The sequence below is a fragment of the Staphylococcus gallinarum genome (genome assembly GCF_029774255.1).
GTDB classification, from domain to species: Bacteria; Bacillota; Bacilli; order Staphylococcales; family Staphylococcaceae; genus Staphylococcus; species Staphylococcus gallinarum.
Window position 1 is genome coordinate 1,441,785 of sequence record NZ_CP069082.1, and the last position, 115,343, is coordinate 1,557,127.

114 protein-coding genes, 1 other RNA gene and 2 riboswitches (2 of these 117 cut by a window edge) are annotated in these 115,343 nt (G+C 32.4%); of the genes, 88 read left to right on the forward strand and 27 right to left on the reverse strand.

The annotated features are described in order from the left end of the window. A protein-coding gene (locus JN168_RS06785) for an SDR family NAD(P)-dependent oxidoreductase (protein WP_279526258.1) crosses the window boundary here: on the forward strand, positions 1 to 178 show its end. It extends 581 nt beyond the left edge of the window; only the last 178 of its 759 coding nucleotides appear in the window; the start codon falls outside the window, past its left edge; the stop codon is at positions 176 to 178. A gap of 101 nt (positions 179 to 279) precedes the next feature. Here the strand turns inward: JN168_RS06785 and JN168_RS06790 are convergent, their stop codons facing one another. Beyond that, positions 280 to 1,194: an aldo/keto reductase gene (locus JN168_RS06790; RefSeq protein ID WP_042738625.1), complete on the reverse strand. Its 915-nt coding sequence runs from the start codon at positions 1,192 to 1,194 to the stop codon at positions 280 to 282. Between the two features lie 207 nt (positions 1,195 to 1,401). Between JN168_RS06790 and JN168_RS06795 the strand changes: the two genes are divergently transcribed. The 3 genes from JN168_RS06795 to xerD all read left to right on the forward strand — a co-directional run bounded on the left by JN168_RS06795 (position 1,402) and on the right by xerD (position 3,424). Beyond that, positions 1,402 to 1,944, forward strand: coding sequence for an NUDIX hydrolase (locus JN168_RS06795; protein ID WP_042738626.1), 543 nt, complete (start codon positions 1,402 to 1,404; stop codon positions 1,942 to 1,944). A 103-nt stretch (positions 1,945 to 2,047) separates the two neighbouring features. Further along, complete coding sequence (fur, locus tag JN168_RS06800) at positions 2,048 to 2,494, forward strand: ferric iron uptake transcriptional regulator (protein ID WP_042738627.1); 447 nt, start codon at positions 2,048 to 2,050, stop codon at positions 2,492 to 2,494. 42 nt (positions 2,495 to 2,536) lie between these two features. Further along, positions 2,537 to 3,424 (forward strand): site-specific tyrosine recombinase XerD, encoded by an 888-nt coding sequence (xerD, locus tag JN168_RS06805; protein WP_042738628.1) that lies wholly within the window; start codon positions 2,537 to 2,539, stop codon positions 3,422 to 3,424. An 86-nt stretch (positions 3,425 to 3,510) separates the two neighbouring features. Here xerD and JN168_RS06810 read toward each other — a convergent pair whose 3' ends face one another. Beyond that, the gene (locus tag JN168_RS06810) at positions 3,511 to 4,020 is read right to left on the reverse strand and encodes a DUF309 domain-containing protein (RefSeq protein WP_042738629.1); all 510 of its coding nucleotides are present in this window, start codon (positions 4,018 to 4,020) and stop codon (positions 3,511 to 3,513) included. Positions 4,021 to 4,112: 92 nt separating this feature from the next. Here JN168_RS06810 and JN168_RS06815 point away from each other — a divergent pair, with 92 nt between their 5' ends. The 6 genes from JN168_RS06815 (at position 4,113) to JN168_RS06840 (ending at position 9,745) form a co-directional block, all read left to right on the forward strand. Continuing rightward, positions 4,113 to 4,844: a segregation and condensation protein A gene (locus tag JN168_RS06815; RefSeq protein WP_042738630.1), complete on the forward strand. Its 732-nt coding sequence runs from the start codon at positions 4,113 to 4,115 to the stop codon at positions 4,842 to 4,844. Continuing rightward, positions 4,837 to 5,379, forward strand: coding sequence for an SMC-Scp complex subunit ScpB (scpB, locus tag JN168_RS06820; RefSeq protein ID WP_042739027.1), 543 nt, complete (start codon positions 4,837 to 4,839; stop codon positions 5,377 to 5,379). The genes JN168_RS06815 and scpB overlap by 8 nt, the downstream gene beginning before the upstream one ends. Then, positions 5,372 to 6,109 (forward strand): pseudouridine synthase, encoded by a 738-nt coding sequence (locus tag JN168_RS06825; protein ID WP_042738631.1) that lies wholly within the window; start codon positions 5,372 to 5,374, stop codon positions 6,107 to 6,109. The genes scpB and JN168_RS06825 overlap by 8 nt, the downstream gene beginning before the upstream one ends. A 137-nt stretch (positions 6,110 to 6,246) precedes the next feature. Next, entirely contained in the window at positions 6,247 to 6,972 is a 726-nt protein-coding gene (locus JN168_RS06830) for a response regulator transcription factor (protein WP_042738632.1), read from the forward strand. Next, positions 6,956 to 8,716 carry an ATP-binding protein gene (locus tag JN168_RS06835; RefSeq protein ID WP_042739028.1) on the forward strand — a complete coding sequence of 587 codons (1,761 nt, stop codon included), beginning with the start codon at positions 6,956 to 6,958 and terminating at the stop codon, positions 8,714 to 8,716. Before JN168_RS06830 ends, JN168_RS06835 begins: the two co-directional genes overlap by 17 nt. A gap of 285 nt (positions 8,717 to 9,001) precedes the next feature. Beyond that, positions 9,002 to 9,133, forward strand: a riboswitch (FMN riboswitch). Between the two features lie 66 nt (positions 9,134 to 9,199). Continuing rightward, positions 9,200 to 9,745 (forward strand): ECF transporter S component, encoded by a 546-nt coding sequence (locus tag JN168_RS06840; protein ID WP_042738633.1) that lies wholly within the window; start codon positions 9,200 to 9,202, stop codon positions 9,743 to 9,745. Between the two features lie 143 nt (positions 9,746 to 9,888). Here JN168_RS06840 and JN168_RS06845 read toward each other — a convergent pair whose 3' ends face one another. Then, on the reverse strand, positions 9,889 to 10,137 hold the full coding sequence (locus tag JN168_RS06845; protein ID WP_042738634.1) for a ferredoxin: 249 nt from the start codon (positions 10,135 to 10,137) through the stop codon (positions 9,889 to 9,891). 109 nt (positions 10,138 to 10,246) lie between these two features. On the opposite strand from JN168_RS06845, the gene JN168_RS06850 reads away from it, so the two are divergent. The 4 genes from JN168_RS06850 to ypdA all read left to right on the forward strand — a co-directional run bounded on the left by JN168_RS06850 (position 10,247) and on the right by ypdA (position 15,813). Continuing rightward, entirely contained in the window at positions 10,247 to 11,209 is a 963-nt protein-coding gene (locus tag JN168_RS06850) for a helix-turn-helix domain-containing protein (protein ID WP_042738635.1), read from the forward strand. Beyond that, positions 11,199 to 12,578 carry a RecQ family ATP-dependent DNA helicase gene (locus JN168_RS06855; RefSeq protein WP_042738636.1) on the forward strand — a complete coding sequence of 460 codons (1,380 nt, stop codon included), beginning with the start codon at positions 11,199 to 11,201 and terminating at the stop codon, positions 12,576 to 12,578. Before JN168_RS06850 ends, JN168_RS06855 begins: the two co-directional genes overlap by 11 nt. 150 nt (positions 12,579 to 12,728) lie before the next feature. Next, positions 12,729 to 14,540, forward strand: a complete 1,812-nt coding sequence (locus JN168_RS06860; protein WP_279525713.1) for a LysM peptidoglycan-binding domain-containing protein — start codon at positions 12,729 to 12,731, stop codon at positions 14,538 to 14,540. A 286-nt stretch (positions 14,541 to 14,826) separates the two neighbouring features. Beyond that, positions 14,827 to 15,813 (forward strand): bacillithiol disulfide reductase YpdA, encoded by a 987-nt coding sequence (gene ypdA / locus JN168_RS06865; RefSeq protein WP_042738638.1) that lies wholly within the window; start codon positions 14,827 to 14,829, stop codon positions 15,811 to 15,813. 832 nt (positions 15,814 to 16,645) lie between these two features. On the opposite strand, the gene JN168_RS06870 is transcribed toward ypdA, so the two are convergent. Further along, the gene (locus JN168_RS06870) at positions 16,646 to 17,620 is read right to left on the reverse strand and encodes an asparaginase (RefSeq protein ID WP_229367223.1); all 975 of its coding nucleotides are present in this window, start codon (positions 17,618 to 17,620) and stop codon (positions 16,646 to 16,648) included. A gap of 78 nt (positions 17,621 to 17,698) precedes the next feature. On the opposite strand from JN168_RS06870, the gene cmk reads away from it, so the two are divergent. From cmk to JN168_RS06995, 25 genes are all read left to right on the forward strand, one after another. After that, positions 17,699 to 18,358: a (d)CMP kinase gene (gene cmk / locus JN168_RS06875; protein WP_042738640.1), complete on the forward strand. Its 660-nt coding sequence runs from the start codon at positions 17,699 to 17,701 to the stop codon at positions 18,356 to 18,358. 295 nt (positions 18,359 to 18,653) lie between these two features. Continuing rightward, a complete protein-coding gene (rpsA, locus tag JN168_RS06880; RefSeq protein ID WP_042738641.1) occupies positions 18,654 to 19,847 on the forward strand; it encodes a 30S ribosomal protein S1 in 1,194 nt (397 codons plus the stop codon). Positions 19,848 to 20,045: 198 nt separating this feature from the next. Then, positions 20,046 to 21,356 carry a ribosome biogenesis GTPase Der gene (gene der, locus JN168_RS06885; RefSeq protein WP_042738642.1) on the forward strand — a complete coding sequence of 437 codons (1,311 nt, stop codon included), beginning with the start codon at positions 20,046 to 20,048 and terminating at the stop codon, positions 21,354 to 21,356. A 19-nt stretch (positions 21,357 to 21,375) separates the two neighbouring features. Then, complete coding sequence (locus JN168_RS06890) at positions 21,376 to 22,374, forward strand: NAD(P)H-dependent glycerol-3-phosphate dehydrogenase (RefSeq protein ID WP_042738643.1); 999 nt, start codon at positions 21,376 to 21,378, stop codon at positions 22,372 to 22,374. Positions 22,375 to 22,543: 169 nt separating this feature from the next. Beyond that, the gene (locus JN168_RS06895; RefSeq protein WP_015900354.1) at positions 22,544 to 22,816 is read left to right on the forward strand and encodes an HU family DNA-binding protein; all 273 of its coding nucleotides are present in this window, start codon (positions 22,544 to 22,546) and stop codon (positions 22,814 to 22,816) included. Between the two features lie 261 nt (positions 22,817 to 23,077). Next, positions 23,078 to 23,623 carry a heptaprenyl diphosphate synthase component 1 gene (locus JN168_RS06900; RefSeq protein WP_107642084.1) on the forward strand — a complete coding sequence of 182 codons (546 nt, stop codon included), beginning with the start codon at positions 23,078 to 23,080 and terminating at the stop codon, positions 23,621 to 23,623. 35 nt (positions 23,624 to 23,658) lie between these two features. Then, on the forward strand, positions 23,659 to 24,360 hold the full coding sequence (locus tag JN168_RS06905; RefSeq protein WP_042738645.1) for a demethylmenaquinone methyltransferase: 702 nt from the start codon (positions 23,659 to 23,661) through the stop codon (positions 24,358 to 24,360). A gap of 26 nt (positions 24,361 to 24,386) precedes the next feature. Continuing rightward, the gene (locus JN168_RS06910; protein WP_042738646.1) at positions 24,387 to 25,340 is read left to right on the forward strand and encodes a polyprenyl synthetase family protein; all 954 of its coding nucleotides are present in this window, start codon (positions 24,387 to 24,389) and stop codon (positions 25,338 to 25,340) included. A 138-nt stretch (positions 25,341 to 25,478) separates the two neighbouring features. Continuing rightward, positions 25,479 to 25,928 (forward strand): nucleoside-diphosphate kinase, encoded by a 450-nt coding sequence (gene ndk / locus JN168_RS06915; protein ID WP_042738647.1) that lies wholly within the window; start codon positions 25,479 to 25,481, stop codon positions 25,926 to 25,928. A gap of 333 nt (positions 25,929 to 26,261) precedes the next feature. After that, a complete protein-coding gene (gene aroC / locus JN168_RS06920) occupies positions 26,262 to 27,428 on the forward strand; it encodes a chorismate synthase (RefSeq protein ID WP_042738648.1) in 1,167 nt (388 codons plus the stop codon). 36 nt (positions 27,429 to 27,464) lie between these two features. Continuing rightward, positions 27,465 to 28,532 carry a 3-dehydroquinate synthase gene (gene aroB, locus JN168_RS06925; RefSeq protein WP_229367222.1) on the forward strand — a complete coding sequence of 356 codons (1,068 nt, stop codon included), beginning with the start codon at positions 27,465 to 27,467 and terminating at the stop codon, positions 28,530 to 28,532. 11 nt (positions 28,533 to 28,543) lie between these two features. After that, positions 28,544 to 29,842 carry a 3-phosphoshikimate 1-carboxyvinyltransferase gene (gene aroA / locus JN168_RS06930; protein WP_229367221.1) on the forward strand — a complete coding sequence of 433 codons (1,299 nt, stop codon included), beginning with the start codon at positions 28,544 to 28,546 and terminating at the stop codon, positions 29,840 to 29,842. A gap of 5 nt (positions 29,843 to 29,847) precedes the next feature. After that, entirely contained in the window at positions 29,848 to 31,095 is a 1,248-nt protein-coding gene (locus JN168_RS06935; RefSeq protein ID WP_042738651.1) for a tetratricopeptide repeat protein, read from the forward strand. 18 nt (positions 31,096 to 31,113) lie between these two features. Beyond that, entirely contained in the window at positions 31,114 to 31,674 is a 561-nt protein-coding gene (locus JN168_RS06940; protein ID WP_042738652.1) for a YpiB family protein, read from the forward strand. Between the two features lie 4 nt (positions 31,675 to 31,678). After that, positions 31,679 to 32,281, forward strand: a complete 603-nt coding sequence (locus JN168_RS06945) for a DUF1405 domain-containing protein (RefSeq protein ID WP_042738653.1) — start codon at positions 31,679 to 31,681, stop codon at positions 32,279 to 32,281. A 37-nt stretch (positions 32,282 to 32,318) separates the two neighbouring features. After that, positions 32,319 to 33,014 carry a zinc metallopeptidase gene (locus tag JN168_RS06950; RefSeq protein WP_042738654.1) on the forward strand — a complete coding sequence of 232 codons (696 nt, stop codon included), beginning with the start codon at positions 32,319 to 32,321 and terminating at the stop codon, positions 33,012 to 33,014. Positions 33,015 to 33,466: 452 nt separating this feature from the next. After that, the gene (locus JN168_RS06955) at positions 33,467 to 33,784 is read left to right on the forward strand and encodes a nucleotide pyrophosphohydrolase (RefSeq protein ID WP_042738655.1); all 318 of its coding nucleotides are present in this window, start codon (positions 33,467 to 33,469) and stop codon (positions 33,782 to 33,784) included. 27 nt (positions 33,785 to 33,811) lie between these two features. Further along, positions 33,812 to 34,960 carry an N-acetyl-alpha-D-glucosaminyl L-malate synthase BshA gene (gene bshA, locus JN168_RS06960; RefSeq protein WP_229367219.1) on the forward strand — a complete coding sequence of 383 codons (1,149 nt, stop codon included), beginning with the start codon at positions 33,812 to 33,814 and terminating at the stop codon, positions 34,958 to 34,960. Next, positions 34,953 to 36,158: a CCA tRNA nucleotidyltransferase gene (locus JN168_RS06965; RefSeq protein ID WP_229367218.1), complete on the forward strand. Its 1,206-nt coding sequence runs from the start codon at positions 34,953 to 34,955 to the stop codon at positions 36,156 to 36,158. The genes bshA and JN168_RS06965 overlap by 8 nt, the downstream gene beginning before the upstream one ends. After that, positions 36,145 to 37,116 carry a biotin--[acetyl-CoA-carboxylase] ligase gene (locus JN168_RS06970; protein ID WP_042738658.1) on the forward strand — a complete coding sequence of 324 codons (972 nt, stop codon included), beginning with the start codon at positions 36,145 to 36,147 and terminating at the stop codon, positions 37,114 to 37,116. The genes JN168_RS06965 and JN168_RS06970 overlap by 14 nt, the downstream gene beginning before the upstream one ends. Before the next feature lie 30 nt (positions 37,117 to 37,146). Continuing rightward, positions 37,147 to 39,849 carry a helicase C-terminal domain-containing protein gene (locus JN168_RS06975; protein ID WP_279525714.1) on the forward strand — a complete coding sequence of 901 codons (2,703 nt, stop codon included), beginning with the start codon at positions 37,147 to 37,149 and terminating at the stop codon, positions 39,847 to 39,849. Between the two features lie 91 nt (positions 39,850 to 39,940). After that, positions 39,941 to 41,233: an asparagine--tRNA ligase gene (gene asnS, locus JN168_RS06980; RefSeq protein WP_042738660.1), complete on the forward strand. Its 1,293-nt coding sequence runs from the start codon at positions 39,941 to 39,943 to the stop codon at positions 41,231 to 41,233. Positions 41,234 to 41,323: 90 nt separating this feature from the next. Next, positions 41,324 to 42,013, forward strand: a complete 690-nt coding sequence (locus JN168_RS06985; protein WP_042738661.1) for a DnaD domain-containing protein — start codon at positions 41,324 to 41,326, stop codon at positions 42,011 to 42,013. Then, on the forward strand, positions 42,000 to 42,659 hold the full coding sequence (gene nth, locus JN168_RS06990) for an endonuclease III (RefSeq protein ID WP_042738662.1): 660 nt from the start codon (positions 42,000 to 42,002) through the stop codon (positions 42,657 to 42,659). The genes JN168_RS06985 and nth overlap by 14 nt, the downstream gene beginning before the upstream one ends. Before the next feature lie 5 nt (positions 42,660 to 42,664). Beyond that, a complete protein-coding gene (locus tag JN168_RS06995) occupies positions 42,665 to 42,997 on the forward strand; it encodes a YpoC family protein (protein ID WP_107513031.1) in 333 nt (110 codons plus the stop codon). 158 nt (positions 42,998 to 43,155) lie between these two features. On the opposite strand, the gene JN168_RS07000 is transcribed toward JN168_RS06995, so the two are convergent. Both JN168_RS07000 and recU read right to left on the reverse strand, forming a co-directional pair. Continuing rightward, complete coding sequence (locus JN168_RS07000) at positions 43,156 to 45,417, reverse strand: transglycosylase domain-containing protein (RefSeq protein WP_107513030.1); 2,262 nt, start codon at positions 45,415 to 45,417, stop codon at positions 43,156 to 43,158. Continuing rightward, positions 45,414 to 46,040 carry a Holliday junction resolvase RecU gene (recU, locus tag JN168_RS07005; RefSeq protein WP_042738665.1) on the reverse strand — a complete coding sequence of 209 codons (627 nt, stop codon included), beginning with the start codon at positions 46,038 to 46,040 and terminating at the stop codon, positions 45,414 to 45,416. Before recU ends, JN168_RS07000 begins: the two co-directional genes overlap by 4 nt. Before the next feature lie 254 nt (positions 46,041 to 46,294). Between recU and JN168_RS07010 the strand changes: the two genes are divergently transcribed. From JN168_RS07010 to JN168_RS07050, 9 genes are all read left to right on the forward strand, one after another. Beyond that, positions 46,295 to 46,636 carry a DUF1798 family protein gene (locus JN168_RS07010; protein WP_042738666.1) on the forward strand — a complete coding sequence of 114 codons (342 nt, stop codon included), beginning with the start codon at positions 46,295 to 46,297 and terminating at the stop codon, positions 46,634 to 46,636. Continuing rightward, on the forward strand, positions 46,629 to 47,195 hold the full coding sequence (locus tag JN168_RS07015) for an SLOG family protein (RefSeq protein WP_042738667.1): 567 nt from the start codon (positions 46,629 to 46,631) through the stop codon (positions 47,193 to 47,195). Before JN168_RS07010 ends, JN168_RS07015 begins: the two co-directional genes overlap by 8 nt. Positions 47,196 to 47,207: 12 nt before the next feature. After that, positions 47,208 to 47,564, forward strand: a complete 357-nt coding sequence (gene gpsB, locus JN168_RS07020) for a cell division regulator GpsB (RefSeq protein WP_042738668.1) — start codon at positions 47,208 to 47,210, stop codon at positions 47,562 to 47,564. A gap of 140 nt (positions 47,565 to 47,704) precedes the next feature. Then, positions 47,705 to 48,087, forward strand: an RNA gene (gene rnpB, locus JN168_RS07025) — RNase P RNA component class B. Between the two features lie 173 nt (positions 48,088 to 48,260). Continuing rightward, entirely contained in the window at positions 48,261 to 49,382 is a 1,122-nt protein-coding gene (locus JN168_RS07030) for a THUMP domain-containing class I SAM-dependent RNA methyltransferase (RefSeq protein WP_229367214.1), read from the forward strand. Between the two features lie 73 nt (positions 49,383 to 49,455). Continuing rightward, complete coding sequence (gene rarD, locus JN168_RS07035; RefSeq protein WP_107589678.1) at positions 49,456 to 50,361, forward strand: EamA family transporter RarD; 906 nt, start codon at positions 49,456 to 49,458, stop codon at positions 50,359 to 50,361. Between the two features lie 319 nt (positions 50,362 to 50,680). Beyond that, positions 50,681 to 51,313 (forward strand): SDR family oxidoreductase, encoded by a 633-nt coding sequence (locus JN168_RS07040; protein WP_279525715.1) that lies wholly within the window; start codon positions 50,681 to 50,683, stop codon positions 51,311 to 51,313. A 257-nt stretch (positions 51,314 to 51,570) separates the two neighbouring features. Further along, entirely contained in the window at positions 51,571 to 55,017 is a 3,447-nt protein-coding gene (locus JN168_RS07045) for a dynamin family protein (RefSeq protein WP_279525716.1), read from the forward strand. A gap of 14 nt (positions 55,018 to 55,031) precedes the next feature. After that, positions 55,032 to 55,913: a 5'-3' exonuclease gene (locus JN168_RS07050; RefSeq protein ID WP_042738673.1), complete on the forward strand. Its 882-nt coding sequence runs from the start codon at positions 55,032 to 55,034 to the stop codon at positions 55,911 to 55,913. Positions 55,914 to 55,998: 85 nt separating this feature from the next. Here the strand turns inward: JN168_RS07050 and JN168_RS07055 are convergent, their stop codons facing one another. Continuing rightward, positions 55,999 to 56,403 (reverse strand): ribonuclease HI family protein, encoded by a 405-nt coding sequence (locus JN168_RS07055; protein ID WP_107512874.1) that lies wholly within the window; start codon positions 56,401 to 56,403, stop codon positions 55,999 to 56,001. 159 nt (positions 56,404 to 56,562) lie between these two features. Between JN168_RS07055 and JN168_RS07060 the strand changes: the two genes are divergently transcribed. Beyond that, a complete protein-coding gene (locus JN168_RS07060) occupies positions 56,563 to 57,117 on the forward strand; it encodes an RBBP9/YdeN family alpha/beta hydrolase (protein WP_107580375.1) in 555 nt (184 codons plus the stop codon). Positions 57,118 to 57,444: 327 nt separating this feature from the next. Here the strand turns inward: JN168_RS07060 and JN168_RS07065 are convergent, their stop codons facing one another. Beyond that, positions 57,445 to 58,149: a queuosine precursor transporter gene (locus tag JN168_RS07065; protein WP_107527930.1), complete on the reverse strand. Its 705-nt coding sequence runs from the start codon at positions 58,147 to 58,149 to the stop codon at positions 57,445 to 57,447. Positions 58,150 to 58,404: 255 nt separating this feature from the next. Between JN168_RS07065 and JN168_RS07070 the strand changes: the two genes are divergently transcribed. From JN168_RS07070 to sucB, 19 genes are all read left to right on the forward strand, one after another. Beyond that, a complete protein-coding gene (locus JN168_RS07070) occupies positions 58,405 to 58,599 on the forward strand; it encodes a zinc-finger domain-containing protein (RefSeq protein ID WP_042738677.1) in 195 nt (64 codons plus the stop codon). Between the two features lie 13 nt (positions 58,600 to 58,612). Next, complete coding sequence (locus JN168_RS07075) at positions 58,613 to 58,870, forward strand: NifU N-terminal domain-containing protein (protein WP_279525717.1); 258 nt, start codon at positions 58,613 to 58,615, stop codon at positions 58,868 to 58,870. Between the two features lie 15 nt (positions 58,871 to 58,885). Further along, on the forward strand, positions 58,886 to 60,007 hold the full coding sequence (locus JN168_RS07080; RefSeq protein ID WP_279525718.1) for a conserved virulence factor C family protein: 1,122 nt from the start codon (positions 58,886 to 58,888) through the stop codon (positions 60,005 to 60,007). 18 nt (positions 60,008 to 60,025) lie between these two features. Next, positions 60,026 to 60,460: a bacilliredoxin BrxA gene (gene brxA, locus JN168_RS07085; protein ID WP_042738680.1), complete on the forward strand. Its 435-nt coding sequence runs from the start codon at positions 60,026 to 60,028 to the stop codon at positions 60,458 to 60,460. A gap of 247 nt (positions 60,461 to 60,707) precedes the next feature. Continuing rightward, on the forward strand, positions 60,708 to 61,664 hold the full coding sequence (locus tag JN168_RS07090) for a thymidylate synthase (RefSeq protein ID WP_042738681.1): 957 nt from the start codon (positions 60,708 to 60,710) through the stop codon (positions 61,662 to 61,664). Positions 61,665 to 61,759: 95 nt separating this feature from the next. Beyond that, entirely contained in the window at positions 61,760 to 62,242 is a 483-nt protein-coding gene (locus JN168_RS07095) for a dihydrofolate reductase (RefSeq protein ID WP_042738682.1), read from the forward strand. Between the two features lie 13 nt (positions 62,243 to 62,255). Beyond that, entirely contained in the window at positions 62,256 to 63,095 is an 840-nt protein-coding gene (locus JN168_RS07100) for a DegV family protein (RefSeq protein WP_042738683.1), read from the forward strand. Between the two features lie 120 nt (positions 63,096 to 63,215). After that, positions 63,216 to 63,743: a peptide-methionine (S)-S-oxide reductase MsrA gene (gene msrA / locus JN168_RS07105; protein ID WP_279525719.1), complete on the forward strand. Its 528-nt coding sequence runs from the start codon at positions 63,216 to 63,218 to the stop codon at positions 63,741 to 63,743. Further along, complete coding sequence (gene msrB, locus JN168_RS07110) at positions 63,736 to 64,164, forward strand: peptide-methionine (R)-S-oxide reductase MsrB (protein ID WP_042738685.1); 429 nt, start codon at positions 63,736 to 63,738, stop codon at positions 64,162 to 64,164. The genes msrA and msrB overlap by 8 nt, the downstream gene beginning before the upstream one ends. 14 nt (positions 64,165 to 64,178) lie before the next feature. Further along, on the forward strand, positions 64,179 to 64,679 hold the full coding sequence (locus JN168_RS07115; RefSeq protein WP_042738686.1) for a PTS sugar transporter subunit IIA: 501 nt from the start codon (positions 64,179 to 64,181) through the stop codon (positions 64,677 to 64,679). Then, the gene (locus JN168_RS07120) at positions 64,679 to 64,900 is read left to right on the forward strand and encodes a YozE family protein (protein WP_042738687.1); all 222 of its coding nucleotides are present in this window, start codon (positions 64,679 to 64,681) and stop codon (positions 64,898 to 64,900) included. Before JN168_RS07115 ends, JN168_RS07120 begins: the two co-directional genes overlap by 1 nt. 157 nt (positions 64,901 to 65,057) lie before the next feature. After that, positions 65,058 to 66,515: a S41 family peptidase gene (locus JN168_RS07125; protein WP_279525720.1), complete on the forward strand. Its 1,458-nt coding sequence runs from the start codon at positions 65,058 to 65,060 to the stop codon at positions 66,513 to 66,515. Positions 66,516 to 66,533: 18 nt separating this feature from the next. Next, complete coding sequence (locus JN168_RS07130) at positions 66,534 to 67,043, forward strand: GNAT family N-acetyltransferase (RefSeq protein WP_042738689.1); 510 nt, start codon at positions 66,534 to 66,536, stop codon at positions 67,041 to 67,043. A gap of 10 nt (positions 67,044 to 67,053) precedes the next feature. Then, on the forward strand, positions 67,054 to 68,124 hold the full coding sequence (locus tag JN168_RS07135; RefSeq protein WP_229367203.1) for an undecaprenyldiphospho-muramoylpentapeptide beta-N-acetylglucosaminyltransferase: 1,071 nt from the start codon (positions 67,054 to 67,056) through the stop codon (positions 68,122 to 68,124). A gap of 18 nt (positions 68,125 to 68,142) precedes the next feature. Next, a complete protein-coding gene (locus tag JN168_RS07140) occupies positions 68,143 to 68,757 on the forward strand; it encodes a phosphatase PAP2 family protein (protein WP_042738691.1) in 615 nt (204 codons plus the stop codon). Positions 68,758 to 69,223: 466 nt separating this feature from the next. After that, positions 69,224 to 69,886 carry a response regulator transcription factor gene (locus tag JN168_RS07145; RefSeq protein WP_107512864.1) on the forward strand — a complete coding sequence of 221 codons (663 nt, stop codon included), beginning with the start codon at positions 69,224 to 69,226 and terminating at the stop codon, positions 69,884 to 69,886. Further along, a complete protein-coding gene (locus tag JN168_RS07150; protein ID WP_042738693.1) occupies positions 69,883 to 71,238 on the forward strand; it encodes a HAMP domain-containing sensor histidine kinase in 1,356 nt (451 codons plus the stop codon). Before JN168_RS07145 ends, JN168_RS07150 begins: the two co-directional genes overlap by 4 nt. Before the next feature lie 195 nt (positions 71,239 to 71,433). After that, entirely contained in the window at positions 71,434 to 74,235 is a 2,802-nt protein-coding gene (locus tag JN168_RS07155; protein WP_232164050.1) for a 2-oxoglutarate dehydrogenase E1 component, read from the forward strand. 13 nt (positions 74,236 to 74,248) lie between these two features. Beyond that, positions 74,249 to 75,520: a dihydrolipoyllysine-residue succinyltransferase gene (sucB, locus tag JN168_RS07160; RefSeq protein ID WP_042738695.1), complete on the forward strand. Its 1,272-nt coding sequence runs from the start codon at positions 74,249 to 74,251 to the stop codon at positions 75,518 to 75,520. Positions 75,521 to 75,805: 285 nt separating this feature from the next. Here the strand turns inward: sucB and JN168_RS07165 are convergent, their stop codons facing one another. Together JN168_RS07165 and JN168_RS07170 are read right to left on the reverse strand one after the other, a co-directional pair. Then, positions 75,806 to 76,357, reverse strand: coding sequence for an XRE family transcriptional regulator (locus JN168_RS07165; protein WP_042738696.1), 552 nt, complete (start codon positions 76,355 to 76,357; stop codon positions 75,806 to 75,808). Between the two features lie 226 nt (positions 76,358 to 76,583). Further along, positions 76,584 to 77,459, reverse strand: coding sequence for a helix-turn-helix transcriptional regulator (locus JN168_RS07170; protein ID WP_232138654.1), 876 nt, complete (start codon positions 77,457 to 77,459; stop codon positions 76,584 to 76,586). Between the two features lie 108 nt (positions 77,460 to 77,567). Here JN168_RS07170 and JN168_RS07175 point away from each other — a divergent pair, with 108 nt between their 5' ends. The 5 genes from JN168_RS07175 to JN168_RS07195 all read left to right on the forward strand — a co-directional run bounded on the left by JN168_RS07175 (position 77,568) and on the right by JN168_RS07195 (position 82,683). After that, a complete protein-coding gene (locus JN168_RS07175) occupies positions 77,568 to 78,434 on the forward strand; it encodes a sugar phosphate isomerase/epimerase family protein (RefSeq protein ID WP_232138655.1) in 867 nt (288 codons plus the stop codon). A gap of 52 nt (positions 78,435 to 78,486) precedes the next feature. Beyond that, entirely contained in the window at positions 78,487 to 79,371 is an 885-nt protein-coding gene (locus tag JN168_RS07180) for a sugar phosphate isomerase/epimerase family protein (protein WP_042738699.1), read from the forward strand. After that, the gene (locus JN168_RS07185; protein WP_229367197.1) at positions 79,371 to 80,519 is read left to right on the forward strand and encodes a Gfo/Idh/MocA family protein; all 1,149 of its coding nucleotides are present in this window, start codon (positions 79,371 to 79,373) and stop codon (positions 80,517 to 80,519) included. Before JN168_RS07180 ends, JN168_RS07185 begins: the two co-directional genes overlap by 1 nt. Before the next feature lie 38 nt (positions 80,520 to 80,557). Further along, complete coding sequence (locus JN168_RS07190; protein WP_042738701.1) at positions 80,558 to 81,562, forward strand: Gfo/Idh/MocA family protein; 1,005 nt, start codon at positions 80,558 to 80,560, stop codon at positions 81,560 to 81,562. Between the two features lie 302 nt (positions 81,563 to 81,864). After that, positions 81,865 to 82,683 carry an ABC transporter ATP-binding protein gene (locus JN168_RS07195; RefSeq protein ID WP_279525721.1) on the forward strand — a complete coding sequence of 273 codons (819 nt, stop codon included), beginning with the start codon at positions 81,865 to 81,867 and terminating at the stop codon, positions 82,681 to 82,683. 852 nt (positions 82,684 to 83,535) lie between these two features. Here JN168_RS07195 and JN168_RS07200 read toward each other — a convergent pair. After that, on the reverse strand, positions 83,536 to 83,727 hold the full coding sequence (locus JN168_RS07200; protein WP_042738704.1) for a hypothetical protein: 192 nt from the start codon (positions 83,725 to 83,727) through the stop codon (positions 83,536 to 83,538). A gap of 216 nt (positions 83,728 to 83,943) precedes the next feature. On the opposite strand from JN168_RS07200, the gene JN168_RS07205 reads away from it, so the two are divergent. The 5 genes from JN168_RS07205 (at position 83,944) to brnQ3 (ending at position 89,400) form a co-directional block, all read left to right on the forward strand. After that, on the forward strand, positions 83,944 to 84,753 hold the full coding sequence (locus tag JN168_RS07205; protein ID WP_042738705.1) for a VOC family protein: 810 nt from the start codon (positions 83,944 to 83,946) through the stop codon (positions 84,751 to 84,753). A 14-nt stretch (positions 84,754 to 84,767) separates the two neighbouring features. Next, positions 84,768 to 84,971: a DUF6501 family protein gene (locus JN168_RS07210; protein WP_042738706.1), complete on the forward strand. Its 204-nt coding sequence runs from the start codon at positions 84,768 to 84,770 to the stop codon at positions 84,969 to 84,971. A 273-nt stretch (positions 84,972 to 85,244) separates the two neighbouring features. Continuing rightward, positions 85,245 to 86,036 carry an ATP-binding protein gene (locus JN168_RS07215; protein ID WP_042738707.1) on the forward strand — a complete coding sequence of 264 codons (792 nt, stop codon included), beginning with the start codon at positions 85,245 to 85,247 and terminating at the stop codon, positions 86,034 to 86,036. A 12-nt stretch (positions 86,037 to 86,048) separates the two neighbouring features. Beyond that, positions 86,049 to 87,941 (forward strand): vWA domain-containing protein, encoded by a 1,893-nt coding sequence (locus JN168_RS07220; protein WP_279525722.1) that lies wholly within the window; start codon positions 86,049 to 86,051, stop codon positions 87,939 to 87,941. Between the two features lie 115 nt (positions 87,942 to 88,056). Continuing rightward, positions 88,057 to 89,400: a branched-chain amino acid-like transporter carrier protein BrnQ3 gene (brnQ3, locus tag JN168_RS07225; RefSeq protein WP_042738709.1), complete on the forward strand. Its 1,344-nt coding sequence runs from the start codon at positions 88,057 to 88,059 to the stop codon at positions 89,398 to 89,400. Between the two features lie 629 nt (positions 89,401 to 90,029). Here the strand turns inward: brnQ3 and JN168_RS07230 are convergent. The 3 genes from JN168_RS07230 to JN168_RS07240 are packed head-to-tail and all read right to left on the reverse strand — an operon-like array spanning position 90,030 to position 92,097. After that, positions 90,030 to 91,169, reverse strand: coding sequence for a toxic anion resistance protein (locus JN168_RS07230; protein ID WP_042738710.1), 1,140 nt, complete (start codon positions 91,167 to 91,169; stop codon positions 90,030 to 90,032). Between the two features lie 15 nt (positions 91,170 to 91,184). Beyond that, on the reverse strand, positions 91,185 to 91,814 hold the full coding sequence (locus JN168_RS07235) for a 5-bromo-4-chloroindolyl phosphate hydrolysis family protein (protein ID WP_042738711.1): 630 nt from the start codon (positions 91,812 to 91,814) through the stop codon (positions 91,185 to 91,187). A gap of 13 nt (positions 91,815 to 91,827) precedes the next feature. Beyond that, a complete protein-coding gene (locus JN168_RS07240) occupies positions 91,828 to 92,097 on the reverse strand; it encodes an acylphosphatase (RefSeq protein WP_042738712.1) in 270 nt (89 codons plus the stop codon). Positions 92,098 to 92,435: 338 nt separating this feature from the next. Between JN168_RS07240 and msaA the strand changes: the two genes are divergently transcribed. Both msaA and cspA read left to right on the forward strand, forming a co-directional pair. Next, a complete protein-coding gene (gene msaA, locus JN168_RS07245; protein WP_042738713.1) occupies positions 92,436 to 92,741 on the forward strand; it encodes a regulatory protein MsaA in 306 nt (101 codons plus the stop codon). 185 nt (positions 92,742 to 92,926) lie between these two features. Beyond that, the gene (gene cspA, locus JN168_RS07250) at positions 92,927 to 93,127 is read left to right on the forward strand and encodes a cold shock protein CspA (protein ID WP_002507639.1); all 201 of its coding nucleotides are present in this window, start codon (positions 92,927 to 92,929) and stop codon (positions 93,125 to 93,127) included. Between the two features lie 335 nt (positions 93,128 to 93,462). Here the strand turns inward: cspA and JN168_RS07255 are convergent, their stop codons facing one another. Then, positions 93,463 to 93,831, reverse strand: a complete 369-nt coding sequence (locus tag JN168_RS07255; RefSeq protein ID WP_042738714.1) for a winged helix-turn-helix transcriptional regulator — start codon at positions 93,829 to 93,831, stop codon at positions 93,463 to 93,465. A 125-nt stretch (positions 93,832 to 93,956) separates the two neighbouring features. On the opposite strand from JN168_RS07255, the gene JN168_RS07260 reads away from it, so the two are divergent. After that, positions 93,957 to 94,919: an NAD(P)H-dependent flavin oxidoreductase gene (locus JN168_RS07260; RefSeq protein WP_279525723.1), complete on the forward strand. Its 963-nt coding sequence runs from the start codon at positions 93,957 to 93,959 to the stop codon at positions 94,917 to 94,919. Positions 94,920 to 95,063: 144 nt separating this feature from the next. Here the strand turns inward: JN168_RS07260 and lysA are convergent, their stop codons facing one another. From lysA to JN168_RS07310, 10 genes are all read right to left on the reverse strand, one after another. Beyond that, positions 95,064 to 96,329: a diaminopimelate decarboxylase gene (lysA, locus tag JN168_RS07265; protein ID WP_279525724.1), complete on the reverse strand. Its 1,266-nt coding sequence runs from the start codon at positions 96,327 to 96,329 to the stop codon at positions 95,064 to 95,066. A gap of 2 nt (positions 96,330 to 96,331) precedes the next feature. Then, positions 96,332 to 97,405, reverse strand: a complete 1,074-nt coding sequence (locus tag JN168_RS07270) for an alanine racemase (RefSeq protein WP_042738717.1) — start codon at positions 97,403 to 97,405, stop codon at positions 96,332 to 96,334. Positions 97,406 to 97,410: 5 nt separating this feature from the next. Beyond that, positions 97,411 to 98,559, reverse strand: coding sequence for an amidohydrolase (locus JN168_RS07275; protein ID WP_042738718.1), 1,149 nt, complete (start codon positions 98,557 to 98,559; stop codon positions 97,411 to 97,413). A gap of 251 nt (positions 98,560 to 98,810) precedes the next feature. Then, positions 98,811 to 99,530 carry a 2,3,4,5-tetrahydropyridine-2,6-dicarboxylate N-acetyltransferase gene (gene dapD / locus JN168_RS07280; protein ID WP_042738719.1) on the reverse strand — a complete coding sequence of 240 codons (720 nt, stop codon included), beginning with the start codon at positions 99,528 to 99,530 and terminating at the stop codon, positions 98,811 to 98,813. Between the two features lie 22 nt (positions 99,531 to 99,552). After that, positions 99,553 to 100,275 (reverse strand): 4-hydroxy-tetrahydrodipicolinate reductase, encoded by a 723-nt coding sequence (gene dapB, locus JN168_RS07285; RefSeq protein WP_042738720.1) that lies wholly within the window; start codon positions 100,273 to 100,275, stop codon positions 99,553 to 99,555. Further along, positions 100,272 to 101,159, reverse strand: coding sequence for a 4-hydroxy-tetrahydrodipicolinate synthase (gene dapA, locus JN168_RS07290; RefSeq protein ID WP_279525725.1), 888 nt, complete (start codon positions 101,157 to 101,159; stop codon positions 100,272 to 100,274). Before dapA ends, dapB begins: the two co-directional genes overlap by 4 nt. Position 101,160: 1 nt before the next feature. Continuing rightward, positions 101,161 to 102,150, reverse strand: a complete 990-nt coding sequence (locus JN168_RS07295; protein ID WP_107527353.1) for an aspartate-semialdehyde dehydrogenase — start codon at positions 102,148 to 102,150, stop codon at positions 101,161 to 101,163. 49 nt (positions 102,151 to 102,199) lie between these two features. Continuing rightward, on the reverse strand, positions 102,200 to 103,402 hold the full coding sequence (locus JN168_RS07300) for an aspartate kinase (protein ID WP_279525726.1): 1,203 nt from the start codon (positions 103,400 to 103,402) through the stop codon (positions 102,200 to 102,202). Between the two features lie 87 nt (positions 103,403 to 103,489). Further along, a riboswitch (Lysine riboswitch) is annotated at positions 103,490 to 103,668 on the reverse strand. A gap of 141 nt (positions 103,669 to 103,809) precedes the next feature. Next, entirely contained in the window at positions 103,810 to 104,640 is an 831-nt protein-coding gene (locus tag JN168_RS07305) for an aldo/keto reductase (protein ID WP_042738724.1), read from the reverse strand. Between the two features lie 167 nt (positions 104,641 to 104,807). After that, entirely contained in the window at positions 104,808 to 106,412 is a 1,605-nt protein-coding gene (locus JN168_RS07310) for an ABC-F family ATP-binding cassette domain-containing protein (protein WP_042738725.1), read from the reverse strand. Between the two features lie 145 nt (positions 106,413 to 106,557). On the opposite strand from JN168_RS07310, the gene cvfB reads away from it, so the two are divergent. The 6 genes from cvfB (at position 106,558) to phoU (ending at position 112,443) form a co-directional block, all read left to right on the forward strand. Next, a complete protein-coding gene (cvfB, locus tag JN168_RS07315; RefSeq protein WP_042738726.1) occupies positions 106,558 to 107,457 on the forward strand; it encodes an RNA-binding virulence regulatory protein CvfB in 900 nt (299 codons plus the stop codon). A 355-nt stretch (positions 107,458 to 107,812) separates the two neighbouring features. Continuing rightward, on the forward strand, positions 107,813 to 108,778 hold the full coding sequence (locus JN168_RS07320) for a PstS family phosphate ABC transporter substrate-binding protein (RefSeq protein ID WP_107513037.1): 966 nt from the start codon (positions 107,813 to 107,815) through the stop codon (positions 108,776 to 108,778). A 204-nt stretch (positions 108,779 to 108,982) separates the two neighbouring features. Further along, positions 108,983 to 109,912 (forward strand): phosphate ABC transporter permease subunit PstC, encoded by a 930-nt coding sequence (gene pstC / locus JN168_RS07325; RefSeq protein WP_042738728.1) that lies wholly within the window; start codon positions 108,983 to 108,985, stop codon positions 109,910 to 109,912. A gap of 1 nt (position 109,913) precedes the next feature. Further along, complete coding sequence (gene pstA / locus JN168_RS07330) at positions 109,914 to 110,831, forward strand: phosphate ABC transporter permease PstA (RefSeq protein ID WP_229367186.1); 918 nt, start codon at positions 109,914 to 109,916, stop codon at positions 110,829 to 110,831. Between the two features lie 78 nt (positions 110,832 to 110,909). Beyond that, positions 110,910 to 111,785 (forward strand): phosphate ABC transporter ATP-binding protein PstB, encoded by an 876-nt coding sequence (gene pstB / locus JN168_RS07335; protein WP_042738730.1) that lies wholly within the window; start codon positions 110,910 to 110,912, stop codon positions 111,783 to 111,785. Between the two features lie 7 nt (positions 111,786 to 111,792). Continuing rightward, positions 111,793 to 112,443 carry a phosphate signaling complex protein PhoU gene (phoU, locus tag JN168_RS07340; RefSeq protein WP_279526271.1) on the forward strand — a complete coding sequence of 217 codons (651 nt, stop codon included), beginning with the start codon at positions 111,793 to 111,795 and terminating at the stop codon, positions 112,441 to 112,443. Positions 112,444 to 112,717: 274 nt separating this feature from the next. Here phoU and pepF read toward each other — a convergent pair whose 3' ends face one another. Beyond that, the gene (gene pepF, locus JN168_RS07345) at positions 112,718 to 114,532 is read right to left on the reverse strand and encodes an oligoendopeptidase F (RefSeq protein ID WP_279525727.1); all 1,815 of its coding nucleotides are present in this window, start codon (positions 114,530 to 114,532) and stop codon (positions 112,718 to 112,720) included. A gap of 306 nt (positions 114,533 to 114,838) precedes the next feature. Between pepF and JN168_RS07350 the strand changes: the two genes are divergently transcribed. Beyond that, positions 114,839 to 115,195 carry a membrane protein gene (locus JN168_RS07350; protein ID WP_042738732.1) on the forward strand — a complete coding sequence of 119 codons (357 nt, stop codon included), beginning with the start codon at positions 114,839 to 114,841 and terminating at the stop codon, positions 115,193 to 115,195. Between the two features lie 60 nt (positions 115,196 to 115,255). Here the strand turns inward: JN168_RS07350 and JN168_RS07355 are convergent, their stop codons facing one another. After that, on the reverse strand, positions 115,256 to 115,343 hold the final stretch of the coding sequence (locus tag JN168_RS07355) for a siderophore ABC transporter substrate-binding protein (protein WP_279525728.1). The gene runs 923 nt beyond the window's last position; the window shows 88 of its 1,011 coding nt (coding positions 924–1,011); its start codon lies off the right edge, out of view; it ends in the stop codon at positions 115,256 to 115,258.

Here is a 115,343-nt window from a genome sequence, read left to right on the forward strand (position 1 = left end):
TTACAACAAAATCATGATAAATCCCGATAAACTAGCTGATCGCATATTTAAAGCTATGAAGTCAAAACGACAAGAAATCAATCAACCGCTGTGGATGTCATTTATGCTTAAACTGTACCAGCTTACACCAAGATTCATAGAAAAGCATTTCTCAAGTTTTTTTAAAAATAAAATATAACAATAATGTTTATTAAACATAACAAAAAAAGAGTTTATGCGTAGAAACTTATGCTGGATCGAACACAGTTATAAGTACATGACATAAACTCTTTTTTCTGTTTAATTAAGGTGTTGCGTGTATTCTAAATTTTTCACTCTACCTCGTGCAGCTTTTAAAGTTTCAAAGCCAATATCTTTCGCTAAATTATAATTTTTAATATTTTCGTCTAATTGTTCTATACTACTTGCACCAACAATAATTGAACCAAGTGACTGTTGTGAGGTCAAGTAATTAAAGGTTAAGGCAGTTAAATTACTTTCAATTTCTTTAATTGATGCAATTGTTTCGCCTAACTCTTGATAATTGTAATCAAAAATACCTTCAGCAAATTTCTTGTCTAATGCATTGTTACTATTAGCAGTCAATAGACCTTTGAAAACAGGGCCTCTAGCAAGTATCTTTACATTTTTGGCATGTATTGCATCAAGCAAAGATTCAACTCTATTATCAATTAAATTAAATTGATTCATAATCGTTTCTATATTACTGTGTTCCAAATAATAATTAATTACATTAGGTCTAATAGAAGAAATACCATAAGCACGAACTAGACCTTCTGATTTTAATTCTTCGAATGCACTAATCGTTTCATCTAGTGGATCATCAATAGTACCTCCATGCAATTGATAAAGATCTAGGTGGTCTAAACCTAATGATTTTAAAGATGATTTAATAGCATACTTAATGTGTTTTTTAGATGGATCCCAAAATGTTGAACCATCCTCTTTTAAATGATTACCTACTTTTGTTCCGATAACAATATCATCACGTTGTTGGTATTTTTTTAATGCTTTGCCAACGATTTGTTCATTTATACCTTTGTCATACATATCCGCAGTATCAAAATATGTAATACCATGTTCAATAGCTCTATCGATTATAGGTTCTGCCGTTTTATAATCTGTACCTAAACTCATACATCCTAGTCCTACTTCTGAAATTTCTAAACCACTTTTCAAGACATTTTTTTGCATGTTATTGCTCCTTTCGATACACTAAATCATAGAATATGGCGTGTTTATCAATTATATGCAAGTAGATTGATATCACTATTTATTGCTTTAGCTTGTTTGTTAATGCAATTGTATAGTGGTTATTCACAATTCAAATACAATTAACCGTACGAGCTACCGACTATATCTTAACAGGTAGATACTTAAAATAAAAGGAACGTGATTATAATGGAATTTTACGAGAGAACTATAGCGAAGGAACATATATATAACGGAAAAATTATTGATTTGGAAGTACATGATGTAGAACTCCCAGATGGTCAAACATCAAAAAGAGAATTAGTTTTTCATAATGGTGCAGTTGCTGTTTGTGCATTAACACCGGACAATGAAATTATATTAGTAAGGCAATTTCGTAAACCTGCTGAAAAAACAATGTTAGAAATCCCCGCCGGAAAACTTGAAAGTGGAGAAGATCGCATTGAAGCAGCTAAAAGAGAATTAGAAGAAGAAACAGGCTATATCGCTGATCATTTGCAACTCATATATGAAATGTATGGTTCACCTGGTTTTTCTAATGAGAAGTTATCTATTTACTTTGCTAAAGATTTGAAAAAAGGGCACATGAACCTTGATGATGATGAATTTATTGAATTAGATCGTGTTCACATTAATGAAATTTCTGACTTACTAAAAAGTGGATCTTTAGAGGATGCAAAAACAATTATTGCTTTACAACATATCTTGCTTAATTATAATGATTATAAATAAGGAATGAACAAACTTGCTAATTTTATCAATTACTGGTATTTTATATATGTATCATATTGTAAATTAAAATGATTATAATTATTAGTAGGGGAGTGAGGCTTCCGTGGAAGAACGATTAAATCGCGTGAAGCAACAATTACAACAATCATCATATAAATTAACTCCACAGCGAGAAGCAACATTAAGAGTGTTAATTGAAAACGAGAAAGATCATTTAAGCGCTGAAGATGTATACTTAAAAGTGAAAGACAAAGCACCTGAAATAGGTTTAGCTACTGTGTACAGAACATTAGAATTATTAGCAGAGCTAAAGGTTGTAGACAAAATTAATTTCGGGGATGGCGTTGCACGCTTTGATTTACGTAAAGAAGGTGCGAAACATTTTCATCATCATCTTGTATGTATGGAATGTGGGAAAGTTGAAGAAATAGAGGAAGATTTATTACCTGCAGTAGAAGAAAAAGTTGAAAGTGATTTTAACTTTAGAATTTTAGATCATCGTTTAACATTTCATGGCGTTTGTTCAGAATGCCAAGCTAAAGGTAAATAATGAATTTTCATCCTGTTTAATTTTAATGATAGGGGTGAGTCAATGAATACCATAATCGAAGAATATTTAAGGTTCATCCAATTAGAAAAAGGGCTTAGTACAAATACAATAGGCGCTTATAAACGTGACTTAACAAAATATGCAAATTATTTAGATGAAAACAAAATTACTCACATTGACTTTGTTGATAGACAGACCATCCAGCAATGTTTAGGTTCATTGCATGATGAAGGTGCATCTTCAAAGTCTTTAGCACGTTTTGTTTCAACTGTTCGCAGTTTTCACCAATTTGCACTGAGAGAAAAATATGCTGCTAAAGACCCTACAGTTTTAATTGAAACACCGAAATATGATAAAAAGTTACCTGACGTGTTGGAAATCAATGAAGTGATAGCTTTATTAGAGACACCTGATTTATCAAAAAATAATGGTTACCGTGATAGAACAATGTTGGAATTGTTATATGCAACGGGGATGAGGGTATCAGAATTAATTCATATAGAGTTAGATGATGTTAACTTAATTATGGGGTTTGTTAAGGTGTTCGGCAAAGGAAATAAAGAGCGTATTGTGCCGTTGGGTGAAGCGGTTATTGAATACTTAACTCATTATATTGAAAACATACGTCCACAACTATTAAAAAGAACAGTCACACCAGTATTGTTTTTAAATATGCATGGAAAACCATTATCAAGGCAAGCCATTTGGAAGATGATAAAGCAAAATGGTATTAAAGCCAATATTAATAAGACATTAACACCGCACACGCTGAGACATTCGTTTGCTACACACTTGCTTGAAAACGGTGCAGATTTACGAGCTGTACAAGAAATGTTAGGACACTCTGATATTTCTACAACGCAACTTTATACACATGTATCTAAATCACAAATCCGTAAAATGTATAACGAATTTCATCCACGTGCATAAACACAGATTAGTTTATCATTTAATGAACTAATCTGTGTTTTATTGTTTATAAGGTTATGTCATGTTGTGTATTTGATTAAAATATATTATGATTCTCGGTTAAAACGTCGTTCAATAAGTGCTTTATTTCGTGCATCAGTCACTTCTGTCCGATCTCTTTCTAAATGGTGATTTACGATATAACTATCATCAATGAGCGTTTCTCGAAAGTAAAAGTCTGTAAAAGTGGTTTGTATTGAATGGAGCATTTCATCTTGTAATGGTAAGTGTACCGGAAGAAATGGTTGATGTGTTTTTGCTGCTTGCTTTAAATGTTTTAATAATATGATGTATTGCTCAATATTCAAACCTAGCATTTGCCAGTCATGACTAGATTGTATAACATTCAATGCTCTGTCAAACGATGTTTTAGCTCCTTGAAAGTTGTTACGACGAAAATGATAACAACCTGTAGTTAATAAAATTAAACTGACGACCGCATCTTTTTTTGAAAAATGTGGGTTTTCTTTCCAAGCATCCTCTAGAATATCATGACATAGAAAATAATGTTGCTTGGTATGAAATTGATAATAAAATTGTTGTAGTGCTTTTTCCATATAAGAACCGCTCCAAATTTAAATGTTTGTTATAAACATGCTATAATATTTTAGTGAAATACGCACTTAACTTGCTATATGAGGTAGATAAAATGTATGAAGTAAAATTAGATGCTTTCAATGGACCATTGGATTTATTATTGCATCTTATTCAAAAATTCGAAATAGATATTTATGATATTCCAATGAAAGCATTAACAGAACAATACATGCAATATATTCACGCCATGAATTCATTAGAAATTAATGTTGCTAGTGAATATTTAGTGATGGCCTCTGAATTATTAATGATAAAAAGTAAAATGCTTTTACCACAGCCTGAAGCAGATGAATCATTAGAAGACGATCCGCGTGATGATTTAGTAGGTCGTTTAATTGAGTACCAAAATTATAAAGAATACACTGAATTGCTCAATGATAAAAAGGTAAATCGGGCTGCATTCTACTCTAAACACCCTACAGACTTATCACATTTAGAAACAAATGAATTAATGAGTTCGGATAACACCATTGATTTAACCGAACTGATAATTGCTTATCAAAAGGTCAAAAACCGTGTCGAATTTAACACACCAAAAACAGTCGAAATAAAGAAAGAAACCTTTACGATTCAACAAGCAACCACACAGGTTCATGAAAGACTGCAACAACAACAATCATTCAACTTCTTCAGTCTATTTAATTTCTCAGAACCAATTGAAATGGTAGTAACCCATTTCTTAGCAATATTGGAAATGTCTAAATCTGGTATAGTCAATATTGAACAACAAAAAAGTTTTGAAGATATCAACATATTAAGAGGAGTCAACTATGGCATTGGATAATCAAGGTATATTAGAAGCATTACTCTACACTGCTGGAGATGAAGGTTTAGAAGAGAAGCAACTGCTTGAAATATTAGACATTTCACTAAGTGAGTTACAAACTTTAATTAATAACTACCACTCAGAAGGTCTTGTCATTCAACATTTCGGACAAACTTATGTATTAACAACGAAAAAAGAAGCAGCTGAATATATTGAAGCACTTGTAGAACATAAGTCTAATATGAAACTATCTCAAGCCGCAATGGAAGCACTATCCATAATCGCCTATAACCAACCACTCTCAAGAAGTGATATTGAAATGATTAGAGGTATTAATTCCGATGGTGCAGTTAAAACATTGATCGCAAGAGGTTTAATCGAAGCAAAAGACGAAAAAGATTCAAGAAGTCAGCAACTATATACAACCGAACTATTTTTAAATGTATTTGGAATTGAACATTTAGATGATTTACCGACTACTGATGAAGAGGACGAAGAAATCGAAGCATTTTTCAGTAATTTGGTAAATCAAAAAGGAGAAAATAATGAGTAAAGAATTAGAGAGATTACAAAAACGTATAGCTAACAGTGGTTATACATCAAGAAGAAAAGCTGAAACACTTATCAGTGAAGGTAAGGTTAAAGTAAATGGTGAAGTCGTAACGGAATTAGGTACGAAAGTGAAAAATTCAGATACAATTGAAGTAGAAGGTATTAAATTAGAGCAAGAAGACAAACTGTATATTTTATTCTACAAACCATCGCAAGTGATTACGAGTGTATCTGATGATAGAGGAAGAAAGGTAGTAACCGATTACTTCAAACAAATTGAAACAAGAATATATCCTGTTGGCAGATTAGATTATGATACATCAGGTTTACTGCTATTAACGAATGATGGTGAGTTTACAAATTTAATGACACACCCTAGATACAAGATCAAGAAAAAGTATGTTGCAAAATTAAAAGGTTACTTAATGCGAGAAGAGGTAAAAGCATTAGAGCAAGGTATTGAATTAGAGGATGGTAAAACACAACCTGCAATTGTAAAAGTAAAAAACCAAGATAAAGAAAAGAACTCAACTTTAGTTGAAATAACGATTACTGAAGGTAGAAATAGACAAGTTCGTCGTATGTTCGAACATTTTGGACATCAAGTTAGTAAATTACAACGAATTGAATTTGGTCCATTAAATTTGAAAGGGCTTAATGCAGGTGAAGGTCGTGTTTTAACTCCGCACGAAGTAAAAGTCATTCGTCAAATTGCTGAACACGGTAAATAAACTTTGAAATATTTTTGACAAAATAATTCGAATGAGAAAAAATTCACAAACTTTTCGTTCATTTGTACTTTTCAAAGTTAACCTATGCTATAATTGTGAATGTATTGGAAAGTAAGCAGTGTGGGAGGTACATACGTATGTCAAATGAAATTTTAATCGTAGATGATGAGGATCGAATTAGAAGATTACTTAAATTATATTTAGAAAGAGAATCTTTTGAAATACATGAAGCTAAAGACGGTAGTGAAGCGTATCATATGGCAATGGAACATGATTATGCATGTATATTACTAGATTTAATGTTGCCTGAAATGGATGGTATTGTTGTTGCTTCTAAACTAAGAGAGCATAAAGATACACCAATTATTATGTTAACAGCCAAAGGCGAAGAAACAAATCGTGTTGAAGGTTTTGAATCAGGTGCAGACGATTACATTGTTAAACCTTTTTCACCAAGAGAAGTTGTGTTACGTGTAAAAGCATTACTAAGAAGAACACAGGTCGCACATACAGAACAGAGCGAACCACATGCGCGTGATTTGATAGAATTTGATCATTTAGTTATCGACAATGATGCTCATAGAGTGCTTGCAGATGAGAGCCAAGTAAACTTAACACCTAAAGAGTATGAATTATTAATATTTTTAGCGAAAACACCTAATAAAGTATTTGATAGAGAACAACTGTTAAAAGAAGTGTGGCATTATGAGTTTTATGGAGACTTACGTACCGTAGATACTCATGTTAAACGCTTAAGAGAAAAGTTAAATCGCGTTTCTGAAGAGGCTGCTCAGATGATTCAAACTGTTTGGGGAGTAGGTTATAAGTTTGAAGTTAAATCAAATGATGAACCGACTCAATAATGTAGTCATAAAACTGTGGTTAACTATAATATTTATAGTAACGACAGTTTTAATTTTACTTAGCGCAGCCTTAATCACATTTATCCAATCATACTTCACACAGGAAACAGAAGATTCTTTACTCAAAGATGCTAAACGTATTAGTGAATTAGTAGCAAGCTCTGATAATAAAGCAACCGCGATTGAACACAGTCGTAAGTTGATTGAAGGCCCTGTTGGTCTCATTATAATGAATGATAAAAACAGTCAAAATAGTAAGTATGGCAATACTAAACAAAAGATGTTAAATGAAATCAAACAAAATAAAGACTATGATGACGTATTTAATAAAGGAAAGAAAATTTCGGAACACGTTAATGTAAAAATTAATGATCAACAACATACTTATGTATTAATTGGATATCCTTCAAAGAATTTAAGCGATGTTAAACAAGATGAATACGGTGGTGTCTTTATTTATCAAGATTTAAAAACCATCGAAGATACTAATAATTTAATCACGGTTATTATTTTAATTATTGCCATTATTTTCTTAGCAATTACAACGATATTTGCTTTTTTCCTTTCTTCTCGTATTACGAAACCTCTAAGAAATCTACGGTCTCAAGCATTGAGAGTTTCAAAAGGACAATATGCGCAAGTTGAACCCGTAAATTCAAAGGATGAAATTGGAGAATTATCTCGTGCCTTTAATACGATGAGTTCTGAAATCCAACAACATATCGATGCACTGTCATCTTCTAAGAACATTAGGGATAGTTTAATCAACTCCATGGTTGAAGGTGTATTAGGATACAACGATAAGAAGGAAGTTATTTTATCTAACCAAATGGCTCAAAATACATTACAACTTTTAGATGAGTATTCATTAGAAAAGCTTGATGAACAAACAGAATTAACTTTTAAGAACAAACATACACAGTTTGAAGAATATGAAATTAATACTAGATATTTTGTAATCATTACTAGTTATATAGAGCAAATTCAACCAGATGGACGAAGTGGTATCGTGGCCATCATAAGAGATATGACCAATGAACATAATATTGATCAAATGAAGAAAGATTTTATAGCAAATGTTTCACATGAATTACGTACACCCATTTCTTTATTGCAAGGATATACAGAATCAATCGTTGATGGTATTGTTACTGAACCCGAAGAGATCCATGAATCCTTGAGCATCGTCTTAGATGAGACGAAACGTTTAAACAGACTGGTTAATGAACTCTTAAATGTTGCTAGAATGGATGCAGAAGGGTTAAGTGTTGAACGAGAAATCCAACCTATTGATCCGTTGTTAAATAAGATGCAATTGAAATATCAACAACAAGCTGCAGACTTAGAACTAACCATGAAATTAAATCCAATTTCTAATGGAGCGCTCTGGTATTATGATTCTGATAGAATTGAACAAGTGCTTACGAATCTGATTGATAATGCATGTCGATATACAGAACCAGGAGATACAATAACCGTCGATATTGCTGAAAATGATCATGACAACTTGTTATATATTACCGATACAGGAACGGGTATTGCTCCCGAACATTTAGAGCAAGTCTTTGATCGTTTTTACAAAGTAGATGCAGCACGTAAAAGAGGTAAGCAAGGTACCGGACTTGGACTATTTATATGTCGAATGATTATCGATGAACATGAAGGTAAGATACTTGTAAAAAGTGAACTCGGTCAAGGTACAACATTTATTATTCGCTTACCGAAACCACCAACTAGAGATTAAAGGAATAAGTCATTGATGATTTTATGTGTAACGTCAAAAATGATTATAATAATCATCTAACTAAATAAGGTGAAGCGCCTCCGATTTATACAATTTAATGTGTAAGGCGGAGGTGTTTTTTGTGATTATAGCTTTAAAATATAAATTGAAATCATTTTACATCGCTATTTAGTACTGTGTGTAAAATTTAATTTTATATTGCTGGTAAATTAGCACTAAATACTGTAAACAATATCATTGTCTTTATCTGAGTTATACGCTATGATATATTTATAAAATTTAAATGTTCATCTTCGGGGTAGGGTGTAATTCCCAACCGGCAGTAATATAAGCCTGCGACCTATTTATTGTTCAATAAATAGCTGATCTAGTGTGAATCTAGAGCCGACAGTATAGTCTGGATGGGAGAAGATGGAGGGTTAATTTGTTGTGCAATTAAATCCTCCTATTCTGAGTAAGATGAATGGAAGGAGATAATTGAATATGCAACAACAAACCAAACGTCTAATAACGATTAGCATGTTAAGTGCGGTAGCTTTTATATTAATGTTTATCAAGTTCCCGTTACCATTTTTACCACCATATCTAACATTAGACTTTAGTGATGTACCGGCACTTCTTGCAACATTTACATTAGGACCCATTGCTGGCATCATCGTTGAATTTATTAAAAATTTATTGAATTTTTTATTCAATGTAGGGGATCCAATAGGACCGTTGGCCAATTTTTTAGCAGCCACAAGTTTTATACTTACTGCGTTTTATGTTGCTAAAAATAAAAATAACGCTAAATCATTAGTTACTGGTTTAGCTGTAGCAACCTTAATAATGACACTAGTATTAAGCATTTTGAATTATTTTGTGTTGTTACCACTCTATGGCATGATTATGAATTTATCAGATGTTTTTGGTAATTTGAAAATAATTATAGTATCAGGTGTTATACCTTTCAATATTATTAAAGGTATTGTTATTTCAATTATATTTATCTTATTATACAAACGCTTGAATAGTGTTTTACCGAGATAACAAATTGCGCTAACATACACTAACGTATCAATAAATAGTGACAAATAAAATTTTGTTTTCATATAACAAAAGCGCATGTTTAAGTTAATTTAAACATGCGCTTTTCCTATAATAAGGTTAAAATATAATTCGTCACTTAAAATCTATTCAAATTTCAGTGCGTCCCCATCAAAAGATTCTTCTTCAATTTTAATTGAATCAGTAGGACATCCCTCTAATGCATCTTCCATATCTTCATATAATTCTTCAGGCACTTCAGCAGTACCTTGGTTGTCATCAAGTATTACAAAAGCAATACCTTCATCATCATAGTCATATATATCAGGGGCAGCAGCACCACAAGCACCACATGCAATGCAAGTATCCATATCGACAATAGTATATTTAGCCATTTTCTTCGCCTCCTTTGACAAAAATGCTACAATAAAATCACAATTAATATTGTAAGCACTGTACTTATTTTTTTCAATGTTTTCGTTTTAATTAATTAGGGGAGTAAACATGCAAAATTTATTTCATTTCATCCAACAAAATACACACCATTATAAAACCGAAAAAAGCATATATAATATTATCATAGGCAAAAAATCACATCAAACCTTTTTTGATGCATGTAGCCAACAATTACTATCATTATATCATAGCTTACCTAATATCCAGTATCCGTCATTCGAGCGATATTATAATCTGAGCCAATCAGAAATAGAAACAACATTAAACGTACGCGTACATCCAAGATATACATTTGATAGTCTCGTTAATACGTTTCAAGCAATACAATTATTAACACAAACGATTTCACAATTACAGCATAAGGATAGTCAATTTATCCCTCTCACTCAACAGCAAACTATACATAAACGTGTTAAATATGTATATAAATATCTTAAAGAGGCAAACCTCGAACAAGATTTTATTGCAGAACTTCATATGTTATTCGAAGCTATTCATAAAGAAAACCAAGGGACTTACATTCATTACTACTTACAAGGGTTTGAAGATAGCATGTACACTAGACAGCAAGTTAGTTTAATAGAAGGTTTGCCACAAGAATTATTATTTGAATTAGAATTAAACGATTTAGTTGTAATGATGTTTCAAATTGAAGATAATCAACGTTACCCTATTTTGCATCAGTTAATTGTGTTACCTACGCTATTACATAAAACAGATTTATCTTTTGAAGGCTTAAAAAAAGGACTAACTATGGATGATTTGGCACAACATCAACAAGTTAAAATTAATACAATTGAAGACCATGTCTTAGAATTGTTTATAAAGGGATATTTATCAAATTATAAAGCGTTTCTAAAGGATGATTTAAATTCTGATTTTCTAAATTATTATATACAGCATAAGGATGAAAGATTGCGGAACTATAAAGAACGATTCCCGTCATTAAGTTACTTTACAATCAAGCTTATCATTGTAGGCATAGAAAGAGGTGAGCTACATGCTGATTGACGAACTGAAACATTGGTTTGGATTTGAAACATTTAAGCCTGGACAAGAAGCAATTATTAAAAGCGTACTAAACCAACAAGATACATTAGGTATATTACCAACTGGTAGTGGTAAAAGTCTGTGTTATCAATTACCTACATATATTAAACAACAACCTACATTAATTATTTCACCACTTATTTCGTTAATGGATGACCAAGTTATGCAACTTAAAGCACATGGTGAACATAAAGTGAGTTGTATTCATTCTGGTATGGATGAAGATGAACGTTCAGCAAATATCAAAAATCTAAAGCAAAGTCGTTTTATCTTCTTAAGCCCTGAATTTATACTCCAACCCCATAATTTCAAACTCATTAAACATATTAACTTTGGTCTTATTGTTTTAGATGAAGCCCACTGTTTGTCAGAATGGGGCTATGATTTCAGACCACATTATGCACTTATAGGAAAAATCATTCAACAATTTACTAACGTTTCTATATTAGGATTAACAGCGACAGCACCACCACATCTATTATCTGATTTGAACCAAATGTTACGTACTCAATTCAATGTAGTTAAAACAAGTATGAATAGAGACAATATTTCACTACACCATCAAAATTTTGCAGATGATGAAGAAAAACTCAAATGGTTGCTGCCAACATTAGAACAATCTGGACCGACAATTATCTATGTTTCATCAAAAAAAGTCTGTTTATCATTAGCTCAAGAAATTTATCAACAAGGCTTTTTAACAGGTATTTATCACGGTGATCTATCCTATCAGGAACGGCAAACGGTTCAACATCAATTTCTTAATAACGATATTCCTATCATTGTTGCTACAAGTGCATTTGGAATGGGAATAAACAAAAAAGATATTCGTACAATCATTCACTTTCATCTTTCAACTAGTCCGTCGAATTATTTACAAGAGATTGGTCGTGCTGGGAGAGATGGCAAACAAAGTCAAGCCATCAGTTTATATCAACCAGATGATAGTTTCTTACTTGAAACACTGTTATTTACTGATATTATAACTAATGAAGATGTTAATGCATTTGAATTAGGTATGGATTTAATACCTTATAAAAAAGAAATTATTGAAATTTTAAGTAGTTATTATACATTTAATGAATTACGACATATATTTGAAAATACTTACCAACGTAAAAGAAATGGTTATATCAGAATGTTGGGTTATAAGAATTTAGATCAGTGTAGACGCGCATATCTTATGGAATTTTTTGGTGAATTTGTGAATAAACGACCTGAAAAATGTTGTGATAATGATGCTGATATTGAATTAATAAAAATATTTAATCGCAAAAAAGTAAAACGTAAAATTGATTATAATGAAAAATTAAAAAATTTGTTCAAATAGATAGACAATTACTTTACTTAACATTTTCAAACAAGCTATAATACAACTTATAATGACATAAATATTGTAGTTTTCTTAAAATAGGTATACATATTTACGTTTGATTAGGGTAAAACAGTATATACTTAATATATAAATAAAGGAAGGATGATGAATTTGTCTAACAACAACTTTAAAGATGATTTTGAGAAAAATCGTCAATCAATTGATCCAAATGAACACCTAGACAAAACAAATGAATCTGTTGACGCTTCTGTTGACAATGCAAAAGAAGAAGTATCCGACAAAAACAATGAGCAATTCCCTCCAAGAAATGCTCAAAGAAGACAACGTAGACGAGATACAGCAACAAATCAAAATAAAGGGGAACAATCTGATCAACAACAAGAGCAACAACTTGATCAAGAACAACACCTTAATGACCAAAACAAATCATCATCAGACTTTAACCAGTCACAAGATCATGATGATCATTCACGAGACAATAATATCTATCAAGAAACTTCTGATGAACAACATCGTAACAATCAATATGACAAATCAAATAACGACTTAAAGCAACAAGAAAATCATGACAGAAGTGACGTAAACACTCGTAAAGATGATACTGATTTATCACATCAAGATAAAGATGCAGCTGACAAGCGAACTGCAGATGATAAACATAATGGTAAAGGGTTTGCCATTGCTGGTGGCGCAGCAGCTGGTGCAGGTGCAGGTGCTTATGCTGCAAATAAACACAACAACGACAAGCATTCTTCGAAAGAACAGCATGTTGATGATCAAAATGATACTACAAATCGTGAGCAAGACGCTACACAGACAGGTGGTACTACTGCTGGTGCTGGCACAGGCTCATATGCTGCAAATAAGGATGATGCTGATAATAGAGTCAATGATCCAGAGCATAATAAAAATAACAAGGAACAACATGAGCAAAATGAATCAGCCGATTCAAAAGATGGTTCCAAGAAAAAAGGCGCTGCTATTGCTGGTGGTGCTGCTGCAGCGGGCGCAGGTGCAGGTGCTTATGCTGCTAGCAAATCAAACAAAGATAAAAACGCAGAAAGTAACACTGCAGACAATAAATCAAACGAATCACAATCAAAAGAACAACATAATGAAGAAAAGAACAACGGTAAATCCAAGAAAAAAGGTGCCGCAGTTGCTGGTGGTGCTGCTGCAGCGGGTGCTGGTGGCGCCGCAGCAGCTTCAAAAGCAAGTGGTTCCGGTTCTAATGGAAATGGCGGAAACAATCATCAAAATAATAGTAATAATAACGATGATTACAAACGTAAAAAGAAAAAAGGCGGCTTATTAGGTAAATTATTACCAATTTTAGCAGCAATCTTAATTTTGGCGGCAATTGGTATTTTCGGTGGCATGGCCTTAACTGGAAATAATGATGATAAGAGTGCTAACGATGATAAAAAAGTAGCTGATAATAAAGACAAAGACGGAGATAAAGATAAAAAAGCTGATTCTGATAAAGATAAAGATAAGTCTAGCGATGACAAGTCTAAAAGTTCAGATGACAGTGAAAAATCATCTGGTGCGTCTGACGGCAGCGACTCTGACTCTGATCAAGCTACAAGTGATGCAGATTCATCTGACAACAGTAGTCAAAGCAGTAGTTCTGATCAAGCTACAAATGGTTCTGATTCTAGTGATCAAAGTGCTAGTGATAGTAACTCAAGTGGTGCAGCTACTGACCAAGGTCAATCTAGCTCTTCTAACAGCGATAATCAGTCAACAAGTGGCCAAAATAGTTCCCAAGATTCACAACAATCAACAAACACTTCAGGACAACGTACTCATGTTGTAAATGGTCAAAACTTATATAGAATTGCTATTCAATATTATGGTGAAGGAACACCTGAAAATGTCGAAAAAATAAGACAAGCTAACAACCTTTCAGGCAATGATATACACAATGGTCAACGTTTAGTAATTCCACAATAATAAAATTTTAAAGTGATACTAGCATTAATACACACGCTTTAAATAGGCGAGCTAATCTTATTCTTTGGATTAGCTCGCCTTAATTTATACATTGAAAATTTCCTGCTGCAATTAGTGACATTGGTATATGATTAACTACTTTAAGTTATTGTTTAAAAATATGTTTATCTTACAATTATATATTCTAAATTTAAATAGTTGATATATAGAAGTTTCAGTTTCTTTCATTTGGTTTTTTTATAACTACTGGTATAATATATGAGTGGTTAAAGGAGGACAATTACGTATGCAAACAGTCGAAAGTATCATCATAGGCGGAGGTCCTTGTGGACTAAGTGCCGCTATCGAACAAAAAAGAAAAGGTATCGAAACATTAGTTATTGAAAAAGGTAACGTCGTAAATGCAATTTACAATTATCCAACGCATCAAACATTCTTTTCATCAAGTGATAAATTAAGTATCGGAGACATTCCTTTTATTGTAGAAGACAGTAAACCTCATCGAAACCAAGCATTAGTATACTATAGAGAAGTTGTTAAACATCATCAATTGCGTATTAATGCTTTTGAAGAAGTCCTTACCGTTAAAAAGATTAATAATCGATTTACAATTACAACGACTAAAGATGTGTATCAATGTAGATTCTTAACAGTTGCTACAGGTTATTATGGACATCATAATACACTTGAAGTTGAAGGTGCAGAACTTTCAAAAGTTAAACATTATTTTAAAGAAGCGCACCCTTATTTTGATCAAAATGTGGTTATAATAGGAGGCAAAAACTCTGCAGTTGATGCGGCATTAGAACTTGAAAAAGCTGGTGCTAATGTTACAGTACTATATCGTGGTGAAGCTTATCCACAAGCAATAAAACCATGGATATTACCAAATTTTGAATCTTTAGTAAGAAATGAAAAAATCAATATGCACTTTAACGCTGAAGTTATAAAAATTAATGAAAACTCAATAGAATATAAGCAAGATGATCAAATATTCGAAATCCCTAATGATTATGTATTTGCGATGATTGGTTATCATCCAGATTATGACTTCTTAGAATCAATAGGGATTGAAATAAACACAAATGAATTTGGTACAGCACCCGTACACAATAAAGAAACCTACGAAACTAATGTAGAAAACTGCTATATTGCAGGTGTAATCGCTGCTGGTAATGATGCAAATACCATCTTTATTGAAAATGGAAAATACCACGGTGGCATAATTACACAAAGTATTTTAACTAAAAAGCAAACACCGCTTGAATCATAATAGATAGGACAATAAATATAAATAGATTCTGAGATGTAAAATCTTCGAACAAGTTTAAGAAGACAATTTCTATTGAAATAATATAGAAATTGTCTTTTTTATAATTATTAGAAGTAGTAGCACGATGATGTTGGTATTCATCAATATTCAGTTCCAAGGTTTGATAAAACAATTTCAATAATATATCATCAACTAACAATTAAGGGGATTCGTATTGTAGTTACCTTTGACAGTAAAGTTGAGTTGCAGTCTTTATACTTAAAATAGCTCATTTGTTTAGTTTATTTATAGTTAGTAAATGAACTAAAGGATCATTTTTGCCCATAGTATTTTAATATGAATTTATACACAGATACAAAGTATGTTAGCGAGACTCCTGTGAGAAGATGACGAACTAAAGACTACAGGATGTAACTGTCCCCTAGTAAAGCGATGTAACAATATGTAATATGAATGAAAATCTAGTAAATAAAATATTTTACATTTAATGATTGATATACCAACACAAACAAGACAAATTAAATACAAGAATTTAAATGTATATTACTGTAATAATCACTTATGAATTCAACGTATTTTTGCGAGACTCCCGAGGGAACAGGACAAGCTGAAGACTACAGGCTGAAGCTGTCCCCTAGGAAAGCGAGCCAATAATATATATAAACAAAAAAGCACTCAGATAAATTGAATTCAATCATCTGAGTGTTATTTTACCGAAATTCATATACAAGACTTTATTATTTATAAAACCTATTGATGAAATGCAATTTAAAGTCATACTTTTAATAGACTTATAAATTTGGACTATCAATCTATCAATCAAATCCACAAATTATAATTGAGATTCAAAATAATGATTTAATTCGTCACTATTTAAATTGTTGCTAAGTCCAACTAATAATTTCAATCTGGCTTTTGGCCCATTTAATCCATTAGAAAATATAACACCTTGACGTTCTAACGTTGCGCCACCACCTTCATATGCATAAATCGGGCCAACAATCCCATTAAATGAACGTGAAACAAGTACAATAGGAATACGTTGATTTAAACAAGCAGCTAAACCTTTTAAACAAGTAGGTGGTAAATTACCTTGACCTAAGGCTTCTATAATAATTCCATCAACCTTTTGTTTACTATAAAATTCTAAAACGTCATTATTCATACCCATGTATGCTTTTACCAAAGGAATATTTAAATTTTGATCGATTTTATCTAATATCTGATGTTCGAAAGGTTTGTGATGAAATTGGACACTATTTTTAGTCACTACACCTAACGGTCCATGGTTTGGACTTTGGAAGGTATTCGTATTTGATGTATGTGTTTTAGTAACATTTCTAGCTGTGTGTATTTCATCATTAAATACAACCATAACTCCCATATTTGTGGATTCATCACTCGTCGCAACACGAATTGCCGATATAAAATTATACAAACCATCTGCACCAATTTCATTTGAGGAACGCATTGCACCTGTAATTGCAATCGGTTGGGAAATTTCTACTGTTAAATCTAATAAATAAGCAGTTTCTTCCAGTGTATCGGTACCATGAGTAATTACAAAACCATCATATTGATTTTCTTTAGCTGCTGATTCAATAATGTTCTTTAATTGCTCAACGTAATGAATATCCATATGTGGTGATGGTACGTTAAATGGTGTAATTTCTGTTACATCAGCATATGCTTTAATAATTTCTTGATGTGTTGAAATTGGATTCTTCTCATTAGTAACAACTTGATTTGATTCATCTTGCGACATGCTGATTGTGCCACCTGTATGTATGACAAGAAGTTTTTTCATGCGTGCATTCCTCCTATTAATATAATACATATTTATGATAAAATATTATTCATAAAACAACAAGGAAGGTTTTCTGAAATGAAACGAATAAATATCGCATTAGATGGTCCTGCAGCCGCAGGTAAAAGTACAATTGCAAAAATAGTTGCTGCAAAATTATCAATGATATATGTCGATACGGGAGCAATGTATCGTGCAATTACATATAAATATTTACAACAAAATAAAACAGAAGATTTTGAGACATTAATTGCAGGTTCTGAATTAGCTTTAACATACGACGAAGTGAAAGGACAACGTGTCATCTTAGATAATCAAGATGTTACAGACTACTTAAGAGAAAATGACGTTACGAATCATGTTTCATATGTAGCTTCAAAGGAACCGGTAAGAACGTTTGCAGTAAATAAACAACAAGAATTGGCAGCTAAAAAAGGTATCGTCATGGATGGAAGAGATATTGGTACTGTTGTATTACCTGATGCTGATTTAAAGGTATACATGATCGCTTCAGTTGAAGAACGTGCTATTCGTAGACAAAAAGATAATGAGGAAAGAGGCATTGAATCAACTGTCGAGCAACTTAGACAAGAAATTGCAGACCGAGATCATTATGATATGAATCGTGAAATCTCTCCACTTAAAAAAGCAGATGATGCGGTAACTTTAGATACTACTGGAAAGGATATTGAAACTGTAACTAATGAGATACTCGATATGGTTTCATCGTTGGCATAAAACTATTTCAGCTCATCTTATTAAAAGCAACGTAAAAATTGACTAAAAAAGTTATATATTATTTCGAATAGGGTATAACAAGGATGTACAATTTTTTATGATTTTATTACTACATATATTGGCATAAATGTAAAATAAAAGTAAAATTCATTAAATTTCAGTGAGTTTAAATCAAAATATTTTTACATTTATATAACAAAATGTATGGCATTCCTCTAAAAGAGTAGAATTTCTTGACAATTTTGACAGTTTATAAGATGTTATAAATATGTAGTGTAATAAGGAGGCAGACAAGATGACTGAAGAATTCAACGAATCAATGATCCACGATATTAAAGAAGGGGACAAGGTTACTGGCGAAGTTCTAGAAATAGAAGAAAAGCAAGTAATTGTTCATGTAAACGGTAGTAAGTTTAATGGCATTATCCCTATTAGTCAACTTTCTACTCATCACATTGATACACCTAGTGATGCTGTGAAAGTCGGTGACGAAATTGGTGCATACGTTACAAAAGTTGAGTATGACGAAGAGAATGAAACAGGTGCATATATACTATCAAAACGTCAACTTGAAACAGAGAAATCATATGAATTCCTGCAAGAACAGCTTGATAACAATGAGACAATTGAAGCCAAAGTAACAGAAGTAGTTAAAGGCGGATTAGTTGTGGATGTAGGACAACGAGGTTTCGTACCTGCTTCATTAATTTCAACTGATTTCATTGAAGATTTCTCTGATTTTGAAGGTCAAGTCTTAAAATTAAAGGTCGAGGAATTAGATCCTGCTAATAATCGCGTCATCCTTAGTAGAAAAGCTGTAGAAGAATTAGAAAATGCAGAGAAAAAGGACGCTTTATTATCTTCATTAAATGAAGGCGATGTTATCGATGGTAAAGTTGCTCGTTTAACTAACTTTGGTGCGTTTATCGACATTGGTGGCGTAGATGGTTTAGTACATGTTTCTGAGTTATCTCACGAACATGTTAAATCTCCTGAAGATGTCGTTTCAATTGGTGATGATGTTAAAGTAAAAGTAAAATCAATCGATAAAGATTCTGAAAGAATCTCATTATCAATTAAGGATACTTTACCTAGTCCGTTTGAATCTATCCAAGGAGAGTTTAGCGAAGGCGATGTTATCGATGGCAAAGTTATCAGATTAGCTGAATTTGGTGCTTTTGTTGAAATTAAACCAGGTGTACAAGGATTAGTACACATTTCTGAAATTAGCCACAAACACATCGGTACTCCGAGCGAAGTACTAGAACCTGGTCAAGAAGTTAAAGTGAAAGTACTTGGTGTGGATATAGATAACGAACGTATTTCATTATCTATCAAAGCAACATTGCCAAATGAAGAGTCTGATGATCACTCTCAAGAAAGCAGTAATGAAGAGACACAATCATACTTAGATAGTTCATCAGATGAGGATGATAATCCTACACTCGGTGATGTCTTTGGAGATAAATTGAAAGACTTTAAATTTTAATTTGACCCATATATACCAATTTAAATCTTGTCCTTATGATTTCATAGGACAAGATTATTTTTTATGTGCTTATATATACTGAAATGAAGCAACATATTCCGATTATCATTCAAGAGAGGCGATTGATTTAATATTTCTTTTGAATTAATTAAACCATGTGATAAAATTATAGAGATTATAAAAGAGAGGAAGTAAGTTATGACTAAACCTATAGTAGCGATTGTAGGAAGGCCCAATGTTGGTAAATCTACAATCTTTAATAGAGTTGTCGGTGAACGTGTATCTATTGTTGAGGATACACCCGGAGTAACTCGTGATAGAATTTATTCATCAGGCGAATGGTTAACACATGATTTCAATATTATTGATACTGGAGGTATTGAAATTGGTGATGCACCATTCCAAACACAAATAAAAGCACAAGCAGAAATAGCTATAGATGAAGCAGATGTCATCATCTTTATGGTAAATGTACGTGAAGGGTTAACTCAAAGTGATGAAATGGTTGCCCAAATGCTATATAAATCGAAAAAACCAGTCGTACTTGCGGTTAATAAAGTAGACAATCCTGAAATGCGTAATGAAATTTATGATTTTTATTCATTAGGATTCGGAGAACCATACCCTATTTCAGGTTCGCATGGCCTTGGCCTTGGGGATTTGTTAGATGAAGTTGTTAAGCATTTTAAAGACGAAGAACCTGAACCTTACGATGATGATACTATCCGTTTATCTATTATTGGTAGACCAAACGTTGGTAAATCTAGTTTAGTTAATGCCATTTTGGGTGAAGAACGCGTTATTGTATCTAACGTAGCTGGTACTACAAGAGATGCGGTTGATACAGAGTATAGTTATGATGGGCAAGATTATGTATTAATTGATACTGCTGGAATGCGTAAAAAGGGTAAAGTCTATGAAAATACTGAAAAATATTCTGTATTACGCGCATTAAAAGCGATCGAACGTTCAAATGTCATTTTAATCGTTATAGATGCTGAACAAGGTATTATCGAACAGGATAAACGTGTTGCGGGCTATGCTCATGAAGAAGGTAAAGCAATTGTTATCGTAGTCAATAAATGGGATACAGTTGATAAAGAAACGAATACAATGAAAGAATTTAAAGATGAAGTTCGTAAAGAATTCCAATTTTTAGATTATGCAGAAGTTGCATTTATTTCTGCAAAGGAAAAACTTAGATTAAAAACACTTTTCCCATACATTAGAGAAGCTAGTGAAAATCATAAAAAGCGTGTTCAAAGTTCAACTCTAAACGAAGTAATTACAGATGCCATTTCTATGAACCCAACACCTACAGATAAAGGGCGTCGATTAAATGTGTTCTATGCGACTCAAGTGGCAATTGAACCACCTACATTTGTAGTATTCGTTAATGATGTAGAATTAATGCACTTTTCTTATAAACGTTATTTAGAGAATCAAATCAGATCAGCATTTGGTTTTGAAGGAACACCTGTGCATATTATACCAAGAAAACGAAATTAATTAGACCGGAGGGGATACCATGTCAAACGTTACCGTATTTGGCACTGGAAGTTTTGGAACCGCACTTGCGAATGTCTTAGCAGAAAATGGACATCAAGTATTAATGTGGGGAAAAAATGAACAAACAATTAACGATATCAATGAACAACATAAAAATACAAAGTATTTAAATGATGCAATTTTAGATTCATCGATTAAAGCAACATTAGATATTGAAGAAGCAACACAATTTGCGGATATTTATTTAATGGCACTGCCTACAAAAGCAATGCGTGAAATTGCTAAAAAAATCGATAGCTTGCTAACAACTAAAAAAACATTTATACATGTGGCGAAAGGTATTGAAAATGACACCTTCAAACGTGTTTCAGAGATGTTAGAGGATTCAATTTCTCCTGAACACAATGCTGGCATCGGTGTACTATCTGGACCAAGTCACGCTGAAGAAGTTGTTATAAAACAACCAACAACTGTTGCCGCATCATCAAAGTCAAAAGAAGTTAGTTTGTTGACACAAGATTTATTCATGAATGAATATTTGCGTGTATATACAAACGACGATTTAGTTGGTGTTGAATTAGGTGGCGCATTAAAGAATATTATCGCTGTTGCTAGTGGTGTGATTACAGGCATGGGCTTTGGCGACAATGCTAAAGCAGCACTAATGACAAGAGGGCTGGCAGAAATAAGTCGTCTTGGTGAAAAGCTAGGTGCAGATCCACTTACTTTCTTAGGTCTTGGTGGCATTGGAGATTTAATCGTTACATGTACATCGACACATTCTCGTAACTTTACTTTAGGATACAAATTAGGTGAAGGTAAATCACTAGAAACAGCTTTAGATGAAATGAACATGGTTGTCGAAGGCGTTTATACGACGAAATCAGTTCATCATTTAGCTAAAAAGCATAATGTTGAAATGCCAATCACTGAAGCTTTATATCGTGTTTTATTTGAAAATACACCTGTATCAGAAAGTGTCAAAGACCTCATGGGACGCGGCAAAAAGTCCGAATAATAAAGTATTTTTACACTTTTAATTAAATTTATAACAATTTGTCATCAAAATCCCATTATTTCAACGTTTTTTGCGCATAAATCGTTGCAGTAGTGATTATCGTTGTGTTAAAGTCAAAGCATAATGATACAAAGTTATCATTATAGACCCTAGGGGAGGTGAATTCATAATGAACAAAACAGATTTAATCAATGCTGTAGCTGAACAAGCTGAATTAACTAAAAAAGAAGCAGGTTTAGCTGTTGATGCAGTATTCGAATCAATTCAATCATCACTTTCTAAAGGTGAAAAAGTACAATTAATTGGATTCGGTAACTTTGAGGTACGTGAACGTGCTGCACGTAAAGGCCGTAACCCTCAAACTGGTAAAGAAATTGATATCCCTGCAAGCAAAGTTCCAGCATTCAAAGCTGGTAAAGCTTTAAAAGACGCAGTTAAATAATTCTTTACTTTTACTTAAAGCCCTTTTAAAGGGGCTTTTTCTTTTTGTAATTTTTTCGATGACGCAATACATAAAAATTAAACAATAACTCTCATTTAAGTGATTTACATAAAATTAGGGATTTAAAAATTCCATAATCTTCAACAAACTGTCATTAACTGGTATATTTAACATTAAATATTAATAACTTTAATTATCGTTGATTTTATTTTTCATTATATAATGTTAATATGTATATTGATAATAACGTGAGGTGTGAACATGGAAACGACATTAAGCATATTAGAAAAACAAATTAGCAGCAGACTTAAAGGTGTAGACCATTATGAATCTATATATTTCAACCAAATATTAGGTCAAATACTTGATACATACGATATTCCTGAAGAAGCGAAATTAGCTTGCCTCACTATAGATACTGCAATGCGCCACTTAGATGAAGCCTATATAAAAGATACTTCAAAGAAATCTATTTTAATCGGTGATTTATTAAGTGCCCATTTTTATACATTATTAGCAACTTTAAATAATCCAAGTTATCAAAAGGATATCAGTCGATCAATTGTGGAGGTAAATGAAATTAAATCATCTGTACACCAAGATGATTTAGATAAATCAGAAATGGGTTCTCACATACTAAAAGTAGAGAACATTTTTTTAATGATTACGTTGAAGCATTATGCCAATGAAGCAATTGATATACAAAGCATTAATGACAAACTATTAAGTCAACTCATTGAACAGAAACCTGCTTATTTAAAAAAATATACAGATAACGAAATTAAATTATTCATTCAAAATATTTAACTAAACTGAAATCAAATTTAAAAGAGGTAATAACTATGGCAGATAATAAAGTAAACAAGGAAAAAGTGCATAACGTTTTTCAAAATATATCAGGAAAATATGATCGATTAAATAACATCATCAGCTTTGAACAACATAAGACTTGGAGAAAGCATGTTATGAAAGAGATGAAAGTTAAACCGGGTTCAAAGGCCTTAGATGTTTGTTGTGGAACAGCTGATTGGACAATTTCACTTAGTAAGGCAGTAGGCCCAACAGGTGAAGTAACAGGTGTTGATTTCAGTGAAAATATGCTTGAAGTAGGGAAGACAAAAACGCAAGATATGGACAATATTAATTTAGTCCATGGTGACGCAATGAACTTGCCTTTCGAAGATAATGAATTCGACTATGTTACAATTGGGTTTGGTCTTAGAAATGTTCCCGATTATTTGGCAACGCTAAAGGAATTAAACCGCGTATTAAAACCAGGGGGAATGGTAGTGTGTCTCGAGACAAGCCAACCTACAACACCTGGATTCACACAGTTATATAAATTTTACTTTAAATTTATCATGCCTATTTTTGGTAAAATTTTTGCTAAATCCAAAGAGGAATATGAATGGCTTCAACAATCAACATTTGATTTCCCAGATAAAGAGAAATTAAAAAGACTATTTTCACAAGCTGGATTCAGTAACATAAAAGTACGTAGCTTTACAGGTGGCGTTGCAGCAATGCACCTTGGCTATAAATAAAATCGAATTAACCAAAGGTGATTAGCGTGTCAAAGTTAAACATGAACAACGAAATTAAAAAAGTAGAAAAAAGAATCGAACAAGCAATTATCAGCAAAGATCCGACACTAGAAGCTGCTGCCAAGCATTTATTCACATCAGGTGGAAAACGTGTTAGACCCGCATTCGCTATTTTAAGCGGACAATTTGGTGAAACAGAAAGCGAAGATGTGTATAGAGTAGCTGTCGCATTAGAATTAATTCACATGGCCACACTGGTTCATGACGATGTGATAGACAAGAGCGATCGTCGCCGTGGCCGTTTAACTATTTCTAAAAAATGGGATCAGAGCACTGCTATATTAACTGGCAATTTCTTACTTGCATTAGGCTTAGAATATATTTCGTATATAGAAGATAATCGGGTTCACAAAGTTATTTCACACTCTATTGTCGATGTTTGCAAAGGAGAATTATTCCAATTTCAAGACCAGTTTAACAGCAATCAAACTATTACTAATTATTTAAGACGTATCAATAGAAAAACTGCATTGCTTATCCAATTATCTACAGAAGTTGGCGCTATTGCTGCAGGTGCAGATATTAAAACAATCCACAATTTAAAAATGATTGGTCATTATATAGGTATGAGCTTTCAAATTGTAGATGATATTCTTGACTTTACTAGTACGGAGAAGCAATTAGGCAAACCTGTAGGAAGTGATTTAATGAATGGTCATCTTACATTGCCAGTACTGCTTGAAATGAAAGTTAACACTGAATTTAAAACACAAATTGCAGCGCTTAGCCCTGAGAGTAATAAAGCAGAATTTGAGGCATGTATCAATACAATACGTCAATCAAATGTGATACAAACTGCCCAAGAAATTAGTGATAAGTATCTCGATAAAGCTTTGAGTCTGATTGATGAACTTGAAAATGACAGTGCAAAACCATTATTTAAAAAGATTATTAAAAAAGTTGGAAAAAGAAATGTGTAAGTTATGTGAAAAACGTTGAAAGCGCTTTAATTACCTGTTAATATAGGAATGTATCGGATAAGTATATTTATTTGGATATATCTTATTGTGTATAACGAATTTTACACTTAAACAACAATACAGGGGGATTTACACAAGATGGAAAGAACTTTTTTAATGATTAAACCGGACGCGGTACAACGTAATTTAATTGGAGAAATTATTTCTCGTATAGAACAAAAGGGGTTAAAGATTGTGGGGGGTAAATTAATGACAGTGCCACAATCACTTGCTGAAGAACATTACTCTGAACATAAGAGCAAGCCTTTCTATAACAATTTAATTGAATTCATTACTTCTGCACCAGTATTTGCAATGGTTGTTGAAGCTGAAGATGCTGTACATATCTCGCGTCATATTATTGGCAAGACAAATCCATCTGAGGCAACTCCTGGTACGATTAGAGGAGATTTAGGTTTAACAGTTGGAAGAAACATTATTCATGGATCTGATTCTGTAGAATCTGCAAAGAAAGAGATTGCTTTGTGGTTCAAACCTGAAGAACTTAGCGATTATACTGAGACTCGCGAAACTTGGTTATATGAATAATACCATTTTACATATATTATAAAATTGAGACCCTTGAGATGAATTTCTTAAGGGTTTTATTTTTTATGCGCTTTTAACATTACGTTATATCACCTTTTTACACACACTATTACATTCTACGTATTTTCCGTTTAAATAATGACATAAATGCATGCTAAACACTTTATGCTATTTATAACTCTCTTTACAAGTGGTACACTAATGCAAATAGAAATGATAGAATTTTCTTAAGATTTAAGATTTGTAAATTTTTCTATTAATTTGCTTAAATGAATATGATAAGATATAGAACATATAACAATTTAAAGTACTAAAGAACGGAGTGGGTAAATAATGAGATATTTAACTTCTGGGGAATCACATGGTCCACAGTTAACTGTAATAATTGAAGGTGTACCAGCGAATTTAGAAATTAATGTAGAAGATATAAATGAAGAGATGTTCAAGCGTCAAGGTGGCTATGGTAGAGGTCGACGTATGCAAATTGAAAAGGACACAATTGAAATCGTTTCAGGTGTCAGAAACGGCTATACATTAGGCAGCCCAATTACGCTTGTTGTTACTAACGATGATTTTACTCACTGGAAAAACATTATGGGTGCAGCACCAATAAGTGAAGAAGAACAAGATAACATGAAACGTGTTATTACAAAACCACGTCCAGGACATGCTGACCTTATTGGTGGTATGAAATATAATCATAGAGATCTAAGAAATGTATTAGAACGTTCATCTGCACGTGAAACAGCTGCACGTGTTGCTGTAGGTGCAGTAGCTAAAATTCTACTTAAACAATTAGACATAAACTTTTATAGTCGTGTAGTTGAAATTGGCGGCGTTAAAGATGATGCTGAATATGACATACAAACAATTAAAGACAATATAGATAAAAATGATGTACGTGTTATCGATGATAGCGTAGCACAACAAATGAGAGATAAAATCGATGCAGCTAAAAAAGCCGGCGATACAATAGGTGGTATTGTTCAAACAGTAGTAGAAGGTGTACCAGTAGGCATTGGAAGTTATGTACATTATGATAGAAAGCTTGACGGAAGAATTGCCCAAGGTGTAGTTAGTATTAATGCCTTTAAAGGTGTAAGCTTTGGTGAAGGTTTTAAATGTGCTGAGTTACCTGGTAGTGAAGTACAAGACGAAATTTTATATGACGCAGAACAAGGTTATTACAGAGGTTCTAACCATTTAGGTGGTTTCGAGGGCGGTATGTCCAATGGTATGCCAATTGTAGTGAGTGGCGTGATGAAGCCAATCCCTACTTTATATAAACCATTGAATTCTGTTGATATCAATACCAAAGAGCCATTTAAAGCGTCAATCGAACGTTCTGATAGTTGTGCAGTGCCTGCAGCAAGTGTCGTAATGGAAAATGTCGTAGCATTTGAACTGGCAAAGGCTGTATTAGAAGAGTTCCATTCAAATCATATCGACCAATTAAAAGAACAAATTGAAGCACAACGTCAAATTAATATTGAATATTAAGCAATATTAAAATATTAAATGTAATTAGGTGAAATCATGATATTAGAAACGACTTATAATTCTAACAACTATCCAATCATTGTAGAACATAACGCATTAGAACAATTACATCAATTTATACAAGGCTATAAAGATATCGTCTTAGTTGTTGATGCCACAGTAAATAATACATGGTCTTCTGCATTAGCCTTTTTAACTTCTGAATATGATGCACATAAAGTGATAATACCTTCAGGAGAGTCAACTAAGTCATTAACCTTCTATGCAGAGACAATTGAGGCATTACTGAGCAGACAATTAACTCGTGATACATGTTTAATCGCTATAGGTGGTGGTGCTACTGGCGATTTTACTGGCTTTTTAGCAGCAACACTTTTACGTGGTGTAGATTTCATTCAAGTTCCAACGACTATTCTAGCTCATGATTCTAGTGTTGGTGGAAAGGTTGGTATTAATTCACAACATGGCAAAAATCTTATTGGTGCATTTTATAGACCGAAAGCTGTTATCTATGATCTGAATTTCTTAACAACATTACCATTTTCAGAAGTGCTAAGCGGCTATGCGGAAGTTTATAAACATGCCTTATTAAACAATGAGGCTGCAGTGCGCGAAATCGAACAGCAATATAGTGATGCCACTGAACTTAAGGCATTAGATGAAATTGAATACTACCTTTATAAAGGAATTGAAACTAAACTGAATATTATTTTACAGGATGAAAAGGAATCAAATGTACGAAAATATTTAAATTTAGGTCATACATTTGGTCATGCTGTTGAATATACCTTTAAAATACCTCATGGACATGCAGTGATGATAGGAATCATTTATCAATTTATTGTTAGTAATCAAGTTCTAAATCAAGATTTTGATATCGAACATTATATTCAATATTTACAAGACTTAAACTATCCTTTAGACATTATAAGTCAATTTGAATTTGATGCACTATACGCATTGATGTTAAAAGATAAAAAAAATAATCAACAAGGTGTACAAATGGTTCTGTTGGACGGTATTGGCAATCCAATCGTAAAGCATGTAGATAAATCAATACTGCTTCAGTCTTTCGAATTATTAGTTGCGCACTTTAAAAAGTAGGAGGGCCACAGATGACAAACAATGAGACAATAGCAATTAATGGACCTTTAACTGGTGAAATAGAGGTCCCAGGCGATAAATCAATGACACATAGAGCGATAATGTTAGCTTCATTAGCTACTGGCAAATCAACAATTAACAAACCTTTGCTCGGAGAAGATTGTTTACGTACAGTTGAAATTTTCAAAAAACTAGGCGTTGATATCTTTGTATCCGATAATAAAATCGAAATCGATTCACCAGGCTATAAACATTTTAAAACACCGCACCAAGTGTTATATACAGGAAATTCAGGAACGACAACAAGATTAGTTGCTGGACTATTATGTGGTTTAGGAATTGAAAGTGTGCTATCCGGTGATGAATCTATAGGCAAAAGACCTATGGATAGAATTCTCAAGCCATTAACTGCTATGGATGCCAACATAACTGCTATTGATAATAACTACACTCCATTAATCATCAAACCTGCACAAATTAAAGGAATCAATTACGAAATGGAAGTTGCCAGTGCCCAAGTCAAAAGTGCAATTTTGTTTGCAAGTTTATTCGCAGATGAACAGACAACTATTAAAGAATTAGGTACTACAAGAAATCATAGTGAAACAATGTTCGAGCACTTTAATATTCCTGTTCAAACAAAAGACGGCTATATCGAAATACCACCTAAAGGTATAGAGCATATTCAAGCAGCAGACTTTAATGTACCAGGTGATATATCATCTGCAGCTTACTTTATTGTTGCTGGGTTAATCACTCCTGATAGCGATATTACAATTCATAATGTTGGCATAAACTCGACCCGTTCAGGTATTATAGATATCGTGACTCAAATGGAAGGGAACATTACATTATTTAATCAAACAAATGGTGCTGAACCTACTGCTTCTATACGCGTGCAATATTCTCCCAATATGAAACCAATACATATAGAAGGGGACTTGGTACCTAGAGCAATTGATGAAATACCAATCATTGCACTTTTATGTACACAAGCGAATGGAACGAGTATCATTAAAGATGCAGAAGAATTAAAAGTGAAAGAAACTAACCGTATTGACACTACAGCAAACATGCTCAATTTATTAGGTTTTACATTGCAACCAACAAACGATGGAATGATTATTCATCCATCAGCATTAGAGCAAACTGCCACGGTAGATAGTTATACAGACCATAGAATCGGTATGATGTTAGCTATCGCTTCCCTTTTAACTTCAGAGTCATTAACGATTAACCAATTTGATGCAGTCAATGTATCTTTCCCAGGGTTTATGGACAAGTTAAAACAATTAGAAAATGAGGGATAAAAAGTATGGAAGACATCTATAAACTAATAGATGATATCAACTTACAAAAATTAGATAACTTAGACACTCGTGTAAATGAGGCATTGAGTTCACCGAATGATGACGCCTTATTTGTACTGGGAGAAACGTTATATAATTATGGACTAATGCCTCAAGGATTAGAAGTTTTTAGAACTTTATATCACAAGTATCCAGATGAAAGTGAACTTTTAATTTATTTTATTGAAGGATTAATGTCAGAAAATCAAACTGACGAAGCTTTAGAATATCTTAACGAAGTAGAATTATCTACTGAAAGGCTAATGCTAGAAGCAGATCTGTATCAACAATTAAATATGATTGAAGTAGCAATTGACAAATTAGTAGAAGCAATTGAGCTTGAACCAAATGATCCAATTATTCATTTTGCTTTAGCTGAGTTATTATATTTTGATGGCCAATATCTAAGAGCTGCATCGGAATATGAAACAGTATTAGAGACTGGCGAATATGAAGTGAATACGATTAATTTATTCGCACGATTGGCAGATTGTAGTTTACAAAGTGGTAATTATAGCGATGCCATAAAAATGTTTGACGAAATGAACGAAGATGAAATGAATTCTGAAGATTATTTGAAAAAAGCAATCGCCTATGAAAAGAATGACTTAACACAAGAAGCCATTAAACTTGTAACAACTTTACTATCAAAAGACCCAGACTTTTTACAAGGTTATTTCTATTTACAGCAATTATATGAAAATGAACATAATCATGCTGACGCAATTGAAATTGGTAAAGAGGGATTGAGACTAAGTCAATTCTATAAAGAGTTAATGGTGTCAACTGGTAGCATTCAAATTGAACACGGTGATGCAAATGAAGGCGTTCAATTATTGATTCAAGCATTGGAAGTAGACAATGCTTATCAAGAACCATTGTTAATTCTTAGTGATTTGTACCGTTCAGAAGAAGATTACGAAAGTTTAATTGGACTTTTACAATATGTGGATGAAGAGGATTTAGATCCAGTATTTATGTGGCATCTCGCATTTGCGCTTGGGCAGGAAGAACGTGATAAAGAGGCTCAACATTTCTTTGAATTAGCATATCCAACATTACAAAGTCAATCGGCATTCTTAAGTGATTATTACTACTATTTAATTGAAATTGGTAAAGTAGAACAGGCTAAATCAATATTAAATCAATTATTAGAGTTAGAGCCGAGTAATGAAACATGGCATGATGAGGCCGAAAGATTAACATCTTACTAGTCGAGGAAGGTGAACTGTTTGGCTGACACATTGCAACAGATGAAATCATCTTTTATAGAATATATATTATTTCAATATCGTTTTAAGTCACGTATCAGCGTATGGGTGCTGAATTATTTAAAATCAGCACCAGATGTTTTGCAAAACATACATTTTGTAGATGAAATTATACCTACACATAATACATTAGAGATGTCGGTAGTTAATGCGAATAAAATTGCGATTCGTTTGATACTGAGTGACAAACAATTGATTAATAATGACGAAATATTTAATTATGTCGTGAAGTCGAAATTTGCATTCGATGTCAAATTACATTTTGAGGAAGAGGATGTTAGAGAACCTCGTTTAGACGAGCTGTTGCTTAATCAACTACTCAATTCACCATATTATGCATTATATATGCAAGATATCTATAGCATACCTCTAACCAAAAAAAGTGAACGCTCAATTATTCAGCATTTACAATCCAATATAGATTTGAGTTTGCAATTGCATGATCGACCATTGTTCTATCAATTATCACAAATATTAAATACTTTTAAATCAAGAAATGTTAATTCAGGTTTGAGGGAATAAATCTATGAACATAACAACAATTTGGCAGCTATGTATCTACAATAAAATAATACTTTCTTTTTTATTAATCTGTAATGTCTTAGGCACAATATATGGTTATATTTGGTATGGTACACAATTACAAGCAACGAGTTGGCAATTCAAACCGTTTGTGCCTGATAGTCCAACCGCTTCGTTGTTTCTATGTATTGCGATTATAGGCTTTATGCTAGGTAAGCAATTACCTATCGTAGAAGCGCTCGCTTTTACAACATTAATAAAGTATGGCGTTTGGGCAGTAATCATGAATGTGATTATGTTTATACAGTATGATCATGTAACTGTAATTGGATGTATGTTGATACTCTCTCATGGCATTATGGCAATCCAAGCCTTACTATTTTATCCGAGAATGAAAGTAACACTACTTGGCTTCTTAATCAGTATGATTTGGGTATTTAATAACGATATAATTGATTATGTCTTTATGCAGTATCCTTTTTATGACTTTATTGCTAGACATATTGAAGGCGTGGCCTACTTAGCATTTACATTAAGTGTAATTCCACTCGTACTTTATTTATATTTAACCCGATTTAAAAAGACTAAATTATTTGACCTTCCTTAACGTTCACAGTAAAATATAACTAAAGGAGTGAGGATTTTTGTCTTTTATCTATATGATAGTTTACTTTGTTATCTTAATGGTACTCCCTCTATGGGCACAGCACAAAGTTAAATCGAATTATGAGAAATATTCACAAGTTAGATCAACAAGTGGCAAGACCGGACAAGAAGTTGCATTAGAAATACTACATGCGAATGGCATTTATGATGTAGATGTCGTCGAAGGGAATGGTTTCTTAACTGATCATTACGATCCTAGAAAGAAAGTTGTAGTATTATCACCTGCAAACTTTAGCCGTCCTTCGGTAGCGGGAACTGCGATTGCAGCACACGAAGTTGGTCATGCAATACAACATGCACAAGGCTATTTCTTCTTGAAATTCAGAACATCACTGGTACCTTTGGCAAATATTGGTAGTTCAATTGGATATTTAGCAGTTTTTGCTGGTATTATTTTAACTACTTTACACAGTACTTTAGGTTCCACAGCGTTATGGATTGGAATTGCGTTTATGTCATTTGCAGTGCTCTTCTCTATCGTAACACTACCGGTTGAATTCAATGCGAGTAGTCGAGCTATGAAACAAATACAGAGTTTAGATATTGTAAATGAAAAAGAATATAAACACGCTAAGAAAGTATTATCAGCGGCAGCTATGACTTATGTAGCTTCAACTGCAGTAGCGTTAGCAGAACTTGCACGTTTCATTCTAATCGCACGTTCAAGTGAATAATAAATAGTCGAGTTTGGAGCTTAAATGCCCATTCTCAAAATAAAAGAGCTATTCCGTTATGGATTAGCTCTTTTTTTATGTTAAGACATCATATTTTCGAAATACCCTGTTGATATGGCTAAGGAAACTATGCCAGTGGAAAACTAACTTGTGTGCGAATTTCAGTAAATAGATCCTAATCATACAAACTATTGTACTTTAAATGATTAGTCCTTGAATATCCACGCATTTAGTGGTGAATATTCGCTGAATGATGTACCAGCTCCAATCTTTTCATGACCAGTTCTTACTAAACAAACATAAACGATTATTTAACATTATTAACTGATAAAATCATTCTCATACACGCTATAAATATGCTACAGAAAATGTCTAGATTGCAGGAATAATGCATGAATCATCATTTTAAGCTATACTATATTAGAAAACGTAAGATTGAGAGGGATCCTTTGATGAAAACAATGAATGAGATGCAAAATGAGGTTGATGAATATATTGGCCAATTCAAAACAGGATATTTTTCACCATTAGCAAATCTTGCACGCTTAACAGAAGAAGTAGGGGAGTTAGCTAGAGAAATTAATCATTATTATGGCGAAAAAAAGAAAAAAGATTCAGAAGCTGAAAATACAATTAAAGCAGAACTAGGCGACAATTTATTTGTCTTACTCTGTATTGCTAACTCTTTAGACATCGATATGTCAGAAAGCTTCGATGAAACGATGACAAAATTTAATACACGAGATAAAGATAGATTTGAACGTAAATAATATAGAGATTGTGGGGTGTAGCACACTATGAAAATAGGTATAACATGTTATCCATCTATGGGTGGATCAGGCATTATTGCTACAGAATTAGGTATTAAATTAGCGGAACGTGGTCATGAAATTCATTTTATAACATCAAATATTCCATTTAGAATACGCAAGCCTTTACCTAACATCACGTTCCATCAAGTAGAAGTCAACCAATACCCCGTCTTTCAGTATCCTCCTTATGATATAACGCTAAGTACAAAAATTGCAGAAGTTATCAAAGAATACGATTTAGACTTATTACATATGCATTATGCAGTACCTCATGCCGTATGCGGTATATTGGCGAAACATATGTCGCATAAAAATATTAAAATTATGACGACATTACATGGGACAGATATTACAGTATTGGGTTACGATCATTCATTAAAAAATGCCATAAAATTTGGTATTGAAGAAAGTGATATTGTAACAAGTGTCAGTGAATCATTAGCACAACAAACACAGGATATTATTGAAACTGATAAAGATATCGTTCCGATTTATAATTTTGTTCGTGAAAATGAATTTCCAACTAAATCTGATGAACTATCAGAAAAAAGTAAGCACTTAAAAGCATGTTATGGTATAAAAGATAACGAAAAGGTATTCATCCATGTGTCTAACTTTAGAGCAGTCAAGCGTATCGATACAATTATTGAAACATTTGCAAAGGTACAACAAGAAATACCTTCTAAGTTATTATTATTGGGTGATGGCCCAGAATTAATGGACATGAAGCAAAAAGCCAAAGACTTAGCTGTTGAGGAACATGTATTATTCCTTGGTAAACAAGACTGGGTGAGTGAATTTTATCAGATAGCTGATTTAGTTTTATTACTGAGTGAAAAGGAAAGTTTTGGACTTACATTACTGGAAGCTATGAAATCTGGTGTGGTGCCAATTGGTTCTACAGCAGGAGGCATAAAGGAAGTCATTAAACATGAATCAACAGGTTATTTAGTTGATGTTGGAGATAGTGACTCAGCTAGTAAATATGCTAAAAAACTACTACTTGATGACAATTTATATAAAGAAATGCAAACGAAAATGTTAGCAGATGTAGAACAACGTTTTGCATCAGATTTAATTGCAGATCAATATGAGTATTATTATAGAAAAATGTTAGAGGGAAACAATGAATAAATCTATTTTTGAAGCAGCTCAACCTATATTAAACAACTTGATCACACATGATTATCAAGCATATTTCGTCGGTGGCTCTGTTCGAGATTATTTAATGCATAAAGAAATTCATGACATTGATATCACAACCAGTGCAACACCAGATGAAATTGAAGCAATTTTTGACAAAACAATTCCAATTGGTAGGGAACATGGCACTATTAATGTAGTTTATAAACATGAACAATATGAAATCACAACATTTAGAGCTGAAGGGGAATACGATGACCATCGTCGACCTAATGCAGTCTATTTCGTCCGAGATTTATATGAAGATGTAAAGCGACGTGATTTTACGATGAATGCAATCGCCATGGATACGCACTATCGTATACTTGATTACTTTAATGGACAACAGGACATTGAAAATAAAATCATTCGTACAGTAGGTGATGCTGCCGAAAGATTTAACGAAGATGCATTGCGTATTATTAGAGGACTCAGATTTCAAGCACAACTTGGATTTATGCTGGAAGAATCAACTTATTTAGGAATGAAATCACACATTGCTAGTATTGAGCATCTTTCAATTGAGCGAATAATTGTTGAATTAAAAAAATTATTTACTGGAAAGTATATCACTCAAAGTTATAATAATTTAAAATCCTTAAATGCATTCAACTATATAACTTACTTTAATCAATTTGATTTTACAAAATTCCAAGTCAACCTACCTGTCGATTTCACTTTACTAATTGCTGCTTTGAAAGTTCAACAACCTATGGTAGAGGCTTCTTTATCAATGTTAAAAATAAGTAATCAGGAAAAGAAAGCAATAACAAAATATGAACAGTTGATCCAAACTATTCCTAATATTTCAAGTAAAAATGATTTAAAATATTTTGTTTATGATTACGGCAAAGTAGATATTATTAATGTATTAAACCACTCTGAATTATTACACGATAATCAAATTATTGACCTGCAACCATTAATTGTTAATAGAGACACAATTAATGAAACTTATGCTCAACTACCGATAACTTCAAGAAAACAGATTGCAATTAATGGTAATGACATATTGACCACTTTAAATCAGCCTGGTGGCGCATGGTTAAAACCATTATTACGCGATATCGAATGTGCCATTATTCGTGGAGAAATAAACAATCAGAAGAATGAAATTTTAGAATGGGTGAAAACACATGTCAAAATATAGTAAAGATGTAATACAAATTTTATATCAACATCAGCCAGATTATATTTCTGGGCAGTTTATTGCCGAACAATTAGCGATTTCGCGTACGGCTGTCAAAAAAATTATTGATCAATTAAAATTAGAAGGCTGTGAAATTGAGTCCATAAATCATAGAGGTCATCGCTTAATACAACTCCCAGAAAAATGGTATAGTGGCATTGTACAACCAATTATTAAAGCACAAAATCTTTTTAATCATATTGAAGTAATAGAATCGACACCATCTACTCAGATATTAGCCAAACAAAAGCTTGTGGGTAACAGCGATACCTATTTAATCCTTAGCGATGAGCAAACAGAAGGAAAAGGTCGCTTTAACCGACCATGGGCGTCATCAAAAGGTAAAGGCCTATGGATGTCCATTGTTTTGCGTCCTAATGTACCATTTGATACTATAACTAAATTCAATTTGTTTATGGCTTTAGGTATTAGAGATGCAATTCAACAATTTTCTGAAAAAAGAGTAACTGTCAAATGGCCAAACGACATCTATATTGATGGTAAAAAGGTTTGTGGCTTTTTAACTGAAATGGTAGCTAATAGTGATGGCATAGAAGCAGTCATTTGTGGTATTGGAATCAACATGAATCAATCTCAAGCTGATTTCACTGGTGAATTAATTGAAAAGGCCACTAGTATTAGAATAAATTCAAATGATATAATCAATCGTTACTATTTTTTACAAGCATTAGTTAAGCATATAGAATACCGTTATAACCAATTTATTTCAGAACCATTTTCTACAATACGTGAGGAATATATTGATGCTTCTAATATTTGGAATAAGGAATTAAAATTCACGGAAAATGGTAATCAATTTTTAGGTAAAGCACTAGACATTGATAATGATGGCGTGCTAATCGTAATAGATAATGAAAATCAACAACATAAATTAATCAGTGCTGACATAGAGTTTTAAAGTCATAATTAAGCGAAAGGAGGAATACAGATGAATACACCTTGTTATGCAGTCGTTGATTTAGAAACGACAGGTAATCAATTAGACTATGATGAAATTATACAAATTGGCATTACGTTCGTTCGTGAGAATAAAATCATTGGCACCTATCATTCATTAATTAAAACTGATTTAGATATTCCTCCTTTTATTCAGGCATTGACCTCAATTGAAGACAAAATGCTAAATCAAGCTCCTTATTTTCATGAAATTGCCGAAGACATCTATAAACAATTAGATGGTTGTATATTTGTGGCACACAATGTCGCTTTTGATTTAAATTTCATTAAGAAGTCTTTTAAATCTTGTAATATAAAATATCGTCCTAAAAAAGTGTTAGATACATTAGAGTTGTTTAAAGTAGCATTTCCAACAGATAAGAGTTACCAACTTAGTGAATTAGCAGAAGCGCATGGTATTGCATTGGATAATGCACATAGAGCGGATGAAGATGCAGAAACAACGGCACAATTAATGATACTTGCCTTTGAAAAGTTCGAATCATTACCACTCGATACTTTAAAGCAACTATATTATTTAAGTAAAAACTTAAAGTATGACTTATATGACATTATCTTTGAAATGGTGCGCAATCATAACCAAGAGACATTAGATCAACATTATGAGCAATTCGAACAAATTATATATAAGAAGCAAACGGACTTTAAAGCACCTAAAGTTAATTTTGAAGGCACATTAAAAGATTTATATACAATGGTGACTGAGGAGTTAAACCTCACTTATAGACCGCAGCAATTATATCTAGCTGAAATTATCCTAGAACAATTAATGCATAGTGAAAAAGCAATGATCGAAGCCCCTTTAGGAAGCGGAAAGTCAATTGCCTACTTACTTGCAGCGATAATGTATAATATTGAGACTGGTAAACATGTAATGATTTCTACAAATACGAAATTATTACAAAATCAATTACTTATTAAAGATATCCCTGCTTTAAAAAAGGCATTGAATTTCAAAATAAATGCGTCATTAATTAAAAGTAAACGTGATTATATTGCTTTAGGATTGATAAGCCAAATACTTAAAGACGAATCGACAAATTACGAAGTAAATATATTGAAAATGCAGTTACTTATTTGGATAACAGAAACTGAAACTGGTGATATTCAAGAGCTTGATTTAAAAGGCGGACAGAAAATGTACTTCGAACAAAAGCTCGAAACCTATGTACCGGTGCGCAATGACATTCATTACTTTAATTTTATAAAGCGTAATGCCCAAAATATACAAATTGGTATTACTAATCATGCGCACTTAATAAATGCTTCGCATGATAATACAATTTATCAATTATTCGATGATTGTATTATAGATGAAGCACATCGTTTACCTGATTATGCTTTGAATCAAGTCACAAATGAGCTGAGTTACTCAGATATAAAATATCAACTAGGTCTAATCGGTAAAACAGAAAATGAAAAATTACTAAAAGCAATTGATACATTAGAACAACAGCGCATCTTAGAAAAACTTGATATTCCACCAATTGATGTATTTGGACTAAAAACAAATATAAATGAAATTCATGATTTAAATGAGCAACTTTTTAATACTATGTATGAATTGATCAAGCAAACTGATGTACACGATGACGAAATTCACAAAGTGCATTTTGTTTATCACTTTGATGTGTCTCCAATTTTGCAAGATTTACATGCCATTATTCATAAATTAAATATGACACTTGAGTTTTTCAATGGTATGAGCCACAAAACGATAAAATCTGTACGGAAGCAAATTCTATATATTAATGACCGCTTCAAAGATATTGAACATAGTTTAAAAAATAACCATACAAGTTATTTATCAATTAAAAATTTAAATCAAAAATCAACCATTCGCTTAAATGTAAAGGATTATGAAGTAAAGGATATATTAACAAAGCAAGTGTTGGATAAGTTCAATTCACTTACATTTATCTCAGGTACATTAACCTTTAATCATTCGTTTGAAAGCTTTAAACAATGGTTTAATAAAGATGCCAAATTCAATACTTTTGAAATTGATTCTACTATATCAAATCGTAAACAAACTACGGTATTTATACCAAACGATGTTTCATCTTATAACTATAAAAATATCAATGATTACGTTACATCTATTGTTAACTACGTTGTCGAATATACAACTAACGTTGAGTCCAAATGTTTAATCTTATTTACGAGTTATAAAATGATGCATATGGTACAAGAATTACTCAATGAGTTACCTGAATTTGAAGATTATGTTATTCTCACGCAACAACAAAATCAGAATTATAAAATTGTGCAACAATTTAATAGCTTTGATAAATCCATTTTGCTAGGGACAGGCACTTTTTTCGAAGGTTTCGATTTTCAATCAAACGGTATTAAATGTGTAATGATAGCAAAATTGCCATTTATGAATCAAAATAATACTAAGTATTGGTTAATGGATACTGAATTTGCATCGACCTTTAAAGATTATGTTTTACCAGATGCAGTAACTCGATTTCGTCAAGGGTTAGGTCGATTAATTCGTGGTGAACAAGATAAAGGTATTATCGTTTCATTCGATGATCGACTCGTGCGTAGTAATTATAAGCAATTTTTTGAGCAAGCATTAGAAAACTATAAACAAAACAAAGGCGACATAAAACAATTTTCAAGTTTATTGAAAAAAATAAAAAAAGATGAACATAACAAACCATAAAGTTAACACACGCAACTAGAACTGAGTTACGTATTTTGTTAAAATATATTAGGATAAATAAAAGTAGATTATGAATATTAGGAGACTGGTTATGAAAACAACGATTAAGCAAGCTAAACAATACCTTAACCAAGAAGTAACAATAGGCGCATGGTTAACAAATAAACGTTCAAGTGGGAAGATTGCTTTCTTACAATTAAGAGACGGCACTGGTTTTATGCAAGGTGTTGTAGTAAAAGCGGATGTTTCAGAAGATATATTCAAACTGGCTAAAGAGGTTACACAAGAATCTTCTTTATATGTTACAGGTACGATTACAGAAGATACACGCTCTGATTTGGGTTATGAAATGCAAGTGAAATCAATAGAAGTCATTGCAGAAGCACATGATTACCCAATTACACCGAAAAATCACGGTACTGAATTTTTAATGGACCATCGTCATTTATGGCTACGCTCTAAAAAGCAACATGCTGTTATGAAAATCAGAAACGAAATCATTCGTGCGACATATGAATTCTTCAATGATAATGGTTTCACAAAAATCGACCCACCAATTTTAACTGCAAGCGCACCAGAAGGAACAAGCGAATTGTTCCATACGAAATACTTTGATCAAGATGCATTTTTATCACAAAGTGGTCAATTATATATGGAAGCAGCAGCTATGGCACATGGTCGTGTATTCTCATTCGGTCCAACATTCAGAGCCGAAAAGTCTAAAACACGACGCCATTTAATTGAATTTTGGATGATTGAACCAGAGATGGCGTTTTGTGATCATATACAAAGTTTAGAAGTGCAAGAGCAATATGTTACACATGTCGTGAAATCTGTATTAAACAACTGTAAATTAGAATTAAATGCATTAGAAAGAGATACTTCAAAGCTTGAAAAGGTAACTACACCATTCCCACGTATCACATATGATGATGCTGTTGTTTTCTTAAAAGAACAAGGCTTTGATGATATTGAATGGGGCGAAGACTTTGGTGCACCTCATGAAACAGCTATTGCAAATCACTATGATTTACCAGTATTTATTACAAATTATCCGACTAAGATAAAGCCATTTTATATGCAGCCAAATCCTGACAATGAAGATACAGTATTATGTGCTGATTTAATTGCACCTGAGGGTTATGGTGAAATTATCGGTGGTTCTGAACGTATTAATGATTTAGCCTTATTAGAACAACGTATCAACGAATACGAATTAGACCCTGAAAGTTATAGTTACTACCTAGATTTACGTCGTTACGGTAGTGTACCTCATAGTGGTTTTGGATTAGGATTAGAAAGAACAGTTGCATGGTTATCAGGCGTTGAACATGTCCGTGAAACTTCGCCGTTCCCACGTTTATTAAATCGTTTATATCCATAAATAATGTGTTATTAATTTTCATTTTGCGTCCAGTCTCAAATTTTTGACTGGGCGCTTTTATAACAATTCTGGTTGATTGGAGTGATATATATGAACATTGAACAATTAAAATCAAGACCTGTTATAATACGAAAGGAATTATTAGACCATTATTCTGACATGGGGTTAAACGAGACTGAGCTAATTATTCTAATTAAACTTTTGCATAGTGCAGAAATTTCAAATAAACAACCGTCAATTGAAACTTTACAACAAGGTAGCACATTAGACTCAAGGGAAATTACTGCTATCATTCAACGTTTAATCCAATATGATTTACTAGAATTAAACGTTAGTAAAGATGAAGAAGGTAAATTTACCGAGTATATGAATCTTGATAAATTTTATACAAGGTTAAGTGAAATTATTGATTCAATAGAGGAAGAAGAGATAGCTGAAGATAATACTTTAGCATTTGAAAATGTCTTTAAAAATATAGAACAAACCTTTGGTAGGGCTTTGTCACCTTATGAAATAGAAACAATTAATCAATGGTTAGATGTTGACCATCATGAACTGTCGGTCATTCAAGCAGCATTAGACGAGGCCACAAGTCAAAATAAACTCAGCTTTAAATACATTGACCGTATCCTACTTAATTGGAAGAAAAACAATGTTAAAACCATTGAAGATTCTAAAAAAATAAGCCGTCAATTTAATCAACCTCAAATGAAACATACAGTACAAAAAGTACCTAAGTTTGACTGGCTAAATGGGGAGAATCCAGATGATCAGCAATAAAAAAGCACTAGAAATGGTAGATGTCATAGCAAACATGTTTCCAAATGCAGAATGCGAATTGGTTCATGACAATCCATTTGAACTTACAATCGCAGTCTTATTATCTGCTCAGACTACAGATATTTCTGTTAATAAATTAACTAAAAATTTATTTCAAAAATATAAGACACCAGAAGATTATTTAAATGTAGAACTAACAGAATTAGAAAATGATATAAAAACAATAGGCTTATATAGAAATAAAGCTAAAAACATTCAAAAGTTATGTCAATCACTGCTCGTTAAATTTGATGGTAAAATTCCTGAAACACACCAAGAACTAGAAAGTCTTGCCGGCGTCGGCAGAAAAACCGCAAATGTTGTAATGAGTGTTGCATTTGGAGAACCTTCATTAGCTGTAGATACACATGTTGAAAGGGTTTCTAAGCGTTTAGGGATTTGTCGCTGGAAAGATAATGTACGTCAAGTAGAAGATAAACTGTGCAAAGTTGTACCTCGTGAGCGTTGGAATAAAACGCATCACCAACTTATATTTTTCGGACGTTACCATTGCTTAGCTAGAAGTCCAAAATGTGATATTTGTCCATTATTTGAAGAATGCAGAGAAGGACAGAAACGATTTAAAGCAAGTTTGAAAGAAGCGTGATATTTATGATAGTAAAAGAGGATTTTATTGAACTGGAAAAGCAATTAGATATGTTTGCCAAAAATAAGCAATTAAAGAAACCTGAGGCCATTACTGCATTAGATAGCTATTTCGATTTACTTGTTGCGTATTTCAAACAAATTAATCAAATTGATCAAATTGAACTAAACCAATTGTCTTCGTATCCAGTTGTACCTATGAACTTTGAAGAGCGCTATACTTACATGATAGAGCGTAAGCATCATTTCATGGGTTATAGACAAATGAAAACACTAAAAACCGAACTTATTAAAATGAACGCCGCATATCAACTTAAGCTTAAAAGGGAACAGCAATAACAAAAATGACAGTGTTTTTAATGGCTATTACTTATAGGCGCTTAATTTTGACTATTAATATTACTTTTACAAATGAACCATATGCTAATCATATGGTTTTTTTCTACAAGAAAAAACCCCCGATTTCCTAAAATAGGAACTCGGGGGTTAAATTCATCTTATGATGATTTTCTAATATCAAATATTGCGTTCAAGTTGAATAGCTTAGTCAATGCATTACCACTAGAAGAATTGCTTCCAGAGCTTTGACTTGATTGAGAACTACTTGTTGAACCACTATTTGAAGTACTGCTATCAGAACTACTGCTTGATTCACTGCTACTAGAGCTTGATGAAGAACTACTACCTTGACCATTTGGTTTTTGGCTCGTTGTGTTATCATCTGGGTGTCCAGCTACAGATAAATCATCTTTATCACTGCCATTAACTGAATCTGGTTTAGTAAAGTCCTTACCATCTTTAGGCGAGATATCAGACATAACATCTTCTAATAGATATTGTGGGTATTCTTGTTCATCGTGACCGACGAATGAATTTACGCCACCTTGTTTAACTGATTTGAAGCCCATCCATACAGACATACTGTATTTAGGCGTGAAACCGTTAATCCAAACATCTTTCGCAGCATCATCTGGTAAGCCGTATTGTTGATAAGTTTGTTCACCATACGTACCTGTACCAGTTTTAGCGGCTAAGTTAACACCTGATACTCCATGACCATAAGCAGAACCATATGCTTCGAATGTACCTTTTAATACTTCCGCTAACATATACGCTGTATAGTCTTTCATCGCTTTATGACTCGTGTGTTCATATTTAATTGTTTCACCGTCTTGCTTAACGACTTTCTTAATAGAGTGTGCATTGTTATATTCTCCACCGTTAGCAACTGCAGCATATGCTGAAGCTAATTGAGTAGGTGAGAATTCTGATGCTGATCCACCTAATACTTCAGAAGGTCCGATATCACTTTGATAATCAAGTCCTACTTTTTTAGCAAATTTCTTAGGTGCATCATTGCCGGCATTTTCTTTAGTAGATTGCCAAGCTTTAAGTGCTGGAATGTTGAAACTTTCACGTAATGCATCATAAAGTTTCACTGTACCATGACTCTTTGTATCATAGTTTTTAAACGTTACACCATCGACTTGATATGAAGATTCATCTTGGATAGCGTGATTTGTTGCCCATTGCATATTTTCTATTGCAGGACCATATGCTAAGAATGGTTTCAGTGATGAACCAGTAGGGTGAGCATCTGTTGCTTGGTTACGATCTTGGATATCTCGATAATTTCTACCGCCAGAAATCGCAACTAAACCACCAGTTTCACTGTCAACAATTGAAGAACCAACTTGTTGGTCTTCGTTCTTATAATAACTACCATTATCTACACGGTCTTGTAAAGTTTGTTGAACGTTTTTATCCATGTTTGTATAAATCTTAATACCACTATTTAAAACAGATGCTAAATCTTTGTCTTTAAATTCTTTGTTGTTCATTAATTCTGATTTAACAAACGTTAAGTAAGAATCATATTCTTTGTTTGAATCATTTTCACTTACTTGTCGTTCTTTATTTGTTCGTTTTACTAAGTTATCTTGAAGAGAAGTTTTTTGTGCTTCTTCTTTTTGCTTCTTAGTAATTCTATGGTGGTATTCCATTAGATAAAGTACTGTATCTTTACGTGATTCCGCTTGTTTAGGATTGTCATAGATATTATAAGTGTTTGGCACCTGAGGTAGACCTGCTAAGTATGCTTCTTCTGCTAAATTTAAATCTTTCAAGTCTTTGTTGAAGTAATATTTAGCAGCAGCTTTCACACCGTAGACACCATCTGAATAATAAATCTTATTCAAGTACATTTGGAATATTTCATCTTTACTGTACTCTTGTTCTAAACGATATGATAAGTATGCCTCTTGAGCTTTACGAGCAATAGATTTTTGGTCAGTTAAGAATGAACGCTTAACAACTTGTTGTGTTAAAGTCGAAGCACCTTGTGATCCAAATCCACCTGTAAAGTTCTTCGCAACAGCACCAAATAGACGTTTATAGTCTAGTGCACCATGATCATAGAATCGATTATCCTCTGTAGCTAAAACAGCTTCTTTCATTTTGGTTGGTACTTTGTCTAAATCGACATGTTCTCTACGTTGACCATTGTCCAACGTTTTTACGAGATCACCATTTTTATCGTAAATTTTTGCTGGTATCGGATCTTGTAATTTAGATTCCGTAAATGCTGGTGCTTTCCAAGCATAATACGCAAATAGTAAAATACCGATTAATGCTAAAACGATAAAGGCAATGATAAGAAAGCCGAATATCTTAATAATCGTTCTCTTAATATTCCTATTCTTTTTTTGTTCGGACTCTCCATTACTATTGGATTGGGAAGTCCTTTTCTTCTCCGTCATACGCGGTCCTCACTTTCATCTAATATCAACTTATCAACTGCTTTGATGTAATTCAATCGTGGTTGATACTGATAAGGAATATAGTAACCATTTTTTCTAATTTCTTCAACCGTAATTGACTTTTTCACCTCACTCATATGTCTTTCCCAAAAATATTTGAATTTAACATAGGGAAGCAAATAAACTTCATCTAATGTTTTGAAGCGGATTAATAAAAAAACGATTCCATTTTGCTTATAACATGCATCCATATGTACAACTTGATGCTCATGCATATTATTTAAAGGAAACGACGTTTTATTTTTAGTTTCTTTTGCTTCAAAATCTAGATAACGGCCATTGTAAATGCCATTATAGTCAGTGGTTGAAGGTGTTCGGAAATAAGCTTCATTGATTACGGCTTTACTTCTCATGGGGTAGTGAACATTTACTATTTGTACGGGGGTAGGCTTTTTATGTATAACAGCCATGCCATGGTTTAAATAATAAGTGTTCGACAGTTCGATATCCTTTTCCAAGGACATACCTCTGCCACCATAGTCTATATTACTTGATTTGTTAGAAAAAGCGCGTCCGACTTGAGGCTTATTTCTATTAAATGGCTTTCCATTAGGATAATTCATTTTTTTCACCACTCTAATTTGGTTATGAAAAACCTTTTCCATTATAACTGACTTTGCTTTATTTTTCCAAACTATACTATAAGAAAGGATGTAAATTTAATTACAAAAATACATCATATATATTTTAACGTGCTTCTTTTAAATATACAATATTAGAAAATAGAGATTAATTTTAAGTATTTAAACTTTGACATCGCTTTAGAAATGACGCATCACGGCATTTGTGGTAAATTTGTTGTGTAGGAGGAAACCTCATGCAACAATTAATTACTCAGCTTTTAAATGAAGTGCAATACATGCAAGATAAATATGAGTTAGTAAAAGAAAGTAATACGGATTATGATTTTTATACAGAGGTCATACCATTCACAGAGAAAATTGATAAATCACTTTCTAAATTGCGTTCATTTGAGACTCAAATTCTATCATTACAATATATGAATAAAAGAAAGTTCGACCTACTTATTTCAAATATCGAGGCATTGTCTGTCGAGTGTCATTTTAAACGTACAAGTAGGAAACTTTTCACTGAAAAAATTAAAGCAGTACAATATGATTTAGCTTATATACTGAGAAATGAGTGGAAATATGATTAAGACCATTTATGTAACAGGATATAAATCTTATGAATTGAATATATTCAAAGACGATGCGCCAGAAATCAATTATTTAAAGCAATTTATCAAACATAAATTAATTCAGTTGATTGAAGAAGGATTAGAGTGGGTATTAATACAAGGACAGATGGGTATAGAATTATGGACAGCAGAGGTAGTACTTGAATTAAAAACTACATTCCCGGAGTTAAAACTTGGTATTATAACTCCATTTTATGGGCATAGCGATAGATGGAACGAGCAAAATCAATTAAAGTATAATACAATCCAGCAACAAGCTGATTATGTAGATAGTGTGTTTCATTCATCATATGAAGGGCCTCATCAATTTAAACAAACAGATCGATTTATGCTAGATCATACCGATTTGACGCTGTTAATTTATGATGAGGAACAAGAAGCAAGCCCAAAATTCTTTAAGCAGATGTTAGTTGATTTTATGGAAGAAACAAACTATACTTGTGACATTGTTACGTTCGATGAATTAACTGAATTTATCAACGATTTACAGTGGTCTCAAGAACAAAGTTTTGAATGAGGTGGAAAAATAATGTCAGATGTTTCATTAAAATTATCAGCAAAAGATATTTATGAAAAGGATTTTGAAAAAACTATGACTCGTGGTTATAGAAGAGAAGAAGTAGATGCCTTCTTAGACGATATCATAGCAGATTATCAAAAAATGGCAGACTTAGATAGTGAAGTCGTTAAACTTTCAGAAGAAAATAATAAACTTAAAAAAGAACTTGAAGAGTTGAGATTACGTGTAGCAACATCGAGACCACAAGAAAATAAAAATTTCTCTTCAAACAATAGTAATGCAAGTAAGAGTGCCAACAATAGCGGTAATAATGTAGATATTTTAAAACGTATTTCTAATTTAGAAAAAGCTGTGTTTGGTAAATAAGGCAAAGCATAATTGTTAGAAATATATGCCCAAAGGTGGATAAGGTACTATCTACATAAAGACAAGTTTTAAATAAATTTAAAACTTGTCTTATTTTCATTTGTTTCAAAAGTTAAATAATGATATACTTTTAAAGATGGTGTTTCGGGTAATCGCTATAGCAATATAGAGGAAAGTCCATGCTCACACAATCTGAGATGATTGTAGTGTTCGTGCTTGACGAAACAATAAGTCAAGGCATTAAATTGACGGCAACGAAATAGCCTAAGTCTTCAAAGATATGGCTAGAATAGTTTGAAAGTGCCACAGTGACGTAGCTTTTATAGAAATATAAAGGGTGGAACGCGGTAAACCCCTCGAGTGAGCAATCCAAATTAGGTAGGAGCACTTTTTTAGCGGAATTCAACGTATAATTAAGGCATACCTTTTAAATTAAAGGTATGTAGACAGATGGTTACCACCTGCGTACAAGTGTTACTAGTACACGTTGGCAGTACAAAGGTACAAAACATGGCTTATAGAAATATCATCACTAGACCCAAGCTCTCCCATTTCGGAGAGCTTTTTTCATTGTTAAATGTAAAACTATCCATATTAATATTAGATATTTACAAAGTTCATAAACTTACAGCATATCTATTTAAATAAAGTTTTGATAAAATACTTACATAATCATAAAAGCGAAGGAGACAAACTATGTACCAATTATTAGCCGTATGTCCAATGGGATTGGAAGCAGTTGTTGCAAAAGAAATACAAGAACTCGGTTACGACACAACTGTAGAAAATGGCAGAATATATTTCGAAGGTGATGAAACTGCAATTGTTAAATGTAACCTATGGTTAAGAACTGCAGATAGAATCAAAATTGTAGTTGGTCAATTTAAAGCGACTACATTCGACGAACTATTTGAAAAAACAAAATCTTTACCATGGGAAGCCATTATTGAGCAAAATGGTAATTTCCCAGTGCAAGGCCGTAGTGTTAAGTCAACACTTTATAGTGTGCCAGATTGTCAAGCTATAGTTAAAAAAGCAATTGTAGAACGCTTAAAGCGAGCTTACGAGGAAAGAGGTTGGTTAAATGAAACAGGTGCAAAATATCCAGTTGAAGTTGCTATCCTTAAAGACGAAGCTTTATTAACGATTGATACTTCAGGTTCAGGTTTAAATAAACGTGGTTACCGTTTAGCACAAGGTGAAGCACCAATTAAAGAAACATTAGCTGCAAGCTTAATCCGTTTAGCAAACTGGACTGGTGATACACCATTAATCGATCCTTTCTGTGGTTCAGGTACAATTGCAATTGAAGCAAGTCTAATTGCTCAGAATATCGCTCCAGGATTCAACAGAGATTTTGTTTCTGAAACCTGGGATATCATGCCAGATAATTTATTTAACGAAATGCGAGACGAAGCAGATCAACAAGCAAATTATGATAGAGAAATTGAAATTTATGCTTCAGATATTGATCCTGAAATGATTGAAATCGCAAAACGTAATGCTGAAGAAGTTGGTCTTGCTGACATTATCAATTTCAGCGTAAAAGATGTTAATACATTAACGATTGATACAAATGAACCTGTTGCGTTAATTGGTAACCCACCATATGGTGAACGTATCGGTGATCGTGATGAGGTTGAAAAAATGTATCGTTATATCGGTAAATTGTTACATCAACATGCACGTTTATCTGCGTATGTACTTACTAGTAATTCTGAATTTGAGCACTTAACTAATAGAAAAGCTACAAAACGTAGAAAGTTATTTAATGGTTATATCGAATGTACTTATTATCAATATTGGGGCCAACGCTAAATATAGAACAAACGTTCGATAACCGAAAAATGAGCACTTCATATTATAAAACACTTTAAAGGAGGTGCACGATTTGAATAGTGAATTTAAAAAAGGAGTCATTTTTGCATTCGGTGCCTATATCTTATGGGGAATATTGCCAATATATTGGGAATTAATTCAAAATATAGGTGCTTTTGAAATACTAGCCTTTAGAATCATCTTTTCAATGATATTTATGGTTTTTATCGTAATCATCAGTAACAAGACAGGGCCATTTATCAAAGACGTGCAACAATTAATAAAACAACCCATTCAACTGATCGCAATTATTGCTGCCGGATATGTCATAACTATCAATTGGGGTACATTTATCTGGGCAGTGACCAATGGACATGTACTACAATCTAGTTTAGGTTATTATATCAATCCTTTAGTCAGCATATTATTAGCTCTAATCTTTTTAAAAGAACGGTTTAATAAAGCTGAATGGTTGGCCATTGCATTAGCGGTCATAGGCGTATTATATATGACATTAAAAATGGGTGTTTTTCCTGGTATTTCATTATTACTAGCAGGTTCATTTGGCATCTATGGCTTGATTAAAAAACTCGTTCCACTTGATGCGATAAGTAGTATCACTATTGAATGTATTGTAACTGCGCCTGCAGGACTGATATATATTTGGTATGTTTGGCAACAAGGAGACTTGACTTTCGGTTACAATGTATCTTCATTCTGGTTACTATTATCTGGTGCAGTCACTGCAGTGCCACTCATTCTATTTTCAGCAGGAGCTAGACGTATTCCATTATCATTAACTGGATTTATACAATATATTGGACCCACGATCATGTTTGTACTCGGCGTCTTTTTATTTAAAGAACCGTTCAATATTGATCAACTCATCACTTTCATTTTTATATGGATTGGCATTATCGTATATAGCATCTCACAATATTTCAAAATCAAAAAAGATAAAAATCCAATTATAAATTAACTTCATTTATGATTTATTAAATCTCTAATCACACTGACACCATATATTTTATGTTGCGGTATTGTGTTAGAGATTTTTTTATTTTATAGTCAAATTCATCAATTAGTGCAATAATAATCTATAATATAAAGATTTTTTTAAATTCTTATAATGTTTAAGTAAACATTGAGTTTATTGTTAGAATAAACGGGATAACTGTAGTATTGTGAGACATAAGCGAGGCAAAGTTAAATTAAACGTTAACCGAGATACAGCCTAAAACAAAGTATAAAAGTATACATCTATATATTAATTAATAACGATTTATAGGAGTGATTACATGACAAGAGTATTAATATTAGGTGCAAATGGTGCAGTTTCTAAAGCAGCTATTAATTCATTTTTAGAAAATACATCATATACCTTACGATTATTTTTAAGAGATGCTAACAGATTACCTGATTTTGCATCAGACCGTATTAGAGTTAGGGAAGGTGACGCGACAAACCTAGATGATGTGAGTCGTGCATTAGAAGATGTAGATATCGTATTCGCAAGTTTATCAGGAGAATTAGATAAAGAAGCGGAAACCATTGTAAAGGCAATGGAAGATAAAGAAGTCAAACGTTTGATATTTGTCACTGCGCTTGGTATTTATGATGAAGTGCCAGGAGAATTTGGTCAATGGATTAAAACACAAATTGGTAACCAATTGAGTACCTACAGAAAGGCAGCAGAAATCATTGAAGCTTCTAATTTGGATTATACGATATTCCGACCTGCATGGTTAACTGAAAAAAATGAGATTGATTATGAAATCTCAACAAGGGCAGAACCATTTAAAGGTACAGAAGTGTCTAGAAAAAGTGTTGCTGCAGTTGCCGTTAATATCGCCAAAAATCCTGAACTATATTTTAAAGAAAACATTGGAATAAGCAAACCAAATACTGATAATCAAATCCCTAACATTTAGGATTCAACAATTAAGCTATATGTCTATTAGGGTAATCCAAATAATGTTATTTTATAAACCATCCGCTTCAAGGGTGGTTTTTTTTGATGCATTAGCACAATTTAACTCAGTAGCACCAATACACACTTAACAATGTAGAATTTAGAATACTTTCATCTTTGATTTTAGTCAGGTATTTTAATTAACTTACTTTTGACAATTGTTATTTTGTTATACAATAAGAATAATTACATATATGTAACAAAGGGGATAATATGATGTCTAACACTGAGCAACTAGATATTTTATATAAATTAAAAAAAGAAGTTGAAAAATCAAACAATGCACGACTCGTACATATCATTAATCAAGTAATTAAAAAAGTATACTTAGAACAATATACTGCTACTTTTGTTGGCCATTTCTCAGCAGGCAAGTCAACGTTAATTAATTTATTGTTTGAAGAAAATATATTACCGAGTTCACCTGTACCAACTACAAGTAATACCGCGATTGTTACTGTTACAGATGAAAATGGTATTATTGCCAATTTAAGTAATAAACAATATACGCAATTAGATAATTATGATGAAGTAAAGCAAATGAACCGTGAAAATTTCGATGTAGAATCTGTAGAGATAAAATATAATTCTCCTAAATTCAATAATGGATTTACCTTGCAAGATACACCAGGTGTTGATTCTAATGTCGCAACTCATCAATCAAGTACAGAAGAATTTATGTATACCAGCAATGTATTATTTTATACAGTAGACTATAATCACGTTCAATCCGCATTAAACTTCCAATTTATGAAACGACTAAACCAAGCCAATGTACCAGTTGTTTTTGTAATTAATCAAATTGATAAACATAACGAAGATGAAATATCATTTGATACCTTTAAATCTCGCGTAGAAAATTCCATTGCTGAATGGGAAATTAATTTGGATCGTATCTTCTATGTTTCAAAGTTCGAACACGAACACAATGAAATTGAAGCTTTATCAAGTTATCTTGTAGAAAAGGATAATCATAGAGAAACAATCAATGACTATGTGGAACGTATCGTCAAATTTATTACCGATGAGCAATTATCATATATACAATATGAAATAAATGATTTATTAGATAAATTGGATATTTATGAAGCGGATTTCGACCATGCTTATTTGAAATTTCAACAACATCGTGAGGTAAGCGAAGAAGCAAAGTTATTAAATAATCCCGATCGTTTATTTAATTATTTAGAACAAAAACGTAAAGATATATTAGAAAATGCTTATGTCATGACACACGACACACGTGAAACAATTCGACACTATTTAGAAAGTCGTACTAAGGATTTTAAAGTTGGAGGTATCTTCAACCGAAAAAATAAAACACTTGCCGAACAGAATGAAAGGCTCAATCTTGTGGTGCAACAACTACAAGAAAAAGTGAATCAAGAAATTCGTCAACCGCTTCGAAGCGATATGTCATTCTTAACTAGATTTATTAACTCTGCCGAAATTAATAATGATATTTTAAATCAACATTATGAAATCAAACCTGAACTGATTACTGATTTATATCAACAGCAAATTAGTATTAGCAATCAATATGTACTAACATTTTCAGATGATTTAATGAAAGCAATTAAAAAGTATATAGTGAATGCTTCAAATCCATTATTTAAAAAGGCTATCCAACATTCTAAAGCGAATGATATAGGCATTGAAGAGGAAGATGATTATAACGATTACCAACGCTTTATGGACTTCAGAAATCTTAGAGAGTCATTGCAAACTGAAAATTATATGCACTATTACATCCATATCGACGATTCACTTGATAAACTGATCGATCGTACAGAAATAGATTATAGTCCTAAACATAACCAAGAAACGACTAAAACAACGTTAACACAACATCAAAATAGTGAGATAGTCACAAATGATTATACTGAACAAATCCAAAAAGGGTTAAATTTAATTAATGATATTCCATTATTTGAACAAACAAAGAAAGATATTAATGAGACATTAAGACGCCTTGATAATAAAATAATAAAAATAGGTGTATTCGGAACGTTTAGTGCAGGTAAAAGTAGTTTGATTAACGCTTTACTTGGTGATCAATATTTAGTCAGTTCACCAAATCCAACTACTGCGGCAATGACTGAATTGTCATATGGTACTGAAAGTCAGATAACATTAAAGGAACCCGAACAGCTACTCAACGAATTAAATCAAGTATTTGAAATAGAAAATAAATCTTTCGAGAGTATTACGGCATTTTTATCACAAAATATTTCAAAATTAACAGCTCATCTTGAAAAAAATAAATTAGCCTTTGTAAAAGCAGTTGAAAAACACTATACAATGTATCAAGATATGATTGATTCAGGCTTAGTTCACACGGTTGAACCTGAAGATATTAAAAAATGGAGTGCTGAAGATGAATATGCCACATTCGTTAATACTGTCCATCTTAAATTGCCTTTAGAATGGCTTAAAGATAAGATTATCGTCGATTCATTAGGTTTACATTCTAATAATCAACGACACACGAATGAAACTGAAAAAATACTTACATCATCTGATTTAATATTATATGTCAGCTATTTCAACCATTCCTTTACTGATAATGACAAACGTTTCATTGAACATATGAAAGACATGAATCAATTAAATGAAAACCAAGCATTTAAAATGATTATTAACGCAACTGATTTAGCAGAATCTGAAGAAGATTTGAATGCTGTAATTGAATATGTTGGCGATGCATTAGAACAAGTGAATATGAAATCGGATATATTTGCCGTTTCAAGCCGTGCAGCACTAAAATCAGGAGATACAGGAATTGATAAATTACGTGATAGCATTGTCCATTTTGCTCAGGTAGAATCAAAAGGCATATTACAAAAACAAATGCTTGGTCAACTTGAACATATTTCAAACGCCTTCGACGATATGATTGAAGAATCCAAACATAATCAATCACAAATCGCTCAACGTAAAAAGAAATTAACTCAATATGATCAAACTCAAATCATTTCACAATCTTTACTACAACCAGCAGAACAACGAACTGCTAATGAGGTAGAGGACCAAATTTATCACTTGAGTGAACGTTTAAAAATTCAATTGCTTGATGAAGTCAAATCAGTTTATAATGGTCAAATGACTAAAAACAGTGATTTTTCAGCAGAAAAACGTATTTCAACAAAAACCTATTTAGATCAGATACATCAACGTTTATATTTAGAACAATCATTGCTAGTCGAAAGAATCAAAAAGTATTTTGTAGAACAATTATTAATGGAAATCGCACCATTAAAGCAGAAACTTGAACAAATCCACGTGTTTTTTGAACCAGACTTTAAAGATATTGATGAATCATTAAACGAACCATTACTTAAAATTGATTTAGATTCATTAGTTAAGGCATTACCAAAGTCACTGACGAAAAAGAATATTCTACAGCCGAAAACACAAAGCGAAATTCAAGAACAGATCAATACTACTACTATGGAATTCCTAAGTTCTGGTATTGCTGATTTAAGAAAAGCATTAAACGACATCGTTAGTTCACTACAATCACAAGTTGATCAACATTGTTATGCGATAGAAGCAGATTTACATCAGCAAATTAAATCGTTACTTGCTTTCGATTTAGATAATCAATTAATTCAGCAACTTGAAGAGACAAATAAAACATTACGAGAAATATTGAAAGTATAGAAAGGATTTATTTAATGACAAACAAAATATTACTCATTGATGGAATGGCGCTTTTATTCCGTCACTTTTATGCGACAAGTTTACACAATCAATTTATGCGTACTTCAACAGGTATGCCTACAAATGGTGTTCAAGGTTTTGTTAGACACGTGTTTACAGCGATTAACGAAATTGATCCATCTCATGTAGCAGTGTGTTGGGATATGGGGAAGGCAACGTTTCGAAATGAAATGTACGATGGATATAAACAAAATAGACCTGCGCCACCTGAAGAACTTATTCCACAATTTGATTTTGTTAAAGAAGTATCAAACCAATTTGGTTTTGTAAATATAGGTGTCCAAAATTATGAAGCCGACGATGTAATCGGTACATTAGCACAAGCATATTCTGACGAACATCAAATTTATGTAATTACAGGCGATAGAGATATTTTACAGTGTATTAATCCTAACGTTGAAATATGGTTAACTAAAAAGGGCTTTAATATATATAATCGATACACACTAGATCGCTTCCAATCAGAATATGGTTTAGATCCAAAGCAATTGATCGATGTTAAAGCCTTTATGGGTGATACAGCAGATGGTTATCCTGGAGTTAAAGGAATCGGAGAAAAGACTGCCATTAAACTTATACAAAATCATGGTTCAGTAGAGTCCGTTATCCATGCATTAGATGAACTGACTCCTGGCCAACGTAAAAAAATAGAAACTGATATGGATAATTTAAAACTTTCAAAATCCCTTGCAGAAATTCATACTCAGGTACCTTTAAATGCTTCAAGCTTATTAAATGATATGAAATTTGCAACAGATATCACTAAAATTTTAAACATTTGTAATGAACACGAATTGTTCGTTTCAAGAAAATATTTAACAACTCACTTTAATTAACAATAAAATTAAAACACGTATCGTTCAGGTTTTTAATCTTTACGATACGTGTTTTATTATGTTTATCAATATTGTAAATTAATGATTACTTCTTATTACCTTTAGTAAGTTTATACAAGGCATTTTGCGCATGATGGTTTGCTTCCTTATTTTGCGCTCTTGGTATCCATTTGACAAATAATAAATCAAATTCATGTTCCATTTTAAGCACTTGTTTCAAATAAGGTTTAAATTTTTCATTTTTTACTTGTCCCTTATTTAAAGTATCTTCTATTAATTTAGAATCTGTATAAACCAAAGCAGTCTTTATATCTATTGCTTGCGCTTGTTCTAATGCAAATACTAATCCTGCCCATTCTGCAGTATGGTTATCCATTAACCCTAAATCAATGGTATAGTGATATCTTTGTTCTTCAGTAATGATGACCACAGCGCCTACACTTTGCCCTGGATTACCGGCTGTAGCTGCATCGAAAAATATTTTTGCCATAACTTCACCTACAAATTATATTTATTCTATCTTACCAAACGCTATGTTGTTATACTATATTTTTGAAACAAATTACTTGTTAATATACAACATGTTTCGTATTATAAATTACAAATAATAAACTTTACTAAAACACTCGGGATTAAGGAGAGGTTGTTTATGAAACAACTATTTATAATTCACGGCTACCAAGCAAGCACAAATAGTCATTGGTTCCAATGGTTAGCAGACAAAATGGCAAAGTATGGCTATAAGACACAAATCGTCTATTTACCTAATAGTAAAAATCCAGATTTTAAACAATGGGAACAAGCATTAAAAGATAATTTAGATAATAAACTTAATAGTCAAACTATAATTGTTGCTCATAGTCTAGGTGTTATTACTACCTTGAATTATTTATCAAAGCTAAATCAAATGCCAAAAATAAAAGGATTATTTTTAGTTTCAGGATTTATTCAGACATTAAATAATATTCCAGAACTTGATAACTATATTCAACAATGTAAAGTGACGCCTGAAAATATACAAGCAAGCCATATTTATTCTATAGCTGCAAATCAAGATCCAGTTGTAAATATAAAATCATCTGAACAATTATCAAATGCATTCAACATCGATACTTATACAATTCAACATAACGGACACTTTTTAGGAAATGAAGGTTACGAAACATTTAGTGAATTATATGATTTGATATCTAAAACGCTGTGAAATGTCTAAATACTAATAAAGTGGTTAGGTTATATTAGAACTTCTTTATAAATGACTATGAAGCTTCAATTGATAAGTGACTAGTTGGTATAGAAAGGTCTGCTCATATAATAAACTTAAGCATGTATATTATATTTTCAAAATTTTGGGCAGATTCATACGGGATTAGCACTTACTGAAGACTACATGCTGAAGTGGGGACCGTGGAAACCATGCCCAAATCATTTAAAATTTTTTACAAATAAAAAAGTGAACCTAAAGTCATTTTAGGCTCACTCAAAAATATACATTTCACTTATTAATTCAAAACTTAGATTCAAAACATATTTAATATCCTTCATCTAATTTTTGTATCTTACCTTTACGATACATAGATTTCGCCCAGTATCCAAAAGGAACATTAAAAATCGTTGAAATTACCTTTAATAAATACGTCGTAATAAAGATTTCAAAGACAGCACCATTCGGCATTGAACCGATAAATGCAATCGCTACAAATAATGCAGTATCAATAATATTACTAATAATTGTACTACCATATGCCCTTACAATAAACGTTTTATCCGAACTAAAAACTTTTTTAATCATTGAAAAAATAAATACATCTAAATGTTGACCAATAATATAAGCAATGACTGATCCAAGTGCAATACGTGGCACGACATTAAAGATTGTAGCTAGTGCATGTTGAGACGTATCAATAGTAGACGGAATAAAATGAAGCGACATTTGCATCACAATAATCATCACTAAAGTAGAACTAAACCCAATCCATACAGCACGTTTTGCTACTTTCCGACCATAAATATCATTTAAAATATCCGTGGCCAAATAAATAGAAGCAAACATTACATTACCTAAAGTTGCTGAAATTGAAAATAAGTCAACTGTTTTAAGCACTTGAATATTAGCAATAATTGTACCAATTGCAATCCATGCAATTAAGCCTTGTTTGCCAAACATTCTATACATAAACACTAATAATAAAAACGTTACAACAAAGGTGAAAACACCAAATAATTCATTAAACAATTTAAAATCCTCCTAAATTTTGATGATGCGGGTGTTTAGAAACCGCTATTAAACAACTGATTTATTTTACCAAAATATTATAAAATTGCAACCCCCTGAAAATAATAAAAATATCTAATTTTTTCAACTTTAGCGAATACAGTTTTTATATTAAACAATTGTAGTTACAAATGATATAATACGAACAAGTGACCTATACTTAATAAAGATAATTACACATAACATATATCTTTGTTAATTTTCAAAAATAGGAGCGTGACAAATATTTTAACTTATTCAGAAAAAGAAGCGATTGATGCAATCGATTACCTCATGAACACTTATTGTAATCAATGCTTATTAAAGAGTCATAAGAGAAAAACAGAAGGTAAAACACAAGCACATCATTTTTGTATAAATGAATGTTCGATAGGCAAACAAATTAAACAATTAGGAAACGAATTACAATAAGGAGGCAGTTATATTGGATATCAAAGGAATTGAACAAACACCAAGCCCTAATACAATTAAGGTTGTTTTAAATGAAGCTAGAGAAGGTAATCAATCAAATACTTATAATGCTGTGAAAGAAGATCAACCAGCATTTATTAACGCACTATTAGCAATTGAAGAGGTTACTTCAATTTTTTATGTCATGGATTTCTTAGCTATTAATAAAAGTGACGAATCTGACTGGGATACGATTATTCCTAAAATCACAGAAACTATAGAAGAAGCGTAAAAAGGAGGTACCTTTATGGAAATAGTTCGCGTAGAACCTACACCAAGTCCTAATACCATGAAAATTGTGTTAAATGAAAAAAGGCAAGATAATAAATCTAATACGTATACTTCTATACAGGATGGACAACCTCATTTCATCAATGACATTTTAGCAATTGAAGGTGTCAAATCTATCTTCCATGTCATGGACTTTTTAGCTGTAGACAAGAAGCCAAAATTTGATTGGGAAGAAGTGTTACCTCAAGTTACAGCAACACTGAAAGAAGATGAAGCAGCAACTGCAAACGAAGCTGTTCCTGACGAACATTTCGGTGAAGTGAAAACAGAAGTATTAAAATTTAAAGGCATACCATATCAAATTAAGTTGACGACCAATACAGAAGAAAAAAGAAAGCAACTACCTGAAATCTTTGTTGACAGTATGTTAGCTGCTCAAAAAGATGAAGATAACATTGTCTTTTTAAGAAAATGGGAAGACTTAGGTGTCAGATATGGCGAATTAGATGAGGTTATGACAGAGGTTTTTGAAGAAATTACTGCAGTTTACCCAGAATCGACCTTAAAACAACTAGTCGAGGAAGCACTAGCAACAGATGTGGTTATACCAGAAAAGTCATATCAGCATGTGACATTAGAAACTTATCAATCTGCAAAAGATTGGAAAGATAAGTTAAGAATGTTAAAATCATTTCCTACACCAACGAAAACAGATTTCCCATTATTAGGGGAAGCATTAAATGAGACTAAAATTCCATTGCGTCGTGAAGCAGTAGTACTTCTTGGTATGATTGAGGATGAAGCAGTATTACCTTATTTATATAAAGGATTAAATGATAAGAGTCCAGCTGTAAGACGTACTGCGGGTGATTGCCTTAGTGATTTAGGATTTAAAAAGGCCTTGCCAGAAATGGAAAATGCACTTGATGATCCTCAAAAAATTGTCCGTTGGCGTGCTGCAATGTTTATATTTGACGAAGGAAATCAGGAGCAATTACCTGCTTTGAAGGCACATGCAAATGATCCAGCTTATGAGGTTAAATTACAAATAGAAATGGCAATATCTCGTATTGAAAATGGAGACGAAGCACTGGGTTCAGTGTGGAAACAAATCGCTAATCGAAATAAAAACAGTTAATTATAGGAGTTGTTATACATGAATGCATACGAAGCATATATGAATGAGCTAGCTACGCAAATGCGTACAGAATTGACGGGTAGAGATTTCAAAAGTTTAGAAAGTGCAGAAGCCGTTAAAGACTTTATGGGTAAAGTTAAAGAAGATGAAACAACATTTGTTGTTATTAATTCAACATGTGGCTGTGCTGCAGGTTTAGCTAGACCAGCAGCGGTAACTGTAGCTGAACAAAATGATAAAAAACCTACGCATAAAGTTACAGTATTTGCTGGACAAGATAAAGAGGCTACTGCCGAAATGAGAGATTATATTCAACAAGTACCTTCTAGTCCATCTTATGCATTATTTAAAGGGACAGAATTGAAGCATTTTATACCACGTGAACATATAGAAGGTAGAGATATCCAAGATATCTGTATGGATATTAAGGATGCTTTTGACGATTATTGTTAATTGTCGATCACATTATATTTTCTAGATTTATATTTTTAAAATAGACTAATTCGAACCAGTGCTTACAATTCAAATTTTCTATAATATGGATTGTGAACACTGGTTTTTAATATGTTAAGTCATAGTTCAAACCGTTTAGCAGTCAGTGTAAAATATATCAATTATTTTCTACACACGGCTTTAAAATATAATCATTTTCCAATATGATAAAGTTAACTAATATTAAAAGGAGAAGGAGTGCATTATTATGCAAAATACCTTTGATCAATCTTATCACGAATTATGCGAAGCGATATTAGAGATAGGTAAAGAAAAAGAAGACCGCACAAACACAGGAACAATTTCAAAATTTGGCCATCAGCTACGTTTTGATTTAACACAAGGGTTTCCACTATTAACTACAAAAAAAGTGTCGTTTAAATTAATTGCAACTGAACTGTTATGGTTTATTAAAGGCGATACAAATATTAAATACTTGTTACAATACAATAATAATATTTGGAATGAATGGGCTTTTGAAAATTATATCCAATCAAGTGATTACAATGGTCCGGATATGACTGATTTTGGTCATAGATCACAAACTGATTCAGAATTTAACGAACTTTATAAGGCTGAAATGCAAAAATTTAAGCAAGCCATTTTGACAGACGACGTATTTGCAGAAAAATATGGAAATCTTGGAAATGTATACGGAAAACAGTGGCGTGATTGGATAGATAAAGATGGTAATCATTTTGATCAATTAAAAACAGTGATTGATCAAATTAAACATAATCCTAACTCTAGAAGACACATTGTTTCAGCATGGAATCCAACAGAAATTGATACTATGGCTTTACCACCATGTCATACAATGTTTCAATTCTATGTACAAGACGGTAAATTAAGTTGTCAACTCTATCAACGAAGCGCAGATATATTCCTTGGTGTTCCATTTAACATAGCAAGCTATAGTTTATTAACACATTTAATTGCTAAAGAGTGTAATTTAGAAGTTGGAGAATTTATTCATACATTTGGTGATGCTCATATTTATTCAAATCATATCGACGCAATTGAGACACAGTTAGCTAGAGACAGCTATGCTCCACCACAATTAAAAATTAATAGCAATGCCTCTATTTTTGATATTGAATACGAAGACTTAGAAATTATAGATTATGAGTCTCATCCAGCAATTAAAGCACCAATTGCAGTATAAAACCGCTTTTTATTTAATAAATTGCACACTTTACTATATAATAATTGAGAGTTCATACAATTTTGAAAAATAGCTCACACAAAGGGAGGACCATCATGACACTTTCAATATTAGTGGCACATGATCAACAGAGGGTAATTGGCATTGACAATAAACTTCCTTGGCATTTGCCAAATGATTTAAAACACGTAAAATCTTTAACGACTCATAACACTTTAGTTATGGGTAGAGCAACGTTCGACTCGATTGGAAAGCCATTACCAAATAGACGTAACGTGGTATTAACTAGGAATAAAGCTTTCCATCATGAAGGTGTCGATGTGATACATTCTATTGATGAAATATTCGAATTACCAGGTCATGTATTTATCTTTGGTGGCCAAACATTATTTGAAGCATTAATTGATCAAGTTGACGATATGTATATCACAGTGATTGAAGATAAATTTAATGGCGATACCTTTTTCCCACCTTATACATTTAAAGAATGGGAAGTAGAATCAGCAGTAACAGGTGAATTAGATGAAAAGAACACTATTCCTCATACATTTTTACATTTAATTCGTAAGCAACATTAACAGGAGGAAATATATGAGTAAAAAGAAAATAGTGACGGACTCAACATCGGATCTTTCTCAAAAATATTTAACTGATAACGATATTAATGTTATTCCATTAAATCTAACGATAGATGGTGAATCATTTGCTGACCAAATTGATATTTCATCAGAAGCATTTATCGAAAAAATTGAAAATGATGCAGATGTTAAAACAAGTCAACCTGCAATTGGCAAATTTATCGATTTATATGATGAATTAGGTGCAGATGGTTCAGAAATCATTAGTATTCATATGACTTCTGGATTAAGTGGTACGTATCAAACTGCTTTGCAAGCAAGTCAAATGACTAAAAGTAATGTCACAGTTATCGATTCAAAATCCATATCCTATGGTTTAGGCTATCAAGTGCAACATGTAGTCAAATGGAATAATGAGGGACTTTCAACTACAGACATCGTTAACCAAATTAATGAATTACAAAAAGATATCAAGCTCTACGTTGTTATCGGTCAATTAAACCAATTAATTAAAGGTGGTCGCATCAGTAAGACAAAAGGTTTAATCGGTAATATGATGAAAATTAAACCCATAGGCACATTAGTTGATGGTAAAATAGAACTTATCCATAATTCACGTACACAAAATGCAAGCATTCAGTATTTGAAAAAGGAAATCACACAATTTATTGGAGATAAAAAAATTAAATCCATTGGAATTGCACATGCAAATATAATTGAATTCGTTGATAAAATCAAAAAACATTTCACTGAAGAATTTAATTTCACTCAATATGATACTAATGTTACAACGCCTGTGATTTCAACGCATACAGGACAAGGTGCAATCGGACTTGTCGTGCTTAGATCCTAAAAGCGAACTGTCGTAAATATTACAATTAAATCTTGTCTTAAATTAATATTCAATCAATTTTATAGCAAATTCCTTAAAATAGTGGTAATTTTATGACAAAATAGTATTAGGAGGGGTTTCATGGCTTATGCGACATTAGCAGGTGGTTGTTTTTGGTGTTTAGTAAAACCCTTCACCACATATCCAGGTATTGAAACAGTAGTTTCAGGGTATAGTGGTGGACATGTGGAGCATCCTACTTACGAAAGTGTAAGTACAAATCAAACTGGACATGTAGAAGCAGTTCAAATTACTTATGATCCAGAAGTAACTACATTCGAGAATATTCTTGATGTATATTTCAAAACATTTGATCCAACTGATAATGGCGGACAATTCTTTGACCGTGGCGAACATTATCAACCAGTCATCTTTTATCACGATGAACACCAAAAGCAAGCAGCAGAAGCAAAAATACAAGAATTGAACGAACAAGCAATCTTTGATAAACCAGTAATAACACCCATTAAACCGTATAAAAATTTCTATCCTGCCGAATCTTATCATCAAGATTATTATAAAAAGAACCCGCTACATTATGAGCAATATCAACGTGGTTCAGGAAGAAAAGCTTTTATAGAAAAACATTGGGGGAAACAAAATGATTAAAAAGTCAAAAAATGATTTAACTGAAATGGAATATCTTGTAACACAAGAAAATGGAACTGAACCACCTTTTCAAAATGAATATTGGAATCATTTTGAAAAAGGTATTTATGTTGATAAAATTTCAGGTAAGCCATTATTTACATCTGAAGAAAAATTTGAATCAGATTGTGGTTGGCCTAGTTTTTCTAAAGCATTGGATGACGATGAAATCATTGAATTAGTCGATAAATCCTTTGGCATGGTTCGAACTGAAGTGCGTTCAGAAGATGCAAATAGTCACCTTGGACATGTATTTAATGACGGTCCAACTGAAAGTGGTGGATTACGTTACTGCATTAATTCAGCAGCAGTACAATTTATTCCATTCGATAAATTAGAAGAATTAGGTTATGGAGATTTAATACCACATTTTGAAAAATAAGGAGCGAACAAGTTATGTTTAAAAAGTTATTTGGTAAAAACAAAGAAGTAAATAAAGATAGTGAAATTTTTGCACCACTTACTGGAGAATATGTAAAAATAGAAGACATTCCAGACCCTGTCTTCGCACAAAAAATGATGGGTGAAGGCTTTGGAATTAACCCAACTGAAGGTGAAGTTGTATCACCAATTGAGGGTAAAATTGATAACGTCTTCCCAACTAAACATGCTATCGGATTAAAAGCAGACAATGGTCTAGAATTATTAGTTCATATTGGTTTAGATACCGTACAATTAGACGGAGAAGGATTTGAAATTTTAGTTGAAAGTGGCGACACTGTAAATGTTGGTGACCCGATTCTTCGCTTCGACTTAAATTATATTAAAGAAAATGCAAAATCTGTTATTTCACCTATTATTATCACTAACTCTGATAATACTACATCTGTTTCAATTGCTGATGTGGCATCAGTTACTAAAGGTGAAACTAAAATTATTGATGTGACAATGAATTAATGAAAGACCATTCATTTTATCAATTTGTATTAACCGTACGTGGTCGTAATGATGAGAAAGGTAGATTAGCTGAAGAAATTTTTGATGATTTATCCTTTCCAAAGCACGAAAAAGACTTCCATTCTTTATCAGATTATATAGAAACACAAAGTACGTTCACTATTTCTATGTCTGTGTTTGATGATTTATATGAAGAATATACGGAATGGTTAAAATTTTAAATCACTTAATATTTGTCGATATATATATAAGTATATTAAAATATTAATGTGTCATATAAGATGCTGGGATTAATCGAATATGGTTCAATCCCAGCTATTTTTATTTTCATAAAAAATCTAATTGATAAATTGTACATAAGTATTAGGAAGTGATGAAATGTCGGATAATAAAGAAATTCAAGAGCAAGATCAACCAGTAGAACAACAACAAAAACGCGTAAGTTTCAAAAAAAGTAACCTGATTTTATTATTACTGACAACAATTATTTTGACGGTATTAATTACAGTATTTGCTACGATTGCAATTAGCCATTGGACGAGCGGACTAAATGGGCAACAACGTGCTGAAATGAAAAAAGTTCAACAAGTATATAAAATTTTAAATGATGAATATTATAAGAAAACAAATTCTGAAAAATTATCCGAAGCTGCAATAGATGGCATGGTTAAAGACCTAGACGACCCATATTCTGAATATATGACTAAAAAGGAAACAACATCATTTAATGAAGATGTTTCAGGTGATTTTGTCGGAATAGGTGCTGAAATGCAGAAGAAAAATAATAAAATTGAAATTACCAGTCCTATGAAAAGTTCTCCAGCTGAAAAAGCTGGTATTCGACCAAAAGATGTTGTGACAAAAGTTAATGGCAAGTCAGTAAAAGGCAAGCCTTTAGAAAGTATTGTAAAACAAGTAAGAGGAAAACAGGGAACAAAGGTCACTTTAACTATTGAAAGGGCCAATCAAGAACATGAAATTACGATAAAGAGAGATAAAATCCACGTTAAAAGTGTAGAATATAAAAAGCATAAAAACATCGGTGTGTTTACGATTAATAAATTCCAAAATAGTACATCTGGCGAACTCAAGTCGGCAATCATAAAAGCGCATAAAGATGGTGTGAGAAATATTGTGATTGATTTAAGAAATAATCCAGGTGGTTTATTAGACGAAGCTGTTAAAATGGCCAATATCTTTATTGATAAAGGGGATACTGTGGTCCAATTACAAAAAGGAAATCATAAAGAAAAAGTAACAGCACCTAATGATGCATTAAAAGAAGCTAAAGATATGCATGTCTCTATATTGGTAAATAAAGGTTCTGCAAGTGCTTCTGAAGTGTTTACTGGTGCTATGAAAGACTATAATAAGGCAAAGGTTTATGGTACAAAAACATTTGGTAAAGGTATTGTACAAACAACACACGAATTTAGTGATGGTTCATTATTAAAATTTACTAATATGAAATGGTTAACGCCTAAAGCGCACTACATTCATGGTAAAGGTATTAAACCCGATGTAAAAATTTCTGAACCAGCCTACCAATCTTTAAATGTAATTCCTAATAAAAAGGTTTATAAACTAAATGATACGGATAAAAATGTTAAGACCATGAAAATTGGTTTAACAGCATTAGGCTTTAAAGTTGATAATGAATCCGAAAAATTTGATAGTTCTTTAGCAACTGCAATCAAAGCATTCCAAAGTAAGAATGATTTAACTGTTACTGGAGAATTTGATAAAAAAACAAATGAAAAATTCACTCAAGAACTAGTTAATAAAGCTAATGGTGAAGATACTGTATTACAGAATTTATTGCAAAAATTAAATTAAATGTAAGAGGTGTTTTTAATGATTAGAGTTGCAACACTAAGAGACTTAAACAGTATTTTAACAATTGTTGAAGAAGCTAAAGCTGTTATGCAGCAAGATAACAATAATCAGTGGGATGAACACTATCCAGTCGAAAGTCATTTTGAAGAAGATATCAATAAAGAAACCTTATATGTATTAGAAGAAAATGATGAAATTTATGCATTTATTGTGGTCGACCAAAGTCAATCTGAGTGGTATGATAATTTAAAATGGCCTGTTAATAGAGAAGGTGCGTATGTTATCCATAGACTTGCAGCATCAGCAGAATATAAAGGTGCTGCAACTAAATTATTTGATTTTGCAGTCAACCTAGCTTTAGATCATGATATTCATGTCATGATTACCGATACCTTTGCACTTAATAAACGTGCACAAGGATTATTCGAAAAGTTCGGTTTCAATAAAGTTGGTGAAGCAAAAATTGATTACCATCCGTATAACAAAGGCGAACCATTTTATGCATATTATAAAAATTTAGAAGAATAGAGGTTTTATTATGTCGAAAATCGCTTTTACAGGAGGCGGCACAGTTGGGCATGTATCAGTAAATTTAAGCTTGATTCCAACTGCAATAGAAGAAGGCCATGAAGCATTTTATATTGGCTCTAAAACTGGTATTGAACGAGAAATGATCGAATCTCAATTACCTGAAGTACAATATCATGCGATTTCTAGTGGTAAATTACGTAGATATATATCTTGGGAGAATATTAAAGATGTGTTTAAAGTACTCAAGGGTATCATCGATGCACGTAAAGTGTTAAAGAAAGAACAACCTGATTTACTTTTTTCAAAAGGTGGATTTGTATCAGTACCAGTTGTCATTGCAGCTAAAAGCTTAAAAATTCCAACAATTATTCATGAATCTGATTTAACACCTGGCTTAGCCAACAAAATTTCGTTAAAATTTGCCAAAAAAATCTATACTACCTTTGAGGATACACTTCAGTATTTACCTCAAGACAAGGCAGATTTTGTTGGAGCTACTGTACGCGAAGACCTAAAATCTGGAGACAAAAAACGAGGTTATCAATTAACCCACTTTAATGAAAATAAAAAGGTCTTACTTGTAATGGGTGGTAGCTTAGGCAGTAAGAAATTAAATGAAATCATACGTCAAAATTTAGCAGCTCTGCAAGAAACATATCAAATCATCCATTTGACTGGTAAAGGATTGCTAGATTCTTCATATAACGATAAAGATGGTTATGTACAATTTGAGTTCGTTAAAGATGATTTAACAGACTTACTGGCGATTACTGATACTGTAATCAGTCGAGCGGGTTCAAATGCAATTTATGAATTTTTAACGTTAAAAATTCCTATGTTACTCATTCCACTTGGTTTAGATCAATCGCGTGGAGATCAAATTGATAATGCAAAGAATTTTGAATCTAAGGGCTTTGGTAGAACAATTCCAGAAGATACATTAACTGAAGAAGACTTAATTAAACAACTGCAAGAAATTGAAGCAGATAGAACAACTATCATTGAGCAAATGAGCGTTTATAAAGAGAGCTTCACACGTTATGATTTATTCCACAAAATTTTACAAGATGCAAAATAAGAACTGGAGGTGTGTGCAATGAGTCGTTGGAAAAGAATATCCTTACTAATTATATTCACATTGATCTTTGGCATCATTGCATTCTTTCATGAATCCAGATTAGGCAAGTGGATTGATAATGAAGTTTATGAATTTATATATTCATCTGAGAGCTTTATTAGTACATCAATCTTCTTAGGATTTACCAAAGTTGGAGAAGTTTGGGCAATGGTCACATTATCCTTATTACTCGTGGCATATTTAATGCTAAAACGATTAAATATCGAAGCGCTATTCTTTGCAATTGCAATGAGTTTATCAAGTACTTTAAATCCATTGCTCAAAAATATATTCGATAGAGAGAGACCAACGCTATTAAGATTGATTGATATCTCAGGATTTAGCTTTCCAAGTGGTCATGCAATGGGAGCAACAGCATTTTTTGGAAGCTCGATTTATATTGTTAACAGAGTATTAAAAGGTAATTCCAAGGCATTTATGATAGGATTATGTGCTTTATTTATAATTATGATCTCATCGTCTCGTGTATATCTCGGTGTACATTATCCGACTGATATTATAGCTGGAATTATCGGTGGTGCATTTTGTGTAGTATTATCAACATTAATCCTAAGACATAAACTACAAATATAATAAGTTATAATTTTAAAAAGCAGTTAGATGAAAAAATCATCTAACTGCCTTTTTTGTGTCAAAATTTATTATAAAAGCCGATTTTACAAAGTAAAACCGGCTTTTATATTTCACGTCGTCTCGCAACGTTAGTCTTTTACGGGCATATAAAAGGGGATATTTATGAAAATGATTAATCCAACTAAGAACAAATATGTGTGGGGGGAATGTCTTATGTTTGGAATTGATAATCATTTTCAATTACATTATACAACACTGAGAATAATTGTCAATTAGAAATCGTAATTTTTTTAAATTCATTTAAAAACGCTTTCTGTAACACTAATTCAGTGATAAAAATGATTATAAATGATATTCATTCTCAATACAAATAATAAAGATTAAAATAACAAATTATCAACAATTTAAGATAATAACTTTCTACATGAATTATTTTCCTTTAATATATAGGTGAGGTGCGGAACTAATGACAAAAATTTTAATTGTAGAAGATGAACAAAATCTTGCTCGATTTATAGAACTTGAACTGGAGCATGAAAATTATACTGTAGATATTGAAAACGATGGAAAATTAGGTCTAGAAAAGGGATTAACAAACAGTTATGACTTAATTCTATTAGATTTAATGTTACCTAATATCAACGGACTTGAAATATGTCGCCAAATCAGACAAAGCCAAACAACACCTATTATAATTATCACTGCAAAGAGTGATACATATGATAAAGTGGCAGGCCTCGATTATGGCGCTGATGATTATATCGTAAAGCCATTTGATATAGAGGAACTACTAGCAAGAATTAGAGCCATGTTGCGAAGACAACCTAAGAAAAACATCATTGACATAAAAGGGCTTATTATAGATAAAGATGCCTTTAAAGTTACTGTTGATGGTATGCCTTTAGACTTAACAAAAACTGAATATGATTTACTTTATTTGCTCGCTGAAAATAAGAACCATGTAATGCAACGCGAACAAATAATAACAGATGTGTGGGGATATGATAGTGAAGTCGAAACGAATGTAGTTGACGTTTATATTAGATATCTTAGAAATAAATTAAAACCATTTGGCAAAGATAAATATATTGAGACAGTACGTGGTGTCGGGTATGTGATAAGGCAATGAAACAACGTAAATTACGCACAAAGTGGATGATTATTACAACGACTATCACTTTTCTAACTATATTTTTTTTCAGCATCATAATCATATTTTTCTTAAGCAGTTCATTAAGACATAACGAACTTGATGAGGCAGAAAGAAGTTCTGAAGATATTCAAAAGCTATTTGATACTAAAAAGTTATCCGAAATCACACCATTAGATTTAAATGCAGCGCTAGGGAATTTTCAAAAAGTAATGTTATTTAATGAAGATGGCAAGAAAATAATAGAAACTTCTAACAGTCATTCCATCGATATTTCACCGAGATTGCAAAAAACGGATATTAATCATGTTATCGTAAAAAATGAACATAACAACGATTATCTTGTTATCACACGTCATATTGATATGCCAAATTTTAAAGGCTATAGTGTCGTCGTACACTCATTGGAAGACTATAATGCACTCGTAAGTTCACTGTACTTTTTAGCACTCATCTTTGGAGTGATTGCAACCTTTATCACTGCAATTATTAGTTACTTCTTTTCATCACAAATAACGAAACCACTCATATTAATGTCGAATAAGATGCAACAAATTCGACGAGACGGCTTCCAAGAGAAAGTAGAACTCACAACGAACTATGAAGAAACAGATAATTTAATAGTCACTTTTAATGCAATGATGTACCAATTAGAAGAATCATTTAATCAACAGCGTCAATTTGTAGAAGATGCTTCACACGAATTACGAACTCCTTTACAAATTATTCAAGGCCATTTGAATTTGATACAACGCTGGGGTAAGAAAGATGCAGCAATCTTAGAAGAATCACTTGATATTTCTTTAGAAGAAATGAACCGTATCACTAAATTAGTAGAAGAATTGTTATTACTTACTAAAGATAATACGAATACTAAATTCAAAGAATTAGAAAACGTGGAAATTAATCATGAAATATCATCCCGTATTAAATCATTAGAACAATTACACCAAGACTATACCTTTGAATTTGAACCATATGCGAAACCGATAAATATTAAAATTGATCGTTATCAATTGGAACAAGTATTAATTATATTTATCGATAACGCTATGAAATATGATCAAATTAATAAATATATTCATATTCAAACCAACCTTAAGAACAAACAAATTTCAATAGAAATTACTGACCATGGTGTCGGTATACCTAAGGAAGATATAGAATTTATATTTGATCGCTTTTATAGAGTAGATAAATCTCGTTCACGAAAATTAGGCGGTAATGGATTAGGATTATCCATTGCAAAAAAAATCATCGAACTAAATAATGGAACAATACAAGTTGAAAGTGAACTAGGGAAATATACCACTTTTAGAATAGTATTTTAACGTTTAGACAGACTACAACTATTAAATGTTCAAATTTTATATGTTACACTATTAAATATAAAATACAAAAAGCAGAACCATTTTAAATGAGGTTCTGCTTTTTTCATAGAACTAGGTTATTGGCACTTTAATTTGAATAAATTTAATGCTATTATTGTTGTGTAAGCGTTTCAACTATTTTGTGGAGGGTGTAAAATGAGCAACGAAAAACAGGTTTCCGAGGCACCTGTAAATTTCGGGGCAAATCTTGGATATGTTTTGGATTTATATGATATATATCTAAACGATCCTGCTTCAGTCCCTGAAGATTTGCAAGTCCTATTTAGTACAATTAAAGACGGTGAAGCAAACATCGCAACAAATACAACAAATCAATCACAATCGACTAAAGGCGACAGTACTATTAAACGTGTGATGCGCCTAATCGATAATATTCGCCAATATGGGCATTTATTGGCAGATATTTATCCAGTCAACAGACCAGCGAGAGAACATGTTCCAAAATTAAGTATAGAAGATTTTAATTTAGATCGTGAAACGCTTGAATCTATCTCAGCTGGTATCGTTTCTGAGCATTTTAAAGATATTTATGATAATGCTTATGAAGCAATCGTACGTATGGAAAAGCGATATAAAGGACCAATCGCTTTCGAATATACTCATATTAACAATAATAAAGAGCGCGTATGGTTGAAGAGACGAATCGAAACACCATACAAAGCCTTATTAAATGAAAATCAAAAAATTGAACTTTTTAAAAAATTAGCACATGTTGAAGGCTTTGAGAAATATCTACACAAGAACTTTGTTGGAGCAAAACGCTTTTCAATTGAAGGTGTAGACTCACTCGTTCCAATGCTTCAACAAACATTAAAGTTAGCCAGTGATGAAGGTATACAAAATATTCAAATCGGTATGGCACACCGAGGCAGACTAAATGTACTGACTCACGTACTTGAGAAACCATATGAAATGATGATTTCTGAATTTATGCATACTGACCCTATGAAGTTCCTACCTGAGGATGGAAGCCTTCAGCTTACTTCTGGTTGGTCAGGAGATGTGAAATACCATTTAGGTGGCGTAAAAACTACTCAATCTTATGGAATTGAACAACGTATTTCATTAGCAAATAACCCTAGTCACTTAGAAATCGTTTCACCAGTAGTGTTAGGTAAGACTAGAGCAGCACAAGATGATACGCATAAATCAGGTGCAGTTTCAACAGAGTTTAAAAAATCAATGCCAATTATCATTCATGGTGACGCAGCTTATCCTGGACAAGGCATAAACTTTGAAGCGATGAACTTAGGTAATTTAGATGGTTATTCTACGGGTGGTTCATTACACATCATCACAAATAACCGTATTGGCTTTACTACTGAACCACATGATGGTCGTTCAACAACATATTCTTCAGATGTTGCTAAAGGATATGATGTGCCAATCATGCATGTAAATGCAGATGATGTTGAAGCTACTATTGAAGCAATTGAAATTGCAATGGCATTCAGAAAGGAATTCCATAAAGACGTTGTTATTGACCTTGTTGGTTATCGTCGTTACGGGCATAACGAAATGGATGAACCATCTATAACAAACCCACTACAATACCATGAAATTCGTAAACATGATCCAGTAGATGTTCTTTACGGTAAACAACTCGTAAATGAAGGTATTATCACTGAAGATCAAATGAATCAAATTATCGACGATGTACAAAAAACATTACGTGCAGCACATGATAAAATTGATAAAAACGATAAAATGGACAATCCAGATATGCAAAAACCTGAAAGTCTAGCTGAACCTATCCAAACTAAGGATGAAGATGTCAGCTTAGAACGTTTGAAAGAAATCAATGATGCGATGTTAACTTATCCATCAGGTTTCAATGTTCTTAAAAAATTAAATAAAGTACTTGAAAAACGACAAGAACCATTTGAAAGTGAAGAAGGATTAGTTGATTGGGCACATGCTGAGCAATTAGCATTTGCAACAATTACGCAAAACGGAAATCCAATTCGTTTGACTGGTCAAGACAGTGAACGTGGTACATTTAGCCATCGTCATGCAGTTCTACACGATCCTGATACTGGGGAAGAATATGTGCCATTACACCATGTTCCTAACCAAAAAGCGACTTTCGAAGTACGAAATTCACCACTTTCAGAAGCAGCAGTCGTTGGTTTCGAATATGGATATAACGTGCAAAACAAAGCATGTATGACGATTTGGGAAGCTCAGTACGGAGATTTCTCTAATATGGCTCAAATGATATTCGATAACTTCTTATTCAGTGCTCGCGCTAAATGGGGAGAACGTTCAGGCTTAACATTGTTATTACCACATTCATTTGAAGGTCAAGGACCTGAACACTCATCTGCTCGTTTAGAGAGATTCTTACAACTTGCAGGCGAAAACAACACAACAGTTGTTAATTTATCTAGTTCTAGTAACTATTTCCATTTATTACGTGCACAAGCTGCTAATTTAGATTCTCAATCTATGAGACCTTTAGTAGTTATGTCACCTAAGAGCTTATTACGTAACAAGACGGTAGCAGATCCAATTAGCAAATTTACTACAGGAAAATTCGAACCAATTTTACCTGAGGAACATGATAAAAATACCGTGAAAAAAGTAATACTAGCTTCAGGAAAAATGTTTATCGATTTAAAAGAATACTTAGCAAAAAATCCAGATGAGTCTATTCTTTTAATCGCTGTAGAAAGATTGTATCCATTCCCAGTTTCAGAAATTGAAGCATTGTTGAATGAGTTACCAAATCTAGAAAATGTAGCCTGGGTACAAGAAGAACCTAAAAACCAAGGCGCTTGGTCATTTGTTTATCCATATTTAAAAGAACTTACAACAGACAAGTATGATTTAAGTTATCATGGTCGTATTCAACGTTCAGCTCCAGCTGAAGGTGACGGTGAAATACACAAACTCGTTCAAAATATGATACTAGAACAAAGTACAAAAATTAACTAGGGGGAAGTTAAGCATGCCAGAGGTAAAAGTTCCAGAATTAGCAGAATCAATCACAGAAGGTACCATTGCAGAATGGTTAAAACAAGTAGGCGATAGCGTTGAAAAAGGAGAAGCTATTGTCGAATTAGAAACAGATAAAGTAAACGTTGAAGTTGTTTCTGAAGAGGCAGGCGTAATCCAAGAACAATTAGCTAACGAAGGTGATACAGTTGAGGTAGGTCAAGCAATTGCTGTCGTTGGTGAAGGAAGTGGCAATGCAGATGGCGGCTCAACAAATGATGCACCTAAACAAGAAGAAGCTAAACAAGAAACAAGTAATGAGAATGATAAATCAGATGATGAATCATCTAAACAAGATGCATCTTCATCTTCAGATAAAGACTCACACCAACGTGTCAATGCTACACCATCTGCGCGTAAATATGCCCGTGAAAAAGGCATTGATTTATCAGAAGTAGCACCACAATCAAATGATATTGTCCGTAAATCTCATGTAGACCAAAGTCAATCAAATAATCAACAGGCATCACAACCTGCTGCAAAAGAAGAACCTAAAAAAGCACAACCACAAAATCCATCTAAACCTGTAATTAGAGAAAAAATGTCACGTCGTAAAAAAACTGCTGCTAAAAAATTATTAGAGGTTTCTAATAATACAGCTATGTTAACGACTTTCAATGAAATTGATATGACAAACGTAATGAATTTACGTAAACGTAAAAAAGAGCAATTCATTAAAGATCATGATGGAACAAAATTAGGTTTCATGTCATTCTTTACTAAAGCAGCTGTCGCAGCATTGAAAAAATACCCTGAAGTAAATGCTGAAATCGATGGAGACGATATGATTACTAAACAATTTTACGATATCGGTGTTGCTGTATCTACTGATGATGGCTTACTTGTACCATTTGTAAGAGATTGCGATAAGAAAAACTTCGCTGAAATTGAAAATGAAATTGCAAACCTAGCGAAAAAAGCACGTGATAAAAAATTAGGTTTAGATGATATGGTAAACGGATCATTTACAATTACTAACGGTGGTATCTTCGGTTCAATGATGTCAACACCAATCATCAATGGTAACCAAGCTGCAATTTTAGGTATGCATTCAATTATAACTCGCCCAATTGCAATAGATGCTGATACTATCGAAAATCGTCCAATGATGTACATTGCATTAAGTTACGATCACAGAATAATCGATGGTAAAGAGGCAGTAGGATTCTTAAAAACAATCAAAGATTTAATTGAAAATCCTGAAGATTTACTATTAGAATCTTAATCCACAACACAAAATAGTTTATAAACCCTAATACAACGGCGTTCAGCGTCGTTGTATTTTTTTACTTTTAAAGATTTAGGGTAATATGCCTTTAAACGTACCTCGATTAATTTAAGTAAACATAAAAATATTGAAATATAAAAAACACCTCCGTATGATTCATTTTAAATGTAGTCAACGAAAGTGTTTTATATATAATTCTAACAAATGTTTGAGATCAACTCACAGCTCATATAATCACTATATGAGCTTGTATAAAGTAAAGGGATATCTCCCCTCAATTAATCAATAATGTACCATCATATTAAACCTACATAGGCTTTCTGAATGATTTTCAAATATATGGAAGACATTGCCATTAAACTTTATTGAATCAAAGCTGTTAACGTTATAGCGTTCTCCATCTATCGTTAATGATAAATAACCATCATAGACTGTTATATAAACAGTACTGCTAGCGCCATATGGTGTTCCGTTCATAAATCCGTTACGCTCTAAACTAATCATTTTAGATTCGAATTTCTTGTGTATATCAAATGTAAAATATGGATATATTATATAGCCATCATCTGATGATTGTATGGTCTCCAATCGTTCAGCTGATATTTTCTTCACATGGTTTACATGTATTTCAGTTGTTAGATCTGCAAGTGACAACTTTAAACCGTGTGCTATCTTCCATAAAACTGTAAGAGAAGGAGTGGAATCATATCTTTCAATTTGTCCTAACATTGCTTTACTCACTCCAGAAATGGTTGACAAATATTCTAAAGAGTAACCATTTTGTTTTCGATAAAATTTTAAATTCTCTGCAACGATTTTATTGATATCCTCCATTAAACCCACACCTTTATATTCATTTTTCTGTATAAAATAATTAAATCTTTACATATGTTATAACATATTTTTAGACGTTATAACATTAATTGGTATAGGGTAGGGGTCAAGTTATTGTAATAACAGTACATTGTATCATATACTCGAAAACTAAACTTTGTGATAGTTATTGATATTTTTGATAAAAATACACTGTCATACATATAAGACGAATCGCATTTTTAATTTAACTTGCATTAAAATGTTTATAATAATCTCTTGGGCTACATCCATAAGCTGATTTGAATCTTCTATAAAAATTAGAATAATCTGTGAAACCACATAGATTTGCAACTTGTTGAGGACTTTCTCCTTTTTTTAACATATATTGCGCATTTTGCAGTCTTTTATGTAGCAAATACTTATAGGGTGGATATCCAACTAATTTTGTAAATTGTTCAGTTATTTTATATCTACTTACATAAAATTGTTGCTCTAAATCTTCTAAAGAAATAGGATAGGCAAAATTCACTTCCATATAATCTAATATTTGTCTAACAAGTTCTGAACTGTTCGTTTGGTATGGTTCCAACGTTCTATTATCTTCTGCAACTCTATTTAGAATAATAAAGAATTGTGTTAATAATGCATGTTCATTTAGCTTTTTCCCACTATAATTATGGTCCTGTTCCTTTAATAAACCTTGCCAGATATAATACAATTCTCTTTTTTGTATTTCTGTTAATTGTAAAAGACTTTTGAAATGTACTGAAGAAATATCAAAGCATTGTCCTAAGTCAAAATCTTCAGTAGATAATTTTTTTATCAAATCACGATTAAACCTTAAACCAATTCTTTCAGCATGACCGTCTAATTGCTCATTTAGTTTATGAAATTCATAGGGTGTGATAATTAATAAAGAACCAACATCTAATTGATATGTACGATCCTCTATTGTATAGATCATGTTGCCTGATAATGAAAAGAATATTTCGTAATGGTCATGATAATGTAGTTCATTACCAAAATGTCCATCACTTATTTTATGCCATGCCGCGTAAGAGCCATGACGATTTAAGGAAATGGTATCTAAGTTGAACATTATTTCATCTTTATATGACATTTAGAATTCCTCCTCAAATAACAATCTTTTCCTCTTTATTTACAATGTTCATAATTTTCTAAAAATATATACTTATATTATAACATTTTTATTGAAAGGATGAGTGACATGGTTAAACCACGTATAGGAGTACAAATGATGATGCTAAAAGAAAAGGTTAATGAAGAAGGTATATATAATGTCTTAAAAAAAGTACACGATCTTGGTTATAACAGTTTTGAAGTATCACAAATTGAAATGTCAGAACATAATGTTTCAGAAATGCAACGGGCAATCAATGATTTAGGTATTGAAATTTCAGCAATGTCTTGTGGTGTTGAAGATATTTCTGAAACAGAAAAATTCCCTGGAGATACATTACAAAACAATATAGAGAAAATCATTGCAGATTGTAAGGCAGTGAATTGCAATATTTTAAGAATAGGCATGTTACCAATAAATTATATGGGGTCTAAAGCAAAGGCACTTACATTTGCAAATAAATGTGAGTTTTATGCCAAACAACTAAAAGCTGAAGGTATTGATTTGTATTACCACGCTCATAATTTAGAATTCGTTAAATACGATGGCCATTATATGTTGGATTTAATGCGAGATAATACGACACTTCTTGGCTTCGAATTAGATATTCATTGGATATGGAGAGCTGGACTAGATCCTATTGCAGTACTGAAAAACTATAAAAATAGAATTCGTGCGATTCATTTAAAAGATTACAGAATTGGTGAAATTGATATGGATCAATATCCAGGAGAAGGTCATGAAAAGATTTATTTCATGCTTCATATGATTACTCAGTTTGCGGAACTTGGTGAAGGTAATCTACCATTACCGCAGATTATTCAAGCAGGTTTTGACAGTGGTAGCGAATATTTCTTCGTAGAACAAGATGCACTTTATGGTAAAGATGCTTATGATTGTTTAGTTACAAGCCGTGATTATTTATTGGCTAATGGCTACCGAGATTGGTTCTAAACCTCAAATTAACGACAATTTTGTAAGCGCTAACAATAGAAAGGTGAATAAAATGAATAAAATTAAAATATCAGGATTTTCTGATGAAATTGCTTCGGATTTTACAACACAATTGAAAACTGTTAAAGAGCTAGGAATGAATTATATTTCTTTGCGAGCAATTGATGGGCACAATATTAGTCAATTTACTGTCAATACGATTCAAGACCAAGTCATCCCAAAACTGGAACAATGGGGCATAGCAGTATCTTCCATCGGTTCACCAATTGGAAAGATCTATATTGATGATGAAGTATCTTTTCAACAACAATTAATAGAATTAGAGGAACTATGTAAAATCGCTAAATTATTAAATTGCGATTACATTAGAATATTCAGTTTTTATATACCAAAAGATAAAAATTTTGATAATTACAAAGTACAAGTAGTAGAAAAATTACAGCAATTTGCAGAAATTGCAGAATCGCATCATGTTACTTTATTACATGAAAATGAAAAAGATATTTTCGGAGATATTGGTCGTCGTTGTAAAACTATTTTAGACGAAGTAGCTTCGGATCATTTTAAAGCAATTTTTGATTTTGCTAACTTTGTGCAATGTGGTGAAGATCCGCAAAATTGCTATGATTTACTCTCTCAATATGTAGACTATATTCATATTAAAGATGCAGTATATAAAGACAATGTCAATGTCGTATGTGGTACTGGTGATGGTCAAATTGCAGCAATATTAAAGCAGTTTTTCAATAATGGTTATTGTGGATTTTTAACATTAGAACCACATTTAGTTCTTTTCGATTCTATAAAAGATTTAGAGATTGAACATTCTACAGAAACTATTGAAAATGCTGCTGCACAAACTGGCGCAGAGGCATATCAAATACAATACAACGCATTATTAGAAATATTAAAAGAATTAGAAGAGGAGCATGCTTAATGGAAAAAGTACGTTTAGGAATCATAGGCTTTGGTGCACAGGGAAGTACTTATGCAGAATTTATCAATAGTGGCAAAGTTGAAAATCTCGTTATTGGTGGCATTTGTGATATTGATCCAGCAAAAAAAGTACAAGTTCAACAACTTTATCCAAATGTGCCATATTTTGATAGTTATCAATCATTAATCAAAAGTGGTGAAGTGGATGCAATAGTTACAACAGTACCACATTATCTACACACTGAAATTGGAAAATATGCCTTAACACATGAAGTTCATGCATTGTTAGAAAAGCCTGCTGATATTTACGCTTCTAAAGTACAAGAAATTACTGACTTAGCACAAACTAAACCTCATTTAACATTTGGTATATTTTTCAATCAACGTACTAATCCGCTATATCAAAAGGTAAAATCACTTATCGATACTGGTGTAATTGGCAATATCCGTCGTACAAATTGGATCATTACTACTTGGTGGCGACCACAAGCGTATTACGATCAAAGCGCGTGGCGTGCAACATGGTCACAAGAAGGTGGCGGTGTATTAGTCAACCAAGCGCCGCACCAAATCGATTTATTACAATGGCTATGTGGTTTACCGAAAAAAGTATATTCAAACATTAAATATGGCTACCAAAGAAAACTCAACGTCGATGATGATGTTACAACGGTTCTAGATTATGGTAATGGAGCGACTGGTGTTTTTATCACTTGTACTCACGATGTGATAGGCACAGATCGTTTAGAAATAACTGGCGATAAAGGGAAGATACTTGTTGAAGATAGTTCTAAATTAACCTTGACACGTTTAAACGAATCAGAAACATCTATGAACAATAAAATGAATTGGTCTGAAGCACAAGAAATATTTAAAGGCAAAGCATTAGATGACATTTATAGTAGAGAAACATTTGAATTTAACAGTATTTGGGGAGAGCAACATATTAATGTACTTAACAACTTTGCAGCTAATATAATTGACGGAACACCTCTCATTGCTCCTGGAAGTGATGGTATTAATGGTGTAAATTTAGTTAATGCATTTTATTTATCCAGTTGGCTAGGTAGAGAAGTTACACTTCCAGTTGATTCACAACAGTTTGAACTCGAATTAAACAAACAAATCACAACTGAGAAAAACGAATAATAAATCTATTATAAACAAAGTCAAATGGAGTGAATGGTATGCTAAATATCGGTATTGTTGGCCTTGGCGATGTATCAAATATCCATATACAAGCCATTAATAATAATCCACATGCGCAAGTTATCGCTGTATGTGATAGTGATCAATCACTTAAACACAAAGTTCCGGAAGTTCCTTTTTATGAAAAGCTTCAAGATATGTTAAATTACGAAGATCTTGATTGTGTCCATATTTGTTTACCGCATTATTTGCATTTATTTGCTACAAGACAATGTGTGGAACAGGGGGTCCACGTACTTCAAGAGAAGCCCTTAGCACTTAATGCAAGGGAAGGCTCTGAATTATTAGAACTAGAAAAAGCATATCCACATATTAAAATTGGAATCTGCTTTCAAAATAGATACAATAAAACATTTCAAACATTACAAAAAATTGTAGAAAGCAATATATACGGTCCAATAAAAGGAATAAAAGCACTTGTCACATGGTCACGTCCAAATAGCTATTACACTGATAAACCGTGGCGTGGCCAGTTAAAACATTCTGGTGGAGGCGTATTAATTAATCAAGCAATTCATACATTAGATTTAATGCAACTTCTAGGTGGTTCAATGAATTCAATTCGCGGTAATACCACACAACTTTTAGATTACAATATTGAGGTTGAAGATACTGCTTCAGCAAATATTATTTTTAACAACAAGGCGCATGGTCTATTTTTCGCAACAAATGCTAGTATTTCGAATAGTAGTATTGAATTACAAGTTATCTTTGAAAATGAAAAGCTTACCATAAAAGATAATATACTGACACGAGTTAATTCAGACAATATTAAAGAACAAATCGCAGCAGATGATATCATGCCAGGTACAAAATCATATTATGGCCCCAGTCACGGAAAACTAATAGACCATTTTTATAACTGTATAGATTATAATTTAAATAATTATATTCATGTTGAGGATGCAATTACAGCCAATGTGATGATTGACGCCATAGTAAAATCATCACACACAAATCAAACTGTTATGTTAAATGAATAAATAAATTAAATATAAAATAAGTGAAATGAATTCATAAAAAAAGAGACAAATCCTATGTCGTTCTAATGCATTAGGGTTTGTCTTTTTAATTTAACTTCAAAATATAAAGCAATTATTTACATTACGTATTTATCTTTTACTAAAAATAATTAACATAAAGCCTAATAGCTATCATTTATATTGATATTACACTCTAAATGATTGATTTTACTATTTAACTTTCATACAATTATTTTATGAAAAGAACTTTACAACATATTAGTTAATTTATTTATTTTATGCAATAACAAAGGTGGAATAATATGGACTATGCCATCAAGGCAACAAATATATCTAAATATTATAATAAAAAGAGAATTATTGAAAATTTATCCTTTAATATCCCTAAGAATGCAATAACTTTAATAAAAGGGCAAAATGGGGTTGGTAAAAGTATTACGCTAAAATTATTAACCCAATTAATTACACCAACATATGGAGATATTGACTGTTCGTACACGATAAGCTATGCACCAGATACCTTACCAAAAAACATTAAATTAACAGTAGCGTCATATCTAAACTACATTAGGAAACTACACGTCAATAAAAGAAACTATATCGACAATGAAGGTTTAAATCACTTAATGGAACGCTTTAATTTAACTGCGTTTCGCAATACACCTTTAACCGAATTATCAAAAGGTACATTGCAGAAAGTCAATATTATTCAGTGCTTACTGAACAATACTGATATATTAATCTTCGATGAACCATTCTCTGGATTAGATGAAGCAACCGAACAAACATTTATAAATTATTTATCTGAACTTGCGCATGATAAAACGATTATCCTAACTGCCCACAACCATATTATAGAAAATACTATAGTTACTCATGTACTTAATTTAAATACTAAACAATTCTATCAGGTACACGATAAGAAAAACATTGAGTTGAAACAAATATTAATTCCAAATCAGAAAACGACATTGCCGAATGAAATTCAGCAATATATCGCTGATCAAAAACAGAAAGAACACAACATTATTGCGCTTACAGCATTAAAAACGAATAGCAACCTTTTAATAAAGTCATTAATTGAACATAACTATGAAATCATAGAAGTAAAGGACCTATAACTATGCTCACAACTTTTATTAAATATGAACATTCAAAATTTATAAAATCTTATCTATACATAGCACCTGTATTCCTGTTCTTATTAAGCGTAGTAGGCATATACATTTATCGAAATATACCGATTTTATCCAGTTTCGCTTCGACAGCGATCATATTATTTATTATTTTAACTTGGATTACCATTATTAATTTCAATCATGATGGTACGAACGAACGTCATATTCTATATTGCCAATTACAAAGTCGAATAAGATATCTCAATAATAAGATATTGTATTTATTTATATTCAGTTGTCCATTAATTGTGTTATCACTGGTCTATCCAATAATAATTGGGGCATTTGATAAAGCACTGACTCTCAATTTGCTCATCATTGGACTTATTGTTCATTGTCTAATGAGTGTCTTTGGAATCTTACTAGGTACTTTTGTTACCAATACTATAATTAAGAGTAAGAAATATACCTGGCTGCTGACAACCTTAATTGTGGTTATCATCTTAACAAAGACTATGCTTATAGAAAGTTTACCATTATTAAAATGGATCTTATGGGTGTTCCCACCAATCAATCGTTTTATTAATTTATTAACATCTGATAATTTACAATTGACAAATTTTCAATTTCTAAGTGCTATATTATTAGCAATTGTCTATTGCATTTGTGCATATCTCATAATTAAATTACTTTTTCACAGAACATCTGACTTATAAATATAATAGCTATCTACATAAGTTGTCGGTAAAATAATCACTACATTAAAAAAGCGAGTTAACGTTGATGCATATACATCAACGTTAACTCGCTTTTTTATAATAATTAATCATTATATTTATATTGCTTTAAACTTATTTAAGCAATAAACAAAAACAATTCAATTAGTGCAATAATCAAAAATACTAGAAAGATTATTCCATAGATATTATTATTAGATTTTGCAGAACCTTTGGCTTTCTGTTTACTATTTAAGTTAGTTACGAAAGTGATTCCTGAGTAAACTGCAATTAACACTGTGATTGCAAAGATAATCCAAATTCCAGACATAAAATAACGCCCCTTCACTTTACTTTTACTTAAATTGAAGTTTTACCTAAAATTTATATTTTATGATATATACATTTTAATACATTTCAAGTCTATATCCAATGCCATTTAATTATAATTTTGTGAACGGTTGAGTAGAACGACAGTTCGTCATACAAATATACTGAAAAATGCGTTATAATAAGTTGAAAAGACAAAAATAGAGGGGTACATTAAATGAATGGTCTTAGAAGTGTTACAACAGGTACAAGCGATTTAGCGAAAACTAAAACATTATTTAAAGATATACTCGGACTGAATGTTGCAGAAAAAGGTCAGGCCCTTCGCTTTGGAGATGCTGAATTAAATTCTGGGACACGACTGCATTTTGTCGAAATACCAAACTATGATAACCGTAATAACCATATTGAAAATATTGGTCTTCGTATACCCAGTGATGAAGGACTGAATGAGTATCAAGAAATATTAACGAAACATCAAATTGCATACGAAGAAATTACAGATTTGAATGGTCATAAATACTTTAATTTTAAAGACGATAATCTTCAACCTTTTAATATATATTCAAATGAACATAACACTGGAGCACCACTCGGTATGCCTACATTTGAAAGTACAGTAAATCCGTTACATCAAATACAAGGGTTGGGTCCAGTTATAATCAGAGTTAATGAATTATTACTTACTCAATCGGTATTAACTGAGGTGTTCGGATTAATACATTTTGCTGAATATAAACCTTCAGCAACTGCAGATTATAAGGTTCAAGTATTTCAAATTGGTGATGGTGGACTAGGTGGCGAGTTACATGTTCATGCCTCTGATATCCCACTAGAATTACCTGAACACGGTATTGTAGAGCAAATAGAATTTGCTACAGAATCTAAATCACAATTTCAACATGCAATTGACCAATTAGAATCAATTGGTATCAAATATCAAAGTCTTGATCAAAATGGCGAAAGATCCATTAGAATTTCTGAGAATAGCGGTATCACATTTATCTTAACATTAGAAGGACAATAGAAAGGATTTTTAAAATGCTACACGAAACTTGGAAAGAACGTACACCAATTAAAAAGGTCGAAGTTACACATACAGATGCTCAAAAGTTTAAAGTATCGGATATGTTAACTGTTGGCAAAGTATATGATGTAATTAACGAAACAGAAGAATATTATCAAATTATTGATAATTCTGGGCTTGTTGGTGGCTATTACAAGACTTATTTTAAGGAAGTTTAAACAATATACACCGAAATCATATAATGTATTAATTAAACACTTATTCATTTATTTTCATCAAATTTAGACTAGAATTTGGAATGGCAAGCGTAATATTTAAAAGAAAATATTATGATTCACTTATTTTTAAGTAATGTGGGTTATAATATTTTTATTTGATATTACTTTCGGACACTTTTAATAGCAACCGAAACGATGCTTACTCATTTCAAATTCCGGTCTATTTTTAATGTGTCGATATAATAGAAAAGGTTAGATAAGAGGAGAATGACAATGGCAAATGCACAATATATAAACAAAGATGAAACTGTATTTAATGATGCAATCTCACTAATGGAATTAAACAAAAACTTATTATTAAAAGGACCAACAGGTTCAGGTAAAACGAAATTAGCTGAATCATTAAGTGAACATCTAAATAGACCAATGCATCAAATAAACTGTTCTGTAGATTTAGATGCAGAAAGTTTGTTAGGATTTAAAACAATACAAACAACGGATAACGGTTCGCAAGAAATTGTTTTTATAGATGGACCAGTGATTAAAGCTATGAAAGAAGGGCACTTACTCTATATTGATGAAATCAATATGGCCAAACCTGAAACATTACCTATATTAAATGGTGTACTAGATTATCGTAGAAAGTTGACGAACCCCTTCACAGGAGAAGTCGTAAACGCTGCTCCAGGTTTCAATGTAATTGCTGCTATTAATGAAGGATACATCGGTACGTTACCAATGAATGAAGCATTGAAGAACCGTTTTGTAGTAATTCAAGTAGATTATATTGACGGAGACATCTTAAGTGATGTTATTAAAAAACAAAGTCAATTACAAGATGAGATACTCATTCAAAGTATAATTAAATTCAATGAAGACTTACGTACAATGTCAAAACAAGGACAAATTTCAGAAGAAGCAGCAAGTATACGTGCATTATTAGACTTAAGTGATTTAGCTACAATCATGCCAATAAAAAGAGCAATTAAGAGAACGATAATTGATAAACTTGAAGATGAAAGAGAACAACAGGCGATAATCAATGCAGTAGAATTAAACTTTTAGTGAGGGATAATCATGAGTGATCGTTTTATTAAATTTAACGACGAGCAATTAGATGCGAAGCAAGTGATGATGCTTCAAGATTTAGCTCGATTACTTCTAAAAAATGAACAAACACAAGTAAAAATACAGAAATTCCCTTATTATGACCCGATTCAGAATATATTAATTACCAGTTCGTTTTGGTCACATAGAGAATCAGATATAGAAACAATGGGCTTAAAAACAGACGTACTACTTGCTGCATATGGATATAAATTAATGGATGAAACTGTTGTCCATGAGGTTATCCATAACGATGAGTTTGAGCATCCTAAATTTTTCCAACAACTTTTTAAGTTATTAGAGGATATGCGAGTATTAAATTTTATTATGTCAGAAAGACCTTCGACAACAAATGCCATACGAAAACGTAAAGCAATTCGTCTGAATTTTACACAAACACAAATCAATGTTTATAAGACTAAAACAACATTTACAGATTTATTATTTTTAAGTTTGGAAAAGTCATTTTTACAAGAGAACTTTTATGATTTACCGGATATTAATTCACAGATTGATGATGCAGTATTCGTAATGTACCAATATTTACCTAACTTTTTCCATAATTCAACATCTGAAGACAATATGTATTTAGCTGAGCGAATCATGTATCAAATCGATCATTTATTAAATGAAGATATGTTAAATGAATATTATCATTTACCTAAAAAGGTGTATGAAACAATGCATGAATTAAAATTTGCAGATTTAACACGTACAGACGCGAGCAATGTTGACGGTCAAAATCAAGAAAGTGACAAAGATGCAGACATTGTAGCAGAAGAAATGGAATCTAATAACCAAGATAGCGCTTCAGAAGGTGGGGCATATCTAGAAATGGAATTACATGAAGGTGAAAATAGTGATGTCATGAGTGACAATGATACTGCTAGAGAAGGCGATCCATCAGATGATATGACAGATATGCAATCTAAAAAAGGTAAAGGTACTACTACTGAACGTGAAGATGAAGGCGGAGAAAACGTAGGAGTTAATCCAGCCTTTGCCTTAACAGGTATCAATGAAAATGTTGAAATTAAATGGAATAAACCTGATATCTTACCGGAATACTTAACGCAATATCAAACTGTTGAGTCACAAGTTCAATTTGAAACTAAGGACTTAATTCAAATCATAAAAAAGGCAATTGATCGTGAATCACAAGATGCAAGACATAATTTAACTAAAGGTAGATTACAAAAGAATTTACTTAATTGGTTTATCGATGATCAATATAAATTATTCTACAAAAAGCAAGATTTGAGTCAATCTTTCGATGCTACTTTCACATTATTAATAGATGCTTCTGCTAGCATGCAAGATAAAATGGAAGAAACGATAAAAGGTGTGGTGCTCTTTCATGAAACATTAAAATCTTTAAATGTGAAACATGAAATTCTGGCATTTAACGAAGATGCATTTGATGCTGATAACTTAAATCAACCTAATATTATTGATGAAATAATTAGCTATGATTACTCTACAAATCCTAAAGATGGACCAAGGATTATGGCACTTACGCCTCAAGATGATAACCGTGACGGCGTAGCTATCAGAATAGCGAGTGATCGTTTGTTACGTCGTTCGCATAATCAACGTTTCCTTATTGTTTTCTCTGATGGTGAACCATCTGCTTATAATTACAGTCAAGATGGTATTTTAGATACTTATGAAGCTGTGGAAACTGCGAGGAAAATGGGGTTAGAAGTCTTTAATGTATTTTTAAGTCAAGACACGATAACAGAGGACATTGAGCAGACGATTCACAATATTTATGGTCAATATGCTTTATTCGTTGAAGGCGTAGAAAATTTACCTAGTCATTTATCACCTTTACTAAAAAAACTACTCTTAAAATCCTTTTAAATGTTTAATAAATATTCGTCTATCTATTTAAATATTCAGAAATTTATATAGATAAATATTTTCAGACATGATAGAATAGGTAAGATTATTTTTAAATTTAGAAGGAGCAACAAAAATGAATAAAAATACTTGGATTATCGGTTTCACATTATTTGCCATGTTTTTTGGGGCAGGAAACCTAATCTTTCCACCTAGTTTAGGTCTAGATAGTGGGGAATACTTTTGGCCAGCTATCTTAGCATTTGCTTTAACAGGAATCGGTTTACCATTACTCGGTGTAATCGTAGGTGCATTAGATAAACAAGGCTATATTGGATCTTTAAATAAGATTTCTCCTAAGTTTTCTATTGTATTCTTAATTATTATTTATTTAACAATTGGACCGCTATTTGCAATACCACGTACAGCATCAACATCATTTGAAATGACAGTGACACCAATTGCACACACAAATAGTAGTCTTGCATTATTTATATTTACAGTTATATATTTCTTAATTGTGTTATATCTATGTATTAATCCTAATAAAATGGTCGACAGAATCGGTTCTATTCTTACACCATTATTATTAATTACTATTTTAGCAATGATTGTAAAAGGATTTATGGATTATCACGGAAATCCTAGTAGCCAAGCAGCAGAAGGTTTCACATCAAACTTTACTGGTTTCTCACAAGGTTTTACAAATGGGTATTTAACAATGGATGCAATTGCGGCTATTGCATTCTCAATGATTGTAGTGAACGCAGTTAAAGCAACAGGCATTACTCATGCAAACAAAATCTTCAAACAAACTTTAATTGCAGGATTAATTGCGGCTATTGCCTTATTATTTATATATGTTTCACTAGGCTTTATCGGTAACCATATGAATTTATCTTCAGGAAAAATTGCTAGCTTGAAAGCAAACGATCAAAACATCGGTACATACTTGCTAACAACAGTAGCTAGTATTGGATTTGGAACATTTGGTAAATATCTATTAGGTATTATTGTTGCACTTGCTTGTTTAACAACAGCTTGTGGGTTAGTAGTGGCAGTTGCAGAATACTTCCACAGAATTTTTCCTAAACTTTCATACAAAGCTTATGTTATCATCTTTACGATAATTAGTTTTATATTAGCAAACCAAGGATTAAATTCAGTAATTACAATGTCTGTACCAGTTCTAAGCATTGTATATCCGGTAGCAATTACTATAATTTTATTAATCTTATTGGCAAGATTAATACCTACAAAACCAATTGCACAACAAATACCAATTGCTATCGTTTCAATCATCTCAGTTTTAAGTGTTATCCATACACAGGGATGGTTAAAGCTTAATTTTATCGATAGTCTACCATTAAAACAGTACTCGTTAGAATGGTTCCCTATAGCAGTTATCTTCACTATTATCGGGTATATCGTAGCAGCATTTGTTAAAAAACAATCACCCATAGTGTATGAAAAAGAATAGAGATAGTATATATTAAAATTTTGATTTAAACATAGAAATAACAGTTAAATAAATAATTGTTATCATCATAATTAAATACAGTTATTTATGATTCTACTTCCTTTAAAGTGATGACATTTACAGTGCGTCTTTTAAAGGAAGTTTTTTTACTTATTAAACTAATGATACGTTCCTATTAGATATTTAAAAAGTATATGTGAATGTTAAACCATAATTCTTCGGAGAAGCATGTTGGCGAGATTTTAAAGGTAATAGGGGGATGTGAAGACTACAGGCTAAAGCTGCCCTCTAGAAAAGTATGCCAATAATACGAATAATATGAATAATAAGCCAACAGCTCAATTATTATTTATTTAATGATTTATTTGCCAACACTAACAAGACAAATTGAATACAAGAATTTAAGTGGATAGTAATTTAAAAGTCACAAATGTTTTTCTACGTATATTGGCGAGACTCCTGAGGGAACAGGACGGGCTGAAGACTACAGGCTGAGGCTGTCCCCTGGGAAAGCGAGCCAATAATACGAATAGTATGAAAAAAAGCACTCAGATAAATTCATTCATCTGAGTGCTATTTTTCTGTAATATTTGTCCAAAGTACGATACTCTAATTATTATTTACCAAAACTAATTATGCTTTTGTCTCTTTAAATCAAGCAATTGGTGTTGTAATTCATTTTCTAAGTCAATAAGTTCAGTTTCAGCTTGTTGACGTTTTGTCCTACCTTGCTCTTGAATTTGCAACGTTTGCTCAATCGTTTCAATAATATCCTTTTGTGTGGTCTTCAATGTATCAATATCTACGACACCACGTTCATTTTCCGTCGCAGTATCAATCGCATTCCGTTTCAACAATTCAGAGTTTTTTAGCAATAAATCATTCGTCGTATCCGTTACCGCTTTCTGTGCTGAAACAGCATTACGTTGTCTCATTAATGTAAGCGCAATAGACATTTGATTCTTCCATAAGGGAATACTCGTCAATATAGAACTTTGTATTTTTTCAGCCAAAGCTTGATTGACATTTTGGATCATTCTAATTTGTGGTGCCGTTTGAATGGCAATTTGTCGAGAAAGTTGTAAGTCATATATACGCTTGTCCAATCTATCAACAAATTGTTCCATATCTGATGCCGCTTGAACATCCATTTGATTTCCGGTTGCTTTAGCTTTAGAAACCAATTGTGGAATCTCTTCCTGTTGAATTTGCTCTCTTCTCTGCTTTGCTGCTTCAATAAATAAAGACAATTCGTCGAAATAATCCTTGTTCATATCATATAATTCATCTAGCATGCCAACGTCTTGCTTTAAATTATTTTTATGTTTATCTAACTCAATTGAGATGCGATCAATCTGTGATCCTACTGATTGCATTTTAGAAAATATTTCGTTGACGGATGCCTTAGTACGTTTAAACAGTCTTTTAAACTTGGATTGATTTTCTGGATTTAATTCATCAGCATTTACAGATTTCAGTTTACTCATTAATCCATTTAATGATTCACCTACAGGGCCCACATCAGTTGTTCTCACTTCATTTAGAATTCGGTGTGAGAATTGTGACATTTTTTGTTGCGCTTCTGTACCATAATTTAATAAATCATCGTTATCCATCGGCTTTATTTTTTGACTTAAATCATTTATTTTTTGTTGTTCTTCTGGTGAATATTGCTTAGCGTTATTAATTTTTTCAGATTGATCTTCCGTGCGTTCATCAATATATTTATCTAATGGATGTGAATTAATAAAATCATGTTCTCTATCCATCAATGTTCACTCCAGTCATCTATTTTGCTTCTTTCTATTTTGTTCCATTCTGTTCAATTCCATCTCTATATCTAACATATTATAATCTTCTTCATTTATCCGTTTTAAATCAGCTATTAATGTTCTTTTAACCTCGTCTAAAGTGATGCGTGTTTGTTCAAGTTTTTGCTTTTCAGCCTTAGATTTTTTGGGTGACTTTGCCAATCTAGTATAAGACTCAATTAAATTCAATGCATTATCGATATGTGAATAGAAGAAACTTTCTACTTTGAAAAATGATGCAGGTCGCTGCTTTACAGCAAAAAATATAGCACGAGAAATACGATATATATCATTTACCTGCCTAAAATCTTTAATACTTCTCACATTTACAAATGACTTTAATATTCTTCTATTTTTATCTTGAGCATTATTTAATTGGCTATTAACAAAATGATAGTCTCTGCGAGATAAGCCAATTTCATTTAAATATCTACGAGAAGTTAGACGTTGAGTAGGGAAATAAACTACAAAGAATGTTGCCGCTGAAATAAGTAAATCAAAGAACATATAGATGTCAAAAGCAAAAATACTAATGAACCATGCGATAACAGCAATCGGAAATGCAATAATTGTCCCTATAATTCGAGAAATATTATATCTCAATTGTCATCTTCCTTTATATTGTTCTGAATTTATTCCAAGAATGATTTATATCTGATTCTTCAATTATATAATCTTCAACATGCGAAGCAGGCGATGCACCTTGTGTTACAGCATCAATGAATTGTGCTAATGATTCTGCTTCGCCTTGAGCAAATATTTCAACATAATCACTTACATTTTCAACAGTACCGGCAATTCCATATTTGCGTGCTAATCTTTCTGTATAATAACGAAAGCCTACACCTTGAACTATGCCAAATACTTTAACATGCTTGCATTGCATATAATCACCTCTTAAACTTATTATACGCAATTTCACTCTACAAAACTAATAATTGAGTTTATTGTTGACTTGTCTATAGGCCAAAAGTATGAGACAGATAACTTGATTTTGTATATCAACTCGTTAGAATATTACACATAGGTATTTTTCTAAAACATATACTAGATATTTTGAAAACAAATCACATTGTTCGATACATAACTAGTGTGGGGAACTATCAAAGAACTATTAAAATAACGATAGAGCAAAGAGTATCATGTAAGTATTATAGTTGAATGTTTTACATATAAATTCAAATTGCTTTAACATGCTATGCGACATTGAAAGGGGAAAGCATTATGTGGACAGTTGCAAAAATTCGTGCTGATTACGAAGGCTGGTGGTTATTTAGTGACTGGACAGATCACATTATTGAGCAACATGACTTTAACACGTATGAAGAAATGATGACTTGTTATAAATCATTACTTAACAAAAGTAAAATTGATTACGATAATTATTTAGTAGGAAAGCACAATATTCATGCATTTTATAATAATTGTGAATTAGGATTTTGTAAGGATTGTGATGAAGATTTACAAATTTTTTATAGCTATATTGTATTAAACAATAATGAAGTATATTTTAATTTACCAAATATTTAATAAATTGTTTTTTCACATTTGTATTGCAATTATGTATACAATGCATTATACTCTTATTTAAGCAATAGTTTTATTCCATATTGCAAAGAATATTGTGTCAACAGAAGATAACTGTGAAATTGTATTTTTTGTAATATGCGAATAACGCATATTGAATGAATTTTAGTCTTGGAGGTTTCACAGTTATGAAACAAGGTACAGTAAAATGGTTTAACGCTGAAAAAGGTTTTGGTTTTATCGAAGTTGAAGGAGAAAACGACGTATTCGTACACTTCTCAGCTATTAACCAAGAAGGTTACAAATCATTAGAAGAAGGTCAATCAGTTGAATTTGAAGTAGTTGAAGGCGATCGCGGTCCTCAAGCTGCAAACGTTGCTAAACTATAATTATAAATTGAAATATTGACTATTTGTAAAGAACCTTGTTAAAGGTTCTTTTTTTTGCATTATAATAAAACTTTTAACAAGTAGCGTATAGATAAGTTAATAGACAATAATAAACATGTAACGTAAGCATCGTATGTATTTAATACTATCGTTACATGTTTTTCAGTATATCTTGTAGATTAATAACTCTAATTAATTCAACTTAAAGCACTAATTATCAAATAAAGATGTAATAGCAAATTTTATTATTCCGTAAAGATACTACTTTAGATATTATGCTACTAATTATAAAGATATATTTCTTTCACTCATCTTAATTATCATTCTTAGCTATTTTACTTACGATTTATACTATCTTCACTATATTTTTCCCCAAATGCCTCCATCATGTCAATCACTGGTATTAAATCTCTTCCTTTATCTGTTAGACCATAAACAACTTTTGGGGGAACTTCGGGATATACAGTTCTTGATATAACCTTGTCATGTTCTAATTCTTTTAATTGCTTTGTTAATGATCCTTGAGAGATACTCACAAGCAATTTTTTAATTTCATTAAATCTTTTATCGCCTTCTTTCAAATACCAAAGAATGATATTTTTATATCTTCCTGACAACACATTTTGAGTATATGCTATCCCATGAATATCTCTATGTTCATCTATGAATGATTCGTCAAAACCATAATTACAAATTTTCACCATTTTAATACCTCCATACCGCAATAGTACAAATTTTAGTACTAAGTTAAAAATTATTGCCTTCTTTCAATATTGAATTTTGAATACTAATATACTATATATAATAAATTTAAAAAAGAGGGTTACTTATGAAATCACGTATTACAAACATATTGAATATAGAAAAACCTATTATACAAGGTCCTATGTCATGGCTAACTGATGCACAATTTGTAGCAGCAGTAAGCGAAGCAGGGGGACTAGGCTTTTTAGGACCCAATGGCGGATCGGCATTAATTACACGTTCTGTTACCGATACAATTGAGCGTTTTCGACAAGAAATTAAAAAAATTAAGCAACTCACAGATAAGCCATTTGGCGTACCATTAGTCATAAGTAGGGATATGGCTTATACAGAACAATTGGTTGAAGTAATTATTGAAGAGGGGGTTACTGTAGTACTTGCCAACGAGTATATAAAGGATAAATTACTATACCAAAAATTGAAATCACATCAAATTAAAATAATATATAGACCCTTAACACCAACAATTGAAAATGCTAAAGAGGCTGAGTCCTTTGGAGCAGATATTTACGTAGCAACAGGTTTTGATGAGGGTGGTACAGTTCCAGAACGCGTGATTGGTACTTTTTCAATTGTACCTATGATTGCCGATGCAATTGATATTCCTGTCGTTGCCGCTGGCGGTATTGGAGACTACAGAACAGTAAATGCTGCTTTTGCGTTAGGTGCAGAAGGTGTGTTTGCAGGTAGCTTGTTTATTGCTACATCAGAAAACCCAGCTGCTGAAAATGTTAAGCAAAAAATTGTCGATTCAAATGCTACAGATTTATTATTATTTAGAACTTTACCAGCATACTACAGATCGTTACCCGGTAAATTGGCAGAAGAATTAGTAGAAATGGATCGCCAAGGCTATTCAAATAGCGAATTGTCTCAGCATATGGGTGGGGGCGCTAACATGAAATTAGGTATGTTAGATGGTGATACTGAAAATGGATTTGTCTCAGTTGGCACAGGCATTTCTACTATTTCTGAAATCAAACCGGTAGAAAATGTTATTAAAGATGTCATGAAGGATATTCAATAAGTTTATGCTGCTTAATAACATATAAAAACAAAACCACAATCTGATGTGTAGTAAGTTCTGTGAATATCATTCTATAGTTCAACATTCACTAACAAACAGCACTAACTTGATTGTGGTTTTGTTTATTTATCTTCTGAAATTTGATTATTTGGTATCATTAATTATGAGTTGTCTTAATGATTGTCTTTTTATAACTTCTCTTGCTTTACCATCTTTCAAGAAGAATACAGATGGTTTTTGCATTTGGTTATAATTTGAAGCCATGGAATAATGATAGGCACCCGTTGATAAAATAGCGAGATAATCTCCACGTTTTACTGTATTTGGAAGTTGAGCATTTTTAATAATAATATCACCTGATTCACAAAGCTTACCGGCTAATGTGACTGTTTCATTCGCTTCATCATTGCGATTTACTAGCAACGCTTCATAACTCGCATCATAGAGTGCAGTACGGATATGATCACTCATGCCACCATCAATTGACACATATTTATTAACGCCTGGGATTTCTTTGATTGTTCCTACTTCGTATAAAGTAATTCCAGCTTCACCAACGATCGAACGACCGGGTTCAATACCAATCTCTGGAAGTGGATAATTGGTTTCTTCAGCTATCGTCTTAATAGCTTCTGTGATTTCTTTAATACCATCTTCAATAGGGAAACTCACATCGCCTTCAACATATCGAATACTGAAACCACCACCAAGATTAATTAGCTCTACATTAATATCATTGTCTTTCAACCAAGAAATCACTATTTTAGCTGTTTCAATCATCGCTTCTGTGCCTTCGATTTGTGAACCAACATGGAAGTGGACACCTTTAAGGTTTAAGCGCTTTGATGCAAACACTTTTTTGACACCTTCTAAAGCTAAACCATGTTTAATCGACAATCCAAATTTACTATCTTCTTGACCTGTTTGTATAAATTCATGTGTATGTGCTTCAACACCAGGATTCAAACGCAATACAACATTGACTGTTTCACTTGCATAACGATCAATCAAGTCAATTTCTTCTAATGAATCTATAACAATATAGCCAACTTTGCTTTCTAAGGCATATTGGATTTCATGCTTTGTTTTATTGTTACCATGAAAATGAATATGTTGTGGATCAAAACCAGCTTCCAATGCAGTATAGAGTTCACCTTCAGATACTACATCTAATTCTAAACCTTCCTCTTGCACAAGTTTAACCATTTGAATACAAGTAAACGCCTTTGAAGCATAAGAGATATTATATGTTAAACCACTTGCCTTAAATGCTTCATGATAGCGTCTCATTTGGTTTCTAATTTGTACTTCATCATATACTATAGTAGGGGTACCAAAGCTTTGTGCAATCGTCTTTAGACTTGTACCACCCATCGTTAATTCGCCGTTATTGTTGTATTCTACTACCATCTTTATCTATACTCCTTTATTAGTGAGTCATGATTCATTGCGCTGAGTTGCTCTGAATTAGCTCCCACACCTTTAAATGTATACTCATCTACGCGCATATCATTATTATATAGTATTACCTCATCTTGTGCATTTACTTCTGAATCCACTTCTACAAACATATGACTCATCATCAAAGCTCTAATTGGATATCTTTTACCGTTGATCATAGCTTCATGTTTCGCACGTGCCTTTAATATGCCATCACCATATCCCACATCAACGACTGCCAGTTTTGTATTGTTCTCAGTCGCTTCGTAGGCAAAGCTATACCCACAATAATCTCCTTGTTGTACTTCGCGAACTTGAATTACATTTCCTTTAACAGTTAATGACTGTTTAATCAATGATTCATCTAATGAACCATAAGGTCTTGAACCATATAAAGCAATACCAACACGTGCATGTGTATGATTTGGAAGCACACAACCTTCTCTATAATAGCTCGCACTATTTTGTGCATGTATCATTTCAAATTGATAGCCATCCTTTAATAGCGTTTCAACAACATTCAGCCATGCTGTTTTTTCAATATCATAGTCAGGAACATCAAATTCATCAGCATATCCAAAATGTGTCCATAAGCCTGAAATATGCATTTTCAATGTATTTTCATTCTGTTCATGATGCTGCAAGACTTCCTTTATTTCATCAATTGTTTTCAAACCTGAACGATGCAATAAATTTTCGAATTCTAAATGTACATGAATATCATATAAATCTTCCACATGTTCATAATAATATTGAAGGGAAGGCAATGTCATATGAATTTGATGTTCTCTTAAAACATCAAACTCATATACTGCATTCATCAAGAATATGGTTGCTTCCGGTGCTATCTTTCTAATTCGTACAGCTTCCTTTAAAGAGGTCGTACTGAATGTGTTAATCCCAATTTGTAAAAATTGTTCTACCGCAAAGTTCAAGCCATAATGATAAGCATTATTTTTTACAACAGCCATAATATTATTGTTATTAACAACATTTGCGGCATTCTTTTTAAATTCTGCTGTTTCCACTGACCAAGTAGCAGTCATTTACGTCACACCTCACTGTAAGTTTTTAATAACTGTTCATAGTAATCTGCAACACGTATCAACATATATTCGTTAAAGTTTAATGTTGCTGTATGCAAACCTGTAATATAACCTTTAGATTCATCTCGTACACCGACAAATACAAAATAACTCGGTGCAAATTGACTATAAAAACTAAAGTCTTCACCAAATAAATAAGGCGTAGGTTTATCAATAATCTCAAAGTTTGCACTAGTTAGACCCTGTGTTACTTTGTGCTTTAATGTTGGATCATTATAAGTAGGGGGATATCCTTCTTCAAATTTAACCTCACAATCTACATCAAACAACAATTTAACACTTTCTGCGATTTTCTGCATTTGTTGTTTCACAATTTCTAAATCGTTCACATCATATGTTCTTATTGTACCTTCTAAATATCCATTACTAGGCACTGTGTTGATTGCTTCACCAGCTTCAAAGTGTCCCATATGTACAATATTGCGTTTCAGACCATTTAAATGATATTGTTGAATTTGACCAACTTGAGTTAACACATGTTGCAAAGCTTCTCCACAAGAATGGCCTTGTTCTTTATCTGCTACATGACTTGATAATCCATTTAAGAAGAATCTGTACTCCGTAGCACTTGCAGTAATTTCTTCATCTCTAATAACAACTTTACCTTCATCTTCAAAAGGCATAACATGAATTCCAAATACTGCTTCTATATTATATGCTTCAAATGCACCCGCCTTGATAAGTCGATTCGCACCACCACCTGTTTCTTCAGCTGGCTGGAAAATAAATACGACATTATGTGGTAATTCACCATTTTCAGCTAATGCTTTGCAACGTTTTACAAACAGCATTAGCGCTGTAGTATGTCCATCATGGCCACATGCGTGCATAACATTATCTGTTGAACTTCTATAGTCAACGTCATTTTCCTCAAATATTGGTAGGGCGTCTATATCTGCACGATAAGCGATTGTACGATCACTGTTTCCCTCAAGAAATGCTATTATGCCAGTTTCTAATGGACGTTTGTAAGTTATTCCCAGTTCATCTAAAAATGCAGCTATATACGTCGTTGTCTCATATTCATGAAGGCTTAATTCTGGATGTTGATGTAAATGTCTTCTATGTTTAGTAACGAATTCTAATTCATTCATTTAAGATCAGATCCTTTATTTATTATTATCAATTAAATTCTCATATTTAAGTAGTTTAAATATAACTATAGGTTGCAAATACATTATGTATATAAATTTTTAAAAAATGGAGGAAAAGAAATTGTAAGTTAAATTCGACAAGTGCATCGTCATTAACCAAAAGTATCTTTATCCTCCGATAATAATGGATAAAAACAACGTAAATCTCAGTTATTTTTCATCCAATTCAATTAGTAAATATTTTAATTATATTAGTCGTTTAACTTTCTTAACGCTGATACGATTTCACGTTTAGAATCTTCAACTTCACTCGTTTGCTTAATAACTTTAGCTGGTGTACCCGCAACTACTGCTCCTGCTGGTACGTCTTGAGTAACGATAGCGCCAGCTGCTACAACTGCTCCTTCACCAACGCGTACGCCTTCGAGAATTACAGCATTAGCACCAATTAATACATTATCTTCAATTACAACAGGAGAGGCACTAGGTGGTTCGATGACACCTGCAAGAACTGAACCTGCGCCGACATGTACGTTTTTACCAGTCGTTGCTCGTCCTCCAAGCGTAGCATTCATATCAACCATTGTGCCTTCACCAACAACTGCTCCGATGTTGATTGTTGCACCCATCATTACAACCGCTCCGTCTTCAATAATTGCTTGTTCTCTAATAAATGCTCCTGGTTCAATACGTGCATTTGTATTAGTTAAATCTTTCAATGGAATTGCAGAGTTACGACGATCCATTTCAATTTCTAATTCTGTAAATGCAGCTTGATGCTGCTCGTAAAATGATTTCCAATCATCCGCTTCACAGAAAATTACTTTTGAATCTTCTGAACCAAACACTTTAAATTCTTCTGGGAATGCTACATCATTAAAGTTTCCGTTTGCATAAACTTTAATAGGGGTTGTTTTCTTTGCGTCACTAATATATTGAATAATTTCTTCTGCCGTTAAATGTTGTACCATAATTTAATACGCTCCTTGAATTTTATAAGTTGTTAAATGTGTAATAACCATTTTCTTTGTTAACTAATTTCTCTGCAGCACCGATTGCACCATTGGCAAAAATATCTTTTGATTGTGCACGGTGTGTAATTTCAATTGTTTCATCTGTACCTGCAAATAATACATCATGTTGTCCTACGATTGTACCACCACGTACTGCATGAATACCAATTTCTTCTTGTGTTCGTTTTTCATTGTTTTCATGACGATCATATACTGGTGTTGATTGTGTTCTTAATTCTTTAATTACATCATATAATTTTACAAGTGTACCACTTGGGGCATCTACCTTTTTATTGTGATGTGCTTCTGTTAATTCAATATCAAAATCTTCTAATAGTGGGACTGCTGCTTCCAAAATTTTAGTTAGGGCATGTACACCATAGCTCATATTTGCACTAAAGAATACAGGCATTTTTTTACTTAACAATTGCAATTTATCGATAATCTCTTCTTTTTCACCTGTAGTTGCTATAACTAATGGTAATTCGAAATCATCATCTAATAGTGGTAATAATAATTCTGGATTTGAAAAATCAATCGCTACATTTGCATCTTTTGCGTCAGATATTTTTTCAAAAGTAGGGTAGGGATATGACTTATCATTATTTCTCACAATAATACCACTGATTTCATGTCCTTTTTCTTCAGCTAATCTTGCTACACGCTCGTTCATCGCGCCGTAACCAATTAATAATATTTTCACACTAGTTCACCTGCTTTAAATTGTTCATATGCTGTTTCTAATTTCTGTCTATCATCATCTTGTAGCGTCACTAGTGGTAATCTTACTTCATAATTTCCAAAACCTTCCACTGTAGTTAACACTTTAATCGGTACTGGATTGACATCAACTGCCAATGCATCAAGTAAAGCTTTAACTGGTTTAAATTGCGCTTCAATATTTTCCCCTTGTTGTTTAGCGTCGTATAACGATTGGAAGGTTTTTGGTATAACGTTAGCTACTACAGAGATAACACCGTGACCACCTCTTTGATAATATTCTACAATATTATCGTCATTACCACTAAAGAGTGCAAATTTAGCTAAGTTTAAACGTGATTTTAAAGCTTCTAAATACTCAAAATCATTTGTGGCATCTTTTAAAGCAACAATATATTCATTTTCACTTAAAGTTTCTACTGTTTCAGGTTCAATTGTCATATTCGTACGAGAAGGGACGTTATATAATACAACTGGTAATTTGACTGCGTCAGCAATTGTGGTAAAGTGTTCGATTAAACCTCGCTGACTTGTTTTATTATAATAAGGTGTAATAAGCATAATAGCATCTGCACCAATTTCACGTGCTCTCACTGATGCTTGGATTGATTTTTGAGTATTGTTAGTCCCAGTTCCAGCAATTACAGGAACACGCCCATCAACATAATTCACTACTACTTCTAACACGTGTTCTTTTTCTTCATCTGTTAGTGTTGGATTTTCTGCAGTTGTTCCATTTACAACGATTGATTTCGCTTCATTTTCTAATAAATATGCTAAATGTTTTCTTAAAGCATCGTAATCAACTTCATTATGTGTGAATGGTGTGGTTAGGGCTACACCAACGCCCTCAAAAATATGTGCCATCTTATTTAACTCCTTTCAGACTCATTACTTGCTCAAGAATTTGTACTGCGTTCAATGCTGCACCTTTCAATAAGTTGTCTGAAGTACACCAAACATGGAATGTATTATCTAAAGAATCATCTTTTCGGATTCGACCTACAAATATTTCATCTTTACCAGTAGAATGAATCGCTAACGGGTATTCATTTTTTTCTGGGTTATCGACTAATACGACACGTTCGTCCTGTTCAAATAATTGTTGAATCTCAGCAACAGACGTATCTTTGTTTAATGTCACACTCATGTGAACACTGTGACTATCTTGTACAGGAACACGTACACATGTCGCCGTTACTTTTAAATCATCATCTTTTAAGATTTTTCTTGTTTCATCGATCATTTTTTGTTCTTCTTTCGTATAACCGTCTTCTAAAAATACATCAATATGTGGTAATACGTTATTATAAATAGGGTGCGGATAAGCTTCTGGTTCTTTACCATTTGCGCCTTCAGCTAAATCTTGTTTACCCTTAACACCTGAACCAGAAACAGCTTGATATGTGGTATAAGCTACACGGTTTAAACCAAACGCTTCTTGTAAGACTTTTAAAGGAACTACAGATTGAATCGTTGAACAGTTTGGATTTGCAATAATCTTACGCTCTAACACTGGCTCATTAACTTCTGGAACGATAAGATCAATACCTTCCGTCATTCTCCACTGACTTGAATTATCGATAACGATTGCTCCTGCTTGTTCGAAAATAGGGGAGAAATGTTCACTTGTGCTACCACCTGCACTCATTAATACATAGTCGTAGTGTTCATTTGCTGCTTCCTCTGTTAATTCTTGTACAGTATATGTGTTACCTTGGAATTCTACTTGTTGACCTGCTGATCGAGCTGATGAAAATAACACTAATTCATCATATTTAACGCCTTTTCTATCTAAAGTCTCTAACATGTTTCTTCCTACTAAACCTGTTGCACCTGCTACTGCTAATTTTGTCATAATTTATACACTCCATTTATAATTTAATTTTATAAAAATTTTAGAAAATTCAGATTTCAAAAGCTTTATATAAAGCATGTACCGCGCGATCACCGTTATCTGCATCAATCACACTTGAAATACTAATTTCTGAAGTTGTAGTTTGGTAAAAAGGAATATCGTTTTCAATTAATGTAAGAAATGCTTTTGAAGCGACACCTGACATATCACGCATACCTGAACCAATTAATGAAATTTTGACATAGTCTTCATTAATTTTGAAGTCTAAAGCACTGTATTGTTCAGTCAATGATTCAAAAATATTAGTAATTTGTAATACATCTGTATCTTTTATAGTAAAGGACATTTGTAGTCCTTCCAAGTTAATAATTTGAGAAATCATATCAACATTAACAGATCCCGCTTCTAATTCATTAAACAATGCTGTTAACAAATTGTTATCGGGTAGGGGATAACTGATTGTTACATGCATCATATGTGTGTCTAAAGCAACGCCTGTTACCGCTTTTTTCTCCAATATCTCAGTTTGTGGCATAATCCATGTTCCTTTCACATTTGATAAAGTTCTTCCTAAATATAGTGGAATATTATAATTATTAGCGAGTTCAACACTTCTTGTTTCCAACACGCCGGCACCTAAAGCACTCATTTCCATCATCTCTTCATATGAAACATAATCCAAACGCCTTGCTTCTTTATATAACCTAGGATCTGTTGCATAAACGCCGTCTACATCCGTATAAATTTCACACGGTGTTTGATTGCTAGCTGCTAAAGCTACTGCAGTCGTATCTGAACCTCCACGACCAAGTGTTGTTATCTCCAAGTCGTCATTGACGCCTTGGAATCCAGCGACTACTAACACATCGTGATGGTTAAACGATTGATTAAACGTTTCAGGGTCAATTTCAGCAATTCTACTCTTCAGATGATGTCCGGTCGTTTTAATACCTGCTTGATAACCGGTCATCGCTCTTGCCGAAACACCGATATCATTCAATACCATCGAAAGGTAAGAAACAGTCTGTTGTTCACCCGTCGTAAGTAACAACGCTAATTCTTGATCCTTAGGCGTAGAAGTTAATGATGATACATTCGCCATTAACTCATCTGTGGTTTTACCCATTGCACTTACAACTACAATCAATTGTTCTCCTTGTTCCACTCTATTTTTTAACATTTCAGCTATGCTTTTAATTTTAGTAAAATCACTAACTGAAGAACCTCCAAATTTTAAAACACTTCTTTCCAATTTCTATATCCTCCTCAATGATAGGGGAGAATCACAGTAATATAAAAAAAGAACAAGTCCGGAGTTGCGAACCTGTTCATTAATATATACAAGTGATGCACTCCATTATTTAAAAATAATGACAGACTCTTAGCTCTTAACCATAAAGTCCAACGTGTTATAAGCTGCTATTATAACTGTTTCGGCATCTCACCCTTTCAAAATTAGCTGCTAGCAGACAGGTTCTACTAAAATTTACTAATGATTGATGCGCCTCATCAAAACTATTTAATTTTTGTTTATGATTCACATTATACATAGGGTTATATGTCATGTAAACTGCTTTCAACAAAGTTTTTCTAATTTACTGAAAAATTAAACTATATAATTTCCATTTAACTTTAATAGTGTATTATTTAACTAACTAATTAGAATTCTTCATAATTATCCGGATCTTGTCCTTTTAATCTACCATCTGGTTGTGTTAAATTATCAATTTTTTCTAGGTCTTCATCTGTTAATGCGAAATCAAACACATCTTTATTTTGTATTTGTCTGCTAATAGAAGTAGATTTTGGAATTGGAACGACGCCGTTTTGCACATGCCATCTTAAAATAATTTGCGGAATTGTTTTATTGTACTTTTCAGCAATCGTAGCAATATTTTCATCATTAATAACAGTTGATGCTCGTCCCAGTGGACTCCATGCTTCTGTAACAATACCTTTTTCTTTGTTGAATTGAATCATTTCTTTTTGATTAAAGTAAGGATGTAGTTCGATTTGGTTAACAGCAGGTAAGACACCTGTTTCACGTTCAAGTGTTTCTATATGTTCTTGTGTAAAGTTACATACACCGATAGATTTAATTAAACCTGCTTTTTGAGCATCGATTAATGCTTTCCAAGCTTCAACATATTTACCTTGTTTAGGGTTAGGCCAATGAATTAAATATAAATCAATGTAATCTACATTCAAACGATAAATTGACTCTTGAATTGCTGTTAAAGCAGCATCATAGTCTTGATAACGTCCTGGTAATTTAGAAGTGATAATAATTTGATCTCGAGATACATGACTTATTTCTATCGCACGTCCAACTGTACCTTCATTTTCATAATTATAGGCAGTATCAAGTACTCTATAACCTTGATTAAGGGCATTTACTATAGCATGTACACCTTCAGATCCATTTAATTTGTATGTACCAAAACCAATTTGTGGCAATACTTGGCCATCAAGCAAATTCAAATTTTTCATAAACTTATTCCTCCTATTTACTTTGTCAATGTTGATTATATAACTCAACATTATCTATTTAAAATAATTTGCCTACACAAAGTAATATTAAAAGGGGAGACAAACAAAAAACGCAGTTATCAAATACATTAATTTGCACTGATAACTACGTTACTTACTAATTAAAATTATTTATTTAAAACGCCTGTTTCCTTTAAATATTCCTCATATGGAATTTCTTTAGAAACAGATCCTTCTGGATTTAAATCGATGACACGATTTGCAATCGTATTTATAAATTCAAAATCATATGATGTAAAGATAATTGAACCTTTAAATGATTTCAATCCATCATTCACCGCTGTGATACTTTCTAAATCTAAGTGGTTAGTAGGTTCATCAAGTAACAATACATTCGAACTTGATAGCATCATTTTACTTAACATACAACGTACTTTTTCTCCACCAGATAAAACATCTGCTTTTTTCTTAACTTCTTCACCACTAAACAACATACGTCCTAAGAAGCCACGTAAGAAAGTTTCAGTCTGTTCATCTTCAGGTGCATATTGACGCAACCAATCAACTAAGTTCATATTTACGCCTTCGAAGTATTCAGAATTATCTTTTGGTAAGTAACTACGTGATGTTGTTACACCCCATCTAACAGAACCTTCGTCTGGTTCCATTTCTCCAGCTAATATTTTTAGTAAAGTTGTCTTAGCAATTTCACTATCACCAATTAATACCGCTTTGTCATTTGGATCCATTGTAAATGAAATATTGTCTAATACTTTCACACCATCTACAGTTTTAGATAGGTTTTCCACAAACAATAAATCATTACCGATTTCACGTTCAGGTGTGAAGTTAACAAATGGATAACGACGTGAAGAAGGTTGAATATCTTCTAATTCTATTTTTTCTAATTGTTTCTTACGACTTGTAGCTTGTTTTGATTTTGATGCATTGGCAGAAAATCGTGCTACGAAATCTTGTAGTTCTTTGATTTTTTCTTCTTTTTTCTTATTTTGATCTTGTGCCATTTTCATAGCTAATTGGCTAGATTGATACCAAAAATCATAGTTACCAACGTAGACTTTAATTTTACCATAATCTAAATCTGCAATATGAGTACATACATTATTTAAAAAGTGTCTATCATGCGAAACAACGATAACTGTATTTTCAAAATTAATTAAGAAGTCTTCTAACCAGCTAATCGCAGGAATATCTAAGCCGTTTGTAGGCTCATCTAGTAATAACACATCTGGTTCACCAAATAAACTTTGCGCCAATAACACTTTTACTTTTTGATTATTTTCTAACTCAGACATCGTTTTATCTTGTAAATCTGCTGAAATACCTAGACCAGAAAGTAGTGTGCCTGCATCAGCTTCGGCATTCCAACCATCCATTTCAGCAAATTCACCTTCTAATTCCGCAGCGCGGATACCATCTTCATCGCTGAAATCTGGTTTCATATAAATTTCATCTTTTTCTTTCATCACTTGATATAAACGTTCATGTCCTTTAATAACAACATCTATTACACGTTCTTCTTCATATGCGAAGTGATCCTGTTTCAAAATAGCTAAACGTTCATTTTTACCTAAAGATACATGTCCTGTTTGAGCATCTAACTCACCAGATAAAATCTTTAAAAAAGTGGATTTCCCAGCACCATTTGCGCCGATTAAGCCGTAACAATTGCCATCTGTAAATTTAATATTTACATCTTCAAATAATTTACGATCACCAAATCGTAAACTTACATCAGTAACTTGTAACATGTATTTACTCCTTTATTCGTTAATCTACCGGACAAATTATAACACAATTAACTTGGACTTTCGACCATTCTCGATGGAGTAATGCTTGTTTGTGTTATGCGTGTTATAATAATATAGAATAAATTTATGTACGAAGGAGAAAAGTATGGCCAGAGACGAAAAAGATATTGTAGGCTCAATTGAGTTTTTAGAAGTAATCGGTTTAGAAGGATCTACTTATAAATTAAAAGGACCTAACGGCGAAGAAGTAAAACTCAATCAATCTGAAATTCAAGATGATGATGAATTAGAAATCGGTGAAGAATATAGTTTCTTCATTTATCCAAATAGATCAGGAGATTTATTTGCCACACAAAACATGCCTGATATTACGACAGATAAGTATGATTTTGTAAAAGTATTAAAAACAGACAGAGATGGTGCACATGTTGACGTAGGTTTACCTCGTGAAGTATTAGTACCATGGGAAGATTTACCAAAGGTTAAAACTGTCTGGCCGACACAAGGTGACGAATTACTCGTTACATTAAGAATCGATAGAGAGAAAAATATGTTTGCACGTTTAGCATCAGAGACAATCGTCGAAAAAATGTATACGCCTGTACACGATGAATCATTACAAAATAAAATAATAGAAGCAAGACCATACCGTTTATTAAGAATCGGTAGTTTCCTATTATCAAAAGAAGGGCATAAAATTTTCGTTCACGAATCAGAACGTAAAGCTGAACCTCGCTTAGGCGAAAATGTCGAGGTACGAATTATTGGTCACAATGACAATGGCGAACTTAATGGGTCATTTTTACCATTAGCCCATGAACGTTTAGATGATGATGGACAACATATCTTTGACTTATTAGTTGAATACGATGGAGAATTACCGTTTTGGGATAAATCTAGTCCAGAAGCGATAAAAGAAGTGTTCAATATGAGCAAGGGTGCATTTAAACGAGCAATCGGACATTTATATAAACAAAAAATAATTAACATTGAAACAGGAAAGATCTCTTTAACTAAAAAGGGATGGAGTAGGGTAGAAGACTAAACCCCGCCACAAAGAAGACAATATAATAGATAAATATTTATATTCCCAACCGAAATACACTACAAATTTGTAGTGTATTTCGGTTTTTTTATTAACAATTACTATTTGCAACGTAATCTCTGTAATATTGCACACACCTAAAAATGTATTAGAAACCGCTAAATGACAATGTTTTCAAGTACATTTAAACACCTGAAATATTTCAATTATAAATTTTGTAAATAACATCAACATTTTCTTAACATATCTTTTACATTAAACTCATTTGTAATTAATAAACGATGTGTAGTATAGGGATTGTAAGAACTACATATAAAACACATATGGGTTATTTATCTATTAGGAGGATGTTTCAATGAAAAATTGGCAATTAGTTGGTACTACAGTAATTGGCGCTTCACTTTTATTAGGTGCTTGTGGTGGCGGTAATAGCGGCTCAGGCGAAGGTAAAGGTAGCGGGGAAGTTAAAGGCGATGGTTCGTCAACAGTAGGCCCTATCATTGAAAAATTAAATGAAAAATTCGCAAAAGATAATAAAGATGTAACAGTATCTAACGGTACAGCTGGTACTGGTGGAGGATTTGAAAAATTCATTTCGGGAAATACTGATTTCTCAAATGCTTCAAGACCAATAAAAGATGAAGAAAAGAAAAAATTAGAAGATAAAGGCATCAAATATGATGAATTCAAAATTGCACAAGATGGTGTAACAATTGCAGTAAATAAAGAAAACGACTTTGTAAATGAATTAACTAAAGAACAGTTAAAAGAAATTTATTCTGGTAAAGCAAAAACATGGAAAGATGTTAACTCTAAATGGCCAGACAAAGAAATCAAAGCATTTTCACCTGACCAATCTCACGGAACTTATGACTTCTTCACAGAAGAAATTATGGACAAAGGTGATATTAAAGCAGAGAAAAATGCCGATACAAACGTAATTGTTTCATCTGTTGAGAAAAACAAACAAGGTGTTGGTTACTTCGGTTATAACTTCTATCAACAAAATAAAGATAAATTGAAAGAAGTTAAAATCAAGGATGACAAAGGTAAGTTAACTGAACCAACTAAGAAAACAATCCAAGATGGTTCTTATGCATTAAGTAGACCATTATTCATCTACACAAACGAGAAGAAATTAAAAGATAACAAAGGATTCCAAGATTTCATGAAATTTGTCATCGATGACAAAGGTAAATCAGCTGAAGATGCAGGATTCGTCGCTTTACCTAAGAAAGACTACAAAGAACAAAAAGATAAATTAGATGACATCATTGGTAAAGAAAGTAAAAAAGAAGATAGCAAAAAAGAAGACAAATAAGTATTAAAACATATTTAAAGGTTGGGATTCTGGATTAGGGGTGACAAAGTGGTCTATGTACCACTTTGTCAATCCAATTCCTTGTTCAATACATCTAATAATTATAGCGTGTGCTGTTATGTTTTTACTGACGCTTAAATTAACGGATGTGAACATCCCAGCCTTTATTCATATTTGGGAGTTTAATAGAAAGAAGGGAAATTTATGGCAAATCAGAACCTTTCAGTAAGTGAAATGATCGCTAAAAATAATGCTAATAAAAAAGGAATAAGCAATAAACTTGTTCCAATTATCTTGGGAATTATTGCATTGTTTTCAATCCTCACTACTGTCGGCATAATCGTAACATTACTAACTGAAACAATTACATTCTTCACACGAGTTCCAATTACAGATTTCTTATTCACTAAAGATTGGAATCCATTTTCTTCTAATCCAGAATATGGTATTTGGGCTTTAATCTTAGGAACGTTAAAAATTACCTTTATCGCTACGATTGTTGCAGTACCAATTGGTTTAGGAGCAGCATTATATTTAAGTGAATATGCATCGCAACGTTCTAAAAAAATCATTAAACCAATCTTAGAAATACTGTCAGGTATTCCAACAATTGTATTTGGTTTCTTTGCATTAACATTTGTAACACCGTTACTAAGATCAATTTTCCCAGAGTTGGGTAGTTTTAACTCAATTAGTCCTGGAATTGTCGTTGGTGTAATGATTATTCCACTCATTTCAAGTATGAGTGAAGATGCTATGTCATCTGTACCTAATAAAATGCGTGAAGGTGCATTAGGATTAGGGGCTACAAAATTTGAAGTTGCAACGAAGGTTGTATTACCGGCTGCCACTTCTGGTATCATGGCTTCAATTGTATTAGCAATCTCTCGTGCAATTGGAGAAACGATGATTGTATCACTTGCTGCAGGTAGTACACCAAATTCAACATTAGAGTTAACAGGTTCAATTCAGACAATGACTGGTTACATTGTTCAAGTTGCTACAGGTGATGCTACATTTGGTTCAGATATTTACTACAGTATCTATGCGGTTGGTTTCACATTGTTCTTGTTCACTCTTGTAATGAACTTAATATCTCAATGGATTACGAAACGCTTTAGAGAGGAGTATTAATATGGAACAAGTGAATAATAATTCAAAATCGTTAGTTAACCAAAATACAGTCGAGAAAAAACTATCTAGTCGATTAACAAAAAATAAAATTAATAAATGGGCATTTTTCGGTTGTACGATGATTGGATTACTCGTATTGGCCGTCCTATTAATAGATACACTAATCAAAGGTGCAGGTCATTTAACACCTTCATTCTTTACTAATTTTTCATCTTCGACTCCGTCAATGGCAGGGGTTAAAGGTGCATTGATTGGTACGATTTGGTTGATGATTACAATTATTCCTATCTCAATTATTTTAGGAGTTGGTACAGCAATTTACTTGGAAGAGTATGCAAAGGATAATGCATTCACAAACTTTATTAAAGTTTGTATCGCTAACCTTGCAGGTGTACCGTCAGTTGTATTCGGTTTACTTGGTTTAACAATTTTTGTGAGAGGTATGGGCGTTGAGGCTTTAGCATTAAGTAACTCAGTACTTGCTGCAGCATTAACAATGTCACTATTAATCTTGCCAGTAATTATCGTTGCCAGCCAAGAAGCTATTAGGTCCGTTCCAAATTCTGTTAGAGAAGCTTCTTATGGATTAGGTGGTAATAAATGGCAAACTATTCGCCGTGTTGTATTACCAGCTGCTATTCCTGGAATCTTAACTGGGTTTATCTTAGCGCTATCTCGTGCATTAGGTGAAACAGCACCGTTAATATTAATCGGTATACCAACCGTATTATTAAACTTACCGTCAAGCATATTCGATCAATTCCAAGCACTACCAATGGCAATTTATAATTGGGCGAAATTACCTCAAGATGAGTTCCAAAATGTTGCTTCTGCAGGAATTATCGTCTTACTCATTATCTTATTATTAATGAATGCTATCGCTATATTCTTAAGAAATAAATACAGTAAAAAATATTAATCATAGAGAGACTAAATTGGGAAAATTGCAAAGCTTTATCAATATTTGCAAACAGTCTGAATAAAAGGAGTTTTAATTATGACTAAAAATGATATTATCGAAGAAAAATCAGCACTAGATGCTCACACAGATCACGACGCAACGCCTGTGACTACAATCGAAGCTGAAAAGAAAGACAATAAAATTCCAGATAGCGAAAAGAAAATCGTGTACTCAACTAAAAATTTAGATTTATGGTATGGTGAAAATCATGCACTAAAAAATATTAATCTAGATATTTTAGAGAATAATGTAACAGCAATTATCGGTCCATCAGGTTGTGGTAAATCAACTTATATCAAGACATTAAACAGAATGGTAGAACTTGTTCCAACTGTTAAAACAGCTGGTAAAATCGTATACCGTGATCAAAACATTTTTGATGAAAAGTATTCAGTAGAAAAATTAAGAACTAATGTCGGAATGGTATTCCAACAACCTAATCCATTTCCTAAATCAATTTATGACAATATCACTTATGGGCCAAAGATTCACGGTATCAAAAATAAAAAAGTACTTGATGAAATCGTAGAAAAATCACTTCGTGGTGCAGCAATTTGGGACGAACTAAAAGATCGTTTAGATACAAATGCTTATAGCTTATCAGGTGGACAGCAACAACGTGTTTGTATTGCCAGAACATTAGCTATTGAACCAGACGTAATTTTAATGGATGAACCAACATCTGCATTAGATCCGATTTCAACATTGAAAGTTGAAGAACTTGTTCAAGAGTTAAAAGAAAAATATTCAATCATCATCGTGACACACAATATGCAACAAGCAGCTCGTGTTTCTGATAAAACTGCCTTCTTCTTAAATGGTTATGTAAATGAATATGATGACACTGATAAAATCTTCTCAAATCCATCAGATAAACAAACAGAAGATTATATCTCAGGTCGTTTTGGTTAATATGCCTATGGCCGTAATTAGACATAAATATGAAGGTCAACTCGAAGACCTAATCAAAGATTTACGTCGCTTAGGTATACAAGTGTATCGCCATATCGAATTTGCATTAAACTCTTTAAGTGAAGAAGATAGAAATTACGCGAGACAAATTATTGAAAAAGATAAAGAAATAAATCAACAAGAAACCAATATAAATGAAAAGGTAATCATGTTAATTTCAAAGCAACAACCTATTGCTTCTGATTTGAGATTGATGATGGCTTCATTGAAAATTGCATCTGATTTAGAGCGAATAGGTGATAATGCTGCAAGTATCGCTGAAATCAGATTACGTGCCAAAATTATCGATAATTACGTGTTAACACGTTTAAATACGATGGGGAAATTAGCATTATTAATGCTTAAAGATTTAGACGATGCTGCTAAAAGTAATGATATCACCTTAATCAAAGAAATCATTGAACGAGACGATGATATAGACGACTTATATAAAAACATCGTTAATACAACTTATTTAATTGATAACGATCCATTTGTATCAGGTCAAGCCCATCTTGCTGCGAGACACTTAGAACGAATAGGTGATCATATTTGTAATGTTGCAGAAAACATATACTTTTTCATCACTGGAGATAGGTACGAATCCTATAATAAATAATTTAAACACTATCATCCAACTAATAGAATATAATATGATCAATAACCAAATTTGATATTCATATAAATAATCCTATAAAATATAACCTAATAAAAAGCAAGTAAATGATTTTTTGTTCATTTACTTGCTTTTTTATTATAGAAAAAAACCATACGCAATGCGTATGGTACAGTATTTACAAACCAGTAAATTGTAACGCACTTGTTAGTGACGGGCACACATTATGTCTATCTACGTATATTTTTATTTTATATCACTTTCGCAGTTAGTTAATTTATTGGTCAGTAGCTTCTATTTCATCGGTAAGTTGCTCTAATTCATTTACTAATTTACCTATATATTGAATTGTCGCTCTCAATGGTTGATCGGTAGTAATATCTATACCCGCAATGCTAGCTAAATCAGCAGGGGACTTACTTCCTCCAGCGCGTAAAGTATCTAACCATTGCTCGACTGCAATCTGTCCTTCATTTTGTATTCGTTGCGACATAACAGTACCAATTGTTAATCCAGCAGAATAAGTATAAGAATAGAGACCCATATAATAGTGTGGTTGTCTCATCCAAGTCAATTCAGCACCTTCAGTTAACTTCACACTATCACCAAAGAATTGACTATAAACATCTCTCATTATTTCATTAAGTTGTGGTGCTGTAAGTGATTCACCTGCATCAACTTTATTATATACTTCACGTTGATATGCAGCTTCTAATAAATGTGTAACCATATTATGATAGTATGTTCTTGAAACGATTGAACCAATAACCCAACGTTTAAATTTCGGATCATCACTATGTTCAAATAGATAGTTTGCCATCAACATTTCATTCATAGTTGATGGGGCTTCAACAAAATACATAGACGCTTCAGATTCTAAATAATTTTGTTGGTGTTGGGCTAATGTGAAATGGCCAGCATGACCTAATTCATGAGCTAATACAAATGTTTCAGTCATTTTACCGGTCCAAGAGATAAACACATATGAGTGTGATGCATATGGACTTGCACAATAGGCACCCGTTTCCTTACCTTTATTCTGGGCAAAATCAATCCAACGATCCTCATATGCAGTTTCTACCATATTAAGGTAATCTTTACCTAACACATTCAACGCACCATAGATATAGCGCTTTGAATCTTCAATTGAAATCTCAGGCTCAAATTCAGGATCTATTGAGACCTTTAAATCTTCGAATTTCATTACATCTAGGCCATGAACACGTTTGAGTAACTTAGCATATTTTTGCATAATAGGAGCTAAATCGCTCATAATAACATCAATTTGTCGGTCAAACATATCACGTGTGACTTCTTGGTCTTGCAATAAATAGTCTATAACCGAGTCATAACCACGTAAATCAGCTTCAATTTTTTCCTGTTGAACCTTCATATTATATGTTGCAGCAGTCGTATGCTGATATTTTTTCAACGCCTCACTAAAATGTTTAAAGCTCTTTGTTCTAAATGACTCATCCGGATTGCCTTCATATTCATTTTCAAATGTTGCATAGTCTAATGGATATGACTGACCATTGTGTTCAAAGGATTCAAAATCAATATCTAACATTTTAGTAATACCATATAATTCATAAGCGCCATCCAATGTAGGGGATAAACTCGCTAAAGTTTTTTCAACTTCAGGTGCTAATAGATAAGGTTGTCTATGCTTTAATTTAGTTAAATAATGAGGATATTTTGAAGTTGAAATAAGTTGAGCCAATTGATTACTATTAAGTTCTAAAATTTCTGATTCTACAAATGCTAACTCACTTGCAATCTTTCCATAACTTGTAGAAAATTTCGAACTTAATGTTTGAGCTGTAGGATTTGTCGTATCAACACTTAGTCTTAATTCAGCAAAATTTGCCATTTTGTCTAGATTTATCAGTATGTTTGCATATTCATCTAATGCTGTTTCAATTAAATCTATGTCTGTTAAACGTCCACTGTAATTTTGATTAAACGCTTTAGCATTTGTTATGGTCTGTTCAATCATTTCATAAAATTGTTGATCTGATAAGTACAAATCTGTAGTGTCCCAAGTTTCATTTGTAGGGACATCATTTCTAAAAGGTAATGCTTTACCCATGTTAACAACTCCTTTATCACTACGTTATATCATACATATTTCATTATACATGAATTTAATGTTTAAAATACAATGCAAGGCATTAACCAATTCGAATCAGATTAAAGGAACATGTAAGGCATTTTATTTATATAGAAGATTTTAATTCAGAAAATATATTAAAAATTATAATTGACCTAATAAATTGAATATTTTAATATAAAATCATACTACTGAAGTCTGAACAGTTATGAATAAAGATATAGTATACTTATAGATAATAAAGAAAGTAGAATCTTTAAAAAATCAATCTAAGGAGTGCTCCAAATGACAATAATGGATATGCCTAATTTTTTATGGATTACAATTGGAGCTATGATAATATTAACTTTATTTTGTAATCTTGCTTTAAATAAATGGTTTGCACCTGCAATTATTACATTTATCGTCTTGGGTGTTGCAGCATTTTTAATTCCAAACTTCCAAGATATTACTTATGAACCATTACTTGGTTATGCAGCATTTCTAGCTATAGTCAGTTTGATTATTAGTTTTTTAATTTGGTATTTTACACGAGATTTTCGACGCAAACGTAAAGAGAAGAAAATGCAAAAAGCTATTGCTAAACGTGGGGGAATTCCAGAAGAACATATGGAAGATTATAAACACTATAGAAAGCGATAAATAATAAAAACTACGGTAATCCTTATTATTGGGTATTACCGTAGTTTTTATTTAGTATAATTATTTTTTGTATGCTTGTTGTATATTGTTTAATTGTTCAATTGTTAAATTGATGCCACCTTCACCAAAGAACCATGCATTTGATTCA

Coding starts and splice junctions, on each gene's coding strand:
- JN168_RS06790 (WP_042738625.1), bottom strand. CDS start 1,194: ATGCAAAAAAATGTCTTGAAAAGTGGTTTAGAAATTTCAGAAGTAGGA.
- JN168_RS06795 (WP_042738626.1), top strand. CDS start 1,402: ATGGAATTTTACGAGAGAACTATAGCGAAGGAACATATATATAACGGA.
- xerD (WP_042738628.1), top strand. CDS start 2,537: ATGAATACCATAATCGAAGAATATTTAAGGTTCATCCAATTAGAAAAA.
- JN168_RS06810 (WP_042738629.1), bottom strand. CDS start 4,020: ATGGAAAAAGCACTACAACAATTTTATTATCAATTTCATACCAAGCAA.
- JN168_RS06815 (WP_042738630.1), top strand. CDS start 4,113: ATGTATGAAGTAAAATTAGATGCTTTCAATGGACCATTGGATTTATTA.
- JN168_RS06825 (WP_042738631.1), top strand. CDS start 5,372: ATGAGTAAAGAATTAGAGAGATTACAAAAACGTATAGCTAACAGTGGT.
- JN168_RS06830 (WP_042738632.1), top strand. CDS start 6,247: ATGTCAAATGAAATTTTAATCGTAGATGATGAGGATCGAATTAGAAGA.
- JN168_RS06835 (WP_042739028.1), top strand. CDS start 6,956: ATGAACCGACTCAATAATGTAGTCATAAAACTGTGGTTAACTATAATA.
- JN168_RS06840 (WP_042738633.1), top strand. CDS start 9,200: ATGCAACAACAAACCAAACGTCTAATAACGATTAGCATGTTAAGTGCG.
- JN168_RS06845 (WP_042738634.1), bottom strand. CDS start 10,137: ATGGCTAAATATACTATTGTCGATATGGATACTTGCATTGCATGTGGT.
- JN168_RS06850 (WP_042738635.1), top strand. CDS start 10,247: ATGCAAAATTTATTTCATTTCATCCAACAAAATACACACCATTATAAA.
- JN168_RS06855 (WP_042738636.1), top strand. CDS start 11,199: ATGCTGATTGACGAACTGAAACATTGGTTTGGATTTGAAACATTTAAG.
- JN168_RS06860 (WP_279525713.1), top strand. CDS start 12,729: ATGAATTTGTCTAACAACAACTTTAAAGATGATTTTGAGAAAAATCGT.
- ypdA (WP_042738638.1), top strand. CDS start 14,827: ATGCAAACAGTCGAAAGTATCATCATAGGCGGAGGTCCTTGTGGACTA.
- JN168_RS06870 (WP_229367223.1), bottom strand. CDS start 17,620: ATGAAAAAACTTCTTGTCATACATACAGGTGGCACAATCAGCATGTCG.
- cmk (WP_042738640.1), top strand. CDS start 17,699: ATGAAACGAATAAATATCGCATTAGATGGTCCTGCAGCCGCAGGTAAA.
- rpsA (WP_042738641.1), top strand. CDS start 18,654: ATGACTGAAGAATTCAACGAATCAATGATCCACGATATTAAAGAAGGG.
- der (WP_042738642.1), top strand. CDS start 20,046: ATGACTAAACCTATAGTAGCGATTGTAGGAAGGCCCAATGTTGGTAAA.
- JN168_RS06890 (WP_042738643.1), top strand. CDS start 21,376: ATGTCAAACGTTACCGTATTTGGCACTGGAAGTTTTGGAACCGCACTT.
- JN168_RS06895 (WP_015900354.1), top strand. CDS start 22,544: ATGAACAAAACAGATTTAATCAATGCTGTAGCTGAACAAGCTGAATTA.
- JN168_RS06900 (WP_107642084.1), top strand. CDS start 23,078: ATGGAAACGACATTAAGCATATTAGAAAAACAAATTAGCAGCAGACTT.
- JN168_RS06905 (WP_042738645.1), top strand. CDS start 23,659: ATGGCAGATAATAAAGTAAACAAGGAAAAAGTGCATAACGTTTTTCAA.
- ndk (WP_042738647.1), top strand. CDS start 25,479: ATGGAAAGAACTTTTTTAATGATTAAACCGGACGCGGTACAACGTAAT.
- aroC (WP_042738648.1), top strand. CDS start 26,262: ATGAGATATTTAACTTCTGGGGAATCACATGGTCCACAGTTAACTGTA.
- aroB (WP_229367222.1), top strand. CDS start 27,465: ATGATATTAGAAACGACTTATAATTCTAACAACTATCCAATCATTGTA.
- aroA (WP_229367221.1), top strand. CDS start 28,544: ATGACAAACAATGAGACAATAGCAATTAATGGACCTTTAACTGGTGAA.
- JN168_RS06935 (WP_042738651.1), top strand. CDS start 29,848: ATGGAAGACATCTATAAACTAATAGATGATATCAACTTACAAAAATTA.
- JN168_RS06945 (WP_042738653.1), top strand. CDS start 31,679: ATGAACATAACAACAATTTGGCAGCTATGTATCTACAATAAAATAATA.
- JN168_RS06955 (WP_042738655.1), top strand. CDS start 33,467: ATGAAAACAATGAATGAGATGCAAAATGAGGTTGATGAATATATTGGC.
- bshA (WP_229367219.1), top strand. CDS start 33,812: ATGAAAATAGGTATAACATGTTATCCATCTATGGGTGGATCAGGCATT.
- JN168_RS06965 (WP_229367218.1), top strand. CDS start 34,953: ATGAATAAATCTATTTTTGAAGCAGCTCAACCTATATTAAACAACTTG.
- JN168_RS06970 (WP_042738658.1), top strand. CDS start 36,145: ATGTCAAAATATAGTAAAGATGTAATACAAATTTTATATCAACATCAG.
- JN168_RS06975 (WP_279525714.1), top strand. CDS start 37,147: ATGAATACACCTTGTTATGCAGTCGTTGATTTAGAAACGACAGGTAAT.
- asnS (WP_042738660.1), top strand. CDS start 39,941: ATGAAAACAACGATTAAGCAAGCTAAACAATACCTTAACCAAGAAGTA.
- JN168_RS06985 (WP_042738661.1), top strand. CDS start 41,324: ATGAACATTGAACAATTAAAATCAAGACCTGTTATAATACGAAAGGAA.
- nth (WP_042738662.1), top strand. CDS start 42,000: ATGATCAGCAATAAAAAAGCACTAGAAATGGTAGATGTCATAGCAAAC.
- JN168_RS06995 (WP_107513031.1), top strand. CDS start 42,665: ATGATAGTAAAAGAGGATTTTATTGAACTGGAAAAGCAATTAGATATG.
- JN168_RS07000 (WP_107513030.1), bottom strand. CDS start 45,417: ATGACGGAGAAGAAAAGGACTTCCCAATCCAATAGTAATGGAGAGTCC.
- recU (WP_042738665.1), bottom strand. CDS start 46,040: ATGAATTATCCTAATGGAAAGCCATTTAATAGAAATAAGCCTCAAGTC.
- JN168_RS07010 (WP_042738666.1), top strand. CDS start 46,295: ATGCAACAATTAATTACTCAGCTTTTAAATGAAGTGCAATACATGCAA.
- JN168_RS07015 (WP_042738667.1), top strand. CDS start 46,629: ATGATTAAGACCATTTATGTAACAGGATATAAATCTTATGAATTGAAT.
- gpsB (WP_042738668.1), top strand. CDS start 47,208: ATGTCAGATGTTTCATTAAAATTATCAGCAAAAGATATTTATGAAAAG.
- JN168_RS07030 (WP_229367214.1), top strand. CDS start 48,261: ATGTACCAATTATTAGCCGTATGTCCAATGGGATTGGAAGCAGTTGTT.
- JN168_RS07040 (WP_279525715.1), top strand. CDS start 50,681: ATGACAAGAGTATTAATATTAGGTGCAAATGGTGCAGTTTCTAAAGCA.
- JN168_RS07045 (WP_279525716.1), top strand. CDS start 51,571: ATGTCTAACACTGAGCAACTAGATATTTTATATAAATTAAAAAAAGAA.
- JN168_RS07050 (WP_042738673.1), top strand. CDS start 55,032: ATGACAAACAAAATATTACTCATTGATGGAATGGCGCTTTTATTCCGT.
- JN168_RS07055 (WP_107512874.1), bottom strand. CDS start 56,403: ATGGCAAAAATATTTTTCGATGCAGCTACAGCCGGTAATCCAGGGCAA.
- JN168_RS07060 (WP_107580375.1), top strand. CDS start 56,563: ATGAAACAACTATTTATAATTCACGGCTACCAAGCAAGCACAAATAGT.
- JN168_RS07080 (WP_279525718.1), top strand. CDS start 58,886: ATGGAAATAGTTCGCGTAGAACCTACACCAAGTCCTAATACCATGAAA.
- brxA (WP_042738680.1), top strand. CDS start 60,026: ATGAATGCATACGAAGCATATATGAATGAGCTAGCTACGCAAATGCGT.
- JN168_RS07090 (WP_042738681.1), top strand. CDS start 60,708: ATGCAAAATACCTTTGATCAATCTTATCACGAATTATGCGAAGCGATA.
- JN168_RS07095 (WP_042738682.1), top strand. CDS start 61,760: ATGACACTTTCAATATTAGTGGCACATGATCAACAGAGGGTAATTGGC.
- JN168_RS07100 (WP_042738683.1), top strand. CDS start 62,256: ATGAGTAAAAAGAAAATAGTGACGGACTCAACATCGGATCTTTCTCAA.
- msrA (WP_279525719.1), top strand. CDS start 63,216: ATGGCTTATGCGACATTAGCAGGTGGTTGTTTTTGGTGTTTAGTAAAA.
- msrB (WP_042738685.1), top strand. CDS start 63,736: ATGATTAAAAAGTCAAAAAATGATTTAACTGAAATGGAATATCTTGTA.
- JN168_RS07115 (WP_042738686.1), top strand. CDS start 64,179: ATGTTTAAAAAGTTATTTGGTAAAAACAAAGAAGTAAATAAAGATAGT.
- JN168_RS07120 (WP_042738687.1), top strand. CDS start 64,679: ATGAAAGACCATTCATTTTATCAATTTGTATTAACCGTACGTGGTCGT.
- JN168_RS07125 (WP_279525720.1), top strand. CDS start 65,058: ATGTCGGATAATAAAGAAATTCAAGAGCAAGATCAACCAGTAGAACAA.
- JN168_RS07130 (WP_042738689.1), top strand. CDS start 66,534: ATGATTAGAGTTGCAACACTAAGAGACTTAAACAGTATTTTAACAATT.
- JN168_RS07135 (WP_229367203.1), top strand. CDS start 67,054: ATGTCGAAAATCGCTTTTACAGGAGGCGGCACAGTTGGGCATGTATCA.
- JN168_RS07140 (WP_042738691.1), top strand. CDS start 68,143: ATGAGTCGTTGGAAAAGAATATCCTTACTAATTATATTCACATTGATC.
- JN168_RS07145 (WP_107512864.1), top strand. CDS start 69,224: ATGACAAAAATTTTAATTGTAGAAGATGAACAAAATCTTGCTCGATTT.
- JN168_RS07150 (WP_042738693.1), top strand. CDS start 69,883: ATGAAACAACGTAAATTACGCACAAAGTGGATGATTATTACAACGACT.
- JN168_RS07155 (WP_232164050.1), top strand. CDS start 71,434: ATGAGCAACGAAAAACAGGTTTCCGAGGCACCTGTAAATTTCGGGGCA.
- sucB (WP_042738695.1), top strand. CDS start 74,249: ATGCCAGAGGTAAAAGTTCCAGAATTAGCAGAATCAATCACAGAAGGT.
- JN168_RS07165 (WP_042738696.1), bottom strand. CDS start 76,357: ATGGAGGATATCAATAAAATCGTTGCAGAGAATTTAAAATTTTATCGA.
- JN168_RS07170 (WP_232138654.1), bottom strand. CDS start 77,459: ATGTCATATAAAGATGAAATAATGTTCAACTTAGATACCATTTCCTTA.
- JN168_RS07175 (WP_232138655.1), top strand. CDS start 77,568: ATGGTTAAACCACGTATAGGAGTACAAATGATGATGCTAAAAGAAAAG.
- JN168_RS07180 (WP_042738699.1), top strand. CDS start 78,487: ATGAATAAAATTAAAATATCAGGATTTTCTGATGAAATTGCTTCGGAT.
- JN168_RS07185 (WP_229367197.1), top strand. CDS start 79,371: ATGGAAAAAGTACGTTTAGGAATCATAGGCTTTGGTGCACAGGGAAGT.
- JN168_RS07190 (WP_042738701.1), top strand. CDS start 80,558: ATGCTAAATATCGGTATTGTTGGCCTTGGCGATGTATCAAATATCCAT.
- JN168_RS07195 (WP_279525721.1), top strand. CDS start 81,865: ATGGACTATGCCATCAAGGCAACAAATATATCTAAATATTATAATAAA.
- JN168_RS07200 (WP_042738704.1), bottom strand. CDS start 83,727: ATGTCTGGAATTTGGATTATCTTTGCAATCACAGTGTTAATTGCAGTT.
- JN168_RS07205 (WP_042738705.1), top strand. CDS start 83,944: ATGAATGGTCTTAGAAGTGTTACAACAGGTACAAGCGATTTAGCGAAA.
- JN168_RS07210 (WP_042738706.1), top strand. CDS start 84,768: ATGCTACACGAAACTTGGAAAGAACGTACACCAATTAAAAAGGTCGAA.
- JN168_RS07215 (WP_042738707.1), top strand. CDS start 85,245: ATGGCAAATGCACAATATATAAACAAAGATGAAACTGTATTTAATGAT.
- JN168_RS07220 (WP_279525722.1), top strand. CDS start 86,049: ATGAGTGATCGTTTTATTAAATTTAACGACGAGCAATTAGATGCGAAG.
- brnQ3 (WP_042738709.1), top strand. CDS start 88,057: ATGAATAAAAATACTTGGATTATCGGTTTCACATTATTTGCCATGTTT.
- JN168_RS07230 (WP_042738710.1), bottom strand. CDS start 91,169: ATGGATAGAGAACATGATTTTATTAATTCACATCCATTAGATAAATAT.
- JN168_RS07240 (WP_042738712.1), bottom strand. CDS start 92,097: ATGCAATGCAAGCATGTTAAAGTATTTGGCATAGTTCAAGGTGTAGGC.
- msaA (WP_042738713.1), top strand. CDS start 92,436: ATGTGGACAGTTGCAAAAATTCGTGCTGATTACGAAGGCTGGTGGTTA.
- cspA (WP_002507639.1), top strand. CDS start 92,927: ATGAAACAAGGTACAGTAAAATGGTTTAACGCTGAAAAAGGTTTTGGT.
- JN168_RS07255 (WP_042738714.1), bottom strand. CDS start 93,831: ATGGTGAAAATTTGTAATTATGGTTTTGACGAATCATTCATAGATGAA.
- JN168_RS07260 (WP_279525723.1), top strand. CDS start 93,957: ATGAAATCACGTATTACAAACATATTGAATATAGAAAAACCTATTATA.
- lysA (WP_279525724.1), bottom strand. CDS start 96,329: ATGGTAGTAGAATACAACAATAACGGCGAATTAACGATGGGTGGTACA.
- JN168_RS07270 (WP_042738717.1), bottom strand. CDS start 97,405: ATGACTGCTACTTGGTCAGTGGAAACAGCAGAATTTAAAAAGAATGCC.
- JN168_RS07275 (WP_042738718.1), bottom strand. CDS start 98,559: ATGAATGAATTAGAATTCGTTACTAAACATAGAAGACATTTACATCAA.
- dapD (WP_042738719.1), bottom strand. CDS start 99,530: ATGGTACAACATTTAACGGCAGAAGAAATTATTCAATATATTAGTGAC.
- dapA (WP_279525725.1), bottom strand. CDS start 101,159: ATGGCACATATTTTTGAGGGCGTTGGTGTAGCCCTAACCACACCATTC.
- JN168_RS07295 (WP_107527353.1), bottom strand. CDS start 102,150: ATGACAAAATTAGCAGTAGCAGGTGCAACAGGTTTAGTAGGAAGAAAC.
- JN168_RS07305 (WP_042738724.1), bottom strand. CDS start 104,640: ATGAAAAATTTGAATTTGCTTGATGGCCAAGTATTGCCACAAATTGGT.
- JN168_RS07310 (WP_042738725.1), bottom strand. CDS start 106,412: ATGTTACAAGTTACTGATGTAAGTTTACGATTTGGTGATCGTAAATTA.
- cvfB (WP_042738726.1), top strand. CDS start 106,558: ATGGCCAGAGACGAAAAAGATATTGTAGGCTCAATTGAGTTTTTAGAA.
- JN168_RS07320 (WP_107513037.1), top strand. CDS start 107,813: ATGAAAAATTGGCAATTAGTTGGTACTACAGTAATTGGCGCTTCACTT.
- pstC (WP_042738728.1), top strand. CDS start 108,983: ATGGCAAATCAGAACCTTTCAGTAAGTGAAATGATCGCTAAAAATAAT.
- pstA (WP_229367186.1), top strand. CDS start 109,914: ATGGAACAAGTGAATAATAATTCAAAATCGTTAGTTAACCAAAATACA.
- pstB (WP_042738730.1), top strand. CDS start 110,910: ATGACTAAAAATGATATTATCGAAGAAAAATCAGCACTAGATGCTCAC.
- phoU (WP_279526271.1), top strand. CDS start 111,793: ATGGCCGTAATTAGACATAAATATGAAGGTCAACTCGAAGACCTAATC.
- pepF (WP_279525727.1), bottom strand. CDS start 114,532: ATGGGTAAAGCATTACCTTTTAGAAATGATGTCCCTACAAATGAAACT.
- JN168_RS07350 (WP_042738732.1), top strand. CDS start 114,839: ATGACAATAATGGATATGCCTAATTTTTTATGGATTACAATTGGAGCT.